At 42.8% G+C, this 115343-nt stretch carries 116 protein-coding genes, 2 tRNA genes and 1 pseudogene (2 of these 119 running past the window's edge); 58 read left to right on the plus strand and 61 right to left on the minus strand.

Annotation, left to right across the window (positions count from 1 at the left end; genetic code table 11):
• The 5 genes from CGB83_RS12185 to CGB83_RS12205 all read left to right on the plus strand — a co-directional run.
• Positions 1–775 carry the 3' portion of a hypothetical protein gene (locus tag CGB83_RS12185; protein ID WP_100076026.1) on the plus strand. The gene continues 419 nt to the left of window position 1, outside the view, so 775 of the gene's 1194 nt are visible here — the last part of the coding sequence; the start codon falls outside the window, past its left edge; the stop codon is at positions 773–775.
• On the plus strand, positions 775–1311 hold the full coding sequence (locus CGB83_RS12190; RefSeq protein ID WP_100076027.1) for an adenine phosphoribosyltransferase: 537 nt from the start codon (positions 775–777) through the stop codon (positions 1309–1311). The genes CGB83_RS12185 and CGB83_RS12190 overlap by 1 nt, the downstream gene beginning before the upstream one ends.
• Positions 1312–1456: 145 nt before the next feature.
• Positions 1457–2164, plus strand: coding sequence for a YfgM family protein (locus CGB83_RS12195; RefSeq protein WP_100076028.1), 708 nt, complete (start codon positions 1457–1459; stop codon positions 2162–2164).
• Between the two features lie 4 nt (positions 2165–2168).
• A complete protein-coding gene (ribH, locus tag CGB83_RS12200; protein WP_100076029.1) occupies positions 2169–2687 on the plus strand; it encodes a 6,7-dimethyl-8-ribityllumazine synthase in 519 nt (172 codons plus the stop codon).
• Between the two features lie 172 nt (positions 2688–2859).
• Positions 2860–4941 carry an LTA synthase family protein gene (locus CGB83_RS12205; protein ID WP_100076030.1) on the plus strand — a complete coding sequence of 694 codons (2082 nt, stop codon included), beginning with the start codon at positions 2860–2862 and terminating at the stop codon, positions 4939–4941.
• Here CGB83_RS12205 and CGB83_RS12210 read toward each other — a convergent pair.
• From CGB83_RS12210 to CGB83_RS12220, 3 genes are read right to left on the minus strand one after another with little or no spacing between them, the layout of a single operon-like run.
• Entirely contained in the window at positions 4931–6064 is a 1134-nt protein-coding gene (locus CGB83_RS12210; RefSeq protein WP_100076031.1) for a glutathionylspermidine synthase family protein, read from the minus strand. The two genes, CGB83_RS12205 and CGB83_RS12210, sit on opposite strands and share 11 nt — an antisense overlap.
• A 3-nt stretch (positions 6065–6067) precedes the next feature.
• Entirely contained in the window at positions 6068–6400 is a 333-nt protein-coding gene (locus CGB83_RS12215) for a hypothetical protein (RefSeq protein WP_100076032.1), read from the minus strand.
• Positions 6401–6402: 2 nt separating this feature from the next.
• A complete protein-coding gene (locus CGB83_RS12220; protein ID WP_157761416.1) occupies positions 6403–6729 on the minus strand; it encodes a hypothetical protein in 327 nt (108 codons plus the stop codon).
• An 86-nt stretch (positions 6730–6815) separates the two neighbouring features.
• On the opposite strand from CGB83_RS12220, the gene ypfJ reads away from it, so the two are divergent.
• Complete coding sequence (gene ypfJ, locus CGB83_RS12225; RefSeq protein ID WP_100076034.1) at positions 6816–7664, plus strand: KPN_02809 family neutral zinc metallopeptidase; 849 nt, start codon at positions 6816–6818, stop codon at positions 7662–7664.
• Between the two features lie 51 nt (positions 7665–7715).
• On the opposite strand, the gene CGB83_RS12230 is transcribed toward ypfJ, so the two are convergent.
• Positions 7716–8564 carry a GLPGLI family protein gene (locus CGB83_RS12230; RefSeq protein ID WP_100076035.1) on the minus strand — a complete coding sequence of 283 codons (849 nt, stop codon included), beginning with the start codon at positions 8562–8564 and terminating at the stop codon, positions 7716–7718.
• 13 nt (positions 8565–8577) lie between these two features.
• Positions 8578–9540 (minus strand): GLPGLI family protein, encoded by a 963-nt coding sequence (locus tag CGB83_RS12235; RefSeq protein ID WP_100076036.1) that lies wholly within the window; start codon positions 9538–9540, stop codon positions 8578–8580.
• Between the two features lie 214 nt (positions 9541–9754).
• On the opposite strand from CGB83_RS12235, the gene CGB83_RS12240 reads away from it, so the two are divergent.
• The 6 genes from CGB83_RS12240 to sufD all read left to right on the plus strand — a co-directional run bounded on the left by CGB83_RS12240 (position 9755) and on the right by sufD (position 14709).
• Positions 9755–10084 (plus strand): HesB/IscA family protein, encoded by a 330-nt coding sequence (locus tag CGB83_RS12240; protein ID WP_100076037.1) that lies wholly within the window; start codon positions 9755–9757, stop codon positions 10082–10084.
• A 42-nt stretch (positions 10085–10126) separates the two neighbouring features.
• Positions 10127–10507 carry a four helix bundle protein gene (locus CGB83_RS12245; RefSeq protein WP_100077585.1) on the plus strand — a complete coding sequence of 127 codons (381 nt, stop codon included), beginning with the start codon at positions 10127–10129 and terminating at the stop codon, positions 10505–10507.
• A 31-nt stretch (positions 10508–10538) separates the two neighbouring features.
• A complete protein-coding gene (gene sufB, locus CGB83_RS12250) occupies positions 10539–11987 on the plus strand; it encodes a Fe-S cluster assembly protein SufB (protein ID WP_100076038.1) in 1449 nt (482 codons plus the stop codon).
• 4 nt (positions 11988–11991) lie between these two features.
• Positions 11992–12498: a GNAT family N-acetyltransferase gene (locus CGB83_RS12255; protein ID WP_100076039.1), complete on the plus strand. Its 507-nt coding sequence runs from the start codon at positions 11992–11994 to the stop codon at positions 12496–12498.
• Positions 12499–12516: 18 nt separating this feature from the next.
• Entirely contained in the window at positions 12517–13260 is a 744-nt protein-coding gene (gene sufC / locus CGB83_RS12260; protein ID WP_100076040.1) for a Fe-S cluster assembly ATPase SufC, read from the plus strand.
• Between the two features lie 141 nt (positions 13261–13401).
• Positions 13402–14709, plus strand: a complete 1308-nt coding sequence (gene sufD, locus CGB83_RS12265; RefSeq protein WP_100077586.1) for a Fe-S cluster assembly protein SufD — start codon at positions 13402–13404, stop codon at positions 14707–14709.
• A 72-nt stretch (positions 14710–14781) separates the two neighbouring features.
• Here the strand turns inward: sufD and CGB83_RS12270 are convergent, their stop codons facing one another.
• Complete coding sequence (locus CGB83_RS12270; protein ID WP_100076041.1) at positions 14782–15708, minus strand: DUF3078 domain-containing protein; 927 nt, start codon at positions 15706–15708, stop codon at positions 14782–14784.
• Between the two features lie 254 nt (positions 15709–15962).
• On the opposite strand from CGB83_RS12270, the gene CGB83_RS12280 reads away from it, so the two are divergent.
• The 3 genes from CGB83_RS12280 to gdhA all read left to right on the plus strand — a co-directional run bounded on the left by CGB83_RS12280 (position 15963) and on the right by gdhA (position 19423).
• Entirely contained in the window at positions 15963–16730 is a 768-nt protein-coding gene (locus CGB83_RS12280; protein WP_100076043.1) for a rhomboid family intramembrane serine protease, read from the plus strand.
• A 34-nt stretch (positions 16731–16764) separates the two neighbouring features.
• Positions 16765–17874 carry a DNA-processing protein DprA gene (gene dprA, locus CGB83_RS12285; protein WP_100076044.1) on the plus strand — a complete coding sequence of 370 codons (1110 nt, stop codon included), beginning with the start codon at positions 16765–16767 and terminating at the stop codon, positions 17872–17874.
• Positions 17875–18064: 190 nt separating this feature from the next.
• A complete protein-coding gene (gdhA, locus tag CGB83_RS12290) occupies positions 18065–19423 on the plus strand; it encodes an NADP-specific glutamate dehydrogenase (protein WP_100076045.1) in 1359 nt (452 codons plus the stop codon).
• A gap of 172 nt (positions 19424–19595) precedes the next feature.
• Here gdhA and CGB83_RS12295 read toward each other — a convergent pair whose 3' ends face one another.
• From CGB83_RS12295 to CGB83_RS12305, 3 genes are all read right to left on the minus strand, one after another.
• A complete protein-coding gene (locus CGB83_RS12295) occupies positions 19596–19916 on the minus strand; it encodes a hypothetical protein (protein WP_157761417.1) in 321 nt (106 codons plus the stop codon).
• Positions 19917–20033: 117 nt separating this feature from the next.
• Positions 20034–20522, minus strand: coding sequence for a YkgJ family cysteine cluster protein (locus CGB83_RS12300; RefSeq protein ID WP_100076047.1), 489 nt, complete (start codon positions 20520–20522; stop codon positions 20034–20036).
• A complete protein-coding gene (locus CGB83_RS12305; protein ID WP_100076048.1) occupies positions 20522–21490 on the minus strand; it encodes an ion channel in 969 nt (322 codons plus the stop codon). Before CGB83_RS12305 ends, CGB83_RS12300 begins: the two co-directional genes overlap by 1 nt.
• Positions 21491–21609: 119 nt before the next feature.
• On the opposite strand from CGB83_RS12305, the gene CGB83_RS12310 reads away from it, so the two are divergent.
• The gene (locus CGB83_RS12310; RefSeq protein ID WP_100076049.1) at positions 21610–21990 is read left to right on the plus strand and encodes a group III truncated hemoglobin; all 381 of its coding nucleotides are present in this window, start codon (positions 21610–21612) and stop codon (positions 21988–21990) included.
• Here CGB83_RS12310 and CGB83_RS12315 read toward each other — a convergent pair.
• From CGB83_RS12315 to CGB83_RS12345, 7 genes are all read right to left on the minus strand, one after another.
• The gene (locus CGB83_RS12315; RefSeq protein WP_100076050.1) at positions 21987–23057 is read right to left on the minus strand and encodes a calcium:cation antiporter; all 1071 of its coding nucleotides are present in this window, start codon (positions 23055–23057) and stop codon (positions 21987–21989) included. The two genes, CGB83_RS12310 and CGB83_RS12315, sit on opposite strands and share 4 nt — an antisense overlap.
• A gap of 63 nt (positions 23058–23120) precedes the next feature.
• On the minus strand, positions 23121–23453 hold the full coding sequence (locus CGB83_RS12320; RefSeq protein ID WP_100076051.1) for a DUF6122 family protein: 333 nt from the start codon (positions 23451–23453) through the stop codon (positions 23121–23123).
• A 2-nt stretch (positions 23454–23455) separates the two neighbouring features.
• Positions 23456–24175 carry a DNA alkylation repair protein gene (locus CGB83_RS12325; protein WP_100076052.1) on the minus strand — a complete coding sequence of 240 codons (720 nt, stop codon included), beginning with the start codon at positions 24173–24175 and terminating at the stop codon, positions 23456–23458.
• Positions 24175–25455, minus strand: coding sequence for a cation:proton antiporter (locus tag CGB83_RS12330; protein WP_100076053.1), 1281 nt, complete (start codon positions 25453–25455; stop codon positions 24175–24177). Before CGB83_RS12330 ends, CGB83_RS12325 begins: the two co-directional genes overlap by 1 nt.
• Before the next feature lie 12 nt (positions 25456–25467).
• Entirely contained in the window at positions 25468–26097 is a 630-nt protein-coding gene (locus CGB83_RS12335) for a DUF4919 domain-containing protein (RefSeq protein WP_100076054.1), read from the minus strand.
• On the minus strand, positions 26094–27320 hold the full coding sequence (hflX, locus tag CGB83_RS12340) for a GTPase HflX (RefSeq protein WP_100076055.1): 1227 nt from the start codon (positions 27318–27320) through the stop codon (positions 26094–26096). The genes CGB83_RS12335 and hflX overlap by 4 nt, the downstream gene beginning before the upstream one ends.
• A 127-nt stretch (positions 27321–27447) precedes the next feature.
• The gene (locus CGB83_RS12345) at positions 27448–27882 is read right to left on the minus strand and encodes an META domain-containing protein (protein ID WP_228419913.1); all 435 of its coding nucleotides are present in this window, start codon (positions 27880–27882) and stop codon (positions 27448–27450) included.
• Between the two features lie 86 nt (positions 27883–27968).
• On the opposite strand from CGB83_RS12345, the gene CGB83_RS12350 reads away from it, so the two are divergent.
• Complete coding sequence (locus CGB83_RS12350) at positions 27969–30176, plus strand: S46 family peptidase (protein WP_100076056.1); 2208 nt, start codon at positions 27969–27971, stop codon at positions 30174–30176.
• A gap of 73 nt (positions 30177–30249) precedes the next feature.
• Positions 30250–30726 carry a YdeI/OmpD-associated family protein gene (locus tag CGB83_RS12355; RefSeq protein WP_100076057.1) on the plus strand — a complete coding sequence of 159 codons (477 nt, stop codon included), beginning with the start codon at positions 30250–30252 and terminating at the stop codon, positions 30724–30726.
• Positions 30727–30795: 69 nt separating this feature from the next.
• Here the strand turns inward: CGB83_RS12355 and CGB83_RS12360 are convergent, their stop codons facing one another.
• The 3 genes from CGB83_RS12360 to CGB83_RS12370 form a co-directional block, all read right to left on the minus strand.
• Positions 30796–32412, minus strand: coding sequence for an AMP-binding protein (locus CGB83_RS12360; RefSeq protein WP_100076058.1), 1617 nt, complete (start codon positions 32410–32412; stop codon positions 30796–30798).
• 129 nt (positions 32413–32541) lie between these two features.
• Entirely contained in the window at positions 32542–34074 is a 1533-nt protein-coding gene (locus CGB83_RS12365) for a YifB family Mg chelatase-like AAA ATPase (protein WP_100076059.1), read from the minus strand.
• Positions 34075–34252: 178 nt separating this feature from the next.
• Positions 34253–34474, minus strand: a complete 222-nt coding sequence (locus CGB83_RS12370; protein ID WP_100076060.1) for a hypothetical protein — start codon at positions 34472–34474, stop codon at positions 34253–34255.
• Positions 34475–34874: 400 nt separating this feature from the next.
• Between CGB83_RS12370 and CGB83_RS12375 the strand changes: the two genes are divergently transcribed.
• Genes CGB83_RS12375 through CGB83_RS12390 form a run of 4 tightly spaced genes read left to right on the plus strand, consistent with a single transcriptional unit; the run spans position 34875 to position 36775 of the window.
• Positions 34875–35375 carry a hypothetical protein gene (locus CGB83_RS12375; protein WP_100076061.1) on the plus strand — a complete coding sequence of 167 codons (501 nt, stop codon included), beginning with the start codon at positions 34875–34877 and terminating at the stop codon, positions 35373–35375.
• Positions 35375–35722, plus strand: a complete 348-nt coding sequence (locus CGB83_RS12380) for a tRNA-binding protein (RefSeq protein WP_100076062.1) — start codon at positions 35375–35377, stop codon at positions 35720–35722. Before CGB83_RS12375 ends, CGB83_RS12380 begins: the two co-directional genes overlap by 1 nt.
• 20 nt (positions 35723–35742) lie before the next feature.
• A complete protein-coding gene (locus CGB83_RS12385; protein WP_100076063.1) occupies positions 35743–36447 on the plus strand; it encodes a ribonuclease H-like domain-containing protein in 705 nt (234 codons plus the stop codon).
• 1 nt (position 36448) lies between these two features.
• Positions 36449–36775: an SUF system Fe-S cluster assembly protein gene (locus tag CGB83_RS12390; protein ID WP_100076064.1), complete on the plus strand. Its 327-nt coding sequence runs from the start codon at positions 36449–36451 to the stop codon at positions 36773–36775.
• Positions 36776–36837: 62 nt separating this feature from the next.
• Here CGB83_RS12390 and CGB83_RS12395 read toward each other — a convergent pair whose 3' ends face one another.
• Positions 36838–37674 carry a sulfurtransferase gene (locus CGB83_RS12395; RefSeq protein ID WP_100076065.1) on the minus strand — a complete coding sequence of 279 codons (837 nt, stop codon included), beginning with the start codon at positions 37672–37674 and terminating at the stop codon, positions 36838–36840.
• Positions 37675–37757: 83 nt separating this feature from the next.
• The gene (locus tag CGB83_RS12400) at positions 37758–38606 is read right to left on the minus strand and encodes a hydroxymethylglutaryl-CoA lyase (protein WP_100076066.1); all 849 of its coding nucleotides are present in this window, start codon (positions 38604–38606) and stop codon (positions 37758–37760) included.
• A 186-nt stretch (positions 38607–38792) separates the two neighbouring features.
• Between CGB83_RS12400 and pepT the strand changes: the two genes are divergently transcribed.
• Positions 38793–40040 (plus strand): peptidase T, encoded by a 1248-nt coding sequence (gene pepT / locus CGB83_RS12405; protein WP_100076067.1) that lies wholly within the window; start codon positions 38793–38795, stop codon positions 40038–40040.
• A gap of 47 nt (positions 40041–40087) precedes the next feature.
• Here pepT and CGB83_RS12410 read toward each other — a convergent pair whose 3' ends face one another.
• The 3 genes from CGB83_RS12410 to CGB83_RS12420 form a co-directional block, all read right to left on the minus strand.
• Positions 40088–40450 carry a hypothetical protein gene (locus tag CGB83_RS12410; protein ID WP_100076068.1) on the minus strand — a complete coding sequence of 121 codons (363 nt, stop codon included), beginning with the start codon at positions 40448–40450 and terminating at the stop codon, positions 40088–40090.
• An 85-nt stretch (positions 40451–40535) separates the two neighbouring features.
• Positions 40536–41600, minus strand: coding sequence for a thiamine-phosphate kinase (gene thiL / locus CGB83_RS12415; RefSeq protein WP_100076069.1), 1065 nt, complete (start codon positions 41598–41600; stop codon positions 40536–40538).
• An 88-nt stretch (positions 41601–41688) separates the two neighbouring features.
• Positions 41689–42180 (minus strand): acyl-CoA thioesterase, encoded by a 492-nt coding sequence (locus CGB83_RS12420; protein WP_100076070.1) that lies wholly within the window; start codon positions 42178–42180, stop codon positions 41689–41691.
• Positions 42181–42393: 213 nt separating this feature from the next.
• On the opposite strand from CGB83_RS12420, the gene CGB83_RS12425 reads away from it, so the two are divergent.
• The 3 genes from CGB83_RS12425 (at position 42394) to CGB83_RS12435 (ending at position 45464) form a co-directional block, all read left to right on the plus strand.
• The gene (locus tag CGB83_RS12425; protein ID WP_100076071.1) at positions 42394–43620 is read left to right on the plus strand and encodes a BaiN/RdsA family NAD(P)/FAD-dependent oxidoreductase; all 1227 of its coding nucleotides are present in this window, start codon (positions 42394–42396) and stop codon (positions 43618–43620) included.
• Between the two features lie 291 nt (positions 43621–43911).
• Positions 43912–44550: a DUF2306 domain-containing protein gene (locus tag CGB83_RS12430; protein WP_100077588.1), complete on the plus strand. Its 639-nt coding sequence runs from the start codon at positions 43912–43914 to the stop codon at positions 44548–44550.
• Complete coding sequence (locus tag CGB83_RS12435; RefSeq protein ID WP_100076072.1) at positions 44547–45464, plus strand: YARHG domain-containing protein; 918 nt, start codon at positions 44547–44549, stop codon at positions 45462–45464. Before CGB83_RS12430 ends, CGB83_RS12435 begins: the two co-directional genes overlap by 4 nt.
• A 6-nt stretch (positions 45465–45470) precedes the next feature.
• Here CGB83_RS12435 and CGB83_RS12440 read toward each other — a convergent pair whose 3' ends face one another.
• The 3 genes from CGB83_RS12440 to CGB83_RS12450 form a co-directional block, all read right to left on the minus strand.
• Entirely contained in the window at positions 45471–45842 is a 372-nt protein-coding gene (locus CGB83_RS12440) for a ribosomal maturation YjgA family protein (protein WP_100076073.1), read from the minus strand.
• Between the two features lie 18 nt (positions 45843–45860).
• Positions 45861–48452 (minus strand): DNA mismatch repair protein MutS, encoded by a 2592-nt coding sequence (gene mutS / locus CGB83_RS12445; protein ID WP_100076074.1) that lies wholly within the window; start codon positions 48450–48452, stop codon positions 45861–45863.
• A 131-nt stretch (positions 48453–48583) separates the two neighbouring features.
• On the minus strand, positions 48584–49453 hold the full coding sequence (locus CGB83_RS12450; protein WP_100076075.1) for a cupin-like domain-containing protein: 870 nt from the start codon (positions 49451–49453) through the stop codon (positions 48584–48586).
• A gap of 194 nt (positions 49454–49647) precedes the next feature.
• Here CGB83_RS12450 and CGB83_RS12455 point away from each other — a divergent pair, with 194 nt between their 5' ends.
• The 9 genes from CGB83_RS12455 (at position 49648) to CGB83_RS12500 (ending at position 57738) form a co-directional block, all read left to right on the plus strand.
• On the plus strand, positions 49648–50697 hold the full coding sequence (locus CGB83_RS12455; RefSeq protein WP_309870623.1) for a bestrophin family protein: 1050 nt from the start codon (positions 49648–49650) through the stop codon (positions 50695–50697).
• A gap of 73 nt (positions 50698–50770) precedes the next feature.
• On the plus strand, positions 50771–51301 hold the full coding sequence (locus CGB83_RS12460; RefSeq protein ID WP_100076077.1) for an RNA methyltransferase: 531 nt from the start codon (positions 50771–50773) through the stop codon (positions 51299–51301).
• Between the two features lie 189 nt (positions 51302–51490).
• Positions 51491–52141: a CBS domain-containing protein gene (locus CGB83_RS12465; RefSeq protein ID WP_100076078.1), complete on the plus strand. Its 651-nt coding sequence runs from the start codon at positions 51491–51493 to the stop codon at positions 52139–52141.
• 1 nt (position 52142) lies between these two features.
• Complete coding sequence (locus CGB83_RS12470) at positions 52143–53009, plus strand: NAD kinase (RefSeq protein WP_100076079.1); 867 nt, start codon at positions 52143–52145, stop codon at positions 53007–53009.
• A gap of 71 nt (positions 53010–53080) precedes the next feature.
• On the plus strand, positions 53081–54151 hold the full coding sequence (fbaA, locus tag CGB83_RS12475) for a class II fructose-bisphosphate aldolase (RefSeq protein ID WP_100076080.1): 1071 nt from the start codon (positions 53081–53083) through the stop codon (positions 54149–54151).
• A gap of 80 nt (positions 54152–54231) precedes the next feature.
• Positions 54232–55086: an acetyl-CoA carboxylase, carboxyltransferase subunit beta gene (gene accD / locus CGB83_RS12480; RefSeq protein ID WP_100076081.1), complete on the plus strand. Its 855-nt coding sequence runs from the start codon at positions 54232–54234 to the stop codon at positions 55084–55086.
• A gap of 54 nt (positions 55087–55140) precedes the next feature.
• Positions 55141–55653: a DUF6973 domain-containing protein gene (locus tag CGB83_RS12485; RefSeq protein WP_100076082.1), complete on the plus strand. Its 513-nt coding sequence runs from the start codon at positions 55141–55143 to the stop codon at positions 55651–55653.
• A gap of 187 nt (positions 55654–55840) precedes the next feature.
• Positions 55841–57244: a nucleoside recognition domain-containing protein gene (locus CGB83_RS12495; RefSeq protein ID WP_100076084.1), complete on the plus strand. Its 1404-nt coding sequence runs from the start codon at positions 55841–55843 to the stop codon at positions 57242–57244.
• Between the two features lie 101 nt (positions 57245–57345).
• Positions 57346–57738 (plus strand): hypothetical protein, encoded by a 393-nt coding sequence (locus CGB83_RS12500; RefSeq protein ID WP_100076085.1) that lies wholly within the window; start codon positions 57346–57348, stop codon positions 57736–57738.
• A 14-nt stretch (positions 57739–57752) separates the two neighbouring features.
• Here CGB83_RS12500 and CGB83_RS12505 read toward each other — a convergent pair whose 3' ends face one another.
• The 4 genes from CGB83_RS12505 to CGB83_RS12520 form a co-directional block, all read right to left on the minus strand.
• Entirely contained in the window at positions 57753–58637 is an 885-nt protein-coding gene (locus CGB83_RS12505) for a ferric siderophore ABC transporter substrate-binding protein (RefSeq protein WP_100076086.1), read from the minus strand.
• 27 nt (positions 58638–58664) lie between these two features.
• On the minus strand, positions 58665–59063 hold the full coding sequence (locus CGB83_RS12510) for an ExbD/TolR family protein (RefSeq protein WP_100076087.1): 399 nt from the start codon (positions 59061–59063) through the stop codon (positions 58665–58667).
• A 58-nt stretch (positions 59064–59121) separates the two neighbouring features.
• Entirely contained in the window at positions 59122–59829 is a 708-nt protein-coding gene (locus tag CGB83_RS12515) for a MotA/TolQ/ExbB proton channel family protein (RefSeq protein ID WP_100076088.1), read from the minus strand.
• A gap of 144 nt (positions 59830–59973) precedes the next feature.
• The gene (locus tag CGB83_RS12520) at positions 59974–60435 is read right to left on the minus strand and encodes a hypothetical protein (protein WP_100076089.1); all 462 of its coding nucleotides are present in this window, start codon (positions 60433–60435) and stop codon (positions 59974–59976) included.
• 167 nt (positions 60436–60602) lie between these two features.
• Here CGB83_RS12520 and CGB83_RS12525 point away from each other — a divergent pair, with 167 nt between their 5' ends.
• Positions 60603–62399, plus strand: a complete 1797-nt coding sequence (locus tag CGB83_RS12525) for a DUF885 domain-containing protein (RefSeq protein ID WP_100076090.1) — start codon at positions 60603–60605, stop codon at positions 62397–62399.
• Positions 62400–62416: 17 nt separating this feature from the next.
• Positions 62417–62784 (plus strand): annotated as a pseudogene (locus CGB83_RS12530) (DUF1398 domain-containing protein).
• A 95-nt stretch (positions 62785–62879) separates the two neighbouring features.
• Here CGB83_RS12530 and CGB83_RS12535 read toward each other — a convergent pair.
• From CGB83_RS12535 to nth, 3 genes are all read right to left on the minus strand, one after another.
• Positions 62880–63704: a helix-turn-helix domain-containing protein gene (locus CGB83_RS12535; protein WP_100076091.1), complete on the minus strand. Its 825-nt coding sequence runs from the start codon at positions 63702–63704 to the stop codon at positions 62880–62882.
• Positions 63705–64676, minus strand: coding sequence for an aldo/keto reductase (locus tag CGB83_RS12540; protein ID WP_100076092.1), 972 nt, complete (start codon positions 64674–64676; stop codon positions 63705–63707).
• Positions 64677–64855: 179 nt separating this feature from the next.
• Complete coding sequence (gene nth / locus CGB83_RS12545) at positions 64856–65476, minus strand: endonuclease III (RefSeq protein WP_100076093.1); 621 nt, start codon at positions 65474–65476, stop codon at positions 64856–64858.
• Between the two features lie 33 nt (positions 65477–65509).
• Between nth and bcp the strand changes: the two genes are divergently transcribed.
• Entirely contained in the window at positions 65510–65959 is a 450-nt protein-coding gene (gene bcp / locus CGB83_RS12550; protein ID WP_100076094.1) for a thioredoxin-dependent thiol peroxidase, read from the plus strand.
• Between the two features lie 23 nt (positions 65960–65982).
• On the opposite strand, the gene CGB83_RS12555 is transcribed toward bcp, so the two are convergent.
• From CGB83_RS12555 to CGB83_RS12575, 5 genes are read right to left on the minus strand one after another with little or no spacing between them, the layout of a single operon-like run.
• The gene (locus tag CGB83_RS12555; protein ID WP_100076095.1) at positions 65983–66525 is read right to left on the minus strand and encodes a GNAT family N-acetyltransferase; all 543 of its coding nucleotides are present in this window, start codon (positions 66523–66525) and stop codon (positions 65983–65985) included.
• The gene (locus CGB83_RS12560; RefSeq protein WP_100076096.1) at positions 66485–67156 is read right to left on the minus strand and encodes a hypothetical protein; all 672 of its coding nucleotides are present in this window, start codon (positions 67154–67156) and stop codon (positions 66485–66487) included. The genes CGB83_RS12555 and CGB83_RS12560 overlap by 41 nt, the downstream gene beginning before the upstream one ends.
• Before the next feature lie 28 nt (positions 67157–67184).
• Positions 67185–68267: a mannose-1-phosphate guanylyltransferase gene (locus CGB83_RS12565; protein WP_228419915.1), complete on the minus strand. Its 1083-nt coding sequence runs from the start codon at positions 68265–68267 to the stop codon at positions 67185–67187.
• Between the two features lie 2 nt (positions 68268–68269).
• Positions 68270–68860 (minus strand): SprT-like domain-containing protein, encoded by a 591-nt coding sequence (locus CGB83_RS12570; RefSeq protein WP_100076098.1) that lies wholly within the window; start codon positions 68858–68860, stop codon positions 68270–68272.
• 1 nt (position 68861) lies between these two features.
• Positions 68862–70208, minus strand: coding sequence for a TolC family protein (locus CGB83_RS12575; RefSeq protein ID WP_100076099.1), 1347 nt, complete (start codon positions 70206–70208; stop codon positions 68862–68864).
• Between the two features lie 99 nt (positions 70209–70307).
• Between CGB83_RS12575 and CGB83_RS12580 the strand changes: the two genes are divergently transcribed.
• From CGB83_RS12580 to CGB83_RS12590, 3 genes are all read left to right on the plus strand, one after another.
• Positions 70308–71552 (plus strand): bifunctional folylpolyglutamate synthase/dihydrofolate synthase, encoded by a 1245-nt coding sequence (locus tag CGB83_RS12580; protein WP_100076100.1) that lies wholly within the window; start codon positions 70308–70310, stop codon positions 71550–71552.
• A gap of 42 nt (positions 71553–71594) precedes the next feature.
• Positions 71595–71669: transfer RNA gene (locus CGB83_RS12585), tRNA-Val, on the plus strand.
• 33 nt (positions 71670–71702) lie between these two features.
• A tRNA-Val gene (locus CGB83_RS12590) sits at positions 71703–71777 on the plus strand.
• A gap of 32 nt (positions 71778–71809) precedes the next feature.
• Here the strand turns inward: CGB83_RS12590 and CGB83_RS12595 are convergent.
• The 5 genes from CGB83_RS12595 to CGB83_RS12615 form a co-directional block, all read right to left on the minus strand.
• On the minus strand, positions 71810–72694 hold the full coding sequence (locus tag CGB83_RS12595; RefSeq protein ID WP_100076101.1) for a glycosyltransferase family 2 protein: 885 nt from the start codon (positions 72692–72694) through the stop codon (positions 71810–71812).
• The gene (locus CGB83_RS12600; protein WP_228419917.1) at positions 72691–73665 is read right to left on the minus strand and encodes a glycosyltransferase family 9 protein; all 975 of its coding nucleotides are present in this window, start codon (positions 73663–73665) and stop codon (positions 72691–72693) included. The genes CGB83_RS12595 and CGB83_RS12600 overlap by 4 nt, the downstream gene beginning before the upstream one ends.
• Before the next feature lie 6 nt (positions 73666–73671).
• Positions 73672–74094 carry a SufE family protein gene (locus tag CGB83_RS12605; protein WP_100076103.1) on the minus strand — a complete coding sequence of 141 codons (423 nt, stop codon included), beginning with the start codon at positions 74092–74094 and terminating at the stop codon, positions 73672–73674.
• A 122-nt stretch (positions 74095–74216) separates the two neighbouring features.
• The gene (locus CGB83_RS12610; RefSeq protein ID WP_100076104.1) at positions 74217–75308 is read right to left on the minus strand and encodes a glycosyltransferase; all 1092 of its coding nucleotides are present in this window, start codon (positions 75306–75308) and stop codon (positions 74217–74219) included.
• Positions 75301–75531 (minus strand): uroporphyrinogen decarboxylase, encoded by a 231-nt coding sequence (locus CGB83_RS12615; RefSeq protein ID WP_100076105.1) that lies wholly within the window; start codon positions 75529–75531, stop codon positions 75301–75303. The genes CGB83_RS12610 and CGB83_RS12615 overlap by 8 nt, the downstream gene beginning before the upstream one ends.
• Positions 75532–75682: 151 nt before the next feature.
• On the opposite strand from CGB83_RS12615, the gene CGB83_RS12620 reads away from it, so the two are divergent.
• The 5 genes from CGB83_RS12620 to CGB83_RS12640 all read left to right on the plus strand — a co-directional run bounded on the left by CGB83_RS12620 (position 75683) and on the right by CGB83_RS12640 (position 82207).
• The gene (locus tag CGB83_RS12620; protein ID WP_100076106.1) at positions 75683–78214 is read left to right on the plus strand and encodes an ATP-dependent Clp protease ATP-binding subunit; all 2532 of its coding nucleotides are present in this window, start codon (positions 75683–75685) and stop codon (positions 78212–78214) included.
• Positions 78215–78357: 143 nt separating this feature from the next.
• A complete protein-coding gene (locus tag CGB83_RS12625; protein ID WP_100076107.1) occupies positions 78358–80157 on the plus strand; it encodes a T9SS type A sorting domain-containing protein in 1800 nt (599 codons plus the stop codon).
• A gap of 154 nt (positions 80158–80311) precedes the next feature.
• Entirely contained in the window at positions 80312–81499 is a 1188-nt protein-coding gene (gene mnmA / locus CGB83_RS12630; protein ID WP_100076108.1) for a tRNA 2-thiouridine(34) synthase MnmA, read from the plus strand.
• A 76-nt stretch (positions 81500–81575) separates the two neighbouring features.
• Positions 81576–81779, plus strand: coding sequence for a hypothetical protein (locus CGB83_RS12635; protein ID WP_100076109.1), 204 nt, complete (start codon positions 81576–81578; stop codon positions 81777–81779).
• Positions 81780–82027: 248 nt separating this feature from the next.
• Positions 82028–82207 carry a hypothetical protein gene (locus CGB83_RS12640; RefSeq protein WP_100076110.1) on the plus strand — a complete coding sequence of 60 codons (180 nt, stop codon included), beginning with the start codon at positions 82028–82030 and terminating at the stop codon, positions 82205–82207.
• 177 nt (positions 82208–82384) lie between these two features.
• Here CGB83_RS12640 and CGB83_RS12645 read toward each other — a convergent pair whose 3' ends face one another.
• The 9 genes from CGB83_RS12645 to CGB83_RS12685 form a co-directional block, all read right to left on the minus strand.
• Positions 82385–83128, minus strand: a complete 744-nt coding sequence (locus CGB83_RS12645) for a LytR/AlgR family response regulator transcription factor (RefSeq protein WP_100076111.1) — start codon at positions 83126–83128, stop codon at positions 82385–82387.
• A gap of 52 nt (positions 83129–83180) precedes the next feature.
• Positions 83181–83456 carry a 2TM domain-containing protein gene (locus tag CGB83_RS12650; protein ID WP_100076112.1) on the minus strand — a complete coding sequence of 92 codons (276 nt, stop codon included), beginning with the start codon at positions 83454–83456 and terminating at the stop codon, positions 83181–83183.
• Between the two features lie 26 nt (positions 83457–83482).
• Positions 83483–83776, minus strand: coding sequence for a 2TM domain-containing protein (locus CGB83_RS12655; protein ID WP_100076113.1), 294 nt, complete (start codon positions 83774–83776; stop codon positions 83483–83485).
• Positions 83777–84154: 378 nt separating this feature from the next.
• Positions 84155–84724 carry a methyltransferase family protein gene (locus CGB83_RS12660; protein ID WP_100076114.1) on the minus strand — a complete coding sequence of 190 codons (570 nt, stop codon included), beginning with the start codon at positions 84722–84724 and terminating at the stop codon, positions 84155–84157.
• Positions 84725–84728: 4 nt separating this feature from the next.
• The gene (locus tag CGB83_RS12665; RefSeq protein ID WP_100076115.1) at positions 84729–85052 is read right to left on the minus strand and encodes a 2TM domain-containing protein; all 324 of its coding nucleotides are present in this window, start codon (positions 85050–85052) and stop codon (positions 84729–84731) included.
• Positions 85053–85070: 18 nt separating this feature from the next.
• Positions 85071–86387 carry a 2TM domain-containing protein gene (locus tag CGB83_RS12670; protein WP_100076116.1) on the minus strand — a complete coding sequence of 439 codons (1317 nt, stop codon included), beginning with the start codon at positions 86385–86387 and terminating at the stop codon, positions 85071–85073.
• A gap of 136 nt (positions 86388–86523) precedes the next feature.
• A complete protein-coding gene (locus tag CGB83_RS12675; protein ID WP_100076117.1) occupies positions 86524–87171 on the minus strand; it encodes a hypothetical protein in 648 nt (215 codons plus the stop codon).
• Positions 87172–87264: 93 nt separating this feature from the next.
• Positions 87265–89487, minus strand: coding sequence for a TonB-dependent receptor (locus tag CGB83_RS12680; protein ID WP_100076118.1), 2223 nt, complete (start codon positions 89485–89487; stop codon positions 87265–87267).
• 213 nt (positions 89488–89700) lie between these two features.
• A complete protein-coding gene (locus CGB83_RS12685; protein WP_100076119.1) occupies positions 89701–90597 on the minus strand; it encodes an AraC family transcriptional regulator in 897 nt (298 codons plus the stop codon).
• A 179-nt stretch (positions 90598–90776) separates the two neighbouring features.
• Between CGB83_RS12685 and CGB83_RS12690 the strand changes: the two genes are divergently transcribed.
• Positions 90777–91280: a superoxide dismutase family protein gene (locus CGB83_RS12690; RefSeq protein WP_100076120.1), complete on the plus strand. Its 504-nt coding sequence runs from the start codon at positions 90777–90779 to the stop codon at positions 91278–91280.
• 53 nt (positions 91281–91333) lie between these two features.
• Here CGB83_RS12690 and CGB83_RS12695 read toward each other — a convergent pair whose 3' ends face one another.
• On the minus strand, positions 91334–93463 hold the full coding sequence (locus CGB83_RS12695; protein WP_100076121.1) for a carboxy terminal-processing peptidase: 2130 nt from the start codon (positions 93461–93463) through the stop codon (positions 91334–91336).
• Between the two features lie 337 nt (positions 93464–93800).
• Between CGB83_RS12695 and surE the strand changes: the two genes are divergently transcribed.
• Positions 93801–94580: a 5'/3'-nucleotidase SurE gene (gene surE, locus CGB83_RS12700; protein WP_100076122.1), complete on the plus strand. Its 780-nt coding sequence runs from the start codon at positions 93801–93803 to the stop codon at positions 94578–94580.
• Positions 94570–95226: a GNAT family N-acetyltransferase gene (locus tag CGB83_RS12705; protein WP_100076123.1), complete on the plus strand. Its 657-nt coding sequence runs from the start codon at positions 94570–94572 to the stop codon at positions 95224–95226. Before surE ends, CGB83_RS12705 begins: the two co-directional genes overlap by 11 nt.
• 60 nt (positions 95227–95286) lie before the next feature.
• Here the strand turns inward: CGB83_RS12705 and CGB83_RS12710 are convergent, their stop codons facing one another.
• The 3 genes from CGB83_RS12710 to CGB83_RS12720 are packed head-to-tail and all read right to left on the minus strand — an operon-like array spanning position 95287 to position 97752.
• The gene (locus tag CGB83_RS12710; protein ID WP_100076124.1) at positions 95287–96690 is read right to left on the minus strand and encodes a radical SAM protein; all 1404 of its coding nucleotides are present in this window, start codon (positions 96688–96690) and stop codon (positions 95287–95289) included.
• Positions 96691–96748: 58 nt separating this feature from the next.
• Complete coding sequence (locus CGB83_RS12715; RefSeq protein WP_100076125.1) at positions 96749–96991, minus strand: hypothetical protein; 243 nt, start codon at positions 96989–96991, stop codon at positions 96749–96751.
• On the minus strand, positions 96988–97752 hold the full coding sequence (locus CGB83_RS12720; protein WP_172954700.1) for a prolipoprotein diacylglyceryl transferase: 765 nt from the start codon (positions 97750–97752) through the stop codon (positions 96988–96990). The genes CGB83_RS12715 and CGB83_RS12720 overlap by 4 nt, the downstream gene beginning before the upstream one ends.
• A 289-nt stretch (positions 97753–98041) precedes the next feature.
• On the opposite strand from CGB83_RS12720, the gene CGB83_RS12725 reads away from it, so the two are divergent.
• The 3 genes from CGB83_RS12725 to CGB83_RS12735 all read left to right on the plus strand — a co-directional run bounded on the left by CGB83_RS12725 (position 98042) and on the right by CGB83_RS12735 (position 101934).
• Positions 98042–99391 (plus strand): hypothetical protein, encoded by a 1350-nt coding sequence (locus CGB83_RS12725; protein ID WP_157761418.1) that lies wholly within the window; start codon positions 98042–98044, stop codon positions 99389–99391.
• A 17-nt stretch (positions 99392–99408) separates the two neighbouring features.
• Complete coding sequence (locus tag CGB83_RS12730; RefSeq protein ID WP_157761419.1) at positions 99409–100743, plus strand: hypothetical protein; 1335 nt, start codon at positions 99409–99411, stop codon at positions 100741–100743.
• A gap of 150 nt (positions 100744–100893) precedes the next feature.
• Positions 100894–101934 carry a GMP reductase gene (locus tag CGB83_RS12735; RefSeq protein WP_100076129.1) on the plus strand — a complete coding sequence of 347 codons (1041 nt, stop codon included), beginning with the start codon at positions 100894–100896 and terminating at the stop codon, positions 101932–101934.
• A gap of 62 nt (positions 101935–101996) precedes the next feature.
• Here the strand turns inward: CGB83_RS12735 and fabG are convergent, their stop codons facing one another.
• The 3 genes from fabG to CGB83_RS12750 form a co-directional block, all read right to left on the minus strand.
• Entirely contained in the window at positions 101997–102740 is a 744-nt protein-coding gene (gene fabG, locus CGB83_RS12740; protein ID WP_100076130.1) for a 3-oxoacyl-[acyl-carrier-protein] reductase, read from the minus strand.
• Between the two features lie 203 nt (positions 102741–102943).
• Positions 102944–103618 carry a 16S rRNA (cytidine(1402)-2'-O)-methyltransferase gene (gene rsmI / locus CGB83_RS12745; RefSeq protein ID WP_100076131.1) on the minus strand — a complete coding sequence of 225 codons (675 nt, stop codon included), beginning with the start codon at positions 103616–103618 and terminating at the stop codon, positions 102944–102946.
• A 2-nt stretch (positions 103619–103620) separates the two neighbouring features.
• A complete protein-coding gene (locus tag CGB83_RS12750) occupies positions 103621–105051 on the minus strand; it encodes a hypothetical protein (RefSeq protein WP_100076132.1) in 1431 nt (476 codons plus the stop codon).
• A 60-nt stretch (positions 105052–105111) separates the two neighbouring features.
• On the opposite strand from CGB83_RS12750, the gene CGB83_RS12755 reads away from it, so the two are divergent.
• The 6 genes from CGB83_RS12755 (at position 105112) to CGB83_RS12780 (ending at position 113858) form a co-directional block, all read left to right on the plus strand.
• Entirely contained in the window at positions 105112–105705 is a 594-nt protein-coding gene (locus CGB83_RS12755; protein WP_100076133.1) for a thymidine kinase, read from the plus strand.
• A gap of 200 nt (positions 105706–105905) precedes the next feature.
• Positions 105906–108350, plus strand: a complete 2445-nt coding sequence (locus tag CGB83_RS12760; protein ID WP_100076134.1) for a bifunctional UDP-N-acetylmuramoyl-tripeptide:D-alanyl-D-alanine ligase/alanine racemase — start codon at positions 105906–105908, stop codon at positions 108348–108350.
• A gap of 2 nt (positions 108351–108352) precedes the next feature.
• Positions 108353–110512, plus strand: a complete 2160-nt coding sequence (locus CGB83_RS12765) for a patatin-like phospholipase family protein (RefSeq protein WP_100076135.1) — start codon at positions 108353–108355, stop codon at positions 110510–110512.
• Between the two features lie 4 nt (positions 110513–110516).
• The gene (gene ybeY / locus CGB83_RS12770; RefSeq protein WP_100076136.1) at positions 110517–110921 is read left to right on the plus strand and encodes an rRNA maturation RNase YbeY; all 405 of its coding nucleotides are present in this window, start codon (positions 110517–110519) and stop codon (positions 110919–110921) included.
• Between the two features lie 149 nt (positions 110922–111070).
• Positions 111071–112933, plus strand: coding sequence for a tRNA uridine-5-carboxymethylaminomethyl(34) synthesis enzyme MnmG (gene mnmG, locus CGB83_RS12775; protein ID WP_100076137.1), 1863 nt, complete (start codon positions 111071–111073; stop codon positions 112931–112933).
• Between the two features lie 103 nt (positions 112934–113036).
• A complete protein-coding gene (locus CGB83_RS12780; RefSeq protein ID WP_100076138.1) occupies positions 113037–113858 on the plus strand; it encodes a class I SAM-dependent methyltransferase in 822 nt (273 codons plus the stop codon).
• 342 nt (positions 113859–114200) lie between these two features.
• Here CGB83_RS12780 and CGB83_RS12785 read toward each other — a convergent pair whose 3' ends face one another.
• Positions 114201–115343 carry the 3' portion of a phosphoglycerate kinase gene (locus tag CGB83_RS12785; protein WP_100076139.1) on the minus strand. 48 nt of this gene lie beyond the right edge of the window, so the window shows 1143 of its 1191 coding nt (coding positions 49–1191); its start codon lies beyond the right edge, outside the window — the gene reads right to left on this strand; its stop codon occupies positions 114201–114203.

Genomic DNA, 115343 nt, shown 5'->3' on the forward strand with positions numbered 1-115343 from the left:
AGGAGATGACGGCACGGGCGCCACTTCCCTGCAGATCATTCCGAGGCTGGTAGATAACGCCGGAAATCCTGTTTCTTTCACCGGAGCCGGCCTGGAAACCACTTTGGAAGTTTTCAGCAACGGCGTAAAGATTTCGACATCGAAAAACCTGATGCAGGACAATAATTTCAAAGGATTCAACCTGAGGTATTCCTCTATTCCTGCTGCAAAAGTAGTTGACAATAAAATAGACATTACGGTTTCTGTAAAGACCACTGCAAAGACATTCAAAATGTCTAAAATCGGGCTGGATGTAAACCCATCCGCTCTGAAAGTGCCTGAAGCACCTAAATTGGATTCCACAGCAGTATTGCAGGATCCATCGGCTGTTGATCCTAATAATCCGGGAGCAGCTCCGGGAACCATTACGGATCCTGCCAACGGTACAACAACGCCTGCTGCTCCAAAACAGCCTTCAGCAGATCCTAAAACCACCGTTAATAAATTCCTGAACAATGTAAGTTCGCAGAATCTGAAAGCTGCTTTTGACGCATCGAACAATCCGAGCTGGGGCAGCTATGAAACATTCTCCAACCCTAACTCAGGTTTTGGCTCTGTGAAGAATGTAAGCGTTAAGAATATTTCCACGAGCGGTGCAAATACAAACAGTGCCAGCGTTAATGCAACCTATGATGTAACGGACAAAAACGGAAGAACCACTTCACTCAGAGCGACTTTCGGGCTTAAAAATGTTAACGGGGAATGGAAAATCTCCAGCTATAAAATCAATCCATAATGGCATCACAGGAACTGATCAGAAAACTTGACGAAACCATAGAGAATATCCCGGATTTCCCGATTCCGGGGATACAGTTTAAAGATATCTCTCCCGTTTTCCTGAATCCTAAACTGTATGAAGAAGTGATCCTGGACCTGGTAGCTTTCAGTAAAGGAAAAGTGGATGCCGTATGTGGCATCGAGAGCCGCGGGTACCTTTTCGGAATTGCCATCGCAGTTGCGCTGGACGTCCCGTTCATCCTGATCCGGAAAAAAGGAAAGCTTCCTCCGCCTGTCATTTCAGAAGAATACGACTTGGAATACGGAAGTGCAGCCATTGAAACCCGCGAAGGACAGATTAAGCCGGGCCAGAGAATCCTGATCCACGATGACCTTCTGGCCACGGGAGGAACTACAGAGGCTGCCGCCAAACTGGTGCAGAAACAGGGCGCCATACCGGCACAGTTCAGTTTCCTGATCGGGCTGAAAGATTTAAACGGTAAAGAGAAACTGGAAAAGTTCAATGCTGATATTTACCATACGCTTGAATATTAATACGTCAGCATAAGCAAAAAAGAATCAGAAACCCGCTGAGCAGGATAAAAACAAGTCTGTGATGCAGTTTTATCAATAATACGTACAAAGTATTTTGTAAATCATTCAGAAACAATTAAATTTGCATTTCAATTTTTAAGAATTTATGGCAAAACTTACAAAGAATGCTCAGCAGGAGCAAGAAGGTAAAGAAACGGTAGAGTTTTTTAAAGACCTTGATAAAGAAGCTTTGAACACTGAGAGGTTCCTGGAAAGGTATTCAAAACCGCTGAGTATAGTATTCGGAGTTCTGGTATTGGGAGTTTTAGGATTTTTTGCCTATAAGCAGTTTGTTATTGCCCCCAAAAACACAGAAGCTGTTAAAAGTTTCCTTGCTGCCCAGAAATACCTTGCCGAAGGAAAAGACAAAGAGGCTTTAGGAGGTAAATCTGCAGCCAATCCTGGTTTCTTAGGAACTTACAATGAATATTCTTCAACAAATATCGGGAAGCTTTCTGCTTACAATGCAGGCATCCTTAAATTTAAGGAAGGAAAATTGCAGGAAGCATATGATCTTTTAGATAAGTTTTCTTCCGATAACAAGACGATGACCGCAATGAAGTACGGGGCTATGGCAGATGCCAAATCCGGACTTAATAAAAACGACGAAGCATTACAATTGTTGGACAAAGCGGCTTCCGCATCTGATGATCCTTATACCATTTACTATTTTACCAGAAAAGCAGGTATCGTAGCTTTAGGACTGAAGAAAAAATCAGAAGCTAAAAAGTATTTTTCTGCTATCGATGAAAAATACCAGGATTATGACAACGGAATGTCTGATTCTTATATTGAAATGACTAAATACTACTAAAATAATGGCAACAGTTAATCTTTCTGATTACAAGCCACTGAATATTACTAATGCCGATGAGTTTTCTATCGGCATTGTTTTTTCTGAGTGGAATGATTTTGTAACCTACAACCTTCGTGATGCCGCTTTGGAAATCCTTGAAAAAGAAGGGGTAAAGCGTGAAAACATCAGGCTTTTTGAAGTCCCGGGTGCTTTTGAGCTGAATTACGCAGCGATGCAGCTGTGCAAAGAGCGGAAGTATGATGCCGTCATTGCGATCGGATGTGTGATCCGTGGAGAAACACCTCATTTCGATTATGTATGTTCAGCGGTGGCCCAGGGAATCAAGGACTGTAATATCCTTACGGATACCCCTACCATTTTCTGCCTGCTGACGGATGACAATAAGGAACAGTCAATCGCCAGAAGCGGCGGCAACCTTGGAAATAAAGGCGTGGAAGCAGCAGTGACCGCTTTAAGGATGATTGATTTTAAAAAGAACCTTTCGGACAAAAAAGGCAATATCGGTTTCGGGCATTCTTAAGAAAAGAAGCGAAAAAAATATTTAAGGAGGCAATTGGCCTCCTTTTTTTGTTACCATATCCTGAAATACAAGTGCTGTTTAAAGACAATTCTTAAAAAAAATTTAAATTATTTAATAATGTATTTAAAAATTGTTCACATCATTTATCTTTGCAGTTCAATACAGATGCTCCATGGACTTAAAAAAGACACAGCCATTCCTATACCTCGGACTATTTTATCTCATCATATCCTTTATTACCCGGATCATTTTTTTCTTTCATCCGATTACCTCAGCGGAATTTACCTTTCCTGAAGTCCTGAAAGTCCTGGCGATAGGCATCGCCAATGATGTCTTTGTGTTCATCCTGGCAAGTTCTGTACTGGCGCTGTACTTATTGTTTCTATCCGATTCAAAATATAAAAAACCTTACGGTCCCGTAATCCTGTCCCTGCTGGTCCTTATTTTCCTGTATATTCTGCTGGTCCCGAACAATATTTTCAAGCAGTACGGAGGTTCGGTAACAAAAATAGCCCTGGTTTTCGTCGGATTGAAAGCTTTTCTGTTTGGCCTGATGTTATTCCTGCCGCAAAAGAGGCTTAAAATAAGGAATATACTGTATTTCATTACTTTATTCCTATACGTCCTGCTCATCGTTTTCAATGCGGTAAGTGAATATTTCTTTTATAATGAATTCGGTGTACGGTACAATTTCATTGCCGTGGATTACCTGATCTATACGAATGAAGTGATCGGCAATATCATGGAAAGTTATCCCGTGGTGCCGCTCTTTAGTGCCATATTCATCATTACCCTTGCTATTACCCTGTTGATTTACCGTAAGACCAGGGGTGAATTACAGAACCTGCCTGATTTCAGACAAAAGATGATCCTGTTAGGTTCTTTTGCTGTATTAGTAGTGATCAGCCTTCTGACGCTGCCGGTGATGATGCAGATCAAATCCACCAATGTCTTCGCCGATGAGATCGGTTCCAACGGCATGCCTAAGTTTTACTGGGCATTTACCCATAACGAGCTGGACTATTTCCAGTTTTATACCCAAATGGATGAACAACAGGCAGAAAAAAACTTCCTGAGCCAGTATGCAGCTCCGTCTCTATCCAGGCCTGTAGGATCTGACCAGCCGGAAATGAAGAAAAACGTAGTGCTGATTTCGGTAGAAAGCCTGTCCGCAGACTTCCTGGAACATTATGGAAATACACAGAAAATTACGCCTTTCCTGGACAGCCTTGCAGACCGATCGCTGATGTTCACCAATCTGTATGCCACCGGAAACAGAACGGTAAGAGGGCTGGAAGCACTTACTTTATGCATCCCTCCTACCGCCGGCGAAAGCATTATTAAAAGGGAGAACAATAAAAACAGGTTTACCACCGGCGGCGTGTTCAAAGCCAAAGGGTATGATGTAAAATTTCTATACGGAGGCTACAGCTACTTTGATAATATGGAGGATTTCTTTGCCGGGAACGGCTACGGTATTGTAGACCGCAACAACTTCAAGCCTGAAGAAATCTCTTTTGCCAATGTCTGGGGAGTAGCTGATGAGGATATGGCTAAAAAAGCAATACAGGTGATGAATGCAGAGGCAAAATCCGGAAAACCGTTTTTCAACCACTGGATGACGGTTTCCAATCACAGGCCTTTTACATATCCGGATGGCCGGATCGACATCCCGGGAGATGCAAAATCCCGTGAAGGCGGTGTGAAATATACGGATTATTCACTCCGGAAGTTTTTCGAGATGGCCAAAAAAGAATCCTGGTACAGCAATACCGTATTCATCATTATTGCAGACCACTGTGCTTCCAGTGCAGGCGATACGGAACTTCCGATGGATAAATACAGGATTCCTGCAATGGTCTTTTCGGAAGGGTTTATCCAGCCCCAGAAATTTGACCGCCTGATGTCCCAGATTGATGTGATGCCTACGGTTTTCGGGCTGCTTCATTTCAATTATACATCTAAATTCCTGGGACAGGATGTATTCACCAAAGAATTCCAGCCGAAAGCTTATATCGCCACCTATCAGGATCTCGGACTGGTAAAGGACAACTACCTCACCATTCTTTCCCCGGTAAAAAAGGTAAAACAATATTCCCTGTCTCCGGAAACAGGCAAAATAGCCCCTGAATTCAATATTTATTATAAGGAAACCCTGCTGCTGAAAAATCCGGAGCAGAAGCTGGTGAATGATGCCGTATCCGCTTATCAGTCCACGTCATACTGGGTAAAAACAAATGCCCTTACCCGCTGATAAGATGCGGAATGAACCGGCTCTGGTTATTGGTGATCAGGTGCACGCTTTCCCGGATTCCGATTCCGGCAGGCTCCTGCCCGATCACCCAGCTGCCGATAACAGGATGGTTACCGTTAAAATCAGGAAGGTTAAAAAGCTCCTGGTAGATAAAGCCTTCTTTTTCATATCCTCCGTCATTATGTTCAAAGGCCACTTTATCCCTGTACAGCGTAACATTAGACCCTTCGCGTGAATAGACCGGCTTTCTGGCATAATCTTTCATATCTCCCGGTCCGTCAAAGTACGCTTCCAGCAGATAAGGATGTCCCGGATAAAGTTTCCACAGCACCGGCAGGATGGCTTTTGATGAAAGCAGCACCTTCCATGCAGGCTCTATCCATTGCGAGCGGAATGCATTTTTTACAAGCTTTTCGCTGAATCCGTCTTCCAGGATCCATTCATAAGGATACAGCTTGAAAATATACTCCATGATCGTCTGATCACCAGAGATAAACTCTTCTATATCGTCTGCCCAGCCAATGTCCTGCACGGGAATGAACTCAGTCTCAAAACCCGCCTGTGTCGCACAATCCCGCATGTATTCCACATTGGTGACATCTTCGATATTGGTAAGCGAAGCAAAATAAATATGGCGCGGGTTCATGTATTTGGTGAGGTACTTCCAGTAGTCGATCAGCTTTTCATGAATGGAATTGAACTGGTCCCGGTCCGGGAATATATCCTGAAGCCAGTACCATTGGATGACCGAAGCTTCATATAGAGAAGTCGGGGTATCCGCATTGAATTCTAAGAGCTTCAGGTTTTTTCCATCAAATCCGAAATCGAACCTGCCGTAAACTGAAGGATGGTCCTCTTCCCAGCTGGTCACGATATAATCCCTGAAATGCTGGGGAATGTTGAACCGTTCCCAAAGGTTTTCTGCAATGATATAGTCTACCGCCTCGAGGCACATCTGCCATAGCTCAGCTGTGGCATTTTCAATAGCATCAATTTCGCTTCCGGTAAAACGGTAATAATGACCTTCATCCCAGTACAGGCCTTCCAGTGAATGATACCCGAATCCTAGGTCTTCAAGCTTCTTTTCCCAATCCTTGCGTATTTCCGTCTGTATTCTTTCCATAATTTATGAGGAAGCCCTGAACCCGCTTCTGCCTAATAATCCTCTTGTTACATTCCCTTTGTATGTGCTTCTCCCGATATTGGATTTAGAGCTTATGGCATCACTGTAATATCCGGCACGGCGGTATACCCCATTACTATAGGCTCCGTACGGCCGGAATGCATGATACCAGAAATATCCGGGCATGAATCCATGGCTCCTGGTATAGGATGCGGTGGTATCGGAACGCATATAGACTTTTTTTTCATTCTGCCATTTCGACTGGGGCTTCTCCTGCGAACAGGCGGCCAAAATACCGGTTACGAAAAGCAGTGTTATGGAATCTGATTTTTTCATGATTACTGAACGGTTATATAAAATTCGTAATCTTTCCTGATATTGGCGGTACGGCTGTTTCCTTTGTCATCCTCTATGGTCTGCAACGTGTCTCCTAATGTAGGGATCGTATCGCGTTGGATAAGTTCCTTAACAAGCTTATGGTCTTTCCATATCTTGTGCCGGCTGACCAGAATATCCACAGGGCCTGCATGCTGAACAGAAAGCTCTGTTTCCACAGCCGCTTTTTTATCTACCGTATTCACTTCATCAGCTTTGGATTCATTTTCATTACAGCCTCCAAAAGCGGCCAGACCTGCCAGTAAAAGATAAGTTCTGATTTTCTTCACTTTGGTTACAATTTTGCACAAAAATACTCATTTAATAAAGACATTAATTTTAAATCTTTACATTTACTAACACAAAATTACTGACTATGAGATGGACAGACGACAGGAGCGGCAATGTTGAAGACCGCCGCGGGCTGGGCGGTGGCGCCGTTGTAGGTGGCGGGCTTGGAACGCTGATTATTGCTGCAATTGTATTTTTTCTGGGTGGGGATCCTTCATCCATCCTTTCTTCTTCCGGCAACACTTCTGCGCCTACGGAGCAAAAGCAACTGAATGACAAGGAACTTAAGGTCCGGGAATTCGTACAGATGATCACTGCCGAAAATGAGCAGACCTGGACTAAAATTTTTGCTGAAAACAATATGGAGTACAGTCCTGCCAAGGTTGTCCTTTTCGAAAACACCACCCAGTCCGGATGCGGAACCGCACAGTCGGCGATGGGACCTTTTTACTGCCCCGCAGACCAGACGGTCTATATGGACATGAGTTTCTTTAAAGAATTGCAGGAGAAGTTCGGAGCCGAAGTAACAGAATTTACCATTGCCTATGTGATGGCGCATGAAATGGGGCACCACGTCCAGACCTTACTGGGCACTACCCAGAAAGTAGATGAAATGAGGAGAAGCGGCCAGTATTCTGAAGCGGATATGAACCGCGTTTCGGTAGCTACCGAGCTTCAGGCTGATTTTTATGCAGGTGTGTGGGCCAAACAGACGGATAACAGGGAACATATTCTTGAGCCAGGCGATATTGATGCCGCCATCAGCGCGGCGGAAGCCGTAGGTGATGACAACATCCAGGAACGTTCCCAGGGATATGTGAACCAGGAAAGTTTTACCCACGGTTCATCAGCACAACGTAAGGAATGGTTTATGAAAGGATACAATACCGGCGACATCAAACAGGGAAATACTTTTGACCAGCTTTTAAAATAATTTTGAATACGAAAAATAAACCGGGCCATGAAAATTCATGGCCCGGTTCCTTTATTTCAATTCTATAGGATTGCTGTTTTTCTTCGCTTCATCTTTTACTCTTTCTTCCATTCTTTTTCTGAAATCTCCGGAATTTCCGCCGCCGAAACCGCCACCACGAGGTCCGCCGTCACCGCCGATTCTTATTTGACCTCCACCGCCGCCCTGAGTCATGAACGACATTGGATCTTCCTGAAACTTTTTCTGTTGTTTTATATAATCTGCTCTTTTTACCTTGATTGTATTTCCGAATTGATTCATGGCAGGAAAGTCTGCAATCTTATAATTTTTCATTAAATCAAAAGAATACTCACCTTTATCATCTTCTACTTTTACAATAAGACCGGGAAGGCCTTCAAACTTATAAGGGCCATCCTGATACGGCAGATCTGTGGTAAACCAGGCCGTCCATTTTCTTCCGCCAAAATCTGCTTCAGCTTTCTGAACTTTATAATCTCCAATTTTTGTGGTTTCAGAGAAAATTTTCCAGGTGACCGGTCTGTCTTCTTCATAAGTATAAACATCTCTCCCGATTCTGTCTTTGAAAGTCATCTTCTGAGTTTTTTTATCCTTTTCAATGGAATAGTTGATATTAGACCTTAAGCCTTCCATCTGTTCCCTGTTAAAGCCTCGTGCGCCTCCGCTTCGGAAAGTCGCCTGCATGATAGAATCTCTTTTAATTCTGTTCTCTGAATAAAAAACAGATTTATCCTGAGAAATATCCAGATATGCATTTTCTGTTTTTACATCGCTTTTGTTCGATGCATCCGGTTTCATGGTAACCTGATAGACAAATCTGTTCACCTGTGCAAAAGCCGTCTGCATAAATAACATAAAAGCTATGATGCCTAATTTTTTCATTTTATAGTATATTTTATTTTAGTTCTATCGGATTTTGATTTCCCATATCAGAAGGGACATTTATATTTCCTGTACTTTGCATTGAAAAATTATTATTCCGCCCATCCATTCCATCGCCACGCATTCCGCTACCTGCTCCACGATGACCGCCACCCTGCATTCCTCCCATACCGTTATTCATTCTACCCATTCCTCCACCGTGTCTTCCGCTACCCCCAAAGTTTTGCATTCCGGCACCATTACTTTCCGCTATGGATTTTCTGTTCTTCATAAATTCCAGTTCCAGTGCGGCTCTATCACTATGAAAATCAACCCTGGTACTTTCTTTTGCATCAGGACGTATGGGTTCTTGAAAGGAATTTTTAATGGTAATTTTTTTTACTAAATCAAATTTATAATCCCCTTTATCATCTTCCAGCTTTACAATTAATCCCGGTAATCCTGAGAATTTGTAAGGTCCGTCGGAGACACTAATCTCTTTTGTAAACCAGGCAGTCCAGATTCTTCCGCCGAAACTGGCCAGTGCTTTTTGAGCCTGATACCCATTTTGCGTTTCTGATTCATTGGTTATTTCCCATTTTACAGGTCTGTCTTCTTTATAATAAATTTGTTTTTCTCCTACTTTATCATAATAATAAACCTTTTGCTCAGGAATACTTTTAGTAATAAAATAGTCAAAATAAGTAGGCTCAAAATGTTTCTTGTTTACCGGTTTGGAAAAATCTTTTTCTCCTTTTTTACGGGCTTCTTTTTCTTCCGGTTTAAAAGAAGCAAACAGAGAATCTTTAATTAGTTTATTTTCACTGATAAATACCGATTGATCTCCTTTCACATCCAAAAAAGTACGTTCTACCACGGTACTTACTAGATTGATTGAATCCGGATTGACTGTTGTTTCATAAATATATCTGGTAGTTTGCGCCTCGGAAAATGTTATTAAAAACAATATAAAAAAACCAAGTAATTTTTGTTTCATTATTAATTTTCTTTATAGATAAGAAATATTTTTCAAAGTTAAATCAAAAACGTGTTATGAAGGTTTTTGACCTACATTTTATATTCTTTTAACATTAACCCCAAATAAAAAAGAACGCTATTAATAACAGAATCATCAAAATAGACATCTTCGATTTTAGATTGCGGAAATTAGTTTGTATTTTTGCATCATTAAATCATTCTAAATAAATACAATGATAAAAGTATCAGATCACGCAAAAGAAAAAGCCATACTGCTCATGAGAGAGGATGGATTTGACGCTTCTGAAGATTATATAAGGGTTGGGGTAAAAAGCGGAGGATGCTCCGGTCTGGAATATGTACTGAAATTTGACAATCAGAAAACAGATGCAGACCAGGTTTTTGAAGATAACGGGATTAAAATCATAGTAGATAAAAAATCGATCCTGTATCTTGCAGGAACTACCTTGGAATATTCAGGAGGACTCAACGGAAAAGGATTTGTTTTTAACAATCCGAATGCAGCCAGAACATGTGGCTGCGGGGAATCTTTCAGCCTGTAAAGGCTATTGAAAGATTCAGAGATTAAGAAATTTAAAAATTATATGACTGTTTCGTTTGAACATTTCCCGGTTTATAAAAAGGCAATTTCATTTACAGTTGAAATTTTTAAAATTCTTGATGATGAAAATTTACAAAAAGAATTTTCTCTTAAGGAACAGCTTAAAAGAGCTACATTATCAATAAGCAATAATATTGCTGAGGGCTCGGAATATGGAAGCAATAAGCAATTAATCAGATTTCTTTGGATCGCCAAAGGGAGCTGTGCTGAAGTAAGAAATATGCTGTTTGTTTTATTCCGATTAGAGAAAATTGATGATAAGATTTTTCATTCACTAAGTCATGAGTGCCTGGAAATCACAAAAGAAATTTATCATTTTATAAAATATCTTGAAAAGAGCAATTTAGATTCTAGAAATTCCTGAATTTCTTAATCTCTGAATCTCTGAATACATTATGAGTAAATACACAGAAGACGACCTAAGGGTTGATCTAGAAAATAAAAAATATGAATTCGGCTGGGAAACCCAGATTGATTACGAAGATTTCCCCATCGGCCTGAATGAAGATATTGTCCGTGCCATTTCCGCTAAAAAGGAAGAGCCGGAATGGATGACGGAATGGAGACTGGAATCATTCAGGATCTGGCAGAAAATGACGGAACCGGAATGGGCTAATATCAAATATGAAAAACCTGACTTCCAGGCCATCAGATATTATGCCGCGCCAAAAGTAAAACCGGAGCTGGGCAGCCTGGATGAGGTAGACCCTGAGCTGATCAAAACATTTGAAAAGCTCGGCATCAATATCGAAGAACAGAAGAGGCTTTCCGGAGTAGCTGTTGATATCGTTATGGACTCAATTTCCGTAAAAACAACGTTCCAGGATACGCTGGCTGAGAAAGGGATCATTTTCTGTTCCATTTCTGAAGCAATCAGGCACCATCCGGATCTGGTGAGGAAATACATAGGAAAAGTGGTTCCGCGAGGCGACAACTTTTATGCAGCGTTGAATTCAGCCGTGTTTTCAGACGGAAGTTTCTGCTACATTCCTAAAGGCGTACGATGCCCGATGGAACTTTCTACCTATTTCCGTATCAACCAGGCGGGAACAGGCCAGTTTGAAAGGACACTGGTAATTGCTGATGAAGGCAGTTATGTATCTTATCTTGAAGGGTGTACGGCACCGTCAAGAGACGAGAACCAGCTTCACGCTGCTGTTGTTGAACTGATTGCCCTGGACAATGCTGAAATTAAATATTCAACGGTTCAGAACTGGTACCCGGGTAATGAAGAAGGAAAAGGAGGCGTATTCAATTTCGTAACGAAAAGAGGGCTTTGCGAGAGAAAAGCAAAGATTTCCTGGACGCAGGTAGAAACAGGTTCTGCCGTAACATGGAAATATCCGTCATGCATACTAAAAGGAGACGGTTCTATCGGTGAATTCTACTCTATCGCCGTAACGAATAACCACCAGTATGCCGATACGGGGACGAAAATGATCCATATCGGGAAAAATACCCGTTCAACCATTATATCCAAAGGGATTTCGGCAGGGAAATCACAGAACTCCTACCGTGGTCTGGTCAAAGTAATGCCTTCGGCTAAGGGTTCAAGAAATTTCTCCCAGTGTGATTCCTTACTGATGGGCAATGAATGCGGAGCGCATACATTCCCATATATTGAAATCAAAGATCCTTCAGCACAATTAGAACACGAAGCTACCACTTCAAAAATCGGTGAAGACCAGATCTTTTACTGCAACCAGAGAGGAATTGATACGGAAAGAGCAATTGCCCTGATCGTAAATGGTTTCAGTAAAGAAGTTTTGAATAAACTGCCAATGGAATTTGCCATTGAAGCCCAGAAACTCCTGGAAATTTCATTAGAGGGATCTGTAGGATAAAGATATGATAGCGACAGAACGGTTAATTTTAAGGAAGCCCGAAAAAGAAGACTTTAAAAGGTTCTTTGAAATTAATAATGATCCTGAAACCAACAAACATAACCCAAGCGGGCCAATGAATCTGGAAAAAGCAGAAAGCACATTTGCAAAAATGCTTGAACATTGGAAAAAACACCATTTTGGGAGCTGGGCGATTGTTGAAAAGGATAATCCTGAAAACATTATCGGTTTTGGGGGTCTGAGCTATAAATTATATGGAGCGGAAGAAAAGCTGAATATTGGCTATCGTTTTGCTCCCGGGGCATGGGGAAACGGATATGCCACAGAATTCATGAAAAAAGCTATAGATTTTGGATTGAATGACAGCAACAAAGAAGAAATATTCGGAGTTGTTCGTCCTGATAATGTAGCTTCCGTTAAAGTTTTGGAAAAGGCAGGAATGGCCCCAGTCGGAACACTAGATGATGTTCCCGGTCAACCTGAAAGTTTAGTATATAGAATTCAAAAATAATTTGTTTAAGCAAATAAAATGTTAGAAATTAAAAACCTTCACGCCAGAATCGAAGACGGCGCACAAATATTAAAAGGGATCAACCTTGAAATCAAGCCGGGAGAGGTCCATGCCATTATGGGTCCTAACGGAGCCGGTAAATCTACCCTATCCTCTGTTATTGCGGGTAAGGAAGACTATGAAGTTACGGAAGGTGAGATTATTTTCGGAGGAGAAGTGATTAATGAAGACGCTCCGGAAGAAAGAGCACACAAGGGAATTTTCCTTTCATTTCAGTATCCTGTGGAGATCCCGGGGGTTTCTGTAACGAACTTCATCAAAGCCGCCCTGAATGAAAACAGGAAAGCCAACGGACTGGAAGACATGCCTGCCAAAGAAATGCTGGCCATGATCCGGGAAAAATCCGAGCAGCTGGGCATCAAAAAAGATTTCCTTTCCCGATCACTGAATGAAGGATTCTCCGGAGGGGAAAAGAAGAGAAACGAAATTTTCCAGATGATGATGCTGAATCCTAAGCTGGCGATCCTCGATGAAACGGATTCCGGACTGGATATCGATGCATTGAGAATTGTGGCAGATGGGGTGAATCATTTTAAAAACAAAGGGAATGCAGTCCTTCTGATTACCCACTACCAGAGATTGCTGAACTACATCCAGCCTGATTTCGTCCATGTACTGGCTAACGGTAAGATCATCAAAACCGGAGATAAATCACTGGCACTGGAACTGGAAGAAAAAGGATACGACTGGCTTTTAAACTAAGATTGAAATTCTGAGGCCGGTTGATTCACCTGCTCTGAAGGTGATGAATCCTGATCTCAGATATATACAAGTCTATTTCCCGGAATAGCAATTCAGCCTAATAAAAAGAAAAAAATGGTGCGAACCACAGATATACCAGTAATGGCATTAAAAGAACAGATTACAGAAAACCACAATGAATTTTTGGAAAGTCTTCGTCACAGATTCCTTGATGAGGACCGGAAAGCAGCGCTTGAGAGATTCGAAAAAAAAGGTTTTCCATCCAAGAAAAACGAAGAATACAAATATACCAACCTAAAGGAGATTATTGAAAAAGGATATAACTTTTTCCCGAAAGAATCCCATACCATCACCAAAGAACAGCTGGACCAGCTGCACCTGGGAGAAGAGAATTTCGACTGGATTACCTTCGTTAACGGTAAACTGAGTAAGGAACTTTCAAAAGTTTCCATTGAAAATGTGGAATTCCTTTCGTTCAATTATGCGCTGAATGATGAAAAGTACCGGGATGTCTTCGATCAGTATTTCAACACGATTGCTTCTAAAGATTCTGCATTCACCAACCTGAACCAGGCCTACTGCAAATACGGATTTTTCCTTAAAGTCCCTAAAAATGTAGTGATCGAGAAGCCTATCCATGTGTTTTACATCTCCCAGAACCAGGAGGAGAATACGTTTTACAATACCCGGAACCTGCTGATCGTTGAGGACGGTGCTAAAGTGGAGATCATAGAAAGCCATCATAACTTCGATGCCTCTTATGTATTTACCAATTCCGTAACGGAAATTTTCACGTATCCGAATGCGAAAGCTGACTGGCATAAACTACAGAATGATAACGATACTTCCTATCTTGTCGACAGTACTTTTGCCAGGCAGGAAAAAGACAGCTTAACTACAGTGAATACGTTTTCATTTGGGGGTAAACTGGTCAGGAACAACCTGGATTTCATCCATAACGGATCCAACATCAATTCGTTCATGAACGGGATCACCATTATCGGTAAAGATCAGCTCGTTGACCACCATACTGCCGTTCATCATAATTTCCCGAACTGCGAAAGCTACCAGAATTACAAAGGGATTTTCGACGGCAAATCGCATGGCGTATTCAACGGAAAAGTTTTTGTAGACAAAGAAGCCCAGAAAACCAATGCTTACCAGCAGAACAACAATGTATTGCTGAGCGAAGGAGCAGCTATCGATACCAAACCTCAGCTTGAAATCTTTGCTGACGATGTTAAATGTTCTCACGGATGTACCGTAGGGCAGCTGAATGAAGATGCATTATTCTACCTGAGAGCAAGGGGAATCTCTAAGAAAGAAGCTCAGGCGCTGCTTCTGTATGCATTCGCCAATGATGCCATGCAGAACATTGACATTGAGCCCCTGAAAGAAAAAATCTCCAAACTCCTGGTTGAAAAGCTGGAAGTGGATATAGAATTTTAAGAATTTATTTCCCTATAATCATAAAAGCACTTCGTCATTGAAGTGCTTTTATGATTATAGGGAATTGCTATGTTATTTTTTAATCCACCACTGACTATCCTGACGGCCGGAGCGTTTCACACCGTTATCCACCGTATAGGCAAATCCTATTCCTAGCGTCTGTTTCAGTTGGGTTTTCTGGATCTGGTTGTGGTCATATAGTACATCTACAGTTATATTGGTAGAAATATATTTGTTCACCTTCATATTGAGGATCGCACCATAGGCAAGAACCAATCTTTCCGGATGGTCCAGGTAATTGGAAAATATAGAGGCCGTATTGGTAAGGTTAATATTTTCCATGATTTTCAGCTTGTACAGGGCTGTTCCCAGGAAACCGAACTGCAACAGCGAAGTATCGCCATCTTCTTTGAGACCGTATGTTCCAGCGGTCTGAAGATCCTTGTCCAGCACCAGGGTCCATCTGGCATTGGTAGGCCTCAGGTTGACGGTAATATTGTCATCCGGCCTGTAGGTGATCCCGAGACCTAAGTTCAGGTAGCCGGGAGCCATGAAATTAGAGATTTTTTTCGCTTCTGGATTGTTTCCATCTTCATAACCGGCAGAGAACTGGGTCTGCAATCCTGCACCTGCTGACATATACCAGCTCTTGGAAAACTTCCTTCCGTAGTTCGTGGATATGTTGATGACATCCTGGGTTTTCCGTGTTCCTACACCTTTGGTATTATTCTGCCCATAATCCAAAATAATGATGTTTTCCCAGAGGTCTTTATCTTTTTCATACGTGAGGTTGTAATTAGCTCCGGCAAGCCAGCCCACATTATTGGCTCCCCCTCCTACCCACTTTGAAAAAGCAGTCTGGTTAACCATTAAAGTATTTTTCCCGAGGACAGACCAATGTTTTACCGTATCAGATACCGGCTGCTCATCAGTTTTTTCTTCCTGAGCATGAACATATATTCCCAAAGAAACAGCAATCGCGAATACAAGTTTTCTCATATTTCAAAACAATTTTGTTACAAAAGTAAAAATATAATTTTTGCCGTTCGGCTGCTTTGTATGATGAATACTCATTTTATAATCAAATCATTAAGAATAAATAAAACGAAAGCATCATATCGGGACAATATTTTCATTTCGAAATATCTTTTTTTGAAAAATCTACTTTTTGTCCTAAAAATGAAGTGCTTCTGCAAATCTTCGCCAAAATTTCCGGAATTTATTCTTGGCTTCCCGTTTGACGTAGTCTATCCATGCTAAAAAATGTAATTTCCAGAAAAGCTGTCATCCATCCCTTATTGATGCTGGCTGCCATGTGGCTGGGTTACCTGCTGCAGATGGCGGGCTTTTTTGAAAATTGCTTCGGAGCCATCATTCCACTGCTGCCGGAAGGACTGCTGGGTGTTATTACCTCGCCTTTGCTGCATGGTAACCTGGATCATATTATCGGCAATTCTATCCCGATAGCGATCCTGATGTTCCTGTTATACCAGTTTTATCCATTGGTTGCCAATAAGGTTTTTGTCATCGGCTGGCTGGCTACAGGGCTTTTATTATGGCTTCTTCCTCCTGTAGATATCCTTACCGGAGAATACATGTATACCTGCACGATCGGAGCCAGCGGCATTGTTTATGTCCTTGCCTTTTTCCTTTTTTTCAGCGGGGTATTCCGGTGGAATGTCAAGCTTCTTACCATTTCGCTTGTAGTGGTTTTATATTATGGGAGCCTTATATGGGGGATGTTTCCTGAAGAATTGTTTTATAACCTTCAGGCACCAAGCAAAATTTCCTGGCAGGCCCACCTTGCAGGGGCTATTGTAGGAAGCATCATCGCTTTTGCCTTTAAAAACGTGGGAGAAAAGAAGAAAAAATACATCTGGGAATTCCCCAATTATTACAGTGAAAGAGATGATAAGCTCTGGCAGGAATACAAGGACAACCATCCTGAAGATTTTTCTGAACTGCCCTACAAGAAAAAAGACGATATCTGGGATCATCTGGACGAATTAAGAAAGAAATAAATCTTAATTTGTTACATTTGATAAAAAAACACCTATGATTTCTGAAGAACACCTATATGCCATCGCGCTCCGCGAGTGCAGCCTCATTGGCGACATCAATTTCAGCAAGCTCATTAGAGCCTTCGGCAGTGCAAAACTTGCCTGGGAAAAAGCAGCCCGCGAGTTGGGAGCGGCAGACGGAATCGGACGTAAGGCAGTGGCAGATATCGGCAATACAGACTACCTCAGGTTCGCAGAGAAAGAAATTGCATTCTGCGAAAACAACAACATTACGATCAAATTAAGGCACCTCCGTGATCTTCCTCCGCTGCTGAATGAATGTGATGATGCACCGGCTGTACTGTACCAGAAAGGAGAATTTGATCACGCTTTGAAAACGGTGAGTATCGTTGGAACCCGGAATATAACGTCTTACGGCAAATCTTTTATAAGCACTTTTTTTGAGGAGACCCAATCATGCAGATACTGTTCTGTAAGCGGCCTTGCCTTAGGAGCAGACAAAGAAGTCCATGAGCAGTCGCTGAACTTTGCTATCCCGACCATAGCGGTCCTTGCCCACGGGTTCCATACCTTATATCCTTCCAAAAACAGGAAACTGTCGGAAAGGATACTTGATCATGGAGGTGCACTGATCACAGAATTCAATTCTTCCCGCAAACCGGACCGGGAGAATTTTATCCAGAGAAACAGGATCATTGCCGGATTATCGCCGGCAACGGTAGTTGTAGAAACTGCTTTCGGAGGAGGTTCTGTAAGTACAGCTACATTTGCCAACCAATATAACCGCGATGTCTTTGCCCTTCCCGGAAAAATTACGGATCCTTACAGCCAGGGCTGTAATCAGCTGATCTTTCAGCACAAAGCTTCTGCAATTTCTACGGTTAAGGACCTGATCGACCAGCTCGGTCTTAACCGTCCTGAAGAGAGAATGGAGGAATTATTTCCCTACAGCGCATTAACTGTTCAGCTAACTGAAATTCAGGAACTCATTTATGGGTGTATTAAAGAACATCAACCGATATCCCTGGACGATATGGCAGCATCCACAGAGCTCCCGGCATACCGGATTTTACCTGTTATTCTGGAATTGGAGCTTTTGGGGAAGATAAAAACGCTTTCCGGGAGGCAATTTACAGCAATCTGACAATTAACAATTTCTTAATACTGCATTATTTAAGAGATAACATTTAATTTTCGGCAACATTTACAATAAAATTATTAATTTAACAATATTAAGTCATTACATTATTAAATTATAAACAATCATCGCATAAGGTGTTGTGAATCTTGAAAAAAAAATTAAATTTGTTGGCAATAATATTCAACCTTAATATATGGAACAATATAATATTGAGCAGAAAATTCAGGAGTTTATTGCTAAGATAGAAGCAAAAAATCCTAACGAACCGGAATTCTTACAGGCGGTGAAAGAAGTGGCTGTTACTGTAATTCCGTTTATTGCTACCAAGAAAGAATATACCGGTATGAAGCTCCTCGAAAGAATGGCTGAAGCCGAAAGAATTATCATATTCAGAGTTCCATGGGTTGATGACAAAGGAGAAATTCAGGTAAACAGAGGATTCAGAATCCAGATGAATTCTGCTATCGGACCTTATAAAGGAGGAATCCGTTTCCATCCTACCGTTAACCTTTCCGTACTGAAGTTCCTGGCTTTCGAGCAGGTATTTAAAAATTCACTGACGACCCTGCCTATGGGTGGAGGTAAAGGTGGATCTGATTTTGACCCTCAGGGGAAATCTGACATGGAAGTAATGCGTTTCTGCCAGGCGTTCATGACGGAGCTGTGCAAGCACATCGGTCCTGAAACGGATGTACCTGCAGGAGATATCGGAGTTGGAGCCAGAGAAATCGGTTACCTGTTCGGACAATACAAAAAAATCAGAAACGAATTTACCGGAGTACTTACCGGAAAAGGGCTGGCTTACGGAGGATCGCTGATCCGTCCTGAAGCTACCGGATACGGCGTGGTATATTTTGCCGAGCAGATGCTTAAGACCATCGGACAGACATTCCAGGATAAGACCGTAACGGTTTCAGGTTTCGGAAACGTAGCCTGGGGCGTAATCAAAAAAGCGACCGAACTGGGTGCTAAAGTAGTGACCATCTCAGGACCTGACGGTTATATCTATGACAAAGACGGTATCAGCGGAGAGAAAATCGATTATCTGCTTGAACTGAGATCCTCAGGAAATAACAGAGCGGAAGATTATGCTAAAAAATATCCGTCTGCTGAATTCCATGCCGGAAAAAGACCTTGGGAAGTGAAGTGTGATGTAGCCTTCCCTTCTGCAACCCAGAACGAACTGGATCTTGAAGATGCTAAAATACTGGTTGAAAACGGATGTGTATGCGTAACAGAGGCTGCGAATATGCCGTCTACACTGGATGCGATCAACTACTTCCTTGACAATCAGGTACTGTTCTCTCCGGGAAAAGCGTCCAATGCCGGTGGAGTAGCCACTTCAGGACTTGAAATGACACAGAACTCTATCCGTCTGAACTGGACTTCCGAAGAAGTTGACGCCAGACTGAAAGAGATCATGATCGGGATCCATAAAGCCTGCAGGGACTATGGAAAAGAAGAAAACGGCTACGTAAACTACGTAAAAGGAGCCAATATCGCCGGCTTTGTAAAAGTAGCAGAAGCCATGCTGGCACAAGGTGTGGTATAATCATATAAGGCCGGGAGAATCTCCCGGCCTTTTTCACACAGCCTGTCCCGGGATAATGGGAAAAAGTAAAAAGTGAAAGGAGAAAGCATTGATGATCATTCAATGCTTTTTTTAACCATAAAAAAGCCTGAAAGAGGTGTCTTTCAGGCTTTTCATTTTTATCTGAGATGCATTATCTCGCTTTCTTTTTGGATTTTTTAGTTCCTTTCACAGCATCTCTTGAACCGTCCGTTTTAGCCGTATCTATAGCAGGGCTGTCGGTACGCGTATTATTCATGCCATTGTTATCCATGGTTGCGTTATTCATATTGGTCCCGTTGTTCAGCGTTCCGTTTGTAGTGGTATTCGTACCGTTATTCAGATCACGGTCTTTCTGTTGCTGTGTCGTCGTCCCTGTGTTTGTTGTGTCTGTTCCCGTTTGTGGAGTTACCTGCGCTGAAGCAGTAATTAATCCTCCGACTACAAATGCCATTGCTAAAAATAACTTTTTCATAATGTAATAATTTATGGTGTTAATTGTAAGTAGAACGACAACTATTATACTAAAAGTATGGCAGAAAGTTTTATTTAACTGAAATTATAATCTTTTATAAATAATTGGGATCAAAGTTTATTTTTTTATTCTTGTCATCATACTTTCTACGAATTCATAAGCAGCGGGACATATGACCGTATTTTTTATCATCAGATTATTGATCTGGTAGATTTTTTTACGATCCGTATGAGGATATTCCCGGCATGCTTTAGGGCGGACATCATAGATGGAACATGTATTATCGTCATTAAGAAAAAAACAAGGCAGATGTTGCAATACCTTATCGTTATCCTCATCAGTCCTGAGGAATTTAGCCTCAAAATCTGCGGGCTTCATCCTGAGATGCCTGGAGATCCGTTCGATATCTTTTTCAGTATACAGTGGGCCGGTAGTTTTGCAGCAGTTGGCACATCCTAGGCAATCAATAGCCTCAAAGACTTCTTCATGTGCATCCTGAACGATATAATCAAGATTCTTGGGCGGTTTTTTCTTAAGCCCTTCAAGGAATTTGCGGTGCTCACCTTGCTTTTGAAGCGCCTGTTTTTTATATAATTCTAGATCCATTATTTTTCCTCTTTTAAAACAGGCAATTCTGCTTTTGTATACTCATTGATTTTTTCTAGGTTCAGTATGGTAGATCTTTTATCCTTTGAAGGATAATACATCGGAGTAAAGACAGCTCCGTATATGATTTCATCTGAAACATAAGAAGTACGCTGAACGACGGTATTGGAAAAGACTTCATCAAAAGCCCGTACATGGATGATGATTTCAATATCCGTATTCTTAAAGTCCTGCTCTGTAAATCCGTAAAACGGAGAATCTTCATCTATGGCATGGACAATTGTCCAGTTCAGGGCCAGTGTATTGATGTGGCTTAGATGAGTTTTCAGGCTGTAAAATTTACTCTTATGATTTTCGTTTTCATGGACCTCAATAGCCGCTGAAACGATGACATCTGCATTCGTCAGGGTATTATTCTTATAAGGAGCCAGCCTGAACATCAGCGCAGAAGCGTTATGAAAAGGTGCAACAAGAGCTATATCCGAAAAGGTAAGGTATGCCCGGGGACGTGAAAAACGTCCGTAAAAAAGCCCTGTGGCTATGGCAAATGTCAGCAGTCCTAAAAATGCCTCAAACGTTGCGACAAGGCTTGCCATAAATCCTACCGGAGCTATTCTCCCGTACCCTACCGTAGTAAAGGTCTGTGAACTGAAGAAAAAGACATCGATAAATTCGTTTATCGCATCTCTTTTATCAATTCCTGTCAGATGCTCTACACCGATTAGATAATACACCAGCGCAAATACCAGATTAACCAGAATATAGGCAACCACCAGATATGAAAGGAACCTGAACGTTGAAAGCTCCAGCATGGTATGGTACCAGCTGAAACGGTTCAGCATGGAGACTCCTTTGCGCTCTACATTCGGAAGCCCGTCTTTTTTGATGAACCTTCCGGACGCACGGTCCCCAAAGCCGCTGTTTTCTGTGCTCTTCTGAAGAATTTTCTTTCTGAAACCATTTGCCATCTTTTATCTTAAGTTTTATATCAGCCGGGAAATATCCTGCAAAGATAAAATATTGTTTTCATGAAATTTATCAACATCCCTATTGAATTTTCAAATCGATTTTAAATTAACTTTGATCCATGAAAAAGCTTGAAACCAGACACGATATTAAGCATCTTGTCAATTCATTTTACGATAAGGTAGTGCGCGATGAAACCATCGGTTTTTTCTTCAATGACGTAGCGAGGGTAAACTGGGACAGCCATCTTCCTAAAATGTATTCCTTCTGGGAATCCATACTTTTTGGCCAGATGACTTATAAGGGAAATCCTATGGGTGCACATTTTCCCATTAATGAGCTTCAGGCGATGGAAAAGCATCACTTTGAGCGGTGGCTGGAATTGTGGATCAGCACCATTGAAGAACACTTCGCCGGAGAAAATGCGGATATGGCGGTCTATAAAGCACAGAATATAGCAAAACTGATGGCCTTTAAAATGGAGCTTGCCAGAAGTCTTTAAGGAACAATTACCGTAAATATATACGCAGCAAGGTTCACCAGCAGGACCGTTCCGTACAGGATATTCGTTTTTCCCCTGCTCAATGACAGCATAACGATAAATACGGACAGGGACAGGAGGATAATATCTTTTTTATCCAATCCTAAAACCAGGGGAATATCATACATAATGCAGACCATAGATACTGCAGGGATCGACAATCCTATACTCGCCAATGCAGAGCCCAATGCCAGGTTAAGGCTGGACTGGATCTGGTTCCCCCTTGCGGCACGGATAGCGGCCAGACCCTCCGGAAGCAGGACTACTGCTGCGATGATGACCCCGACCAGAGACTTCGGCGCCCCAACGCTTTGTACCATATCTTCGATGGTAGAAGAAAGGCCCTTCGCCATCATTACTACAATAGCAAGACAGATGACGAGGAAAACAAAGCTGATCATTGTTTTCGTCATGGAGGGAACATAATGCTCTGCCGGATGTTCGTCAGGGATTACAAAATAACTTCTGTGACGTACGGTCTGTACCATCAGGAAAATCCCGTAAATGACCAGACAGGCAATAGAAACAAATATAAGCTGGGCATTATTGTAAAAAGGCCCGTTGACACTTGAGGTAAAATTAGGAAGAACGAGTGTCAGGATCAATATAGATACGATACTTACCAGATAAGTGGTCGCTGAACTGCGCGCAAAGAACTGTTCATAATACTTCACACCGCCTACAAGGATACAGATCCCCAGAATCCCGTTTAAAATGAGCATTACCGCTGCAAAAACAGTATCCCTCGCCAAAGTAATAGCCTGGTCTCCCCCGGCAACCATGAGTGAAATGATTAAGGCCACTTCAATAATGGTAATACAGAGCGCCAGAATAATGGTCCCGAAAGGCTCCCCGACTTTATGAGCCACCATTTCAGCGTGATGGACAGCCGAAAGAACGCTTCCGGTAAGCAGGATTCCGGCAATCACATCATAAACAACCCCGTTACCGATAAGTCCTGAAAAATAATACAGGACGGCCACTACGGGAAAAATATAGGTGTAATGTAAAAATTCTTTTGGTTTCATAAGCGTCTACAAAATACAAAAAATCTATCATTTTTGAAATAATGAAAGAGGATATTAATCATTTTAATGACACCAGAAATTAAAATCCTGAAAATCCGTGATCATATGGAGCAACAGTCCGATGGCAACGATCCTGATGTTTCCTCTGAAAAAGAGCATCAAAAAATACACCGCAATGGCATAATAAGAATGCAGGAAATGAAATCCTAAGCTGTTCCGGGAAGGATCGAAAACAGGATCAGCAAAAAGATGGTCCAGGTCTACGAGCATGGTTGCCAGCAGGATGAGATACGTTCTGAACCAGGTTTTCCTGTAGAATATCAGGGCAATAAAAACCGGAAAGACCAGATGCAGGAAATAGTGAACAAGGGTTTTCCAGAAAAAACAGTCGGGCATATTTATATTTTTCCTTTTAAATACTTCTGGCGCAGCGGTTCGTCCAGTTTTTCAATGGCATACCTGAGACAGGTCCTCGGCATTTCAAGGTAATATTGATCAAGGTAACGGATCAGTTCATCAGGAGCCTTTTTCCCCATTTCTCTCAACATCCAGCCGTTTGCTTTATGCATAAGGTCATGCGGATATTTCAGGTTGTGAGTAACCAACTCTTTCATCAGTTCATACGAATGCTTCCTAATAAAGTATAAGGTGGCTACGATTCCAATGCGCTTATGCCACATGTGGTCTGAACGGGCTAATGTCCGGAGCAGATCCGCTCTGTCATATTCATATGCATAGCTGCCGAGAATCGGATAGGAACTTGAATCCACCAGGTCCCAATTGTTTATATACGCCAGATGCGACATATAAAAATTCGCTATACCCTCTTTTTCTGATGGGATTTTAGATTTCTGAAACCGGTTCACAAGGATAAACAAAGCGGTAAGCCTGTGTTCATGATATTCCGATGAAAGAAGCTGGCTGATTTCACCCAACGAGACATCCGGATAAAAGGCTTTTGCTACGGCTCTCTGATCCGGAACCGATATTCCCAGAAAAATATCACCTTCACCATACTCTCCTTTCCCTGTTTTAAAAAACTTTTGGGAGATCACGGCTTTTCCGGGTACAGCCAGAGCAGCCAGTGCTTCACGGATATTAGTAACCGCTGAATCCATTACTGATGTTCATCTGAAATAACCGCTTCTATTTCTTCGCTCACGATCTTTTTGGGATTAGCCACTTTTGCAATGGTAAGTCCCTGAACGATAATAGAGAATACCACTACACAATAAGTAATACTCAATATAGTATTGCTGTATTCATTTTTAGGGATGGATAAAGCCAGGGCGATGGATACCCCACCGCGTATTCCTCCCCATACCAGTACTTTTACCGTTTGCGGATTAAACCTTGTTCTCAGAGACATAAATTTGGTAGGCACCCAGATAGAAATAAACCTTGCCAAAAGCACCACTACAATAGAGATGATCCCTGGGATCATGAAATATTTCAGGTCTTTGATCATCAAAAGCTCAAACCCGATGAACAGGAATAATACGGCATTCAGGATTTCATCAATCAGTTCCCAGAACTTGATCAGGTAATCCTGGGTGATGGATTTCATATTGAACTTGGTATTGAAATTCCCCATAAACAACCCGGCAGCGACCATGGTCAGCGGTCCGGAAATATGCATCTGCCTGGCAATAAGGTATCCTCCCATCACTACGGACAGAGTAACCAGGACAGAAATGATATAATCGTCTACTTCACGCATTAATCTGGAAGTAACCCATCCCAACACAACCCCCAATAATAGCCCTCCGCCGGCTTCCTTCAACAAGAGCATTCCAATACTTTCAATGCTGAGGTCAACCTCCTGGCCGATAGCCAGCTGCAGTATAACCGTAAATACCACAACTGCCATACCGTCATTAAACAGGGATTCTCCGGCAACCTTGGTTTCAAGGGATTTGGGAACATTGGCCTGTTTAAGGATACTTAGTACCGCCACAGGATCAGTAGGCGAAATCAGAGCCCCAAAAACAAGGCAATAAATCAACGGCAGCTGAATCCCTACCAGGGGCAACAGATAATAGGTCCCAAAACCTACTACGAATGTTGAAATGACCACTCCTGCGGTAGAAAAAATAACCACAGGCCTGAACTGCTCTTTGAGGTCATCAATATTGATATGGATTCCCCCTGCAAACAGAAGGAAGTTAAGCATCGCTCCCATCAGTACTTCGGTAAAATCAATGCTGTTCATAAGGTCATTAAGATGGCCGAATGTTCTCGGCAGAAACGTTTCCCCGAACAGGACCAGAAAAATGGATACAACAATGGCAATAACCATAATCCCGATGGTGCTCGGAAGCTTTAAAAACCTGTAATTGAGGTAAGCAAATATGGATGCCAGTACAATTAAGGCAGAAAATGAATAATATAACTCCACTAAATGTGTTTTTTATAAATTTAAATAAAGTATTTTAATATAGATTTTATTGTTTTCTTTCTCCCAAAGATCTATAATGCCGTCTTTTGAGGATTTTGAAGCCTTAGTATAGCCTTCACCGATATTCAGCATATTCAGCAGGATGTATTCATCCCCGACTGAGTTTACCAGATAGGCTGTCTTCTCAGATTTTCCGTCTCCGGAACTTCTGATAGCACCGGTCAAGGACCGTAGCTGGCTCAGGTGGTAAATAAAATTTTCTTTGTCCTGCTTGGCATCGTAGGCCCTCAGCAGGATGAGAAGGACATCCAGGTTGGTCGGGTCTTTATCATACAGAATTTTGCCCTGGCGAATGCATTCATCAAAATTTTTATCTTTGAATGCCTGCGCAAGCTGCTCAAACCTTTCATCCGCAGTAGAAATCCTGTCCTTGCTGAAATTCCTTCCATAGTACAGATGCTGTGCCTCGAGGCTGTCGAGGGATTTCGTAAAGCCCCGGTATTTAAAGATCAGCTTTTCGTAGAAATAAGGAGAAGCTGAATCTTTCATGTCTTTACTGATTGCCTTTAAATCAATTGCCGGTTTCTGGCTGAAGCCGAAAACAGGCCAGAAGATCAGCAGGAAAAAGAAATAATTTTTCATGAACCGTTATTTTCTTCGTCGTCGTTATCGAAATATTCAAACAGGAAATCATTATATGGAAATCTCGAAATGTGTATTTTCATCACCTCATCATAGATCATCTTTTTCATTTCCGGGAAGTTCTCTTTCGTTAACGCCGAAATAAATACGGTAGGGTATTTTGATTTGGCCATCCAAGTCTTTTTCCATTCTTCAAGAGAAATGTTCTTACGCGTTGAAGGCGTAAGGTCATCTTCTTCTTTTTTCTCGTAGCTGAAATCATCGATCTTGTTGAATACCATGATCATCGGCTTCCTGTGGGCATCAATCTCCTGAAGGATCTGGTTCACTGAATCAATGTGGTCTTCAAAGCTTTCATGCGAAATATCCACTACATGGATCAGGAGATCCGCTTCCCTTACCTCATCCAGGGTAGACTTGAATGATTCTACCAGTTGTGTAGGAAGCTTACGGATAAACCCTACGGTATCTGTCAGCAAAAACGGAAGGTTTCCGATGACTACTTTCCTTACGGTAGTATCCAGTGTTGCAAACAATTTATTTTCTGCGAATACTTCGGATTTGGACAGGGAGTTCATCAGGGTAGATTTTCCTACGTTGGTATATCCCACCAGCGATACACGGACCATCTTGCCCCTGTTATTTCTCTGGGTTGCCATCTGTTTATCAATGGTTTTCAGTTTTTCCTTCAGTAAGGAGATCCTGTCACGGATGATACGCCTGTCGGTTTCAATCTCTGTTTCCCCGGGTCCTCTCATCCCGATTCCTCCCCGCTGGCGCTCAAGATGGGTCCACATCCGGGTCAACCTCGGTAAAAGATATTCATACTGAGCAAGCTCCACCTGGGTTCTTGCGTAAGAAGTCTGTGCTCTCTGGGCAAAAATATCAAGGATAAGATTGGTCCGGTCGAGTATCTTCACTTCAAGTTCCCGTTCAAGGTTTTTCAGCTGGGAAGGGGAAAGCTCGTCATCAAAAATCACCGTTCCGATTTCGTGCTCTTTCACAAAATCCCGTATTTCCATTGCCTTTCCGCTTCCTACAAATGTTTTGGAATCCGGCTGGGACATTTTCTGGGTGAACCTTTTTTCTACGGTAGCCCCTGCGGTATAAGCCAGGAATTCCAGCTCATCCATATATTCCTTTAACTTTTCTTCATCCTGGTCTTTGGTTACCAATCCTACCAAGACCGCTTTCTCATAGTTATGTTCTTTCTTGTCTAGCATTCAGTTCTGTCTGTATTGTGAGATTTACAAGATACTATTTTTAGGAGGAAATTCCAAAAAAGTGCTTCTGAAATATTTTTCCTATCCTTATCATGGTTTATGTAAAATAGCAGATAATGGTTTATTTTTAATCCCAATCCGCGGCAATGAATTTCATGGAGTCGCCGTTTTCATCTGATAGAATAAGGTAATGGCCTTTCATCCTGTAATGATTCATTTTTTTGAAATGTGCAGCAAAAGAAGTTTCCAGCTGCATATTATTACAGGCCATCATGGTGCCTCCCACTTCAGAAATGGAAAGCCTGTTTCGATTGCCGAATTCAGCTGTAAAAAACATCCTGTTGCATCCCATAAAAGCGCCGCCCTGTATTTTGCCGTTCTCCTCCGGCGCAGTAAGATTAATCGCGGCTTTGTTTTTTATGAGTTCTTCCTTGGAATAAGTACCAAAAGAAACCAGCATCCATTCCCTGCGGATCTGTGGTTTCCCGGTAGTTGACGTAGCACAGCAGATGGCTGATTCCGCCATAAAAATGACAAAAAGTATATAAATCAGTTTTTTCATAGTGGTAATTGTGCCATTTTTATACCATCCCGGGACTGAATCCCATAAAAATTAGTAAATTAGCGACACAAAAATTAATTTATATAATGAAAAGAATAGTTCTATTATTCACTTTCCTGCTGAGTTTTGTTCAGATGAGAGCGGACGAGGGGATGTGGCTTCTGATGCTCATCAAAAGGCTTAATGGTGTTGACATGCAAAAAGAAGGTCTTCATCTGACTCCTGAAGAAATTTATTCCGTTAACAATTCCAGCCTGAAAGACGCTATCGTAAGCTTCGGAGGATTCTGTACCGGGGAGATCGTTTCCAGCCAGGGGCTTATTTTTACCAACCACCACTGTGGTTACGGAGCGGTAGCCGCAGCTTCCACACCGGAAAAAGATTATCTTAAAAACGGTTTCTGGGCCATGAAACAGAAAGACGAATTCAATGCCAAGGACCTGTATGTAAGATTCCTGGTAAGAATGGACGATGCTACCCAGAGAATCAATTCCAAGCTGAATAACTCCATGACTGCTGAACAGAGAAAAGCGGTTATTGATGCTGAAAGCAAGGCTATCCAGGCTGAGAATTCCGAAAACGGAAAATATACCGTTGTAGTAAAAGACTTCTTTAACGGAAATGAGTTTTATTATTTTGTATACCAGGATTATAAAGATATCAGGCTGGTAGGTGCACCACCATCTTCATTAGGAAAATTCGGAGGCGATACGGACAACTGGGAATGGCCAAGACATACGGCTGACTTCACGGTTTTCAGGGTATATGCTGATGCAGCAGGAAATCCTGCGGAATTCGCTCCCGGGAATGTTCCTTTAAAACCTAAGCATTTCTTACCGGTTTCCCTGAAAGGAATCAAACCCGGTGATTTTTCTATGATCTTGGGATATCCGGGAAGAACCAACCGTTACCTGACGTCATACGGAATCGAGCAGATGGTTAATAAAGACTATCCGGCATGGGTGGAAGCTTCCAAACTGGCTATGGATGTCATGAAAAAATACATGGATAAGGATAAAGCTACTCAGTTGAACTATGCTTCCCAGTATGCATCCGTTGCCAATTACTGGAAAAACAGACAGGGAACGATTGATGCCGTTATTAAAAACGGAACGATTACCGACAAGCAAAAAATTGAAGATATCTACAGAAAATGGTCTATCCTTCCGGGAAATACCGAATATGACGGTGTTCTTGATGATATTGCCATATACTACAAGCAGGTATCAGACAGAAATGTGGAACGTAACTACATGAGCCAGCTGTCTAGAAATGCGAAATACATTACCCTTGCCCTTCAGGTAGGTTCTGTACTGAATTCTTATGCAGCACAGGACATGCAGGGAAGACTTGCCATGAAGCCGAAAGTGGATGCCGCCATCAAAGCAGCGTATGAAAACTTCAATACGCAGCTGGAGGGCGAAATGCTGAATTCTATGGTAAACCTTTACCAGACAAGGGTGAAAAAAGATGTGGCTTCTCCTGCAATTATGGCACTGGATGCCAAAACGCTTTCTAACGTAGCCTATTCTTCTATCTTTGCCAATAAGACTTCGGCAACGAATTTCATCCTGAATCCGGACCGTCTGAAGCTGGACGCAGATCCGCTTTGGAAGATCGCCAAAGGATTGGTGGAAGACCAGAAGCTGGCTGCCGAGAAATACTCTAAAATAGACGATAACTTCGCTAAAAATAACCGTCTGTTCTTAGCCGGACTGATGAAATCGATGCCGGACAAGAAATTCTATCCGGACGCCAACTCTACGATGAGGCTGACTTATGGAACGGTAGACAAATTGCCGATCCGAAGCGACAGAAATTATTTCGGTGTTACGGATAATTATTATACGGATATGACCGGTCTTGTAGGCAAATACAAAAAAGGAGATGAAGAGTTTGACCTTCCTCAGCGTGTGATCGACCTTTACAATATGAAAGATTTCGGACAATATGCTGATGCGGCAGGATACATGCCGGTAAACTTCCTTTCCAACAACGATATTACAGGAGGAAACTCAGGTTCTCCGGTAATTGACGGAGACGGAAACCTGATCGGTATTGCCTTTGACGGAAACAGCGAAGCATTGAGCGGGGATATCGTTTTCGAACCGGAATGGCAGAAAACCATCAACGTAGACGTTCGTTTTGTTCTTTGGACCATCGACAAATATGCCGGTGCCAGAAGACTGATTGACGAGCTTCAACTGGTAAGAGGTGAAAACACGCCTGCCGATACGAAAACCAAAGCTCCTAAGGCTGAACGTAAAACAACAACAGGTAAAAAGAAGAAATAATTCTTTTTTAATATAGATAGAAAACCGTGAATATCTTTCACGGTTTTTTTTATTTTGACAAGACGAATATCTTATGGAAACACAGCCCATCCATTTTACAGTCATCATTCAGCAGCACGGCAATATGAACGCTGCCTATGTTGAATTTCCGTTTTCTGTGCAGGAACTGTTCGGAAGAAAAGGACAGGTAAAAATCAGGGCAGTCTTTGATGGTCATACAGAATACCGCGGCAGCCTCTCCAAAATGAAGTCTGATCATCACCTTCTCGGCCTCACCCAGGAGATCAGGAAACAGCTCGGGAAAACATTCGGGGATGAGGTTTCTGTTTCAATCACCGAAGATACTGAGGAAAGAACAGTGTCTATTTCAGAAGACATTGCTGCCGTACTGAATGAAAATCTCAAAGCAAAAGCTTTATTTGAAGCGATGAGCTATACGCACAGGAAAGAATACATCCGCTGGATCGAGGAAGCCAAGAAAGCTGAAACCAGAGAAAGAAGGATGCTTAAAATGATTGAAATGATCCTGGAAGGGAAAAAGGGAATCTGATTAATAACAATCATTTCTATTTCAGCCCGATAAGCTGTAAGCTAAACACCATCTTGCGATAATAACACATCAAAGCCCCAATTCTTTAACCGAAATTTCCCGCATTTCCACTTTCCGGATTTTCCCAGAGATGGTCATCGGGAATTCATCTACAAATTTCCAGTATTTCGGTACCTTGTAATGCGCAATCCGTTCTCTGCAGAAACCCGTCAGTTCTTCTTCTGTAATGGTATACCCTTCACGCACTTTAATCCAGGCCATAACCTCTTCGCCGAATTTTTCACTCGGAACCCCGATCACCTGGGCATCCAGTATATTGGGATACTGATACAGGAAGTCTTCGATTTCCTTGGGCGAAATATTCTCTCCGCCGCGGATGATGAGGTCTTTAATCCTTCCGGAAATATTAATGTAGCCTTCCTCATCCATCATGGCCAGATCACCGGTATGCATCCATCGCTGTTCATCCAGGACCTGACGGGTCGCATCAGGATTATTCCAGTATTTCAGCATAACGGAATATCCGCGGGTACATAATTCGCCGTGTTCTCCCCGCTTAACTACGGCTCCGGTTTCAGGATTGATGATTTTAATTTCAATATGGTCCTGAACGGTTCCTACAGAATTCACCTGTTTATCGAAGGGTGTCCCGATCCTGGTCTGGGTAGATACGGGCGAGGTTTCAGTCATTCCGTAGCAGATCGTAACTTCCTTCATATTCATCAGGCTTCCTACCTTTTTCATGATCTCAGGCGGACAGACCGAACCGGCCATAACTCCCGTCCTTAAAGACTGCATGTTAAAATCCTGTGACAGCATTTCATTCAGCATAGTGATAAACATGGTCGGAACACCATACAGGGAAGTACATTTTTCCTTTTCCACCACCTGTAATGTTTTTACGGGATCGAAACTGTCGTTCGGAATTACCATAGTGGCACCGTGGGAAGTACAGGCCAGGTTTCCGATCACCATTCCGAAACAGTGGAAAAAAGGAACGGGAATACATACCCTGTCGTGTTCGGAATAATGAAGCCGGATGCCGATGAAGTATCCGTTATTGAGAATATTGTGGTGTGAAAGGGTTACGCCTTTAGGGAAACCGGTAGTCCCGGAAGTATACTGGATATTTACCGGGTCATCAAACTGAACCGTGTCCTCCCAGTCTTGCAGCTGTTCATCAGAAACAAAGTCTGCACCATTCAGGAAACGGTCCCAGCTTTCGTCCCAGAAGATTTCATTCTTAAGAACAGTGGCAAATTCCCGTGCATCCTCTATCATTTTTTTATAGTTGCTGGACTTGAATTCAAGCGCAGAAAACAGATGGGAAATTTCAGACTGGTTCAGCACAAAGATCAGCTCGCTGGTCCTGTAGGCAGGATTGATGTTAACCAGGATCACCCCGATATTTGCCGTTGCATATTGCAGCAGCACCCATTGATAGGTATTCGGGGACCAGACTCCTACCCTGTCTCCTGCTTGTACGCCTAAATGGATCAGCGCTTTGGAAACCTTTCTCACCTGCTGATAAAACTGGCTGTACGTGGCCCTGTAATCCTGGTGGCTGCATACCAAAGCTTCCTGATCAGGAAACCTTTCTGCCGTCCGCTTCAGGTTTTCGCCGATGGTCTCTCCTAAAAGTGGAATATCGGATGCTCCGTGTACGTAAGAAAGTGTATTGTTCATCTTGATTTTTTTAAATTAAACCCGCTTTTCAGATGAAAGCAGATATAAAATTATGGATATTTTCAGAGACTAAGGCCTGATTTCATCGGATTAAGTTCTTTTTCTGGTTACTACTTAAAAATCACGTTATCATACATTCCAAAAATCCCTGTCCAGGCTCCTGTATTGTATGGCTTCAGAAATATGGTAGGATAAAATACGGTCAGAGGCTTCCAGGTCGGCAATGGTCCGGGCTACTTTGAGGATCCTGTCATAAGCCCTTGCCGATAGGTTCAGCTTTTCCATTGCTGTTTTGATCAGGCTGAAAGAAGTTTCATCCAGCTCGCAGAAGCGCTCGATTTCTTTAGGGCCCATCTGGGCATTATAGCTGATCTTTAAATCCTTATACCGTTCATGCTGTATTCCGCGGGCCTGAAGGACACGCTGCCGGATATTTTCACTGTTCTCGCCTTTCCTCCGTTCAGCCAGCTGTTCAAACTCTACTTTCTGCACCTCGACATGGATGTCAATACGGTCGAGCAACGGACCGGAAAGCTTATTCATATAGCGCTGCATCTCATAAGTAGACGAGGTATTGTTGGGATCATCAGGGAAATACCCGCTCGGGCTTGGATTCATAGAAGCCACCAGCATAAAGCTGGCCGGATAATTTACCGTAAATTTCGCCCTTGAAATCGTGACTTCGCGGTCTTCCAGCGGCTGCCTCATGACTTCCAGCACCGTTCGTTTAAACTCCGGCATTTCATCCAGGAAAAGGACTCCGTTATGTGCCAGTGAAATTTCTCCCGGCTGCGGATAGCCGCCACCGCCCACGAGGGCCACATCTGAAATGGTATGGTGCGGGGCACGGAACGGGCGGATGGTCATCAGTGAAGTCTCAGTCCCCATCTTTCCGGCTACCGAATGGATCTTTGTCGTTTCCAGGGCCTCCTTAAGCGTCAACGGCGGTAAAATACTGGGCAGCCTTTTGGCTAACATGGTTTTCCCGCTTCCGGGAGGGCCGATCAGGATGATGTTATGCCCTCCGGCCGCGGCTACTTCCATCGCTCTTTTAGCGGTTTCCTGACCTTTTACTTCTGAAAAGTCAAACGGAAAGCTGTTTATTTTTTCCTGGAATTCCTTGCGGGTATCAAGCACGGTCTGCTCTATCGGTTTGCCTTCGTTAAAGAAGTCGATCACCTCTTTGATATTTTCTGCTCCCAGAACTTCTATGTCACTGACGATTGCTGCTTCCCGGGTATTCTGTTTTGGAAGGATGATCCCTTTAAAGCCTTCTTCCTTTGCCTGAATGGCAATCGGCAACACTCCTTTGATGGGCTGGAGTGTCCCGTCCAGTGAAAGCTCGCCCATAATGATGTATTCCTGAACACGGTCTGCAAGGATCTGATCGGATGCCGCAAGAATGCCCACGGCAATACTGAGGTCATAAGCGGAACCTTCCTTCCTGAGATCGGCAGGAGCCATATTGATCGTGATTTTTTTACCCGGGATTTTATACCCCACATTTTTGAGGGCGGCAGAAATGCGGTAGCTGCTTTCTTTGATGGCATTATCAGGGAGCCCGACAAGATGGTATCCTACTCCTGTATCCACATTAACTTCTATGGTAATGGTCTGCGCAGCGACGCCATGAATGGCACTTCCGTAAATTTTGATCAGCATACAATGTGTTTTATGGTAAATGTAATAAGAAAACCAATGATATCAAAGTGATCCCTACCTATTCTTATCATATCGCTTCTAAAATCTTATAGAATCATAAAAGCCGCCTCGCAAGCGAGACGGCTTTTATGACGTGTAACCGATATATTGTATTAAACAGCTAATCCTGGAATGTTAATCAATTGGCATAAACCGATCTGTTCTGAAAGACATTCATCCCTGCCACTTTATTTTTATCGGTATTGTAAATAATTTCCACTGAAAAGCAGGAGACCTCATACAGGGCATACTTTAAATTGTTGATGGTTTTTTCATTCATCATGCGTCCCTGATTGATCACAAAGTTGTATTTGGATTGCTGATCCGGTAAGTTCTGAAAGTCGTAGTAAGAAATGTTCATAGCTGTTGATTTACTTGTTATATACTATTGCTATGCAATTTTTTAACCAATTTTACCAATATTTATCATTTTTTAATAAAATTTTAAATATTGACTTTGCTTATCATAATGCTTAAGCTACCAATGCCTTATTAACTCTGGATTAAAGTAGCATCATGCAATTGCAACAGAATGTATAATTTTTTTTAATAGTTTATTATAAGAGTTGTCTTTTACATTTTCATCTGATTTCTTTGATGCAAAGATGAAACCGGCCAACGACAAAAGTTGACGTGTTATTCATTATTTTAAAATTTAACAAAAAGCATCATAAAAGTATTTTATGATCTGCCTTAGTAAATTTTGCCCTCAATCATTCTTGGCATTCAGGCATTTTTAATACATTTGTTAAAACGGTACAATGAACTTTGAGCAGATCCATCTTCATCTCGATGCTTATAAAAAGCATCATCAGATTAAGGAGGCTGCGGAATACCTGATCCGCTCCTTTCAATTAGAGCATGAGAACTTTGCCGGGTTCGGGTTCAGGGAAGAGTTATCACCCAATTCTTTACTGCTGACTGCGGAAGGCCAGCTGGGAAAACCTCAGAAGGTGATGATTCCCAGGAACCTGTTTAACTTCGATCTTAATCTCGTCCTTAATATGATCGCACATGAAATGCTTCATGTAAGGCAGAAAGCGCCCGGTAATGTGGTAGAGGATAAAAATGAACGGGAATTCCAGGCCTATTATGAAATGCTTTTTCACCGGGTTTTCCCCCTGATCCCTGAGGTCTCGGATTATCATAAGAAGTTTTTTGGCAATAAAGCGCTGGAATATTACAAAAGAATGGGCGAAGGCTCTGAACTTCAACAGAAGTATGCCGTACAGAAGGCTGAAATAGAACATTTAATATATTGATGATGATAAAACCTGAAATATCGTGGGAAGATTTTGAAAAGATCGACATCAGGACGGGAACTGTTCTGTCCGTTCAGGACTTTGAGAAGGCCCGAAATCCTTCCTATAAACTGGAAATTGATTTCGGGGCATTAGGCATTAAGAAATCCTCTGCTCAGATCACCGCATTATACAGCAAGGAAGACCTGATCGGGAAACAAATCTTAGCTGTAGTTAATTTTCCTAAAAAACAGATTGCCAATTTTTTAAGTGAGTGCCTGGTCCTGGGCATCTATGGAGAAGATACCAAAGACGTTACCCTTCTTACTCCTTCATTACCTGTTAAGAATGGTCTGCGGGTAGGCTAACCAGATATAACACCAAATATATGATACAGCACATTCCTTTAGATAAAGTTTTATTCCTTGATATTGAGACCGTTCCGGGAGCAGCGTTATGGGAAGACCTTACGGAGGCGGAACAGATGCTCTGGGACAAAAAGACAAGGTTCCAGCGTAAGGAGGACGTTGAAGCCGGTGATTTTTATGTGGAACGGGGCGGAATTATGGCAGAATTCGGAAAGATTATCTGCATTACGATCGGAATGCTTGAAAAAAACGATACCCTGAAAATCAAAAGTTTTTCAGGCCACGATGAAAAGAAAATGCTGCTTGAATTCGGCGAGATCTTCAACAGCCCCAGGCTCAGGGACGTTATACTATGTGCCCATAACGGTAAGGAATTCGATTTTCCCTGGATTGCCAGAAGGTTCCTGATCAATGGCCTGATGCCGCCGGTACCGTTTCAGATGTTCGGCAAAAAACCCTGGGAGATCCCGCATATTGATACGATGGAACTCTGGAAATTCGGAGATTATAAGACATTTGTTTCCCTGGAATTGCTGGCGCACGTCTTCGGAATCCCGACGCCAAAAGATGACATCGACGGATCAATGGTTTCATCAATTTACTACATAGAGAAAGACTTGCAGCGAATAGTGGACTATTGTGAAAAAGATGTCTTAACTTTGGCCAACGTTTTCCGGCGCATGCGCCAGGAAGATTTATTGAAAAGGTACATCAATTTAGACTAAAATGAAATTTACAGACGATCAGATTGCTGATATTGGTGAAAACATCATCAGAGTGCTTAAAACCGTATATGACCCCGAAATTCCGGTAGACATCTATGAACTGGGACTCGTTTATGACGTACAGATTTCCGATGACGGCGATGTTAAAATCATCATGACCCTTACCACGCCTAACTGTCCGGTAGCAGAGACCCTGCCTCAGGAAGTGAAAGATAAGGTGGCAGAAGTGGAAGATGTGAACAGCGTGGACCTCGAGCTTACGTTTGAACCCAGCTGGAATAAAGACATGATGAGTGAGGAAGCAAAATTTGAACTTGGAATGCTTTAACAGATAAAATGCAAAATAAAATAAGGCTGCCAGAACTGGCAGCCTTTACTGTATCCGGTATTTTAAACCTCTTTTGCAATCTCTTTTCCTTCCCTCCTGCTCCACTCACTCCAGGAGCCTACATAGAGCGAAGGCGTATTAAATCCTGCGTGCTCCAAAGCTAAAATAGTGTGGCAGGCGGTGACTCCTGAACCACAATGAATGATCAGGTGTTCCGGTTTTCCCTGTAAAAGATCCCTGTATTTTTCTCTCAGCACCTCCGGCTTCAGGAAATGCCCGTTTTCATCTAGGTTTTCAGAAAAAGGAATATTGATAGCGCCTGGAATGTGTCCGGCAATTAAATCAATAGGCTCAGATTCTCCTCTGTACCGGTAGGCATCCCGTACATCAACAACAATAGAAGAATGGTTTACTAATTCATTTTCAACAGTTTCCAGCGATGATACAGGAAGAAGCCAACCTTCTTTTCTGATGACATCAGTTTTATCAAAAACTTCTTCACCTGATGAAAATTCCAATCCTTCTCTTTCAGCATGCTGAAATCCTCCATCCAGAACACGCACATGGTCAAACCCAAAAGCTTTAAGCATCCACCAGGCTCTCGCTGCTGCATTAGCCCCGCTCTTATCATCGTATACGACGATGTGCGCCCCTTCATCGATCCCAAGGCGGGATAGGGTCTCAGCGAATTTTTCGATATCTGGAAGCGGATGCCTTCCTCCGAAGGCTGCATCCTTTCCTATCTGCGCCAGGTCCCGGTCCAGATCTATGAACCGTGCTCCTTTAATATGTTTGTCCAAATAATGCTCATAGCTGTCTTTCCCTGCTCTTGCATCAAGGATGATGAGGTTTTCGGACGGAATATTTTTCAGTTCGGAAGGTGAAATAACAGGATCCATAGTGTCGAATTTTGTTTTAAAATAAACCAGTTTTCAATACGTAACTCTTACCTGAAATTAATCGTAAGCGTTCAAGATATCCTTTAAAAATTAAAAATATCCTTAGCCTTGTTGTAAGAACTTTCAAAGTTCAGCAGGTTCAGTTTATGGTCCGCTTTTTCCACGCTCATAAAATTGATCACCTGTTCGGTAGGCATATTTCCTACCAGGTCATCTTTGGCCATCGGACAGCCGCCGATTCCTTTGATGGCACTATCAAACCTCCTGCATCCCTGGTCGTATGCCGCTTTTAATTTGGAATACGAATCTTCATACCGGTTATGGAAATGCCCTCCGAAGTTAATCTCCGGGTATTGGGCCGGGATTTTTTCAAACAGGAGCGTAATGGTCTGCGGTGTCGCAACTCCTGTAGTATCAGACAGCAAAATATCTTTGACTCCGATCTCTGAAAAACGCTGTGCCCAGAAATCCACATCTTCCCATTTCCACATTTCGCCGTACGGGTTTCCGAAGGCCATGGAAAAATAAATGTTCAGCTGCTTTCCTTCTGTTTTTACCAGCTCCAGCATCCTGATGATGTCATTGAAGGCTTCTTCCTGGCTTTTATTGGTATTCCGGTGCTGAAAGGTTTCGGATATGGAAAACGGGAACCCCAGGATATCCACCGAAGGATGTTTCAGTGCTTTTTCCGCTCCCCGGTAGTTTCCGATGATCGCGGAAATTTTAGTGTTGGATAATGACTTGTCTATATTTTCAGCCACTTCGTGGGAATCGGCCATCTGGGGAATCGCTTTCGGGGAGACGAAGCTCAGGCAGTCCAGCACGTCAAAGCCTACTTCCATTAAAGAATTAATGTAATCTATCTTTTGGTGTGTAGGAATAAATTTTCCCCAACCCTGCATGGCATCTCGCGGACATTCGGTAAGAAACATTTTTACTTTTGATTTTTTCAAATATAATAAAACTAAACCACAACAGCCATGACAGAGCCAAGAATTACAAAATGCTGATTGAGAGCTTTTTAAAACAAACATTTCATTTCAGGCCCTGAGCTTGTGCTTCATATAATGCATTCTGAAAATCAAATTTGCTAACTTTGCTGAAATTTATACCATCAGATGAGTACAATAGAATTCAACCCTTTGTGGAAAGAAAAGTTACTGAACCGTTTTTTAAGTTATGTAAAGATATATTCAACCAGTGATGCAGAAAGTGAAGCAACCCCTTCTACCCCGCAACAGTGGAATATTGCCAAATATATTGTAGAAGAACTGAAAACCATCGGCCTGGAAGATGTTTCCATAGATGATAACGGCTATATTATGGGCTATGTTCCTTCTAATCTTGAAAATGACCAGAAGCCAACCATCGGCTTTATCTCCCATTATGATACATCACCGGATTTCAGCGGGGAAAACGTTAATCCTCAGGTTTGGGAGAATTATGACGGCAATGACCTGGTCCTTAACCAGACTACCGGATTTACATTATCACCGTCAAAATTTGAAAGCTTAAGAAAATATACCGGGCAGACTTTAATTACTACGGACGGAAACACTCTTTTAGGTGCTGACGACAAAGCAGGCTGTGCAGAAATCGTTACGGCTGCGGAATATCTGATCGCCCATCCTGAAATCAAGCACGGAAGGGTCGCTGTAGGATTTACTCCTGATGAAGAAATAGGAAGAGGAGCCCATAAATTTGATGTCGCGAAATTCGGGGCAGAATTTGCGTATACGATGGACGGAGGCGAAGTTGGAGAATTGGAATATGAAAACTTCAACGCCGCCGGTGCTGTTGTTAAGATCCACGGACTGAGCGTGCACCCGGGATATGCATACGGAAAGATGGTGAATGCCGCACTGCTGGCTTCTGAATTCGCCCAGACGCTTCCTGCCAATGAAACGCCTGCCACCACCAAAGGTTTTGACGGATTTTATCACCTGATGGACCTGAATGCAGATATTTCTGAGGCTAAGCTACAGTACATCATCCGTGATCATAACGAGGAAAAATTTGAGGCCAGGAAGAAATTCATGGAAGAGAAAGTGGCTGAATTCAACCAGAAACATGGTGCAGGAACAGCTGAAATTGAGATTAAGGAGCAGTACCGGAACATGAAGCAGCAGTTTGAAGGAAAGATGCACATCATTGACCTGGCTGCAGCTGCTATGAAAGAAGCGGGTATCGAGCCTAAGATTAAAGCGATCAGAGGCGGAACCGATGGCGCTCAGCTATCCTATATGGGACTGCCCTGCCCGAATATTTTTGCCGGCGGGATCAATTTCCACGGACCGTATGAGTATGTAGCGCTTGAAAGCATGGAAAAAGCAATGGAAGTGATTGTGAATATCGTGAAAGCATAAAGCGTTCCCTCTATAAAACAGAAAGCCGGCTCGGTGAGCCGGCTTTCTTAATATTTTATGTGCAGTTCTGTTATAAAATGTTCAGGATCTTTGTTGGAATATTTAATCCCGATAGAATCTCCTAATTTTTTATTTCTGAAGCCTCTTACCCATTCAATGCCTTTAATCGTAACTCCTTTTACGACAAATTGTACTCTGATATGTTTTCTGGGATTATACCCCATTTCTGTGATCATCCCTTCTGTCAGGCTGTAATCTTTGTTGATTTCATTGACCTCTTCAATTTTTTTCAACGTCAGATACCGGACCGTAAGTGCCACTGACCCTACGATGATTGTCATTACCAAGGCAACTTGAAGATATTCCTTTAGTGTGGGCTTGGCTTTTGGCGGCAGTCCTTTTTTATCCATAGTCAAAAATAACTTTAAAAGCGTTTACATATTTATCCTCTTTTAAAATCAGACAACATCCAGAACGTCAGATACCATTAAATAATTACTGCTCCTGCCGGTTTCCCAGAAAAGCATCCCAACCCTGCGCTGTCAGTGCGACCAATTGGTTGGATCCCCGTGCTACCATGAAGTTTCCTTCTTCTTTCTCAACAGCGTGGCCGATGATGGTAAAATCCGGATGGTTTTTAATCTTGTCAAAATCAGCTGCGGAAATGGTAAACAGCAGTTCGTAATCTTCACCTCCGCTTAAGGCGGCCATCACGGGGTTTAGGTTAAATTCATCTGCTGTGGTAATCGTGAGGTTATCCATCGGGATTTTTTCCTCATACAGCCTGAACCCTACTCCCGACTGATCTGAAAGGTGCAAAATCTCCGAAGCCAGGCCGTCAGACACATCAATCATGGAAGTCGGCAGGATATCCAGCTGCTCCAGGATTCCTTTGACATCTGTCCTGGCTTCCGGCTTCAGCTGGCGTTCAAGAATATAGTCATACCCTTCCATTTCAGGCTGCATATTGGGATCAGCCAGGTACACGGCATGTTCCCGCTCCAGGATTTGCAGCCCCATATAGGCGCCTCCTAAGTCTCCGGTCACCACCAGCAGGTCATTGGGCTTTGCAGTGCTTCTTCTGACAATCTTTTCTTCGTTCTCAATTCCGACTGCCGTAATACTCATCACAAGCCCTGCACTGGAACTCGTCGTATCGCCGCCGATCAGGTCCACCTTATATCTTCCGCAGGCCGCCTGGATTCCGGCGTATATTTCTTCCAGCGCTTCTACCGGGAAACGGTTGGAAACAGCAAGGGAAACCAGGATCTGTGCAGGCGTTGCATTCATTGCAGCAATATCGCTGAGGTTGACCACTACTGCCTTATAACCCAAATGCTTCAGCGGAACATACCCCAGATTAAAATGAATGCCTTCTGCAAGCATATCTGTGGTAAGGACTACTTTCTTTGTGCCCGGATTAACAATCGCGGCATCATCTCCCACGCCAAGCTCGGAAGACTCGTTGGATAAAGGGAAATATTGTGTTAAATGTTTAATAAGGCCGAATTCGCCTAATTTGGAAATCGGTGTCAGTTCAGGATCTTTATCTTCAAACATATGTTTATTTATAAGTAATAGGAATGAGCAATAAGTAATTTTTATTGCGGTTTGATTCATCAATGATCATTCATCAATCATCATGTATTCATTTGAATACCTCCGGATCAATATTATGGGGATGGAAAGGGAATTTCTTGAAATCCTCTCTCGTTAACACCACGGTTTCCGGGGACTTGTACTTGTTCATGGCTTCTACCACATCATCCGGCGGAGTCGTCATCTTTCTCAGCATCATATCGATCCATACGCCGGTGGCTTCTGCTGTGGCGCAGTGTATTCCATCCGGAGTGTAAAATTTATGCACAAACCTGTAGATGGAAGAATCGTCTGAACATCCGTCGATTTCCACACTCACGATAACGGTCTGGTCCGCATAGATTTCCTTGAAAAAAGAATACCTTTCATGAAGGATGACAGGCCCTATTCCCCATCTGCTGAGCTGGGTAACCCCCATTTTTTCTTTGGTCATAAAAGCCATCCTGGCCTGTGCACAGTACTGCACGTAGGATGAATTGGCTAAATGTTTATTGGCATCAAGGTCGCTCCAGCGTACTTCAAAGGTATGGTAGTAAATCATTTAAGATGTATTTAAATATGAAATTCAATTTATATGGACGCGAAAGATATAGAGCCAACTGCCTTATTTATTACAACAACTGAACTCTATGCATTTGCGGCGCCTTTTTTCGATTAAAATCAAAAAATTATATTCATCAAAATTACTCAAATAAGATGGTTTATAAAAATTGTAGTTTTGCAAAAGTAATCTTGAGCATAAGATTAAGGAATCATGAAGAAAATTATCATTATCGGAGGAGGGGCAGCAGGATTTTTCTGTGCCGCCAACCTTGACGAAACCCAATACCACATCACCATCCTGGAGCAGAATTCGGATGTGCTTCAGAAAGTAAAGGTTTCCGGAGGCGGACGCTGCAATGTTACCCACGCCTGCTTTGATCCCAGGGAGCTGGTTCAGTTTTATCCCCGCGGGAATAAGGAACTGCTGAGCGTTTTTACGAAATTCCAGCCGGGAGATACCATGGACTGGTTTGAACGCAGGAATGTCCCGCTGAAAATTGAACAGGATAACCGTGTCTTCCCGGAAAGTAATTCTTCCCATAGCATCATCAACGCCATGGTGCAGGAAATAGAGCACAAAAACATTGAGGTAAAGACAAAATGTTCAGTAAAAGAAATTGAAAGGCAGGATGGCACTTATCTGGTCAGGACCAGTTTAGGCGATTTTAAAGCCGACATTATCATTTACACAACCGGCAGCTCACCCAAATCGCTGAAAATCATTGAGAACCTCGGCCATACAATCATTGATCTTGTTCCTTCGCTTTTCACCTTCAACATTAAAGATGACCTGCTGAAAGATCTTGCCGGAACCAGCTTTGAAATGGCAGAAACCTCCATACCGCAACTGAAAACGGAAGAAAGTGGCCCGCTTTTGATTACACACTGGGGACTATCCGGGCCTGCTATCCTTAAAATATCTGCCTGGGAAGCCATCAGCCTGGCCAAAATGAACTATAATTTTGAAATCGAAGTCAATTTCATTTCAAAACCGGTGGACGAAGCAGAAGAAATGTTCCTGGATTTCAAGCAGTCCAACCCTAAGAAGACCATCGGGCAGTCAAAAATTTTTGATATCACCAACCGCTTCTGGCAACGGATTTTAGAAGTTTCAAAAATCGACCTTAATAAGCAGGTGGCCCATCTCTCCGGGAAAGAAATACAGGCTGTCATTGAAAATCTATGCAGAAAGAAGCTGAAAGTAACCGGTAAATCAACCTTCAAAGACGAGTTCGTAACCGCCGGAGGCATTGATTTAAAGGAAATTAACTTCAAAACCATGGCATCAAAACTGTTGCCGCAATTGTACATTGCCGGAGAAGTGCTGAATATTGACGCCGTAACCGGAGGGTTCAATTTCCAGGCGTGCTGGAGCGAAGCATGGCTGATCGCGCAGGATCTGAATCTGAAAAGAGATAAACAAATGAGAGACAGATAGATAGATGAGAGATGGAGAGATGATAGATTGTAGATTGAGAAAAATGGTATTTAACAAGAGATAAATTTATGGCTGCTTGGCGTTTGGCCTCTGAACTGATCTATTTTTTTAATACTTTTTACAGGCAAAATATACTGTTCAGGCTTCTATCAATTTTCGCCATCCCTTTCTCCAGAAGAATCGGTCCGCAATCATTTTTTTTATTCCAGATTTATATTTAGTTTATATTTTTGCTTACATTTCTGTATGTAAACAGCCTTAGACTGTATAAATAATATGATCTGTAAACCCATGCATACCATCAGAAAAAACATTTCGGATATCCTTAAAATCCTTTTGATCCTGGGATTCGGATATTTCTTTTGGCTGATGCTGCAAATTACCCTGGAATATGTTCCGCTGAGGACCGACGTCAGTTTCCTGATGATCAAACAGACGGAAGTTGACCACCGGCAGGAATACCTGTACTTTTTCTATACCCATGTATATACCAGTATTTTTGTGCTCCTATCAGGATTTTTAGGCATCATCAGGAAAGATTTCGGGATCAGGGACTTCCATAAGAATGCGGGAAAAGTGTATATTTTCCTGATCCTGCTCCTTGCTGCCCCTTCAGGAATTTATATGGGAATTTTCGCCAACGGAGGGCTTTTTTCAAAAATCTCATTTGTCATTTTAGGTTGCCTGTGGTGGGCTTTTACGTATAAAGCCTATCGTCTTGCCGTACAGAAAAAGTTCAGGGAGCATAAACAGTGGATGTGGCGCAGCTTTGCCCTGACATTATCTGCCGTTACCCTTAGAATGTGGAAGGTAATTATCGTATATTTATGTCACCCGAATCCCATGGATGTATATCAGATCATCGCATGGCTAGGCTGGGTACCCAATATCCTATTAATTGAATATTTAATCGCAAAAAAACAGATATGAAAAATTCAAAACCTGCGCTCCTCGCTATTCTTGCCATACTGGCAACCGGGTGTAAAAAAGAATCCGAAAGCACGACTAAACAAAAAGACAGCCTGTCGGCGGCAAAATCTCCTGAGATTGAGGAAATACACAAAGAATACTACGGGGTTTACAGCGGAGACTTTATCGGTAAAGAGAAAATGCTGGATGAAACCGACGGTACGGAATATGAAGGCGAAGTCTTTAAAAGGATTTCCCTCAAGATCAACCGCATTACCAAAGACAGCGTATACGGACAGAGTATCGTAGACGGGAACCAGCGCCCGTTCAGAGGGGTTTTCAACAGCAGTTCCCAATCATTTATCCTGGATGAACCGGGGAATGATAAAACGGACGGAAGATTTGAGGTGAAGCTCAGTAAAGACAGCCTGACCGGAAAATGGGATGCCTTTAATACCAAAGCCGTAAAATCCCCTGTGAAAGCCGTCAAGCTGGCCAAAAAAGAATTTGTCTACAACCCGAACTTTATACTGGACAAAGATTCTGAGCTGATCGACTGGGACAATCCGAAGGAGTTTGTTGAAAAATACACTAATGAATCGACCGGTAAAACCGAAAGCTATACCACTCAGAAAAACAGGATTGCCTCTGATGCCGTCTTTACCCTGAACGGATCCAAGCAGAAGCTGACTGAAAGTGAGCTGAAGAACCTTCGTAAACTGGATCTTGAAATCATTAAAAATTCTATTTTCGCGCGGCATGGGTATGCGTTCAAAAAACCTACCTACAGACACTTTTTTGAGCAGACACAATGGTACATCCCGGTATCTGACAATGTAGACAATGACCTTTCGCCCATGGAAAAAGAAAACGTAGCGCTCCTGAACCGCTTCATTAAATACGCAGAAGACAAATACGGCAGTTTCGGAAGGTAAGGGGAGCTATCTTTTCAGTCCGACAAAACCATACAGGATAATACATCCGGCAGCATAGCAGGCAATATCGATCCACGAAAAGGAATTGCCGATGACAGTATACATTATGCTGCCGGGTCTGAATCCCAGGCGTTCAGCAATATTAAAGTATTGTGCCGTCTCAATCATGCATGAGAATATAAAAATACCTAAGATCAGCCTGGCTTCATCCATCCATGCAAAGCTGCGAACGAATGCATACAGAAGCATAACCACCAGTACATCTCCCAGGTAAGCCCTGATGAAAAAAATGTCTTTTAACACAGTGGCAATGAGTACCTCAACCAGAAAAATCAGGATAGCCGCAATACCATAGCGGTAATTGAATTGTACAGACATTATAAAGCTATTTACCGGTTATCCTCCGATCATTTTCTTGATTGAATTCAGCTTCATCAAAGCCTCAATCGGGGTCAGGGTATTGATGTCTATTTTTGTCAGCTCTTCACGGATATTTTCCAGCACCGGATCATCAAGCTGGAAAAACGAAAGCTGCATATTTTCTTCCGTAACCCTTTTAATGGTATCTGAAGATGAACTTCCGCCCTGGCTGCGGCTTGATTCCAGGGTTTTTAAAATTTCATTGGCCCGGTTCACCACCTTGGATGGCATCCCGGCCAGTTTGGCAACATGGATACCGAAGCTGTGCTCGCTTCCCCCCGGAACCAGCTTCCTGAGGAAAATAATATTCCCCTTATTCTCCTGGATAGAAACATGGAAGTTTTTTACCCGTTCAAAATTCACCGTCATTTCATTCAGTTCATGGTAGTGCGTGGCAAATAAGGTTTTAGCCTGCGTAGGATGCTGATGGAGGTATTCTGCGATGGCCCATGCGATGGAAACGCCGTCGTAGGTAGAAGTTCCTCGGCCGATTTCATCCAGCAGGATCAGGCTCCTGTCGGAAATGTTGTTGAGGATATTGGCGGCTTCATTCATCTCCACCATGAACGTAGATTCACCGGCAGAAATATTATCCGTAGCTCCCACTCTGGTAAAAATCTTATCCAAGACCCCGATCTCAGCATGCTTTGCCGGAACAAAGCTTCCGATCTGAGCCAGTAAGCAGACAATCGCGGTCTGGCGGAGAATGGCCGATTTACCGGCCATGTTCGGTCCGGTCACCATAATGATCTGTTGGGTATCCTTGTCCAGGAATATATCGTTCGGAATATATTTTTCACCCAGGGGAAGCGCATTTTCAATAATCGGGTGCCGGGCTTCTTTCAGGTCGATAGCAAAGCTTTCGTTCAGTACCGGTCTCGTATAGCTTTCAGACACGGCCAGCTCTGAAAAACCTACGGCTACATCGAGCTGTGCAATGATGCCCGAGTTTTCCTGAATCTGGTCAATGTACACCATCGTTTCAGAGCACACTTTTCTGTACAGCTCATTTTCAAGGACTCCTATCTTTTCTTCTGCCCCGAGGATCTGGTTTTCGTATTCTTTCAGCTCTTCAGTAATATACCGTTCTGCATTCACCAGCGTCTGTTTTCTCACCCAGTCATCCGGAACTTTGTCCTTATGGGTATTCCGTACCTCAATATAATATCCGAAAACATTGTTGAAATCGATTTTAAGGCTGGTAATCCCTGTTCGTTCCACTTCGCGCTGGCACATTTCGTCCAGGAAGCCGCGTCCCTTACTCTGAAGGTTCCTCAGGTGGTCAAGCTCCTCAGAAATACCTTCCTTAAGGATGTTGCCTTTCGCAATGCTTACCGGCAGTTCTTCGTTAAGGTGATCCTGCAGGAAAGTAATCAGTTGCTCCAGGTCGTATAGAGGTTCCAGCCATGCCAGTACATCAGCATGCGGATGCAGCAGCCCTTTGATCTTATGAATATTAATCAGGCTCTGGCGGAGATAACCCAATTCTTTGGGAGACAGCTTTTCAGCAGCCAGTTTTCCCATAAGCCGGTCCAGATCGGAAATTGACTTCAGCAATTGCCCTATGTCATATTTGAGCTGGTCATGCTCGTTCAGGAAGTCAATCAGCGCAAGCCTTCTGCCGATCTCATGCACGGATTTCAGCGGAAGGATGATCCTTCTCCTGAGCAGCCTTCCTCCCATAGGAGTGCAGGTTTTATCTATAATATCCAACAGTGATTTTCCCTGCGGGTGGCTCGGATATACGATTTCAAGATTCCTCAGCGTAAAGTGGTCCATCATCAGGTAATCATCCTGAGGAATGATGCAGATTTTAGTAATATGCGAAAGCAGTTTGTGGTGGGTATCTTCTACCAGATAGGCGAATATCGCTCCGGCAGCCGTGATGGCAAGCGGCAGATGATCTACCCCAAACCCTTTCAGTGACTGGGTTTTAAAATGACCGGTCAGCTTTTCGTAGGCGAATGTATGCTGATAGGCCCAGTCCTCAAGCTTAAAGGCACTCCTGCTTTTCAGCTGGTCCGGCATCTGGACACTGCGCTGGTAAATAATCTCGCTGGGATCGAATGTACTGACAATATGCAGCAATTTATCCAGGTTGCCTTCGCTCACCAGGAACTCCCCGGTAGAGACATCCACAAGGGCAATCCCGTATTTTTCTTTTTCTTTGTGAAGAGAGAGCAGGAAATTATTCTTTTTTGAATTTAGGACCTGATCGTTGAATGTAACGCCGGGTGTCACCAGTTCCGTTACGCCTCTTTTTACGATCCCTTTCACCATTTTCGGATCTTCCAGCTGATCACAGATGGCAACCCGCATTCCTGCCCGCACGAGTTTCGGAAGGTAGGAATCTATGGAGTGATGAGGGAATCCAGCCAGCTCTACATGTCCTTCACCATTATTTCTTTTGGTCAGTACAATGCCCAGGATCCGGGAGGTTTTAACGGCATCCTGCCCGAAAGTTTCATAGAAATCCCCTACCCTGAAAAGCAGAAGCGCATCAGGATATTTTGCCTTGATGGTGTTGTACTGCGTCATGAGCGGGGTCTCTTTCTTCGTTTTTGCCATTAAAATATGTCTTAAAATTGGGACGGTAAAAGTATGAAATAAAAATAAAAGCAGTAAGGGCTTTGCACAAACTAGTTCATCCTACGTGATGAACAGGCATCTGGCAGTATACGCATTGTATCCGAAGGAATTTATACAGAATGTTTCTTCAGCGCCTCGGCGCTCTTCTGATGTGCCCACTGCTGTTTATAATTTACCCACCGGGCTTTGAAAATCCGGCGCATCAGCTTATCCGTATACCTCATGATGAAAACGTGGTAGAGCATATTCAGGAAAACACCCGGCTGACTCGGGAGTGCCCTGAGCGACATCGAAAAACCGGGTTCCAGATACCTGTTGAAGTGCCAGAATCCTCCGGGAATGAATAAGGCATCTCCGTGTTCCATGAAAATTTCAAAGCCCTTCGCATGTTTCAGGGCGGGAAATTTCTGATAATCGGGATTTTCGTAATCAATATCGTAGACTGTATGTACGGACAGTGGTACCTTATATAAAAATGCAGACTGTTTCTGGTCAAACAGAAGGATCCTTTTCTTTCCCTGAAAATGAATATGGATAAAATCCCCAAGGTCCACATCGTAATGCATGAGCACCCGGGCTTCGCTTCCTCCGAAAAACAAAGTCGGCAGGCGCTTGAAAAATCTCATTCCGAGATCAGGATAGGTGAAGTTTTTGAGCAGTTCCGGCAGACGGTCGGTAATGATATAAAAGAAAATACGCAGGTCCGATGGTTTGCTTGTGATCCTATCGATATAATCACGCATTTTCATGTGCGTAACCGGTGCATCAGAACTTTTGGAAGCATCTGCGGGCTTGTTATCATATAAAGGTACTTCCTGATCTCCCGCTTTTTCCCGGATAAAATCAAAGTTCCACTGATCGAACGCCTCCCATCGGCTGGCAAAATTCCTGATCAGGAGCGGCCTGTGCTTTTTAAAATAATTTTTCTGAAAATCTTCTTTACTGATATCCGTTACAGTATCTACGTTTTCAAGGATCATTTGGTGTTATTTTTTAATGCGAATAAAAATACAGTTTTTTTGAATTTCAGAAAAATTTTCATCACGAAATCACTTATCATCTTTCACTGTACTGTATGAACCTCAATGAAAAATACACCACAAAGCCATGATGGTTCCACCAAAAAACAGTAGTGCACAGCCCTATGGACTTTTAAACTTTTTTTTCCTGCTCCATGAATGTGCATCATGTCCGCTGGGCTATTTTCTCCCTTTCTGAAATGGCCCTTCCTCTAATATCCCATCTTTTTTCTGGAGAGAAAAAGAAGAATCTACAGAATGTCTTACGGTTTGCCATAAAGAAGATATATGATGAAAACATTTATATTTGTACACCAATTACCATTATGAGGGCTTATAATACCAAGAATTTCCTGAAAATCCTGTTCAGCTTACATAAAAGCGACACCCTGAAAATCCTGTTTCCTACGATGATCCTGGTAGGACTGTATTCTTACGGAATTGCCTATCTGGAACTGGAATACCTTCATCTTAACTCAAAATCCAAAGTGAGCAATGTGGGCCTTATCCATTCCTTATTAGGGTTTGTGCTTTCGCTGTTGCTCGTATTCAGGACCAATACGGCGTATGACCGCTGGTGGGAAGGCCGTAAGTTATGGGGAAAACTGGTCAATGATTCCAGAAATTTCGCTATTAAAATAACCATTCTTCTTGAAGGACACCCTAAAGATATCCAACAGATTGCACGGTACCTGAAGTTTTTCCCTCACTTTCTGGCCAAACACCTGTCGAAGGAATCTACCAGGCTCGCCCTTGATGAAGATTATTCCGAAATCGAAAAATCTTTAAAGCAGCATGGCCCCAGCGAAATCATTATGCTCCTTTCTCACAAACTGAATCAGCTGAAAAAAGAAGGTAAGATCTCGGATGTGGAGATGATCTACCTGGACACCCAGCTTTCCGGCTTCCTGGATGTCTGCGGGGCCTGCGAACGGATTAAAAACACTCCAATCCCCTATTCCTATTCATCATTTGTGAAAAAATTCATCATCCTTTACGTGATGGCCCTGCCGGTAGCGTACGTCATCAATATAGGGCTTTTTATGATTCCGCTGACGGTTTTCGTATATTACGTCCTGATGAGCCTTGAACTGATTGCAGAAGAAATTGAGGATCCTTTTAACAATGATGAAAATGACATCCCGATGGAAACCATCGCACAGAATATTGAAAAAAACGTCCATCAGATTATGGATACAAAATAATCCGCTGTAAAATCCGATTGATTAATAGGATCGTACATATTATAAACCACACATAAATCAAAAGAAAAGTATTTTGGTACAGAAATTAAAGCTGGAGGAACTGAACAGGATCGATGTAGAGACCTTCAAAAAGACGGATAAGATTCCGTTGACCGTTGTTTTAGACAATATCAGGAGCATGCACAATGTAGGAGCCACATTCAGGACGGCTGATGCTTTCCTTATTGAAAAGATTATTCTCTGCGGCATTACCCCGCAGCCGCCGCACCGGGAGATCCATAAGGCCGCGCTGGGTGCTACGGAAAGTGTAGACTGGATATATGAAAAGGATATTGTAACCGCAGTTAATGATCTGAAAAACTCAGGCTATAGCGTGATCGGTGTGGAACAGACCACCAGCAGCAGGATGATTTCTGATTTTGAGATCGATAAAAGCCGAAAATATGCGGTGGTGTTAGGAAACGAAGTAGACGGCATCAGTGATGAAGCCCTTCAGCACATGGATGTGTTTATTGAGATTCCGCAGCTGGGAACAAAGCATTCACTCAATGTAAGTGTGTGCGGAGGAATTGTGATGTGGGAATTTGCCAAAGCCCTGAAATAAAAAAACTGCATATGTCTTTGTGAGACAGTGCAGTTTGAAATAAATCTAATAAAAAGTAAAAATGAAAGGCTACAAAGGTAATTCTTTTTACATCACAAACCAATTTTAACCGTACTTTTTTTTCTTTCCTAGGAAAAAAAAGTACGGTATCCGGAAATAATTTTATTTTATTTTTTATAAATTAGCATCATGTTTATCAAGGATTATATCTCAAAAGATTTCCCGTGTTTCAACTTCACTGATTCCATAGAATCAGCAAGAAATACATTAGAGGACTTCGGATATTCCCATATTTTCATTAAAAAATCCAATCTTTTTTACGGAGCTATTGCCAAGGACTTCCTGTATGAGGAAGACGGCCTCCTGAAAGGACTGGAGCATCAGATCGAACGGTTCGCGATCCTTGAGGATCATAATATTATGGACAGCATCCGGCTGTTCCATACGTTCAGTGCGAATGTGATCCCGGTGATCAATAAGAATGAAAAATACCTGGGCTATATCTGCTGTGACGATATTTTCCAGGACCTGTCCAAGTATCCGCTGTTTTCTGAATCGGGAGCCATTCTCACGGTAGAAACCCCGGCCAGAAAGTATTCCATGACGGAGATTGCCAATATTGTGGAAAGCAATAATTCCAAGTTTTACGGTGGATTTATCAGCTTTATGTCTGACGAGGTCATTCATGTCACCATTAAGATCAGCAACGAAAACCTGTCATCGGTGGATGCTACTTTTGACCGGTATGATTACAGGATCGTAGAAAAGTATTATTCCGACGATAAATCGGATCTTTTTAAGGACCGGTTCGGATTTTTCCAAAAATTTATAGAAATATAGCATGAAGGCAGCCATATACTCTCAGAAAAAAGATCTCGATACCTTTTTATATCTGAGCAAGTTTATTTCAGAACTTGAAAACAGAGGAGTAAAATCAGTTTTATATGATGAAATGGCTGAAGCACTTCAGTTCTCGAAAATCTTTGAGACCTTTACAGGCAAACAGGACCTGATTGATAAGGAAGTGGACCTTTTCTTTACCTTCGGGGGCGACGGGACTATTGTCAACTCCCTTATTTTCGTGGAAGACCTGGAGATTCCGATTGTCGGGGTTAATACCGGCCGGCTCGGTTTCCTGGCAAGCTTTACCAAAGAAGAGGCGTTCAATGAACTGGACTCCATCCTGAAAGGCAATGTAAAGACCAGCAGAAGAGCGGTTATCGAAGTTATTTCGGAAGGCCTTGAAGGGATTTTCCCGTATGCACTGAATGATGTTACTATTTCCAGGAAGGAAACCACTTCCATGATCACTGTGGATTCTTACATCAACAATGAATTCCTCAATGTGTTCTGGGGCGACGGCGTAATCATTTCAACACCTACAGGTTCTACCGCATACTCCCTGAGCTGTGGCGGACCGATTATCTCGCCCAATAACGAAAATTTCGTTATCACCCCTATTGCACCCCATAACTTGAATGTAAGGCCGCTGATCGTTAATGATAAGGTGGAAATCAAATTCAGGGTGGAAAGCCGGGTACCGCAATACTCCCTTTCACTGGATTCCAGGCTGATCCATATAGAAACGGATAAGGAAATCATCATCAAAAAAGCGGCCTTCCAGATCCTCCTGGTACAGCCCAACAACCTGAGCTTTTATGAAACCATCCGGCAGAAGCTGCTGTGGGGCAGAGATAAAAGAAATTAGTAATTCATCAAAATTTAGTACCTTTACAAGGTTTATTTATAATATACAATACATTCATTAAAAATTAAGATATGAGCAGAATTTTCCCGGCAGGAGTTGCCACAGGACAGTTAGTTACCGATATTTTCCAGCACGCCAAAGAAAACAGATTTGCTTTGCCTGCGGTGAACGTTATCGGATCCAGCAACGTGAACGCGGTTATGGAAACAGCTGCCAGACTGAACTCTCCTGTTATCATCCAGTTTTCGAATGGAGGAGCTGCTTTTAATGCAGGAAAAGGATTAAGCAATGAAGGGCAGAAAGCAGCCATCCTGGGTGCGATTGCCGGAGCAAAGCATATACACACGTTAGCGGAAGCTTACGGAGCAACTGTTATTTTACATACGGACCACTGTGCGAAGAAATTGCTTCCATGGATCGACGGGCTGATGGATGCGAGTGAAGAATTTTTCAAACAAACCGGAAAATCGCTCTATTCATCGCATATGCTTGACCTTTCAGAAGAGTCTTTAGAGGAAAACCTTGAGACTTCATCCAGATATTTTGAAAGAATGGCAAAGATGCAGATGACCCTGGAAGTGGAAATCGGTGTTACCGGAGGAGAAGAGGACGGTGTAGACAATTCTGACGTAGACAACTCCAAGCTGTATACTCAGCCGGAAGATGTAGCCTACACCTATGAAAAGCTGAAAGCCATTTCCGATAATTTCACGATTGCAGCAGCTTTCGGAAACGTACATGGGGTATATAAGCCGGGTAACGTGGTACTGACTCCGAAAATCCTTGACAATTCCCAGAAATATGTTCAGGAAAAGTTCGGAACTGCCGACAAGCCGGTGAATTTCGTATTCCACGGAGGATCAGGTTCCACTATTGAGGAGATCAGGGAAGCCATCGACTACGGAGTAATTAAAATGAATATCGATACTGACCTTCAGTTTGCGTATACAGAGGGCATCAGAGATTATATGGTGGACCATATCGATTACCTGAGAGCGCAGATCGGAAACCCTGAAGGAGAAGAAAAACCTAACAAGAAGTTCTACGACCCTAGGGTATGGGTAAGAAAAGGAGAAGAAACATTCTCTGCAAGACTGGTTAGGGCATTTGAAGATTTAAATAACGTCAACACTTTAAAATAAGAAACGGTATACTGTATTCATGCAAAGGGAATCATATCCTGCATGAATACAGTATATCATTATACATTAATACAAGCACAATGGCATTCGACTGGTTTAAAAGAAAAGCACAGAATATTACTACTTCTACAGATGAAAAGAAGGATGTTCCCAAAGGCCTCTGGCATCAGACACCATCCGGAAAGGTCGTGGAGCATGACGAGCTGAGAAGAAACAATTACGTTTCCCCGGAAGACGGATTCCATGTAAGGATCGGTAGTGCGGAATTTTTCGATATTCTTTTTGATGAAGGAAAATTTACTGAACTCGATGCAAATGTTGAGAGTATTGATATCCTGAACTTTAAAGATACCAAGCCTTACGCAGACCGGCTGAAAGAGGTAAAAGCCAAAACAAAGCTTACCGATTCCATCAGAAATGCCGTAGGAACCGTAAAAGGGACTGAAATGGTGGTTTCGTGTATGGATTTTGCCTTCATCGGAGGATCTTTAGGATCTGTAATGGGTGAAAAAATCAGGAGAGCGGTTGATTACTGTATTGAAAAGAAACTTCCGTACATGATCATCTGCCAGTCCGGAGGAGCCAGGATGCAGGAAGCAACGTATTCCCTGATGCAGCTGGCTAAAGTGCAGGCTAAGCTTGCGCAGCTTTCGGAGGCAGGGCTTTTATACATCGCTTACCTTTGTGACCCTACTTTCGGGGGAATTACCGCATCATTCGCCATGACAGCTGATATTATCATGGCTGAACCGGGTGCACTGATCGGGTTTGCCGGACCACGGGTCATCCGTGAGACCATCGGAAGAGACCTTCCGGAAGGCTTCCAGACTTCGGAATTCCTTCAGGAAAAAGGTTTTGTTGATTTCATCGTCAAGAGAACAGAAATTAAAGATGTCGTGGCCAAAACAGTTAACCTGTTAACGGTACATGCGTAACCATTAATTAAGATATTTTCGAATCTCTCTCATACCGGGAGAGATTCTTTATTTATGAGGACATTCAAGATATTTTTCAATACCATCCGAAGCATGAGCCTGAAAAAGATTTTCCGTCTTTTGTCTCTTGTGCTGCCCCATCCTTTATTCTCCGTACTCAGCTTTTATGCGACCATTAAAGCTTACGGGATTGCCCAGAAAAAGTTTCCGAAAACCGCCTCCAATAACGGCATCGGAAATTCATTCAGGCATGCGTTATGGTGCTGCCTGATCATGATGTACTGCTGTAAAATATCTTCTCCGGAAAAAGCCCTGAAATTCTGCAAAAGAATTACCGATCTGCATGAAGAGCTCTTCCCGAACAAGCCTCTGGAGACCAAAATGGACCTTCACAACAATAAAATCGGGATGGATTACTTTATGGAGCTGCTCCCTGGAACCCACCGCCAGTTTTTTGAAAAAAGCTTTTTCATAAACGGCCTGGAAAAGAAAATGAAGGACGCCAAAGTCCTGAAAAACCTGGATGACGAATTTGATGGCTTCCTGGTGTATCTGGATGAGCGATAGGCGGGAAACGGTGAATCGTGAATTTGCACCGGCAGTCAATGTTTCTCCGCAAGTGAATTTTTATAGCAACCAGAAATTGACCATTGACCCGAAGGATTTGACCATTACATTATTCTTGTCAAAACCATCTGCATACTTTGTAATCTGGAGTTTTTTTGATAAGTTTAACCCAACATAATTCAATCCGATGGTTCTCAGCAGAATTTGGTCCGCATTTATCATAGTGGCCATTGCTATCGCAAGTATAAAGTACATTTCATCAGACCACTATAAAACCATTTTCAATGATATGGTGGTAGGGAAAGGCGGCGATACGGTACAGATTGCCACACAGAAAATGACTGCCCTGTCCCCTGTCGTTCGCGACAGCCTGATGAAAAAACCTGATTTTGCAGACAGCAGGATTCATTATAAGACCGACTCTCTACAACAGGATGTAAAGATATACCGGGTGCAGGAAGCCGATGGCGTCATCGGGACATCTGAAACGGCAGTAAAAATCTGCCTCGGCCTTATTGGCATCATGGCCCTGTTCATGGGCTTTATGAGCATTGCTGAAAAAGCAGGGGGAATCAATCTCCTGAGCCGGCTGATTCAGCCTTTCTTCTCGAAACTTTTCCCTGAAATCCCTAAAAACCATCCTGCATTTGGCCATATGCTGATGAATTTCAGTGCCAATCTTCTCGGTCTGGACAATGCAGCAACGCCTTTTGGACTGAAAGCCATGGAAAGCCTGCAGACCCTGAATCCGGATAAAGACACGGCCACCAATTCACAGATCATGTTCCTGTGCCTTCATGCCGGAGGAATGACCCTGATTCCGGTTTCCATTATCGCGCTCAGATCCTCTGCCGGTTCCAAGAACCCCACTGATATTTTCCTGTACTGCATGATTGCGACCTTCACGGCAACGCTGGCAGCGATGATCATTGTCTCTTTATACCAGAAAATCAATTTATTAAAACCCGTGGTTTTAGCCTATGTCGGAGGAATTTCCGCATTGGTCGGACTTCTGGTCTGGTATTTAACAGGGCTCAGCAAAGAAAACCTGGACACGTTCAGCCAGATTTCAAGCAATGGCCTGATTCTCTTTATTTTCCTGGCGATTGTCATTGGTGCGGTTTATAAAAAGATCAATGTCTTTGAAGCCTTTGTAGACGGTGCAAAAGAAGGTTTCACCACCAGTGTGAAGATTATTCCTTATCTGGTCGGGATGCTTATCGCTATTTCGCTCCTCAGGACTTCCGGTGTTTTCGATGTGATGATTGACGGGATGAAATGGGTAGCCAATGCAGCGAATTTAGATGCCCGATTTGTTGACGGGCTTCCGACAGCACTGATCAAACCATTATCCGGATCCGGAGCACGGGGCATGATGATGGATACCATGGCGACTTTCGGGCCGGACAGCTTCCAGGGAAAACTGGCAGCCGTTCTCCAGGGAAGCTCAGATACGACGTTTTACGTGATTGCTGTCTATTTTGGGGCCGTAGCCGTAAAGAATACCCGATATACGGTTGTTGCCATGCTATTGGCCGATCTCGTCGGGATTATCACTTCCATCGCACTGGCTTATCTGTTTTTTGCATAAATCCTATGAGAATATATATACAGACTTCTGAAAACGGAGATGTTTACCATGTCAATACTTCCACAGAAGATTATTTAAACTTTTAACATCAAAAAAATTGTATGATTACCGATAAAGAATTTACACTGCGACTCATCCGTCAGCTTTCCCAGGCACTGGAAAAACTGATCCTTGACAAACCGGAAGAAAGCCTGATGCAGAAAGAACTGGATTTTGATTCTTTGATGCGGGACATTTTCAAAATGGACTTTACGGAGATTTCCTCCAAGACCAAAGAAGATCTTATCGGGATCGTTAATGAAAGGCAGGAAAGAGACCATAAAGATTACTATGAAATGCTGGGCAACCTGTTCTACTTCAAAGGAAAAGCAGAACACAATAATGATTTCCTGGATAAAGCCAAAACATTCTATGAACTGTACCTGCAGACCAGCGGTATTTTTGCCCTTCCCATCATCAACAGGATCAATGAAATAAAAAAAGCACTTGAATAAAGTGCTTTATCTTTTTAAAAGGTAATTTTATAGGATCCTGTGGAAGAAACGCTGGATTTTTCAGCTTTAACGTATTTCCGTACCCAGGAAACTGCCGTAGAACTGATGCATGGGTCAGAAGTTCCCCCGGATCTCCTCGCAGAAACCACATTTCCGGCTTTATCCACCGTATAGGCAATGGTAATGGTTCCGCTGGCAGTACAGTTATTGGCCGGCTGTGCGCCTCCCCGTCCCATGGTTCCCGGGATAAACCCGACAAGCCTCCTGTCTATTCCCACTTTGCTGTCACCGTTTCCGTCGCCTCCTAGAGGATCTCCTGCATTTCCGATGCCGTCTCCGTCACCCTGGCTTCCTGCTTTGGTCCCTCTTCCCCGGATCAGGTTTCCGATCGCTGCGGTTCCTTTGCCGTCACCGGTTCCGGTTTTGGAATTGGATGTGGTAGCGCCGGATTTTTTGGTATTTTTAGAAGCGCTGGTACTGGATGCTGATTTTTTATTCTCTTTGGATTCTTCCTTTTTAGGTACCGTGACCTTAGGATTATTTCCGGTAATGATTTTTTCCTTGGCTTCGGATTTCTTTGTTTCCGGCTGCGGTTGCGGTTCAATGGTCGTTTTCGTCTCCGGAACTGCTGTTTCCAAAGGATCAGTGGTGACTTCCTCCGTTGCGGCAGCCAAGCTTCCCGGCTGGTCGGCAGGTTCCTCTTCCCCGCTCCCGTTCCTGTTATCCCCGAAATTGACCAGCATGGTGGTGACCACTTCTTTTTCCGGTTCAGCAGGTTTGGGGGTGAGTTTATATAAAAAAACAAACAGCAGGATGGCAGACCAGATCAGGACTGAAAGCAACGCGCTCTTAATCCTGTCCTTGTTTTCCTCCTTCCTGTCTATGGTATGGCTTTTCATATAGTCTTATTTTCCGGCCTCAAGCCGTTATTTATCCTTAACGGTTGCAATGGCGATGTTAAACTTATGCTTCTCGGCAATTTCCATGGCAAAAACCACATCTTTATGCAGTGTGCTTTCGTCGGCACGTATGGTAAATGATTTATTGGTTTGCGAAGCTAGTTTATTGACGATGGCCTGCTCAAGCTCTGTTCTGCTGACCGGGACATCATCCACAAAATAAGATCCGTCCGGTTTAATGCTTACCGTAAGCGGATTCGGGATATTGTCATCCACTGCGCCCGTTTTCGGCAGCTTTACATCAATAGCGCTCTGGTTAGCAGCGGAAGAGGTGATCATAAAGAAGATCAGCATCAGAAGGATGACATCTGTCATCGCAGCTAAACTGAATTCCGGGCGTGCTTTATTTTTTCTCTGAATTTTCATCTGTTGACGGGTATTATTTAAATAATCAGACGGAACCTTGCGGTTTCATACCAAAGATTTATAAAGGTTTATTGATGATATCTAAAAATTCTCCGGACATATTCTGCGCCCTCAGGACGAACTTATCGATCCTTGTCAGTAAGATATTGTAGAAAAAGTTGGCCGGAATGGCTACCGCAAGACCTACCGCCGTTTGCCCTAGTGCGGTATAAATACCTTCTGAAAGGGTTTTCGGGGAGAAAGCACCTTCCATATTGGACAGGTCAAAGAATGCAATGATCATCCCGATGACCGTCCCCAGAAGACCCAGCATCGGAGCGATACTCGGTACGACTGCCAGAAGGTTCAGGTTTTTTTCCATATTGGCTACTTCCACCTGTGCCTGGGATTCCATCGCACTTACGATATCCGAAACCGGGCGCCCCAGCCTTGAGATCCCTTTTTCAAGGATCCTACCTTCCGGGGAGTGCTGCCTTTTACAGTAATCTGCTGCAGACTCAATCTTGCCTTCCCGGATAAAATCCTCGATGTTATTCATAAAGTCGGGATCTGTTTTTGAGACCATTCTTTTAATGAAGAAAAAACGCTCAAAGAAAAGGTATACAGAAAATATCCCGAGCAGTAACACGGTAACCATTACAATTTTTGCGAATACGCCTCCGTGAAACATGATTTCCCAAAATGAAAATACTTTTTTAGGTGCTTCTGCCACTGCAGATGTTGTAACCTGTGCGAATAAAATCTGAGTAAGTTCCGTTAACAGCATTAATGTGTATTTTTATAAAAGTTGTAACGACAAATGTAGTGGAATATTATGAATCGTTCTCTTAAAATTTGCTTAAAAACAGGAAATTTCCTCTCAAAAAAGATTTGAAAAGAAATTTACGGATGCTATAATGGCGAAAGATCTTTAGTCTTCGTCTATCTCAATCTGGTCCTGCTTAAACTCGCATTTCAGCCTGAAAGGAATGGGCGTATCGGAGCCGGTATAAAAATCATCAATGGTTCCCTTCCAGATCACCTGCAGTTCGCCCTCTTCATTTTTTTCAAATAAAAGTTCGTTATCATAGATATAGGCGTCCTCATCATCATAAAGGTCTACTTCCGTATAGGTTTCCTCATCAGAATCTGTAATGGTGAAGGTTTTGCCTTCGATTTCTGCGGATTCTATAGGAAAATCGATAATCTCAAGTGATAACTGCGGAAAATTGTATTGCAAAGAATCATCTTCTACGTGATCCAGGCCGTCATCCGTAATGATTTCAACCTCTAAAAAATGTTGCTGGTTGCTGTAGACCGCTTTACAATATGTGTTTCTGATATTGTATTTCAGCGTTTCTTCCGGATGGTAAATTTTTAAAATCCCTTTCATTTTTTCTTAAAAAAGAGCGGTAATAATATGATTGCTAAATGTTTTTAACAAAGATAGAAAATTGGCTGAATGTGTAACATGTTTTAAAAATTATTTTTTAAAAATCAACCTTTTCAGGAATCCGGTCATATCTTAATAATACTTATTTTTGCGTTAAAGATCCGGAAATGAAAAACATCATCTTAAAAAGCATCTTCAGCCTGGGCCTGCTGGCGGGGATCACTGCCTGTAAGAAATCTGATTCTCCTTTAACGAAGGTAACACCGTCCAACCTGGACTCTATTGCTTCCAATTACTATGAACAGTATCTCAAGCTGTATCCCCTGGATGCCACGTCACAGGGAGATATCCGGTACAATGACCAGCTCCCGATCAACATCGACAAAGATTTTATTTCCGGAGAGGTCGCTTTTTACAGTTCAGTCCAGAAACAGCTGGAAAATGTGGATTACGAAAAGCTTTCCGATGAAAGCAAAACAGTCTATGACGTACTGGATTACACCCTTCAGGATAAGATAGAAGCCTACGCCTATCACCCTGAGTATATTCCTTTCACTCAGTTTTCAGGGCTGCCGCTTACTTTCCCGCTGTACGGGAGCGGACAGGGTCCTCAGCCGTTTAAAACGACTCAGGATTACGACAACTGGCTGAAGAGGATGGAAAAGTTTCCGCAATGGATGAATGCCGCCACGGAAAATTTCAGGGAAGGAATCACCAGCAAAATGGTGCTGCCCAAGAAACTGGTGATTAAGATGATTCCCCAGATGAGGGCTCCGGAAATCATCAGCACTGATCTTAAGACGAATATTTTCTACGGACCGATCAATAGTTTTCCGAAAAATTTCACGAAGGCACAGAAAGATCAGTACACGGCGCTCTATAAAGAATCTGTCACCAAAAATATCATTCCTGCTTATACCAAAATGGGCGATTTCCTGGAGAAAGAATACCTGCCTAAAGCCAGAGATACAGATGGTTACAATAGCCTTCCCAACGGTAACGATATCTACCGGTACTACGTAAAAAGCTGGACAACCACTAAATATACGCCTGAAGAAATCAATAAAACAGGCCTTCAGCAGGTAGCTATGCTCCGTGCCGAAATGGAAAAGGTAAAACAGCAGGTAGGCTTTACAGGAACCCTTGAAGAATTCATCAGTTACGTGAAGACAGATCCGAAGGCCATGCCGTATAAGACCTCAAAGGAAGTGCTAGACGCCTTCAACGGGATCTTAACCAAGATTACGCCTAAACTGAAAACGATGTTCAGCGTAACCCCGAAAACAAAATTTGAGATCAGGCAGACCGAAAAATTCAGGGAGGCCAGTGCAAGTGCGGAATACATCCAGGGCACAGCAGATGGAAAGCGCCCGGGTGTTTTTTATGTCCCGCTTCCCGATCCGTCCAAGTTCAATGTGACATCCGGTATGGAATCGCTTTTCCTTCATGAAGCAATTCCGGGCCACCATTACCAGGTTTCCCTGCAGCAGGAAAATACAAAGCTTCCCAAATTCATGCGGTTCGGCTGGTTTGGTGCCTATGGCGAAGGCTGGGCGCATTACTGTGAAACTTTAGGCCCTGAATTCGGGTTGTATACAGATCCGTACCAGAAAATGGGCTACCTGAGCGACCAGATGCTGAGAGCCGTACGACTGGTGGTAGATACCGGCCTGCATACGGGAAAAATGACCCGCGAGGATGCCATAAAATATTTCCTCAGCAATATTTCCTATGACGAAGCCGGCGCAACGGCAGAAGTGGAACGCTATATGGCTATGCCCGGACAGGCCCTGGGATATAAAATAGGATCTTTACGCATCCGGGAACTGAGGGAACAGTATCAGAAAGAATTAGGGAAAAATTTCAGCCTCGCCAAGTTCCATGATGAAATACTGAACCAGGGATGCCTTCCGCTGGATGTCCTTAACAGGAAGATGGCACTTTGGGCAAAAAAGCAACAGTAATCAAATGCTATACAGGTATGTTTACGGTAGAACAGATTGAAAATGCCCACGGCAAAGTACAGTCGGGATCCGATTTTCCGAGTTATATCCGGGAAATTAAAGAGCTGGGTGTACAATCTTTTGAAACCCGGGTAAAAGACAGTTGTACAGAATACTTCGGCGCCCATGGTTTCAGGGCAAAATCAGGAGCCAAATACCGGGACCTGCCCATCCGGAATACAACTGATGAGAATGCATTCAGGAATACTTAAAAAGCCATCAGAGAGGGGAAACAGATTATAAGACGTTCTGCGTCCACTGCGCGGAAACCGGCATTGAGAAATGGGTTGTTGATTTGGACCACTTAGCTGTACTTATTATGATGGATCCGGAAAGGAAGTATTAAAGGAAGAAATTCCTCATTAAAATATAAAGCCACAGATTGCTCCTGTGGCTTTTTTAATCCGGTAAAACCTAGCTCTGATAAAGATAGGACTCAATTTATGATTCCATGTCTGAAACAATCCTGTTCGGCGGCACCCCGAATTTTATTTTGAAGGTACGGGAAAAATGCGGCAGGCTCTGAAAGCCCAGGTCAAGATAGATATCGGAAGGCTTCATCTTTTTTGTCCCGATGAGGTACTTTGCTTCGGCAAGCCTTTTATCTAAGAGCCATTGACGGGGCGGCAGCCTGAATATTTTTTTAAAATCCCTCTTAAATCCCGCCAGGCTTCGTCCGGTTAGCTGAGCAAACTGCCGGACCGGTATATTGAATCGAAAATTGTTCAGCATGAATTTTTCAAGATCAATCTTACAGGGTTGAGAGAAATCGAATAAAAGGTTCATCAGTTCCGGCTGGGCATGGAGCAATAATTTAACCCCTTCTTTCATTTTCAGGATGCCTAATTCATCAGTCATCTCTGTTCCGGACTTCCGGGCATACGGAATTACAGACTGAAAGTAACCCTTCAGGAAGTCATTAAATGGAATCAGCATATTTGATAAGCCGGTATATTTCCTGTCTGCCTGATATTTTTCTTCCAACGCAATCTTACGTAGTGCATCTTCCTGTAAAGAAATAACGATGGTTTCATAATTTCCGCCGGTTACCGGAGTTTTGATCAGGGTACCGAGCTGGTTTTTACCAATCAGCAGAATCTCTGATCCTTCTACTGAAATATGTTGCCCGGCAGTTTCCAGGGTAAGGGATCCTGAAACCTGCAGTATAATGGTATGATGGTTCCATATGCAGGGTTTCTCCTTTTTCTCTTTGGAAAGATAGGAATAGAACAAAACACCGGGAAGAATTTCTGTCGGGCTTTCCATTTAACGCTCCAGATAAGTGTCACCCCATATTTCTCCGGCTGCGAATGCCGTATCCAGCTGATTCATTTCTTCTGCCGTAAGCACCATATCCATAGCTGCGATATTTTCCGGCAGCCTGGACCTCCGGCTCATGCTTACCAGCGGCATGATATGGTCACCCTGAGCTTTAACCCATGCAATAGCAAGCTGCGTAGGAGAACACCCCTTATCGGCAGCAAGATTTTTCAGCACCTCAGCTTTTTCTACATTATGAATCAGGTTTTTACCCTGAAAACGGGAGAAATGATTGCGGTAGTCATTTTCAGCGAGAGGAAGTTTCAGTTCTCCGGTCAGAAGTCCTTCAGCAGTATTGGCAAAAGCAATGACACCAATGCCCAATTCTTTTGCAGCTGGCAGCAAATCATGCTCTATCTGGCGGTCTGCCAGTGAATAGCCTATCTCAAGCGCTGTTACAGGGTAAATGCTGTTGGCCCGACGAAGCTGGTCGGCAGTAATTTCAGAGACACCGATATGCCGTACCTTGCCTTCTCTGATCAGATCGGCTACCGTTCCGATAATATCTTCTACCGGAACACTGCCATCCATACGGCTCGGCTGGTAAAGGTCTATGGTTTCAATTCCAAGGCGGGTAAGGGAATAGTTGACAAAGTTCTTGATCGAGACAGGACGAAGCTCCATCCCGATCGGCTGCCCGTTATGAAATACGGCTCCGAATTTAACACTGATAAAAGCATCATCCCGCCTGTCCCTGATGGCTTTGCCTATGAGCATTTCATTATGGCCCGCCCCATAAAAATCACCGGTATTGAGAAAGTTAATGCCATGGTCCAGTGCCTCATGGATCGTAGCAATACTTTCTCTTTCATCGGGTACCGGGCCGCCCCAGATAGAAGACATACGCATGCAGCCTAATCCAAGACCGGATACAAGTGGCCCATGGTGACCTAACTGAATTGTTTGAATATTTTTCATACTACAAATATACCGGTATGGCAGAATACATGTTTGCCTGTATGGCTCATATTATTTGTCCCTATGGCTCAAAACCACTCACCCTCAAATATGGTTTCCTCAAAAGGAAGCCTGTTTCATTCTGTGGTAGTAAACATAGTCAAACTGTAAGGTCATGAACATGACTGATAAGTTCTGACTTATTTTTCAAACAGCATCTTCGTAATGAAATCCTTTTCTCCTTTTCCCCTTGCCGGAGAATACTCCCTTCCGTAATAAATGATCTGGAGGTGAAGCTTGTTCCAGGCGCTTTCAGGAAAAATTTTCTTGGCATCTTTTTCTGTTTCCACTACGTTTTTTCCGGAGGTAAGCTTCCATAAGGTCATCAGGCGGTGGATATGGGTATCTACCGGAAAGGCAGGGAATCCGAAGGCCTGGCTCATCACCACAGAAGCCGTTTTATGCCCTACTCCCGGTAAGGCCTCCAGCTCTTCGTAGGTAGCAGGGACCTGCCCATTATGTTTTTCAATCAGCAGTTCCGCCATTCTTTTCAGATTCTTGGCTTTCTGGTTAGACAGCCCGATTTCCTTGATCAGTTCCTTGATCTCGTGGACTTCCAATCGTGCCATCCTCTGTGGCGTCCCGGCTACACGGAAAAGATCAGGCGTTACCTGATTGACTTTTTTATCCGTGGTCTGTGCAGAAAGGGCTACGGCTACAAGTAGGGTAAAAGGGTCGGTATGATCAAGGGGAACAGGGACCTGAGGATATAGTTTTTCTAATTCGCGCTGAACGAGCTCGGCTCTTTGCTTTTTTGTCATGTAACTGTTAAATTTGAACAAAATTAAAATAATATGCTTAAAGTAGGAGACCATTTACCGGAATTTAAAGGAACCAATCAGGACGGCAAAACCATAGATTCATCTGAACTGATCGGTAAGAAATCGGTTATATTCTTTTATCCTCAGGCCAATACACCAACCTGTACGGTTGAGGCATGCAACCTCAGCGACCATTATTCGGAGCTGGAAAAGGCGGGATATACATTACTGGGAATCAGTGCAGACTCCGTGAAAAAGCAAAAAAACTTCCACACTAAATTTGCTTTTCCTTATGACCTGATTGCTGATGAAAACCACGACATCGTTGAAAAATTCGGGGTTTGGCAGGAGAAAAATAATTTTGGGAAAACCTATATGGGAATTGTAAGGACCACATTTATCTTTGATGAAAAAGGGATCTGTGTAAGGGTCATTGACAAAGTGACTTCAAAAACAGCAGCAGCGCAGATCCTGGAAGGATAAACAGGCGGGCCGCGTTTAGAGCTCTACTCGGTTTCAAAATACATCAATTCTTCATCATCATTAGGGATTGTGACATATTTTTTGAATTTCAACCCGAGCTTCCCGATTAATTTCTGGGAAGCAAAATTATCTTTTGTCGTAATCGCGGATAGCCTGGTTAGCCCAAAATGATCCATGCCAATGGATTTCACCTTTGTGGCTGCCTCAAAACCATATCCTTTGCCTTCAAATTCTTCCAGGAAGGAAAATCCGATATCGGCAACATCCAGTCCTTCACGCTCAAAAATGCCTGCTGCACCTATCTTTTGACCTCCGGATTTTTCTACGATAACGTAGTTGCCGAAACCTGATTTTTCAAACTGGGGAATAAATTTTTCGCTGATGTACCGCTCTGCATCATGGATGCTTCTCAGTCCGCGGTCGCCGATGTACCGGATAAAGTTCGGACCGTTGTATAATTCCAGCATAAAAGCGGCATCATCCAAAGAAACCGGATGCAAGATCAGCCGTTCGGTTTCGTAAAAGCTATTTTCTTCGGGCGGGTTGTTTTGTTTTTTTGGGTTCATCTGCCGGCACTTCTTTTTTTTCTATTTTTAAAAGCCTCGGATTGTTCGTACATTTCTTATTGTACAGTTCGATATACGTCCCGTTATCCTTTGCACCGGTTACCTTTCCGCTGGATTTGTTAACCGTAAGCGTAAAATGGGTTTTCTGGTACGGGCATTCCTTTGAGGTCAGTTTCCCCAGGTCAATATAATAGTTTGACGCATCCTGATAATAGTTTCCGGCTACATTTTTGAATTCCTCATCGATGAAATAGCCTTCCGCAGTAGCATCAATTACTGCTTCCTCGACATTATCAATGGTCCCTATAAAGGTTTTCAGGCCAGAAATATCCGTTATATAATCAACTTTTCCCGCTTTGGAATAGGCGATATAATAAAAGCTGTCTTCTTCCGGGAAAAGGTTGAATCCTGAAGACTGCGGGACATAGTCTTTTTTCGTACCGGAAATTTTCAGCTCCTCATTTTTCCCGTAATGGTTATGTACCAGCACCCAGAAATCTGTCCGGTTATCGGGAATGACCGATTTGAGGATCTGCGGAATGCTGCCCAGCTGTTTTCTTTCCTGGGCCGTCATGCAGACGCCCAGCAATAAGAAGATAAAGATGATATTTTTCGTGATGGTTTCGCTCATGCTTTAAACAGGCTGCAAACCTGTACTGTTAAATGAATTTATCCCCTTTTTTGAGGTTTTTTAGGTCCAGCACATAATCCTTAATCAGCTGGTCATGTTCCCTCGGGCAGATCATCAGGACCTTATCGGTATCCACTACGATATAATCTTTAAGCCCGTCTATCACCACTGCTTTATTGCTGTTCTTTATATGAACGATATTTCCGCTGGAATGGTATGTGAGCACATGCTTTTGTTTTACAGCATTTTGATTTTCATCTTTTTCCGTGTTTTCGTAGACGGATGTCCACGTACCTAAATCGCTCCATCCCAGGTCGGAAGGAATGACATATACATTTTTAGCTTTTTCCAGGATCCCGTTGTCTATGGAGATTTTCTGCAGCTTAGGATAAATAAGCTCTATGCATCCCTCTTCACCATCGGCATTGTATTCACAGGCCATGAACTGCTGCGTCATTTCAGGGAGGTATTTCTCAAAAGCAGCATGGATGGTTTGTACACTCCACACAAAAATACCGGCGTTCCAGAGAAAATCACCACTTTCCAGGAACGTTTTGGCGATTTCGAGGATGGGCTTTTCAGTGAATGTCTTTATTTTAAAATAGTCGGATCCTTTTTTATCAACGAACTGGATGTATCCGTATCCCGTATCGGGCCTTGTAGGGGTAATGCCCAGGGTAACAAGGTAATCGTTTTCTGAAGCGATCTCAAAAGCCAGCCTGACCTTGTCAAGAAATACCTCTTCACGCAGGATCAGGTGATCTGCCGGCAAGATGATCATCTTCGCATCAGGATTGAGTTCAGCAATTTTATTGGCCATATAAAGGTTGCACGCCGCCGTATTTTTCGCTAAAGGCTCTCCTACGATGTTCTGCTCCGGAATTTCCGGCAGCTGCTGATGGGACAGGCTTACATATTCTTTATTGGTAATGACAAATATATTCTCATCCGGAACAATTTTACGGATTCTGTCATAGGTCTGCTGAATCATCGTACGGCCTACACCCAGGATGTCCTGAAACTGCTTGGGAAACTTCTGCGTGCTCATCGGCCAGAACCGGCTTCCTATACCGCCTGCCATGATGACACAGTATTGATCTGATCTTACCATGTTTAACTACATTTTTTCACTCTGGCCAGCGGCTTGAAAGAGTACTGCCTCCCGGTAACCAGGTTCCTGCAAAGATAGTTTTTTTTGATCAGACCTTCCAACAAATACTTCTCATCGCGATAGATAAAGGAATCCCCTTTTTTAAGCTCTTCCATAAACTGGAGGTCATCTCCTTCCTTTCCGATATGGAAATACCTTACCAGCTCCGGACTGGACATAAAATTAGCTTTGGGAGACCTGGAGAACCGTGTAATGATCGGCCTCAGATCCTGCTCATATACCTCCAGGCTTTCCAGAAGCATTTTCCGGAAGGTGTCTTTCCATTCCACTCCGTGCGGGGAAATCCTCCGCCCGTACTTCTCAAAGGCAATAAGATGGGCCAGCTCGTGCGTCAGAACAAAGAAAAAAAGCTGGGGAGCCAATGTGGAATTGATGGTAATTTCATGAGACCGGTCCGCCAGTTTCCTGTAATCCCCGAGTTTGGAATGCCGGTCGCGGGTAATTTTAATATGGATATAATACTCTGAAAACCAGTTTTTCAGATATGGAAGGGTGTTATCAGGCAGGTATTTCTCAAGGTTCTGAATAGACATTTTACAGGCTCAGCGGAATTCCCGCATAGAAATTCAGCAATTTCAGGCTGAATAGATAATTGAACTTTGCCTGCGCTACAGAGCCCTGCGCGTTGGCATAATTATTACGGGCAACATTGACATCATAAATGGTTGATCTCCCCGCCGCATAGCTCTTATCTGCAAAATCCAGCGATAAGCGGGTGCTTTTCTCAGCTTCCACTGCGGCAAGATACGCCTCATAATTGGCATCCACATCAAACTGGGCCTTCTGAACATTCTGCCTTACGGCCTGTCTCTGCTGTTCCAGTGAATTTTTAGCAATATTTTCATTGATTTTGGACTGCTCCACCTGCAGTTTCGTAATTCCTTTGTTAAATAACGGAACATTCAGGGAAAGCGCCAGCTGCTGACCGAAGTTATCTTTATACTGCTGGAAGAAACTGCGCTCAACCACCGGGATCCCGTTAATGTCAACCCCCGTGATATTGGTATTTAACCGGTTATTGTAAAAACTTCCCAATCCTGCACTCGCCGTTAAAGTAGGCCAGAATGATGTCCTGGTAATTTCCGTCTGTGCCTCTGCCGATCGTATCCTGCTTTCGGCAGCTTTGATCTGGGGTTGCGTCTGGTATGCGGTTTCCAGGACTTCTTCCACAGGCTGAAGCTGAGGAGCCAGCTGATCCGGCACACTCACATCTTCCACATCGAAGTCCCTGTATTCCTTAAGCTGTAACAGCTGGGCAAGGGCAAATAAGCTTCTCCCGACATTGATTTCAGCTGTCTTAAGGTTTTGTTTTTCTCGCGCCAGTCCGGATTCTGCCTCTGCAAGTACCGTCTGGGCAGTCGTTCCTACCTGGGTGGTAATTTTCGCCCTGTCGTACTGTTTTTGTGCATTTTCAACAGCGGCCTCTGAGATTTTAACGATTTCCTTATTCAGCAAAGTCGTCAGGTACTGCTGGGCTATCTGAAGCGATATATCGTTTTTTACCGTTTCTATATCATACTGGCTGGCCTGTACATCATATTCCGTTTTACGGATATTCTTTTCGATCCTTCCGTTATTAAACACCGTGATGTTGGCCCCTACATTGGCACTGTTGCTGAAGTTATCATTCCTGATACTGGTATTGATGAACTGGGTCTGCCCGAAACTGGCCGAATTGCTGATGCTTCCGGATACCGAAGGCAGGTATTCCCTTTTGGCCATCTTAAGGTTGGAATCCTGAATCTGTTTTGAATATTCATTTTGGATCACCTGCAGGTTATGCTGTACGGCATAGTCCACACATTCTCTCAAAGACCACTTCTTCTGGGCATTGGCTCCCAGATAAGACAGTCCCAGAATAATAATCAAAACTTTTTTCATGCTGAATTTTTACCTTATTAGACGTGTCAAATATAAAAAAGTTACAGTTCAGGACAATTAAATATTCCTTTTTAAAAAAACTTTTGAGAATTTTGCATCATGACAGCAGAACAATACCGCGAAGCCGTTGAATGGTTATTTGTACAGGCACCCAATTACCAGCTTGACGGACAGAAGGCTTATAAGCCCGGACTGGACAATATCATCCGCATGTGTGAGTTTTTTGGCAATCCCCAGGAAAAAATACGCTGCATCCATATTGGGGGAACCAACGGAAAAGGGTCTACCAGCAATATGCTGGCTTCCGTACTTCAGGAGGCAGGCTATACCGTAGGGCTGTACAACTCCCCCCATCTCATCGATTTTACGGAGCGGATCAAGGTAAACGGCAAGAACTGCGATACAGGTTTCGTGTATGATTTCATCATGAAGCTGAAACAGCTTCCGGAAGATATCCAGCCCTCTTTCTTTGAGTTCACCACCATTATGGCTTTTGAATACTTCTATCAGCAGCAGGTGGATTTCGCCATTATTGAGGTAGGCCTTGGCGGCAGGCTGGATTCAACCAATATCATCACACCAATGGTCTCAGCCATTACGAATGTACAGCTTGACCATCAGGATCTGCTTGGAGATACGATTGAAGAGATCGCTGCTGAAAAGGCCGGTATCATCAAACCCGGAATTCCTGTGATTTCCGGAGATGAGGAGGAGCCGGTTAAAAAAATCCTGAAGAAAAAGGCCCAGCAGGAAAACGCCTCTTTTTCAGATGTTACCGGAACAGAAACCCATCTGCAATCCGATCTTAAAGGAAACTATCAGAAAAAGAACATCCGGGTCGTTTTGGGAATCATCCGTGAACTGCAGAAACAGAACGTGAACATTTCAGAAGAGCATATAGAACGCGGCCTGATGCATGTGCACCGGAATACCGGGTTTATCGGGCGCTGGTTTGAATTTTCCAAAGATCCGCTGACGATCTGCGATACGGCCCATAACCAGGCAGGCCTTGAGCAGGTTTTTGCCCAGCTGAATTCGATCAACCGCCGTAAGCATATCATTCTTGGTTTTGTAAATGACAAAAAGATTGATGATGTTATGCGCCTTCTTCCGGAAGATGCCGTTTTCTATTTTGCAAAACCGGCCATTCACCGGGGCAGACATCCGGAAGAATATGAAAACCTGCTGAAAGAGGCGAAAATAAATTATAAAATTTTCAATTCCGTGCAGGAGGCATATCTTTCTGCTAAACAGGAATGTATGAAAAATGAAATGATTTTTATCGGGGGAAGCAATTTTGTAGTGGGAGAATTTTTAGAAAAAAATTTGGAGATTTCCGAATAAGTCGTATATTTGCACCACTCTAAACGAGAAAACAAGTATAGAGGGTTCTTAGCTCAGTTGGTTCAGAGCATCTGGTTTACACCCAGAGGGTCGGGGGTTCGAATCCCTCAGGACCCACAAAAAGGAAACGAAACCTTTCAAAAAAAAGTCGGGCTCTTAGCTCAGTTGGTTCAGAGCATCTGGTTTACACCCAGAGGGTCGGGGGTTCGAATCCCTCAGGGCCCACAAAAAATCTCTCAGATTTCTGAGAGATTTTTTTATTGCATTTTCCTCAGGAGCCAGGCGAGCTTATAAACATCCAAAAGCCTGATTTCGGGCTGCTCTGAAACCAGGTTACGGTATATCTTTTTCTCGGCCAGCCTATACATAAAAAGAAATACAGCATCCAGTTTAAGCTTTTTCAGATTTGCTGCCGCCTTATAGACACGGATATCTTTAATCAAAGGAGTGTTATGAGGACTGATGATCAATCCATACAGCGTATCCATACTCACCTGCGTTTTCTTCAGGAAAACAGCATTATCCGTATCATCAACATGAATAACCGGATTATTGAAAGCAAGGAAGCAAATACTATTCTTTTCCAGAAGTTTTGCAAAGACATAATCTTCATACCCATACTGAGTGAGTTCCTCATTGAACGGAGACTCTATCAGAATTTCTTTTTTAATGGCAAAATTAACGGTTTTAAAAACCGAGATATCAGAAGACCGGTCTCCGGAGAAGATTTCCCTGGCCACAGAATAGCGGTTTCTGAGGCTTGCGGAATACTGTTCCGCGATCCTGAAATTTCCGTAAAGAAGGTCCAATGAAGGGTTATGCTCTATCTCAGCGATGTACTTCCGCAGGAAATCAGGATGGCCTATCCCGGCATCACAATCCAGGAATAAAAAATACTCTCCGTCGGCATACTTTGTGAAAAGATTCCTGATCCTGGAACGACCGATATTCTCTTCCAGAAAAATCAGTTGATGTACCTGATGTTTAATTTTTGTATTGATTTCCCTGAAAGCATATTCTGATGCATCATCAATCAGGATGATTTCTGCATCTAGCGTATAAGTATGAATTTCCCTGTTCAGCGCTGTAACCAGCTCCCGGACATCGAAATTATATACCGGAATACAGACGGAAATTTTCATTCCGAAGAAATTTTATCAATGATTTTCTGAATATTGAGCTCTCCCAGGCATGCCCAGTCTCCCCTGAAGCATTCTTTATCGCCAAATACAGAGCATGGCCTGCAGGTAAGGTCCTTAACCTCAACCACATCATCTTCACTCTGCCCGAACCCTAAAAATCCGGCATACGGGTGCGTCTGCCCCCAAATGGAGACACACCGGGTTCCTGCGAGGCTGGCGAGATGCATATTGGCGGAATCCATGGAAATCATGAGTTCCAGTCCTGCAATGGTCCGAAGTTCTTCGGAAAGACTGAGCTTTCCGGCCAGGCTTACGGTATTGGGAATTTCTTTTTCCCACTGGCTGAGGGTTTCCGTTTCTTTAGGACCTCCTCCGAAAAAATAAATTTTTTTCTTCTGCGCCAGGATCCGGGCCAGTTCATACGACTTTTCAAGAGGCAGCATTTTGCCTTTATGCTGGGCAAAAGGAGCGAAACCGATCCCTGATTTTGGATCTGCCTGTGGACGTAATGCATGGGTAAGCTCCACATGAAACCCCATCTTCCGGAATACATCTGCATACCGCTCCACTGTTTTTTTCAGCTGTGCTTTATCCAGGTTCCAGATATCTGTTAAATGTTCTTTTTCTTCTTTCCCTTTATTGATTTTAAACACTTTCAGCCCTCTCCTGCCGTAAATCTTATCCAGGACTTTTGTCCGGATTACATCATGGAGGTTGGCTATGATATCCGGCTGAAACTCTTTGATCAGTTCGTGGGCCAGCCTTCTCAGGCCGAAAAACCCTTTGTAATCATCCAGGTCAATCCCTTTAAAGATAATATTGGGAATCCCGGAGAACAGGCTTTCGAAATTTTTCCTGGACACCATAACAATTTCCACATCCGGATTCTGTTCCAGGAAATCACGGAAAACCGGGGCCGTCATAGCGACGTCACCAAATGCTGAAAAACGGTATGCTAAAATTCTTGTCACGGTCGGTTATGCCTTCAGCTGGTACGCAACAGCGTAAAATTTAATCTGTTTGGTCATAGCCATCAGTCCGTTGGCTCTGGACGGAGATAGAAATTCCTGTAATCCGATCTCAGAAATGAAATCAAAATCAGAATCCAGGATTTCCTGGGTGGAATGGCCGCTGTAAATGCTGGTAAGCAGTGAAACGATCCCTTTTGGGAGGATCCCGTCTGAATCTGCATCAAAATACAGCTTCCCGTCCCTGAATTCAGCATCGATCCATACTTTGCTCTGGCAGCCTTTGATGAGATTTTCATCAGACTTTTTATCTTCAGGCAGACCTTTCAGTTCTTTCCCAAGATCAATGATATATTCATATTTCTGTTCCCAGTCTTCAAGAAAGGCAAATTCATCAATTATTTCCTGTTGTTTTTCTTTGATGCTTTTCATAAATTTATTTATAATGCAAAGATAACCAATTTTAGGAAGATATTCCTGAAACCATTTAACATAAATACAGGGTTAACCCTCCCTGAATCATCCCTTTAAAGGGATTTGAATAATTAATCCGGTTACTGTATTTTTTCAAAAACCTGCAGCAGTTTCGGCTCTTCATTTTCCCAGCACAATACTCCTGCTGCTTTTTCCAGTTCATACTGAAAGTTTTGGCGGCCTTTATCCAATATGTATCGGATGGCTTTGGCAATATTTTCAGGATGGTGGCTCTCAATAATTTCCCCTACATCAAACTGCTTTTTAATCTTCTGCATTTCGGGCATGTCTGAAAGGATCACAGGCACGCGTGCCTGGATACAGTCGAGAACTTTATTCGGCAGGGAATAAAAATAGCTTTCGCCCCCGTTTTCTTCAATGCTCATTCCACAGTCTGCGGTGAGGGTAACTAAACGCAGGTCTTCCGGTTTCAGCTTACCTAAAAACTTTACCTTATGCTGAAGGCCTTCCCGGATGACCAGCTGTTCATACTCCTCTTTCCTGGGGCCATCCCCTGCAATCTTAAAGATCACATTTTCGAGGTGATGCATCGCGAGTATAGCTTTGTCAATGCCACGGAACGGATTGATCGCGCCCTGGTATAATACAATTTTCGGATTATTGTCCGGGATTTCAGAATTAAAACCTGCTTTCCTGGGGGCATTCTGGATGGCCACAGGATGCACATCATATTTTTTCCGGAACCACTGGGCATAGCTTCCGCTGGCGGTGATCATGAACTTGATCTTAGGAAGAATGGATTTTTCTGTGAACCGCCATAATTTCTGTGACATTTTGCCCTGTATGGCAGGCATTTCGGAAAATATTTCATGACTGTCAAAAACCAGGGGTATATTCAGTTTTCTGGAAAGGATATAATTGGGGACCAGGGCATCCAGATCATTGGCGTAAAGGATGGTATCGTGGCTGGCTTTTTTTTTCAGGATGCGGTAGAGCTTCCAGTTGAATTCAAAGTAGGCCGTTTTAAGGCTTTTTGAAGCCAATTTTATCCTTGAGAAAGGATATGGGCGGGACATTTCCTCGGCCCCGTTCCATGTATTGCCGATCAGCTCAATATCATAACCGTTTTCATAGAGGGTCCTGCATACCTTTTCTATACGCTGGTCCGTATACAGGTTACTGAATGCTGAAATGATCAGTTTCCTATGCATCGGCTTTCTTTCCTGCCATGAGGTGGTACAGCTGGATAAAGCAGATCAGTCCGTTGGGAATGATCACCGGCCAGAGCATTCCGCTGAATATCCCGTAGATCACAAAGCAGATGCATCCTATGAGATTAACGACCCTGATTTTCCGTACATCTTTCAGTATAAAACTCAGTACGATGAACAGCGAAGCTGAATATCCGATATAGGTTGCCATTTCAGGATTCATAATCAAAATTTAGGGCCACAAACTTAATCATTTTCAGCAAGATAATAAAATTTTTTCTGCCATAAAGTCATTAATTGGTTTTTGGTAGAATATTTGTAATTTAGATAACGGATAAACGGTACCTCTACCTTTATTCTAATTGAGACATACTATGGATTATAAGTTTTCACAAGGTTTGAGCCAGGTGTTCAAACAAAGCAAGAGCGAAGCGAAGAGGCTGAAAAGTGAATTTCTTAATACAGAACATCTGCTTTTGGGGATTATAAAAACAGAAAACTCTGCAAAAGAAATCCTTCAGGGCCTGAATGCGGACTTAACACAGATCAGAAGAAAAATTGAAACTCTAAATACAGCAAGTCTTAATCCTGTTTCAGAGGAGGTGAGCAATATTTCCTTCACCAAGATGGCAGATCATGCCGTTAAACGTGCAGAACTGGAATGCCGGCAGTATAAAAGCAATGAAATCAATACCGTTCATTTGCTTCTTGGTATTCTGTACAAATATGAGGACCCAACCTCCAGCATCCTGGGAGCTTACGACGTTGATTATGAAGGCGTTTCAAGAGAGTATCAGACGATGCTCAAGAATTCCGGACAGGCACCTAAAATGAGTGCTTATGACGACGATGATGAAAGGGAAGATTTCGAGCAGATGAGAAAACCTTCCGGAAACCTGGGCGCAGGAAAAAGCAAAACTCCTACGCTGGATAACTTCGGAAGGGACTTAACTTCCTTAGCCAGAGACGGTAAACTGGATCCGGTTATCGGCCGTGAGAAGGAAATCGAAAGGGTTTCACAGATCCTTTCCAGAAGGAAGAAAAACAACCCGCTGCTGATCGGTGAGCCCGGAGTAGGTAAATCTGCCATTGCAGAAGGGCTGGCTTTGAGGATTCAGCAGAAAAAAGTATCCAGGGTACTGTATGGGAAAAGGGTAATTACCCTTGACCTTGCCAGCCTCGTAGCCGGTACAAAATACAGGGGCCAGTTTGAGGAAAGGATGAAAGCGATCATGACGGAACTTGAAAAGAACCGTGACGTCATCCTCTTCATTGATGAGCTTCACACCATTGTGGGAGCAGGTAGCTCTACCGGAAGCCTGGATGCTTCCAATATGTTCAAGCCCGCACTGGCAAGAGGAGAAATCCAATGCATCGGGGCCACAACACTGGACGAATATCGACAGTACATCGAGAAAGACGGTGCATTGGAAAGAAGGTTCCAGAAAGTGATGGTAGAACCGACTTCCATTGATGAGACGATTCAGATCCTGAATCAGATCAAAGATAAGTACGAAGAACACCATAATGTAATATACACTCCGGAAGCTATTGCCGCATGTGTTAACCTGACTTCGAGATACATTACGGACCGCTTTTTACCGGACAAGGCTATTGATGCCATGGACGAGGCCGGTTCACGAGTGTATATCAAGAATATGAAAGTTCCTACGGAGATCATTGATTTTGAAAAGAAAATCGAAGAAATTAAGGAACTGAAACAGAAAGCGGTAAAAGCTCAGGATTATCTGGAAGCCAGAAAGCTGAAGGACGAAGAAGAGCGCTTACAGATGGAACTGAATTCTGCCCAGGATAAGTGGGATAAAGACGTGAAGGAGAAAAAAGAAACCGTAAGCGAAGAAAATGTAGCGGAAGTGGTTTCGATGATGAGTGGTGTCCCGGTAACCAAAGTAGGTAAAAACGAGCTGGATAAGCTAGCCGGAATGGATGGAAACCTGAACGGAAAAGTAATCGGCCAGGAAGATGCTGTGAAGAAAGTTGTTAAGGCAATCCAGAGAAACCGGGCCGGGCTTAAAGACCCGAACCGTCCTATCGGTACCTTTATATTCTTAGGAACCACCGGTGTCGGTAAGACTGAGCTGGCTAAAGTAATGGCCAGGGAATTATTTGAATCTGACGAATCCCTGATCAGGATCGATATGAGTGAATACATGGAAAAATTCGCCGTATCCAGACTGGTAGGTGCGCCTCCGGGATATGTAGGATATGAAGAAGGAGGACAGCTCACGGAAGCCGTAAGAAGAAAACCTTATGCTGTAGTGCTTCTGGATGAGATTGAGAAAGCCCACCCGGATGTATTCAACATCCTGTTGCAGATCCTTGATGAAGGCCATGTTACAGACAGTCTCGGTAGGAAGATCGACTTCAGAAATACGATTATTATCCTTACGTCCAACATCGGGACAAGGGATCTTAAAGATTTCGGGGATGGTGTAGGATTCGGGACCAATGCGAAGAAGACCAGTACGGATTCCAGAGCTAGGAGCACGATTGAAAATGCCCTTAAAAAAGCATTCTCTCCGGAATTCCTGAACAGGATCGATGATATCGTAATCTTCAATTCTCTTGAGAAAGATGATATCAAGAAGATTATTGATCTTGAACTGAATAAATTGTACAACAGACTGGAAAAACTGGGCTATAAAGTGGAACTGACTGAAGAAGCCAAAGACTTTATCTCGGAAAAAGGCTGGGATAAGGATTTCGGAGCAAGGCCATTGAAGCGAGCCATTCAGAAATACATTGAAGATCTGCTAGCTGAAATGCTGGTGAACAAACAGCTGAATGAGGGCGAAACAGTCATTCTTGACCTTAATGAAGCTAAAGACGGATTAGCAGGAAAAACGTCCAAGTCTAAGAAATCTGCAGCGGAAAAATCATCTTAATTAAAAGATTAATTTTAACTCTAAATAGAAAAGCACCGGAAATTTCCGGTGCTTTTTTTGTTTTTAGTGGAATATTTTAATCACCCCTGTATGACTCTAAGATAATTCACCTATATTTGTATAATTATCAAAATACAGTATATATGAAATTAAGACCTTTATTATTTATCCTTGCTTCTTCTGTATTATCCGCTCAAAGCTTCAGCTATGAAAGGAGCTGGGCCACGTACTATGGCGGAATCAGTTCAGGAATCAGAGAAGTGTATGAAGACAGCTCGATGAATCTTTCAGTGAGTGGATCATCAGCTTATCCCGGAGGATCCATTATCCCTTCTATAGATTATTACAATCAATTTGTATCCCCGGGCGGAAACTTATTTACTGCATTTACAAATCCCTCCATAAATAAACTTATCGGACAATTCTCTCCTTCGGGTGCATTGACCTTTGCAGAATACCATCCACAGGGAAATTCATATGCTGAAGCCATATATCCGATCCTTAGGGATGAACAAGGAAACCAGTATGAAATTGAATTCAATATCAATTCTTTTCCGGCATTATCTTTTGGAACATGGCTTTCAACCCATACTTTAGCCAGTGATATCATACTGGCGAAATACGATGCAAACGGTACGCTGCTCTGGAAGACTTTTCTTCCGTCAACCGGCAGTGTCTTGCTCTTAAAGGCTGACTCTACAGGAAACGTCTATTTCACGGGTTCAACAGCACAACAAAATTTGGGTGATCCCGGGACCTATCATCCCGGATTCGCTACTGTATATGATTCTACAGGCACACAGCTGCTTGATAATCATTATGTTGTTAAACTCAATCCGCAAGGCCAGAAAGTATGGGCAACGTATATTCCGACACAGGCAATCAATGATATAGAAGTATCTGAAGGAAAGTTGTATATCGCAGGAAATGCAGATCTGGATACCAATGCTTCCGAGCTGGCTACTCCCGGTACTTTTCAGCAATCAAAGGCCGGACAAAGCATTACATGCTTAAACACTCTAAACGGACAAAGGTTATGGGGAACCTATTACGGAGTTCCGGGAAATAGTGTGGAGGCAGGCGTGATCAATATCCGGGCTAATGCTACGGGGGTTTATATGGTGGGCAATACATGGGCACCGGGGAACTATTATGCAACCGAGAATGCTTACAAAACAAGTACTACAGACGGATTTGATTTTTTCCTGACTAAATTCAATGATTCAGGAAACAGGATATGGAGTACTTATTTAGGCAGTGACGGGTATGAAGTAGCCGTAGGATATAAGTCCAGTGATATCAAAGACGATAAGATCCTGATTTCCGGCTTATCTTCCGGAAACCATAATATGGCTTCACCCGGGGCTTTTGTTTCCACTAAGCCAAGCCCTGGCTTCAATGATTTATTTTTCAGCATGTTTAATGCTTCCGGAGAACATATTTTTACTTCTTATTACGGAGGAAGCCACACCACAACTGTAGTTACTCAATCCATCAGCCCCAGTTTTTCCGAAAATTCTGACGGATTTTACCTGTATGGAAACACTGAAAACCAAAATGGATTTACAACATCAAACGGCAACCAGCAAAGCATTATCTTGCCTTCCGGATTCAATAAGGGAATAGCCGGATTTATCGCTAAGTTCAGTCCGAAAACACTTTCCACCTCAGATACAGCTCCTGCTGAAGATCTGGTTGTATATAACAATCCGAGCAACGGAAATTTCACCTTAAAAGGATCGGTTTTAAAAAGGGAGCCGCATCTTGTTACCCTTCATGATCTATCCGGTAAGCTTATCTATTCCAAACATATCCGGAACAATGCTACCCAGCAGGAACACTTCAATCTTGAGCCTGTACTTACAGAAGGAAATTACCTGCTGTCCGTAAAAAAAGCTGATGAAACCCTGATAAAAACCTTTAAGCTTACGATTAGGAAATAAACCCTGCTGATAAAAGTTGCAGAATAGTAATACCTGTCCCTGAGATTGTTTTTATCGATGTTTGCCATCACCACTTTTTTGCGAGTCTATTTAATTGTATTTTTGCGGCATCAAACTAAGGACTCCCGTTAAGAGTTCCGTAAAATTGAATAAGATGAAAGTAGTTGTAGGATTATCAGGAGGGGTGGATTCCAGTGTGACCGCCTACCTGCTCCAGCAGCAGGGCCACGAGGTGGTGGCTTTGTTTATGAGAAACTGGAATGATGCTTCAGTAACGCTGGAGGATGAATGTCCCTGGATTGAGGACAGCAATGATGCCCTGATGGTGGCCCAGAAACTGGGGATCCCGTTTCAGGTCATTGATATGAGCGACCTGTATAAAGAACGCATCGTAGATTATATGTTCGCTGAATATGAAAAAGGAAGGACTCCGAATCCGGATGTCCTCTGCAACCGGGAGGTGAAATTTGACGTATTCATGAAAACGGCAATGTCTCTGGGAGCAGATAAAGTAGCCACCGGGCATTATGCAAGGGTTACTTCTACACCTGATGAAAATGGCAGGGAAATATTCCATCTGCTCGCCGGAAAGGACAATAATAAGGACCAGTCGTATTTCTTATGTCAGCTAAGCCAGGATCAATTGTCTAAAGCATTGTTTCCCATCGGTGAACTGACGAAACCCCAGGTAAGAGAAATTGCCAAAGAAATCGGTTTGGTAACGGCGGATAAAAAAGATTCCCAGGGCTTATGCTTTATCGGAAAAGTAAGCCTTCCCCAGTTTCTGCAACAGCAATTGGTTCCGAGAGAAGGTGAGATTGTAGAAATTTTCAGGGATTCGCCGCTTTTTGTACAAGAAACACCTCAGTTTTCTTCAAAACAGGAGGAACTGGCTTTCCTGAGTACTAAAACCCACTACCAGAAGTCTGACGGAAAAGTCATCGGAAAGCATCAGGGGGCGCAATTCTTTACGATCGGACAGAGCAAGGGCCTTGGTATCGGCGGACACAAAGAAAGCTGCTTTATCATCTCCAGAGACATGGAAAATAATATTCTGTTTGTAGGAGAAGGACACAGCTTCCCGGGATTATTCAGGAATGCCCTGAAAATTGATCCTTCGGAAATACACTGGGTACGGGAAGATCTTGCGATTGAGAATGGCGGGTCCAGAGAAGTGATGGCCAGAATCCGTTACAGGCAACCTTTACAGAAAGCGGTGCTGTACCAGTTTGAAGAAGGGCTGTATATTGAATTTGAAGAACCTCAGTCTGCCATTGCAGAAGGACAGTTTGCTGCGTGGTACCACGATGATGAGCTGCTGGGAAGCGGAGTGATTTCATAAGAGTATGATTTCGTTTTTTTGTAACATATTTTGAATTGTTATACTTACTCTGTATATAACAATAAAAAATATCATTATGAAAACAATCCTGGAAAACAACTATTCATTCGTTAATCAACTGATCATTGCTATTGTATCCATTTTTTTCGGATACAACCTGTATCAGGAAATAGTAAGCCCTGAAAAATCACAGCTTACCCTAAGCATTATATTATTGGCCGTTACCTATGGTTTGATCAGCAAATACGGAGCAAAGCCTGTAAGGAATGATAAAAAATAATCATTAAGATACTATTATAAGCCCGGGACGTCACTGTTCCGGGTTTTGTTTTTATTCCCGAAGATTTTATATAGATTGAATGTACTGCCAAGCCATTTCAGCATTATTTCCGGATAATAATCCATCAAGAATATTTTGCTATTCCAAACAGCAACTTCCGGTAGCGGAATTTTGTTTTAGGAGTAAAAGACAGCCATAAAAAGCTGAAAGACCCAGAGTATAAGTTCCATGAATTGCATTGTATAAGTATGTGTATCAGTATTAACCAGGAACAGATTGCCCTGTTTGAAATCTTCAGGAAAACAGACCGAAAAAACTTTGTTCCGGATTCCCTGAGCTTCCCGGTTGACAGTGATGAAATCCCAAATCCATCCTACAGCAACTTGAAGATCCTGAAGCCAACAGAACCGGCTTCAAGCAGATCATAAACCCATGAATCATTCAGAACAAAATCCGTGTCTTGCCCATCAGTATTGTCCAACAACTCCCATAGAACGGTTTTCTCGATTCCTGATTCTTTCTTGATTCTTGATTCTCGATTCCTGGCTCTTGATTCTTGGTTCTTGGTTCTTGATTCTTGACTCTCGGCTCTTAATTCTTATCTTCTACCTCACCAGCCAGTCCTTAAAATCCTTCACCCGCTCGCGGCTGACGGTAATTTCATCTTCAGGCTGAAACTCGAGCTCAACCTTATAATACGGAGACGTATGGATATTCCTGATGTGGTCTGAATTGATGATAAATTGCCGGTTGACCCTGAAAAATTTGTTTTCATCCAGCACATCGGCCAGCTCATCCAGGGTGAAATCTGAAGGATAAGAACGGTCTTTAGTCTGAAGGTAGACAATTTTATTTTCGCTGAAAAAACAGCTGACTTCATGGGTCTGTACAATTTTCAGGTTGTACCCGATCTTTACCAGGATTCTGGAAAGCGTGCTTTTATCTTCCTTGATCAGCTGCTTGATTTCCTGTGAGCTTACTGCGTTCCCGGATGGGATAAAGGATTTGAATTTTTCCACTGCGCCGGCAAGGTCTTCATCCAGGATAGGCTTCAGAAGATAATCGATGCTGTTCAGCTTGAAGGCTTTCAGCGTATACTGATCAAAAGCGGTGGTATAGATGATGAATGCTTTGGTAGGAAACTCCTGAAAGATGTCGAATGATAACCCGTCTCCCAGGACAATATCAGAAAAAATAAGCTGTGCTTGGTCGTTTTCAGAGAACCATTGTTTACCCTCCTCTACAGATTCTATCCTGGCCACGATTTCGATATCGGGAAAACTGCCCAGCATCCGTTCAAGCTTTCTTAAAGCCGGTTTTTCATCTTCAATAATAACCGTTTTGATCATTGTTTATGTCTGTTTGATTTCTGAATTAAAAGCAACTGAAAGTTCCTGCATGTTAAAATTTAACCGAGTCCTTATGTTTACCCATTTCTTTTTCTACAATGCTTCTTTCCCAGTCGGCATCAAAGATAAATAACTTTACGGCTTTTACCGTCAGAATAATTCCCCAGATCAAAAGAATAACTGATCCATCCCAGTATGAAATATTGAAAATTCCTTTTTCAAAGAGGTCATCGGAAAAAATAATAATGGCGATAATACCGAACCATATAAGGCTTTTATAAAACCTTTTCAGTTCTTTTACCCGTTGTTGTGCGTGATAATAATCCATGATGATTTGTTTAATGTTGGTTACAATTAAAAAGTTTTTGCCTGTTTGTTCTCTTCGTCCATCAGTTCCCTGATCTTCTTTTCTTCCCAGTTTCTCCCGATCCCGAAAGTACTTACGCCATGGGCAGCGATCCCTATGCCCCACCCCAGCATTGGCCAGAAAAACCAGAGATTCTCAGGGGATGTCAGCAGGTTTAAAACAACCAGGAAAGGGATGACCAGGCAGTAAGAAGTAAGGTTGCTGTAAAAGCCTTTTATTTCTTTTACTCTTCGGGCTGCTTTCTCGTATGCCCTGCTTTCTGTGTTGAATGATGTTTCCATTTTTTTATTGTTTAGATTAAACTGTTTGTTTTGTTGAGACAAATGTAGGTCAATGTTCACCTCCGGATCAATTTTAACTGACCGAACCGTAGAAAATGAATACCGAACGGTGAAAACGGGTATTACTATGCGTCACTCGTCTATGAATGAAAGAGATAAGGAGAACTCCGGTTCTCTCTAAAGTAAATACAGCCAGACACCGTATTAAAAAAATATCTATTGCAGGCAGAGCATACAATAGATAAGTAGTCAGAAGACCTCACTTTAAATCATTCTGAAAACAGGAAACTTTGATCGCAGCTTTTTCTTTGATTGACCATAAAAACATTCAATGCACAGCTGCAGAAATTGATCCGCTGAAAAAACAGATTTTAATCTTCAGTAGATAAACGGAATGAGCTTCCTGGTTTTGCGCCGGTATTCCAGATACTCTTCCCCAAACTGCTCAATAAGCGCAGCTTCTTCAATCTTAATCCTGTAGCTGAAAGCGATGAACGGAGGAATAAGCGCTAAAGCCAATGAAAGCCAGTTGTTAAGGTATAGCCCAAGACCTAAAGAAGTAAGCAGGGAAAATGTATAGGAAGGATGCCTGAGATACCTGTAAAAACCCTCCTTTTTGATGGTGTGGTCTTTCCTGATCGTCACATCAACGGTAAAATACTTACCTAGAGAACGGATGATGATGAACCGGACAATAATTCCAATCAGGATCAGCGCTTCCCCTGTATACAGGATCCAGGTGCCGTCTGAGATCGGAAACCGAGTATAATAAGACAAGGTTACTGCACTGATAATGGAAAACGGGATGGCGATCCAAAGGAAATTCAGGGTAGACCGGTCTTTCCCTTTCCGGTCTGTTTCACCGGATTTTAAGATGTTCTTATACAGGAATTCGCTGATAAACCAGCCTACCATAGAAACGGCAAATACAATCTCCAGAGCATTCATTTGTTTAGTATTTTAATCTGTTACGGGAATTCATTTCCTCGTCCATAAGCTGTTGGATCTTCTTTTCTTCCCAATGGTTCCCCAGGATAAAGCTAGGGACAAATACCCGCAATCCGTATACCAAAAGACCGATTCCCCAGAACAGCGGAAGGCTGAAGTATTTGAGGTGCCAGAGGGTCTGGCCAGGTTTCAGTTCGCGGTAATTGGTGATTAAGATGAATATGTTCACCACGACATATACAAAGAGGAATATGTAGAAGTTCTTGATTTGTTTCACTCTTTTTTCTGCCTGCTTATAGCGGATATCGTCCTGGCTGATCTCTTCCATAAATTTGTTGTTTAATGATTATCGTTTATGTTGTTTTTCTAAAATTTCCCGGATCTTTTTCTCTTCCCATCTTTTACCGATTCCGAAAGCGCTGATTCCGTGAGCGGCGATGCCAATTCCCCATCCCAGCATCGGATAATAAAACCAAAGGTCATCCGGGCTCGTGATCAGGTTAATGATAATCAGTGACGGAATTACAATGCAATAGGAAGTAAGGTTGCCGTAAAAACTCTTCAGTTCCTTCACGCGTTTCTGTGCCCTTTCATAGGCTTTATCTGAAGTATCCGTTTTGATACTGATTTCATTAGGCTTACTGACCAGCACCGGAAGTTTTACTTTAAAATAGTCTTCTGATTTTTCAATGAATACATTCCTTTTCGTCAGCAGTGAATAGCGCTGGACAATATTGGCCAGACCGATTCCCGAACTTTCCTTGATCTGCTCCCGGACCTGAAGGTTGTTTTCAATGCAGAGGGTATCATTTTCAGAAAATATTCTAATGATGAGCGGCCTTGATGAGGTGGCAAAATTATGCTTGATACAGTTTTCCAGCAACAGCTGTAAAGAAAGCGGAACGACAAACCTGCGGTAATCCTCTTTCCTGACCTCAAAGATAAAATCTACACTGTCTTCGAATCTGGTTTTCAGCAGGTCGCAATAGGTCCTGGCAAATTCAATCTCATCTTCCACCGTGACCAGCTCTTTGTCTTTCTGCTCCAGGACATACCTGTAAATCTTTGACATTGAGGCTGTAAACTTCTGGGCCTGGTTCGGGTTTTCATCGATCAGGGAACTCAGAACATTCAGGGAATTGAACAGGAAATGCGGATCCAGCTGATTCTTTAAGCTTTCAAACTGGGCATTGGCGGATTTGGCAATGAGCTTCTGCTCTACGACTTCCTTACGGGAAGACTTTTTCAGCTCTTCCATAAACCCTTTGGCATGGAGGAAGGCTGAAATCAGCAGTGCGATATTAATTGTAAACCAATTGATGAAGCTGTACCTTCCCGAAAAATATTCTTCTGTAGTCGCAGCTTTCTGAAAAACGACAAAATTCATGTAGTTGCAGAAATACACCATTATGGTATTCGCGATAAGAATCGACACAATACTGATTATGGCTCTCCTGGTAGTGGCTTCAGACCACGGAAACCTTTTGTTCAGGAAATCGTTGATATAGCTGTTTCCCATCGCTAACACAAAGGAGTACATAAAGCATACAACCACGGTAAGCAGAAAATTACTCAGCGTCTTTTCATCTGTAAACCCGAAGAAAAAAATCATGGATGTTGCCAGTGATATCCAGCATAAAGTAATAAGGTTCCTGCGTTTCATAAATGGTTTTCCTGGTTCAAAATTAATCTATTAGAGTATTCACGGCAATTATTTTCTCCCGAACAGTCATTTTTGAAGACTGAACGGTATAAAAAAACCTTCCTTAACGGAAGGTTAGTTGGATATTGTACATCAATTATTTAGCCTGGCTTACGAAATATTCCGCTTCAGATTTTCCCCAGTTAGGATCCAATGCTGTTTTCGGAGTATAGGACTTGAACTTGTTCAAAGCATCTTTAAACATTTCCATTCCCTTTACTTTGCTTCCTCCGTACTGCTCCGGCATAAAATAAACATCTTCAGCTTTGATCAGCGCGATTCTCGGGTTATTCGGATCCAGCTTTTCAGCCTTTTTAAGTTCTTCAGTAGCTTTTGCCCCATCAGTCATATACCTTTGCTGAGGGTTAACCATCATCTTTAAGGAGTAAGCCATTTTGCTCAACAAATGGAGTTCAGCATTATCGGTAGGCGCTACATGGGAAGCTGCCCCAATGTATTTCTCTGCCTGGCCTGCGATAAAATCAAGATCCTGTGTTTTACCCTGCTGCATCAGCACTCTTCCTTTCTGAATGTTCGCCAGCGCTGCATAATAAAACGGAAGCCAGTTGTTTTCATCTTTTCCTGCGATCCTGTGGAAATCATTAGCCAGGGCCTGGAAATCTTCCGCTGTTTTAGCCGTTTCTATCCTGGCTACTTTTTCAGTCATCACTTTTTCGTAATCAGTCTGTGCAAAGGCTGTTAAGCTTACAAAAGCCAGCGCAAAACTCAATAAATATTTCTTCATTTTTTTCAATTTTTTAAGGTTACTGTATAATTATTCAAAGATATATATTTAATTTATATAATAAAATCATTACCTGTACTGATTCTTCATCATTTACAAATTATTATTAATGGCATCCTCCGTTTTATCTACCCCGAAACTGATGAAGGCTCCTATAAAGACAAAGGTATTGGAAGGCGGAACAACGGCAGAACTCCTGGCTCCGTCACCGGAAAAGTTATATCCGTACATGTTCTTCGTCCCTAAGACATTAGAAATACTCAGCACAAATATAGTAAATGCTTTTGCATCCTTTTTTCCAAGGTTCGGCAGGTAGTTAAAGCTCAGGTTCAGGGAGCTGTAATCCTTTAATCTTCCTTCATTCCGGATGACATTGCTGTTCTGCTGGCTGACGATATCATAATACGGCCTTCCTTTAGCATACGTATAAGACAGGTTGGCCCCCAGTTTCCATTCCGTAATGAACCTTTTGGCTACCACAGAGAGTGTATGCTCCGCAGCAAAATTAGGTTTCAGGCTTACCGGATAATTCATAAAATCCCTTTTGGAATCCAGATAGGAATAACTGATCCAGTAATCGATATTTTTAAATGTCTTCTTATCGCGCCAGAAAAATTCTGCTCCTTTGGCGTATCCATAGCCGTCATTATTAAGGGCTGTCTGGATCTGCTGGTTCTGGCTTTCACCAGGATTTAGCGTAAAGGTTTTGATCAGCTGGTCATATTTTTTGTAAAATGCCTCTAGTCTCAGGCTTCTCCCCTCTGATGCCCTCTGGATCTGGAAAATATAATGCTGTGACTGCTGGAATCCGAGGTTGGCGGGTGCATTGATATACCTGCTTTCAGGATTCTGGTAGAAAAGCCCGTAGGCAATAGAGCTGGTCCAGTTCTTATCCAGCCGGTAAGCAAGCGCAAGCCTCGGTGCGATATTATTTTTATCCAGAAAGGATGAATGTTCTGCCCGTACGCCTATTTTTGCAGACAGCTGGTTGCTGAATCCCAGATCCGACTCCACAAATGCGGAGGAGATCAGGTCATTGTATTTTTTGTTTACCTGCTGGAAATGAAGCTGTTCATCTGAGTTATTGAATTCAAATCCGCCCCTCAGTGCGCTGATCCTGTTGATCTTCCTTTCCAGGACTGCTTTGAGGTTGATATAATTCCCATCGGTCAGCAATTGGGTCCGGGCAGATTCCTGGCCCGCATTCTCCGTTGAAAAGTTAAGGTCTGAACGGTTGTAGGAATACGAGCTTCCTATATTCAGCAGATATTTCCCGAATTTCTGCCTGAATGATAGGTTATGATAAGTATTTGTCCCTTTCAGCCGTATCAGCGCAGCATCGTACTGCGGTTCGAGGCTTTCGGTCCTTACTGCCATCCTGTTCGTATCGTATTTCCCATAATATTTAAAAAATCCGCCGGATTTTGTTTTTATCCTGAAATTCAGGTCTCCATTCATGCTGCGCGGGGATTGTATAAAGTCTGTATTGAAATGCAGAACATTCTGCATCAGCTCCAGGTTGGAATAGCCTGCTGTCGCTCCATAAGAATAATTCTTATTCTTGCTTAAACGCTGGAAGCCTGCATCAATGAATATCGGTGAAACTCCGATATCATAAGAGCTTTCATTAGGCAGGTCAACGCTTTCCAGCATCAGTGCCCCGGAAAGAGCCTGTCCGTACAATGCTGAATAGCCACCGCTGGAGAATATATTCCCTTTGAACAGAGACGTATTGAAACGGTCTCTTCCTGCAATGCCCGGTACGGAGTTGGAAAAATAGTTGTTGATAAGGCTGCCGTCCATAAAGATTTTGGACTCGGCTCCGGTTCCGCCACGGATGAAAAGGCCTTCGGACTCCCCTACTTTCTGTACCCCGGGAAGATAGGTTAAGGCTGAGGAAATCTGCCCGTCTGCTCCTGCGGTAGTATAAATATCGATCGGCGTCAGCAGAGCGGTAGCCCGTTTTTTATCGCTTGCCTCAATAGATCCTGCGGAAACCACTATGGCATCTATTTCATTGATCTGCTCCTTCAGTTCTGCATTTACAGTGATCGCCTGGTCCTGGATCATTACCGGTTTCTCTACATCATCGTATTTGGGATGGGTAAAGGTAATGGCCTGGCTACCTTTTTCATTGGTTTCAAAGGAAAAGTTTCCTTCAGCATCAGTGGTCGCACCGTCATAAGTGTTTTTTAAAGTAATATTCACATCTGCAACGCCTTTGCTTTTATAGGTTACCTTACCGGATACTTTTATCTGGGCAAGGCTCAGCATAGAGCATAAAAAAGAAATCAGAAATAATAGTTTTGTTTTCATAACTGTTGATTACGGTTCAAAAGTAGGACGAAATTCAAGCACAGATAAATTTTTGTTCCCGAACGGTCATTTTTAGAACCTGAACGGTTAATTTTATTTTTTACACAGAGGAAATACCGGTTTTGCGGGAAAATTGAAGGTAAATTCAATCTGTATAGTAAAATACCCCTCTATCGGAGCGGTATTTTAGCTAACGGTCAATGAGAACATGGATCAATGAATCGGGATACAGAAATCAACGGTCATTTTTCCTTCGGGATGTTCGCGGAAATTGGTATGGTAGATCTCAAAAGGAAATGCTTTTCTTACCGAATGGTGATGCTCCTTCATCCATAAAAACAGGGAAACCCAGCACTGTTCAAAATCATCCAGGGTGACTTCACCGCTTCCGATGATGAACTTTCCGGTTTCAACGGTCTCAGGAAAGACTTCCCCTTCCTGTTTCTGCAAGGGTTCATCCAGAAGCATACAGGCATGGATTCTCACTTTATCCGGTGGAGTCACCTTAAAGCTGTCATGGTATACAGAGAGCATTTTCACCTGATCGCGGGGAAACAGGTTTTTGCTTTTTGCCCAGTCTATCAGCGTACCGAAAGAGGATTCAACATGGGCAATACCCAGGCTCATAACAGCCGCCAGGTGCATTTCCGGAAGATGGCCTACTTTGATTTTTAAATTCATATTCATCCAGTTTAAAAGGTTTTCTGTATTGTAAATGTACTGGCTGAAAATGGCATCCCTATGTCCTTTCTTGCTTTCTTTAATAGCAATCCTGTGAAAGTTTTCCGGAGCTGCTTTGCGAAATCCCGACGGGGATATCCCGTAATATTTTTTAAAGGCTTTATTGAAAGCGGAATGACTGGAAAAGCCTGACTGATGATAAACATCCGCGATACTGATGTCTTTTCTCAGCGCCAGGTAAAAGGCACTTTTTTCGGTCCTTCTCCTTGCTGTATAGTTCTGTAGAGTTTCTCCAGTGATCAGCCGGAAAATCCTGTGAAAATGAAATGGAGAATAGGCGCCAGCCCCTGAAACATTCTCCAGTGAAAGTTCCGAATCCAGATGGTCTTCTATATACCTTATGGCTTTTATGATGCTCTGTTTATGCATATCCAATTCTGATCATGTACTGCAAAAATAACAACCGGGAACGAAAATGATTGGTCCTTTTTTGCTAATAATGGATTTATGTAAAAAATTAAGCTGCTGCCTGAAAAACATGACCCGTTTATACCTTTTTTGTTAAATCTTTCTTTACATTTATATTGTAATCACTAAATCATAGTAGAATGAACCTTAAAACATTAACATTATTAGCCGGAAGCGCATTGTTTGCGGTATCCTGCGGAACCAGCCACACTTACCAGGTGATGTCTAAAAGCAATACCCAGACCGGTGGAACGGCAAAATTCACTCAAAAAGGGAATGACGTTATTATGAAGCTGGATGTAACCAACCTTACACCGGGCATCCACGCCGTACACATCCATGAAAAGGGAGATTGCTCAGCTCCTGACGGAACCTCGGCAGGAGGCCACTGGAACCCGGCCAAAGACGACCATGGCAAATGGGGCGCCGAACATTTCCACATGGGCGATATCGGGAATCTTAATGCAGACCAGAGCGGCAATGCCACACTAACGTTCAAAACGGATAAGTGGTGCCTGGGATGCGAGGATGCTTCCAAGAATATTATGGGGAAAGGCCTTATCATCCACGCAGATAAAGACGATTTCCATACCCAACCCACCGGAAACGCTGGCGGAAGAGTAGGCTGTGTGGAGATCAGGTAAATTAAAGAGCATAAAAAAACCACTAATTTTCATTAGTGGTTTTTTATTGTTTATTAAGCTTTAGCATTCATATCCGCTATGATATTCATAGCCTCCTGAAGGTAAAGATCTTTTTTAAGGTTTTTAATCCAGAGTTCAGATTTCTTTTTGAACGCCTCATCTTTTTTCTCCCGTTCAATTTCATTCTGGTACATCATAAACTGAAGGCCGTTCTCAAATTTAGTCAGTGACTTGAATTTTTCAATCTGTGCTTTTCTTTGCTTCATCAGCTCATTGAATTTGTTGATATTAAGCGTAATGGTTTCTTCCTTATCCAGTTTCTCCCTCCATTGGGCAGATTCCAGTAACAGCTGGTAATTGGTATTCTTGGCCATTCTGTCGGCACTGGCTTTTTCCAGGGCTTTGATATCGAAATAATTCAGTTTCTCGAAGCTTGTTCCCGGAATTTTGTCCCAGGCAAGGGCATAATCATCAAACCGCTCCCCTATTTCTGCATAAGTAAAGAAGTCTTTCATCTGGATATCGGACACGATCCCTTTTCTCTGGGTAGATTCTCCGGTAATCCTGTAGAATTTCTGGATCGTCAGTTTTAAAGATCCGAAATCATCTTCTGTATTCAGGAACCTGTTCAGGTCTACGAAAGACTGTACGGTCCCTTTTCCGAAGGACTGTGGCGATCCTACGATAATCGCCCTGCCGTAATCCTGCATAACTCCGGCAAGGATTTCTGAAGCGGAAGCAGAAAGTTCATTCTGCATGATCACTAAAGGACCGGTCCAGATCGGTGTTTCATTCTTATTCTTAAGGGTCTGGATCTTTCCGTTCCCGTCTTTCACCTGTACATATGGGCCTGATTTCATGAAGAGCCCCATTATATCTCCTACTTCGGTAAGGGATCCCCCTCCGTTGTTTCTCAGATCCAGAATAATTCCCTGGATATTTTGGGCTTTAAGCTTAATGATTTCATTTTTAATGTCATCAGAAGCATTTCTTCCTTTTTCATTTTCAAAATCAGCATTGAAGCTCGGCAGGTTGATGAACCCGTATTTTTTACCGTTCGGTGCATTCACGATAATGCTTCTGGCGAAGGTATCTTCAATAGCCACTTCCTCTCGGATCATGGTAACATCTTTTATCGTCCCGTCTTTCTTCTGTACGGTAAGCGTTACAGGAGTCCCTTTTTCACCTCGGATGAGCCTTACCGCTTCATCGGACAGCATTCCTACGACATTTACCGCATCTTCTTTCGGTTTAGACTTTACTTTCAGGATTTTATCTCCTTCTGAAAGCTGCTTTGATTTCCAGGCCGGAGCCCCGATGGTAAGCGCACCCAGATACAGGTATCCTTTTTTCTCCTGAATGATCGCTCCGATTCCGATTACCTTTCCTGTAAAGCTGGTATCGAAATCTTCTTTGTCTTTCGGTGAATAATAATTGGTATGCGGATCAAATACTTCAGTGTAAGCATTCATATATACCGTAAACCAATCCATTTTCTTTCTTTTCTTGAATCTGGTAAAGGTTTCTTTCACCAAGTCTTTTACCTCATCAGTAGCTTTTTTAACCTTCTCGTCCGGAGTAAGGATCTTAAGCTTAATGGTATCTTTAAGCTTGTACTGCTGCACGGAATCTTTCTTCTCTTTCTGAGCTTCTTCCTTGCTGTTCATGGATTCTATCTCCTGCAGGATGTTGTACTTAATGAATTTTTTCCATTCATTATACTGTTCCTGCTTATTGGAAGGTACTTTCTTGAGTTTCGGCTCCAGCGTCAGGGTTTCATCTTCATTCAGATTGATCGGCTTGCTGAAGATATCCTGGGTTACCTTATCAATTTCATCCACTCTCTGATAAAGCCGGTCTACCGTAAGCTTGTAAAAGGTTAGATCACCGGTATTCAGGTAATCGTCCAGTTTGGTCTCATGCTTGGCAAATTCGTCCATATCAGACTGCAGGAAATATCTTTTGGCCGGATCTATCATTTCAAAATATTGCTTATACACATCTCTTGCATAAGCATCATTAATAGGTTTCGGACTGTAATGTAAATAGGAAAGGGTGTTTTTTACGCTCACCATGATCGTCTGCATTTTTTCATCATCATTTTTAGGTGAGTTGAAGCAAAACATTAGACTGGTTAAAGGAATGAGGAGTAAAAATTTATTCAGCTTAAAATTTTTCCACATAGAAGGTCATGTATTTTTATTAATTAAAGTATAGTAATTGGTAGCAATAATTGAATTACTGTTACAAACGATCAAATTTAATACCTTATTTACAAATATCGGGCAGTTTTGATTTTTTTTGTTATAATTGGTTATATTCTGCGCCCACAATGAAGTTTCTGAAAAATAAATTCTGGTTACCCTGCAATAACAGCCGTTGATGAGTCTTCACATTTAAGAAAATTTAACGGCAAAATACCTTACGGCATCAAAACTTTTAGTTACTTTTGAGGATAGGATGCCGTTCGCTGTTTCTCTTCGGACGGGCACTGTTCTATTTTTAAAAATCAATCTTTATATGGAAAAACCACTAATTCTGGTTACTAATGATGACGGCATTACAGCACCGGGCATCAGAAATCTTGTGAGTTTTATGAACGAAATCGGTGACGTGATCGTAGTTGCCCCTAATTCACCGCAGAGCGGAAAAGGCCATGCGATCACCATTAATTCTACGCTGAGCTATGAGGAAGTCCACCTGGATGGTCCGCAAAAAGACTTTTCATGCAGCGGAACTCCCGTAGACTGTGTAAAAATGGCATTGGATAAAATCCTGCCGAGAAGGCCGGATATTGTCGTTTCCGGGATCAACCACGGCGCCAACTCCTCTATCAATGTTATCTATTCCGGGACTATGTCTGCTGCTGTAGAGGGCGGTGTGGAAGGGCTGCCTTCCATTGGATTCTCTCTGCTGGATTTCAGCTGGGAAGCCGATTTTACCCAGGCAAAGGAATACATACAGAATATTGTAAAAAGAGTCCTTGAGCAGCCGATGCCGAAAGGAATCGTCCTGAACGTCAATATTCCCAAACTTTCCAAAGAGGAGATCAAGGGAGTAAAAGTATGCAAGCAGGCCCATGCCAAATGGGAAGAAAGCTTTGATGAAAGGGTAAATCCGCACGGTAAAAAATACTACTGGCTTACCGGATACTTCAATAATATGGATGAATCTGAAGATGCCGATGAAACAGCATTGGCTAATGGCTACATTTCTATTGTTCCGGTAAAGTTCGATTTAACCGCATATGAATATATGAATACATTGAGTGAAGTAATGAAATTTGATCATGTACAGTAAATTAGACAGTCCTGTATATCACGCTCTTAATGAATTCCACGAAAAGTTTTGCTTACACTTCGGGGATACTAAATTCTATACCCCCGAAGTAGCCGCCTTTGGTGGTTCGGCACATGTTTCGGGAGAGAAAGACATCACAGCCTATGCAAAATCCTGTGATGACTTTCTCATCTTCGGAGCAAAACCTAAGACAGATCAAAGCCTTTCCCGTTTAGTCTGTGACCAGTATGTCCTGGAAAAGATGATAACGCTGGACTACACGGAAGAAATCATTCAGCTTAAGGAAGAACATTACGAAGAGCTTCTTGCTTTTATTGCGAAGTTTTATCCGTATTATTTTAAAAACAGGACCCCTGAACTAGGACGGTATTTTGGTATTTTTAAGGAGGGTATACTGGTTGCCGTTACCGGTGAGAGGATGCAGATGAATGACATGACGGAACTGAGCGCCGTAATCACTGATACCGGTTATCTTGGTAAGGGATATGCCAAACAGCTTGTAGCCCATGTTTCAGGAAAAATACAGGAAGATAACAAAACGCCTTTTCTGCATGTTGCCGAAAGCAATGCAGGCGCCATAAAGCTTTATGAAAAGCTTGGGTTCAGCCACCGCGGCAAAATAGACGTATGGGGTATTAAAAGGTAATTCATGCGGTTGCTTTCATACCCTTCCTGAATGAATTCCGGATGGTTGCGCTGCAAACCTTCAGAATAATACTTTATCTTCTTTTCTGAGTTCTTCCAGGTATTTGATTTTATCATCCCTGTAAAAGAGATTCATCGTTTCAAAAGGGATCAGTTTCAGGTCTTTATTCACAATATGGACACAGGATTTCTTTACGGCCCGCACGTCAAAATCATGGGCATCCATAAAATTCATAATGATGATCCTGAACAGGTTGTCATAATCAAGGTCAGGAGCACAGACTTCCGGGAGGCAGCACAGCAACTGATTGACTTTGGGCTGCACCTTATCCACTGAAATTCCGGTACTGAAAATATCCAGCAGCTGCATCTGCAGTCCGGTATCCTGTTCGTAAACAATGGTATTCCGGGTTTCGTTATTCAGCAGATCCGCAGGATTAATATACCGGGTCAGCGGAATGGTTTCTCCTTCCAGCTTCAGGATATAGCCCATCGCGAGTGCATCGGGATTACACGGCACCGGAATGATATCATCGCTGTTAAGCAATGGGAACTGGTTTAAAATTTCCTGCCGGACTTCGGTAAGGGTTATTTTCTCATATGGTGAATCTGCCCTGTTCCTTCCGGCAATCTCTACGGGCTGGAAGGTAATGCCGCGTACACATTTCTGCCTGAGGGCAAACTCAATGATCTTTCCGATCTCGTCAATATTTTTATCTTTCTGAAGCACAACAACCAAGGTAGTGGAAAGATTCAGGGCATTCAGTTTTTCCAAAGCCCTCATCCTGACATCCGTAAGGTCTTTTCCTCTGAAATCCTGCAATACTTCAGGTTTAAAGGAGTCAAACTGCAGGTAAATCTCGAATTCCGGCGCATACCCTGCCAGTTTTTCTGCAAAACCGGGGTCGTTGGCAATCCTGATTCCGTTGGTATTCAGCATCAGATGCTTGATGGGCTTGGATTTCGCTATATCCATGATCCTGAAAAATTCAGGATGGATCGTAGGCTCTCCCCCGCTGATTTGTACAACATCCGGTTCGCCCTCATTCTTCACGATCACATCAAACATGGCTTCAATCTCTTCCAGGCTGCGGTGGCTGCCATAATGAGGGGATGACATGGCATAACAGGTCGGACAGGTCAGGTTGCAGCGGTCCGTTACTTCAACAATAGACAGGCAGCTGTGCTGTTCGTGGTCTACGCAGAGACCGCAGTCGTACGGGCATCCGTACTCTACATCTGTTCCGAAATGAAGCGGCATTTCCGAGGCTTTATTATAGTTCCTGATATTCTTGTAATAATGAACATCTGAAGCAATTTTGGTTTTGAAAAAGCCATGATCCGGACATCTTTTCGTCATAAAAACGCTGTCTTCCTCAATGATGATCTTGGCGCCTACCCTTTTCAGGCATTCGGGGCAAAGGCTGATGGTATAGTCGTAATAGGTATAGTTTCTTACCGGCATAATAATGAGTGGTGTAATAGTTCAACAATGTAACAGCTAAAAATCTGTATTTAATGATTTAAAAACCGCCGCCACAGATATAGCCGCTGATCAGGCCGAAAACAAGCATGCAGATCAGCATGGTCTGTATAAACTGTTTTTTTGAAAAAGTATTATTATTCCCTGATTCGTAAATAAGCTTGACAATCAGGGTTATGATGACTGATACCACCAATGCCACAAAGAGGATGATAAGAATGATGATCAGTAAAAATCCTCCTAAACCCAGATTATTAACTTCCAGAAGCGTCAGCGTTTTCATATGTTGGATATTTGATGTGAATGTACGGATTTTGTATCTTTTATTTTAAAAATATAATAAATGATCACACAAAGGCAGACCAGCTGGATCGTTCCCAGGCTCCAAACAAGTTCCACTCTCGGCTTAATAAAATCCAGGCAGAACCTGAACATGAAATAAGCCACCATAAACAGCTGAAAAACAAATCCGGAAACATATTTCCGGCTGTTCTGAATTTTTTTCAGGAAAATCCAGAGCATGATTAAAAATGCAATTTCATATAAGGCAACCGGATGCCTCAGGTACTGATCTCCCAAATGCATACCGAAAATGAATCGGGTCGGGATCCCATAGGTTTCTTCATAAATCCCGGTCAGGAAACACCCAATCCTCCCGATGATTATCGCCAGCATCAGGGGAAAGACAATCAGGTCGCCCGTGCTTTCCCTGTGACCGACAATTTTTTTCGCCAGCTCTACCCCGGCTAACCCGAAAGCCAATCCCCCTACAATGGTATTATTCGACCAGAAACGGGCCAGGCTGAACTTTTCAGAAAACAGGATGAAGGGATTTTCCAAGTTCCCGATCAGTTTCGATCCGATCAATGCTCCTGCTGTAGCACCGATCAGTACGGCAGCCGAAGTATTGAAAGACAGCTTTTCCGGCGACTTCCTTTTAAGATAAAAATAATACCGCATGCCAACAAACATGCCCACCGCTTCAAACAGGGGATGCGCCAGGATGCTTTTACCGAATATATGAAAGGTGACAGGAAAATCCATGATACCAAAAATAAGGTTTTCGAAGTTAAATACATACCTGTTGATGATTTTATTTCGGAAAATGGAATCCTGTTCTTATGATCTTATATCCTTTCAAAATAGCCATGATATAAGTAATAATTATATACTGAATTTAATATGAAGCTGTACAAATAAAAATCATAACGGTCTATTAATGAATATTTAACATATAAATACAATCTGATATATAGTTAATCAATAATTAATATTACTTTTGCGCGGAGAATTTTCAGCAAAAGTCTGAAAGTTGTGAAATAAAAAAAGTTATATGAAGACACATCTACTCACTGCAAGTACTTTATTGCTTTCTATCCTTACATATTCACAGGTAGGAATTAATAATCAAAGCCCGAAATCTACTCTTGATATTACGGCCAAAACCACAGATGGCAGCAAGCCCGAAGGAATCATTGTACCAAAGCTGACCGGGGATCAGATCAAAGCCGGAAATGCACAATACGGCTCAGACCAGAAAGGGTCTATCCTTTATGCTACCGCTGCAGTTACTGTATCAGACAGCAAAACAGCTAATATTACTGCTGAAGGCTATTATTATTTTGACGGAAGCCTCTGGCAGAAAATGGGGAACGCCGCCGCCGCCGCCAACTGGAGCATGACTGGTAATGCAGGCACGGATCCTGCCACCAACTTTATCGGGACTACTGATGCCCGTGCGTTGGTGATCAAAACCAACAATAATTTATCCGGTTACATCGGGACAACGGTTTTCGATAACCTTACTCTGGGGATCAATGCCGGAAAAACAAATACCACAGGTAACCTGAACGTATTTATGGGCACTAATGCGGGCTTCGCTAATACACTGGGAAGTTCCAACGTATTTATGGGACCTTATGCAGGGACTTCCAATACCACCGGAAATTCCAACGTATTTATGGGTTACAATTCCGGAAGCAGCAGCACAACCGGTGATGGCAATTCCTTTGTAGGCACATGGGCCGGGAATACGAACACAACCGGAGGCAATAATGCTTTTATGGGTTACCAGGCAGGAAACAGCAACACGGCGGGAAGCAATAATACTTTTCTGGGCTACAGCTCGGGAAGGAACAATACTACGGCAAATAATAACGTCGCTGTAGGGAATATGGCAGGACAGACGATTACTACGGGCGGTAACAATACGTTTATAGGAACCGGTGCGGATGCGGATACCAACAACCTTACCAATGCCACGGCCATCGGGTATGGCGCTAAGGTCAGCGCCAGCAACAGCCTTGTTTTGGGCGGTACGGGAGGATCTGCGGTAAATGTAGGAATAGGAACCTCATCTCCTGCCTCAAAGCTGGAAGTTGACGGTGCTTCTACAAACAAATCTGCTTACGATGCGGGAAGCAGCACAACCATTGATTACAGCAAGAGCAACCTGGCCTATACTTCAGCTTCTGCAGGAAACTTTACTCTTCAGAATATCAAGGATGGCGGAACGTATACTTTAAGTGTAAGAGGAACCACTTCCGGAACATCCGCATTTACGGCTACAGCCTTTACGTTTAAATATGTGAACAACAACGCAAGTATAGCCAATACCCATACTTTATACACTTTTGTTGTTATAGGGACTATCGTGTATGTATATTGTGTAAGAGGATTATAATGGGTAAGAAAATGAATATGAGAATAATACTGTGTTTATTTTTCCTATTGGGATTATCTGCTTTGCATGCACAAATTCCGGGTACGCCTATCATACCTCTCAAAGAAAACAGGAATGTATTCGGCGGAACATCTGTTGATTTTGCAAGATCAGCAGTGGCTACCACAGACGGAGGATATGCCTTAGCAGGATATTCTGCTTCATCCGACGGAGATGTGTCTGCAAATAATGGAAATATTGATTTCTGGATTATTAAAGTCAGCAGTTCAGGAAATCTGCAATGGAAGAAAACCTTGGGAGGGTCAGACAATGATGAAGCAAGATCAATTGTCCAGACCGCGGATGGAGGCTATGCCATTGCAGGCATTACTGCATCCAATAACGGAGACGTATCAGGCAATCATGGGGGGAATGATTTCTGGATCGTAAAGCTGGACAGCTCCGGGGCATTGCATTGGCAGAAAACATTGGGAGGACCGGCAGACGATAACGCCTATTCTCTGGTACAGACTTCAGATGGAGGGTATGCAATAGCCGGGTTCACTGCTTCAAACAGCGGAGATGTGTCCGGGAACCTGGGAGGATTTGATTTCTGGGTAGTAAAACTTGATCAATTCGGAGCGTTACAGTGGCAGAAAACATTAGGAGGTTCAGGCACTGAAAGCGCACTATCCATCGTCCAGACAACCGATGGAGGATATGCCGTAGCCGGATATAGCGACTCAACTAACGGCGATGGGGTAGGAAATAACGGAAATCAGGATTACCTGATCGTTAAGCTGAGCAATACAGGAACCGTAGAATGGCATAAGGTCTTCGGAGGTACGGACACTGATCTTGCCAATGCTGTTATCCAGACTGCTGACGGAGGATTTGCCGTGGCCGGATATGCGCTTTCAAACAATGGAAATGTATCCGGAAACCATGGCGTGTATGATTCCTGGATAATAAAACTGGATAATATAGGAAATTTACAATGGCAGAAGGCGCTGGGCGGCAGTGGTAGTGAGAATACGTTTGCCATACTGCAGGATACCGATGGAACCTATGTAGTGGCTGGAGATACCCGATCGAACGACGGAAATGTTTCCGGGAATCATGGCGTAGTGGATGCCTGGGTGGTAAAACTCAGTACTACAGGAAACTTATTGTGGCAGAAAGCTATTGGCGGAACGCTCGGTGATTCAGCCACTGCTGTAGCGCGCAGCCAGAATGGCTATGTCATTGCAGGACGGAGCAACTCAACTGACGGCGACATAACCGGTCCGGTTAACGGTTCCTCTGACTTTTTACTTCTTAAAATAGACACCAACGGTAATATCATCCGCTTCTGGGACGATACGGCACCATAATTCATGTTCTGAGATAAAGATATCATATCGGAAATGGATTCAATAGCATGAAGACGAAACGTAAATTAAGGGCCGGGTATGGTTAAAGTGCCTGCACAATTCTTTTACGTTGAATCTTTTTGCTATTTTTATTTAAATATTTCCAAAATCATGAGAATAGAATATGATATAAAGCTGGGATTCAAGGATGTGATGTTCCGTCCTAAACGGTCTACACTGAAATCCCGGTCTGAAGTGGATCTGGAACGTGAGTTTACTTTTCTCCATACCCAAAAGAAATGGAAAGGAATTCCGGTTATTGCGGCCAATATGGATACGGTAGGAACTTTTGAAATGGCAGTAGAGCTGGCAAAAGAGAAGATCATTACCGCAGTGCACAAACATTATTCCCCCGAAGAATGGGATGCATTCCTGGACAGCCAGCCGGAAAGCATTTATCAATATATTGCATTAAGCACAGGTACCGGCAACGCTGATAAAGAAAAAATCCGCCACATCCTCGAAAAGCACCCTAAAATCGAGTTTCTCTGCATTGATGTAGCCAATGGATACTCTGAACATTTTGTAGACTTTGTGAAGGCCGCAAGGAGTAATTTCCCCGATAAGATTATCATCGCCGGAAATGTGGTAACCGGGGAAATGGTGGAGGAATTGTTACTGGTGGGTGCCGATATCATCAAAGTAGGCATCGGGCCGGGATCGGTATGTACCACACGTGTAAAAACAGGCGTAGGCTATCCGCAGTTGTCGGCCATCATTGAATGTTCAGACGCTGCCCATGGATTGGGAGGCCATATCATAGCAGACGGAGGCTGCAAAGTTCCGGGTGATGTAGCCAAAGCTTTCGGCGGCGGTGCAGATTTTGTAATGCTGGGCGGCATGTTTGCCGGACACGATGAAAGCGGAGGCGAAATAGTGGAGGAAAACGGCAAAAAATTCCGGTTATTTTATGGAATGAGCTCCAAAACAGCCATGGATAAGCATTCGGGAGGAGTCGCAGAATACAGGGCTTCTGAAGGCAAAACCGTCAGGGTACCCTACAAAGGTCCGGTTGCCGGAACGGTAAAGGATATCCTGGGCGGGGTACGTTCCACATGCACTTATGTAGGCGCTTCAAAATTAAAGGAACTGTCTAAGCGCACAACATTCATCAGAGTCCAGGAACAGGAAAACCAGGTATTCAAAGATTAAAATACAGGAAACGCCGGATGTAGTATCCGGCGTTTTCATATTATTGATGCTGGTACAGCAGCTTAGGTTAACATCCCTCCGTCCACGTTCAGGGTTTGTCCGGTAACATAAGCAGACATGTCACTTCCTAAAAATACGCAGGCATTGGCTACATCTTCCGGTTTCCCGCCTCTCTTCAGAGGAATACCTTCCCTCCACGTCTGAGTGGTTTTTTCATCCAGGGCAGCAGTCATTTCCGTTTCAATAAATCCCGGTGCAATAGCATTGCAGCGGATATTTCTGGAACCTAATTCCAGCGCTACGGATTTGGTAAATCCTATAACACCGGCTTTGGATGCTGCGTAGTTGGCCTGACCGGCATTTCCGCTGATCCCCACTACTGAAGTCATATTGATAATAGATCCGGATTTGGCCTTCATCATCGGCTTAATAACTGCTTTCGTAAGGTTGAATACAGAATCCAGGTTTACTCTCATGATTACATCCCAGTCCTCTTTGGACATTCTCAGCAAAAGGTTGTCTTTGGTAATCCCTGCATTATTGATCAGGATGTCGATCTGGCCGAATTCCGCCATCACTTCATCAATTAATTTCTGGGCAGCATCATAATCCGATGCGTCAGACTGATATCCCTTAATCTGCGTTACAGAACTTAAAGCGGCTTCCAACTCTTTGGCTTTATCTACGGAACCTGCATAGGTAAAGGCTATTTTGGCACCGTGTTGTGCAAAAACTTCAGCAATTCCTTTTCCGATTCCCCGTGTAGCTCCCGTAATCAGTGCTACCTTTCCTTCTAATAGTTTCATATATATGACAATTATTTCTTAAACGATTTAATATCAGCAGGGTCTGACCCGGAGAGTTTTACCATACTGCTATGAAAAACGTGGTCCGCAAAGATATTATTAATTTGGTATTTAACCCATTTTAAATTATCAAATGAATTGATTTTTACCTGTTTTTAACACGGTAAGCAGCCACAATAAGTAACTATTGGGAGACGTATGGATTATATTGAATTGTTTACAATAAGCACAATTTCACCTTTAAGTGTTTTGGATTTTGAAAACTCGATCAGTTCAGTAATGGTTCCGCGCTTTGTTTCCTCAAATTTTTTGGAAATCTCACGGCTCAGGCTTGCCCTGGTATTTTCTCCGAAAAATTCTTTGATCTGCTCCAGCGTCGTATTGATCTTATGGGGGCTTTCGTACAGCACAATGGTTTTCTTTTCTTCTGCCAGCTGCTTGAGCTTGGTCTGCCGTCCTTTTTTCTGGGGAAGGAAGCCTGCAAACAGGAATTCATTATTCGGCAGCCCGGAAACCACCAAAGCAGGTATCAGCGCAGTAGCGCCGGGAAGGCAGATCATTTCGATGTCATGGTCTGCACCTGCTTTTCCCAGCAGGTATCCGGGATCTGAAATCCCGGGAGTTCCGGCATCGGTAATAATCGCGATATTCTGCCCGCTTTTAAGATCGGCAATCACTTTTTCCGTTGCCTGGTGTTCATTATGCAGATGATAGGATTTCAGGGGTTTTGAAATTTCAAAATGCTTCAGGAGGATACCGGATGTCCGGGTATCTTCACAAAGGATGTAATCTACTTCTTTCAGCACCTTCACTGCCCTGAAGGTCATATCTTCCAGGTTCCCAACCGGTGTGGGAACAAAATATAGGATTCCGCTCAAAATTATATGAATTTATTTTCCACCAATATCCAGAGCCTCTGGGCATATTCGTCCACCTTGTTCCACTTCCTTTCGTAGTAGAGGTCACTTAAATATTCTTTGGCTTCGTCAAGGCTTTTAAAGCTGTTTAAATTTCCGATCACTTCATTCAGGTCCGTCTGGCTTCCACCGAACAGCATTTTCGTAAATGCAATCCTGTCATTGAGGTCCAGTTTAAATTGCGGCCTCGCCTTTTCAGCTTCCATGAAATTCGTAGGAATATTGGTCTTAAGGATGCTTCCGGCATCAGGCCTGATTTCGTCAGTTTTTTCATGAGAATGCCCAATCTGCAGATGATCATCGTCAAACAGGCTCTGCACGGCTTTCATTCCCTTGATATGGGCCAGCCTGATTTTCTTTTCCTGCTGATACGCATCGAGGTCCTCAAAGTTTTTATCCGAAGGTTTATGCTCCGAATCTTTGTGATCTGAAGTTATATGAGGATTGAAAATATCGGTGATTTTCCTTCTGTCATTGATTTCTGCCAATGTACTTTCTTTTTCTTTACCTTCTTCCTCTGAAGGCTCATTCTTGATTTCACTCAGCATATGATCCACACTGGAAGTTTCCGTTACCATTTCACCCTGTTCCATATTCGTCGTGCTGCTGCTCAGGAACTGGTTTTCGTGTTCTTCAATCAGGATTTCATCTTCTGTCATTCCGGTATCGAAAATGCTCGGGATAACCGCTTTCATATCAGCCTTTTTTTCTTCCTCCTGGCCGGAAGCATCAAAACCGTCCCGGATCCGCTCTTCTTCCTCAAAATCATTATTGGGAACGTTTCCTTCATCAGAGATTTCATTTTCAAAACCTTCAATTTCATTGAGCTGATTATTGAATACCGCTTCTTCTTCCATAGCTTCATCCGTAGACTCCGGAACGCCGGAAATGCCTGAATCCTCAGGTTCCGTTTCTTTATGGGAGGCTACATCTTCATTCCAGTTTTGCCCGGAAACTGCTTCCTGATGGCCTTCCGGTTCCTGTGATTGTTCTTCAACAAAATGAACAACGGTTTCGTGCAGTTCATTTTCTACAATTTCATTCAGTTGGTTATTGAAGATGGCTTCCTCTTCCGTCACTCCCTTGAATGCCTGTTTTTCGTACTCAGGAATTTCATTGAATTCATTGTTGAAAATCGCTTCTTCTTCGGTAACCGGCTCGTAGGGCTCATAAGACGCTGATTTCGTGACAAAAGGCTGAAAATCGCCTTTCTCCTCTGGCCGGTGTGCGGCATGCTTTTGCAGTAGACTCAGTAAGGTAATCCTTTCAGCAAGATCATTCACAAGATCCTGGCAGGAAGCTAATTCGTCCGCGTGGTTGATTTTATCCAAAATACCAATGATATTCCTGGATTCGAAAAAAATCTTTTCCTTTAAATCTTGGATGTTCTGCATAGAAGATTGTTGTTAAAATTGCTTACTTTTGGTCTTAGAAATATACGGCTAATTTAACAAATGTTTTTAGAAAATACAATTAATCATTCCAAACAAAGCGGTTGGATGGAAGTTATTTGTGGCTCTATGTTTTCGGGGAAAACCGAAGAACTGATCCGGAGATTGCGGAGGGCAGAAATGGCAGGACAGAATGTAGAAATTTTTAAACCTAAAATGGATATCCGGTACTCTGAGGAAGACATAGTATCCCATAATCAGAATAAGATCCGCAGTACAGCAGTAGATTACCCGGGTGAAATCCTCCTGCTGGCTTCCAATTGTGATGTAGTGGCTATTGATGAAGCACAGTTTTTTGACGACAGCATCGTTGATGTAGCCAATACCCTCGCCAATGGCGGGATCAGAGTAGTGATTGCCGGACTGGATATGGATTTTCTGGGCCGTCCTTTCGGGCCGATGCCGAACCTGATGGCTACAGCAGAATACGTTACCAAGGTACACGCCATCTGCAGGAGGACCGGGAACCTGGCTAATTATTCCATGAGGACTTCCCAGGGAAATGACCTGGTAGAGCTGGGAGAAACGGAAAGCTATGAAGCGGTAAGCCGACGGGTTTTTATTGATGAAGTGCTTTCCAGGCAAAGAACAAAATAAATTTTTAAATTTGATCCGGGGATATGAAGATATTACCCGGATTTTAATCAGTACAAAGACGCAAAATAGTATGATAACCTGTTTCAGGATGTAAGATTTCAAGAGGAAACCATTAATTCTTTCTGTAATCCCGGTCCTGAAAACTTAAAGCAATAAACTTTGCGCCTTTATCATTAACCTACAGCATACACAGGGCGTCTATGAATTATACAGTACAGGAAATATCAGCCATTACCCAATCCAGATCCATTGGAAATAAAAAACTGATCGTCAGAAACATCGCTTTTGACAGCAGGACCATTTATTCCATCCAGGATACAGCATTCATTGCCATCAATACCCATAAAAATTCCGGTGAGAAATTCATTGAGTCTGCTGTAGATAGGGGGATACAGGTCATTATTTCTGAGCACCATTATCCCCGGTTCGATCAGGTCACCTGGATCATTGTAGAGAATGCCGTTGATTTCCTCCAGCGGCTGGCCGCCCATCATTTCGGACATGCGCATATCAAATCCATCGGAATCACGGGAAGCAACGGAAAAACCATTCTGAAAGAATGGCTGTACCAATGCCTCTGGAATGAATTCTCAACCGTCAAGAGCCCGAAAAGCTTCAACTCCCAGATCGGGCTGCCGCTGTCTTTATTGCAGATCAATGATACTCATGAGCTGGGTATCTTTGAAGCAGGGATTTCAAAACCGGGAGAGATGCAGAAGCTGGAACATATATTCCATCCGCAGATCGGTCTCCTTACGCATATGGGGAATGCCCATGCAGCCAACTTCCGCTCTGAACAGCAGCTTATCGAAGAAAAGATCATCCTGTTTAAAAATTCAGAGGTGATCATTTACAACGGAGACAATATCCTCACAGACAAAAAGATAAAAGACCTTTATTCAGGCAGGAAATTAATATCCTATGGGCTCAGCACTGCCAATGATGTGTTCCTTAAAAAGAATGTGAAAGATGAAGATATCATCGTTCAGTATTTTCAAGAGGAGATCAGTTTTCCTGCCCATCAGAGGGATGAAGCGACCCTCACCAATGCCATGGCGCTGATTACAGTGCTGAAAGAGCTGAATCTGGATCATGCAAAGATTGTCGAGAAGATCAATGCATTAAGATCGGTGGAAATGAGGCTGGAAGCCATTGAAGGCATAAAGGGCAATATCGTGATCAATGACTCTTTCAATCTTGATCTCGATTCCCTGAAAACAGCCCTTCAATTTCTGAAGGAATATAACAAACCTCAGAAGTCCCTTGTACTGACGGATATCGTAGGTGTTAATTCTAATTCTGAGGAGCTGTATACCGAAGTTGCAGACCTGGTCAATGAACAGCACTTCAATACGGTCTTCCTGATCGGTGAAGAAATTACTTCGTTCAGCCATTTATTAACTCCTGAAACATTTACTTTCAATAATACTCAGGAATTAATTGACAGCAAACGACTTACAGAAATCAATAACCAGATCATCCTGCTGAAAGGGGCAAGGAAATTTGGTATTGAAAGGCTTAAAGATATTCTTGAACTCAGAAAACATGATACGGTACTTGAGGTTAACCTCAATGCCATCCTTCATAACATCAATTACCATAAATCGCTCCTGAATCCCGGGACCAGGATGATGGCTATGGTGAAAGCCAACGCTTACGGGCTGGGAAGCTACGAGATTGCTGAGTTCCTGCAACACCATCATATCGACTACCTGGGAGTCGCATATGCAGATGAAGGTGTCGAGCTCCGTAAAAAAGGAATTACAGCGCCCATCATCGTCATGAATCCTGAACAACACAGCTATGAAGCAATTATTGAATACAGCCTTGAACCGGAAATTTACAGCCTGAGAGTATTGGAGCTTTTTAACGATGCGGTTCAGAAGGCCGGTTATGATGAACGCTACCCTATCCATATCAAACTGGAAACCGGTATGAACAGGCTTGGCTTCAAAGAAGCTGATCTTGCACCGTTGCTCGAGGCACTCCGGCATAAAAATCTCCGGGTGGAAAGTATTTTCAGCCACTTATCATCCTCCGATATACCTTCTGAAAAAGAGTTTACGCTCCGGCAGATGGCTGTTTTCAGGAAAAACTCCGATATACTGATTAAAAACTTAGGCTACCAACCGATACGGCATATCCTCAATTCATCCGGAATTACAGAATATCCGGATTACCAGTATGACATGGTAAGGATCGGAATCGGAATGCTGGGAGAATCACAAAATAGTGATATAAAAAAACAGCTTCGTCCGGTAGTAAGCTTTAAAACGGTTATCTCACAAATTTCCCAGGTACAGGAAGGAGAATCTGTAGGCTACAGCAGGAAATATAAAGCCGATCATCCCACCAGGATTGCAACCATTCCGGTAGGCTATGCGGACGGGATTCCGCGCCTCATCGGAAATCAGGTCGGTAAAGTGGGAATAGGCAAAAAGCTGGCTCCCATCGTAGGCAATATATGCATGGATATGATGATGATTAACATCGACGGTATCCCGCATGTAAAGGAAGGCGACCCCGTAATCCTGTTCAATGGTCAGCCAAGCCTTAAAGAATTCGCAGGCTACTGCAACACTATCACCTATGAAGTATTAACATCCATCTCGCCACGGGTGAAACGGATTTATATAAAAGACTAAATATGAAAAAAAAATTTCTCGTACTCTTCTGTCTGTTCTTATTGCATGCGATGCACGCACAGATCCGGAAAGATCTCAAGATTCCGAAAAATCCCAGGATCGGTCTCTCACTGGCCGGTGGCGGGGCTAAAGGATTTGCTCACGTCGGTGTCCTTAAAGTCCTGGATTCCCTGGGCGTAAAGGTGGATTATATTGCCGGGACCAGTATGGGTGCCATTGTCGGAGGCTTATACGCTTCCGGTTATTCGGCAAAGGACATCGAAAAAATTGTCATGGATACAGACTTCTATTCCCTGATCCTGGATCCTAAATCAAGACAGGAATCTACCTTCTTCAACAAATCAGTGGATAAATATCTTTTTTCCATTCCTCTTAAAAACGGTAAGATTACCCTTCCCTCCTCCATCAGCACCGGCCAGAAGAATGTCTACCTCCTGAAAGAACTCCTCAAGAACGTTTCGAATATCAATGATTTTTCAAAACTGCCGATTCCGTTTATGTGCGTGGCCACCAATCTGGAAAGCGGGGATATGAAAATATTTGAAAGCGGGGATCTTGTACAGTCTATTATGGCCAGTTCTGCCTTTCCTTCTCTCATGGATCCCGTAAAAGTGGGTGACAGCATTTATATAGACGGAGCTATGTCAGTGAACTATCCTTCAAAGCCATTAAAAGATAAAGGAATTGATATTGTCATTGGTGTTGACCTGAACCAGGATCTTTCCAAAAGAGAAGATTTAAACAGCATCATAGCCATACTGAACCAGGTGATTGATTTTGGCATCAGGAGAGATACCAAAAGACAATATGAATATACGGATATCAATATTAAACCGAACCTAACCGGAATGAGCGCTACCAGCTATGACGACAAGAAAAAAATACTGGACAGCGGCTATACGGAAGGAAAAAAATATTCAGCAATCCTTAATGAACTTCCCAAAAGGACCTATGACCGTTTAAGGCAGCCCATGAGCCCGATCTATTCGAATGTCTATAAAATAGACAGCATAGAATTGATTGGAAGCAGGATCTATGGTGAAAATTATGTATTAGGTAAAATGGGACTTCGCCTCCCTTCCATGCAGACGTACGGAAGCGTTAATAAAATGATTGATAAACTGGTTGCCACAAACAACTACCGCTTCATCAATTATGATATTGTTACCCAAAATAACAGCAACTACCTCAAACTGTATGTTACGGAAGATGATACCCGCCATTTCCTTAAATTCGGATTGCATTATGATGAGGTCTTTAAAACAGGCTTGCTGGTAAATTACTCTGCCAAAAGGCTTTTATTCAGGAATACGAACCTGTCTCTGGATGTCATCGTGGGAGATAAGCCGCGGTACTACCTGAACTACTTTATCGATAACGGTTATATTCCCGGATTTGGAATTTATTCCTCCGGAATGAATTTCGATCTCAGGGATCAGCAAAACAATGAAATAGACAATTGGGAATGGTACAGGAATGAAGCCTATATCCAGTCTATCTGGAGAGATAAATTTGCCATTGGCGGAGGAATCAGCCATGATTACTTTGAAGCCAATATGAACGGAAGCAACAAACGGTACAGCCGGTTCCTGAATCCTTATGTATTTGTAAAAAGCGATACCCAGGATGACAAAGAATTTCCTACCAAAGGCTTTTACCTTTCTGCTGAAGGAAAAGTAATCGATATTTTGAGTTCGGAAATGAGGGATAAACCGGTACAGGTGCAGGCGGATATCCGCATCAATATTCCTGTATCAAGACAATTTTCCTACCACCTGAACCTTTATGGCGGGATCACAATCGGTGAGGAACTGCCGGAATATTACCGATACAGGCTTGGAGGAATCTTCGAACAGAACGTCATTAACTTCAGGAGTTTCGGAGGATTTTATTTTGCCCAGCTGGCAACCAATAATATCCTGATGGCCTCCAATGACCTTCAGTTCCGCTTTAATAAAAATTACTTTATAACAGGGACATTTACCTTTGCCAACCTTTCAGATTCTATTTCGGTGGAACAGGCAGTGAAGCTTAATTACAGTTCACTGGGTATAACGGCAGGCTACAAATCTCCATTCGGACAAATAAAAGTGAATTTCAGTCATTCACTCAGAAATAATCAAAAAGGCATTTTCAGTGTTATCTTAGGACACTGGTTTTAACAATATGATACAGTTTTTTTACGAAACCCAACCGGAATCTGTCAATACAGATTACAAGCAATGGCTGGAAGCCATCATTATTTCAGAAGGCAAAAAGCCGGGGGAAATCAATTATATTTTCTGTGATGATGAGTATCTTCTCAAGATCAATCAGGACTATCTGCAACATGATTATTATACTGATATCATCACTTTTGATTACGTGAAAGGCAAAACCATAAACGGGGAGATTTTCGTATCTTTGCAGCGTATTTCAGATAATGCTTCTACTCTTTCACGGGAATATGAAGAAGAGCTCAGAAGGGTTTTAGCCCATGGTATACTTCATTTATCAGGTTATAAAGACAAGACTGAAGAGGAAGAAAAGCTTATGAGAAGCAAGGAAGATTTTTATCTGAAACAGTATTAAAGTTTATTTGAACATATCTATAATTAACTTTAATCACCTGGGTTAAAACCCCGTATATCAGGCGTTTTAATTACCCATTCTCAACCAATGTTTCACGTGAAACATTTTAGATAAAATAATAAAATTAGCGCTCTAAAGAGCTTATAAAGATGATTTCAGAAGTTTATGATGTAATTGTAGTAGGTGCAGGACATGCCGGTTGTGAAGCCGCAGCTGCCGCTGCCAATATGGGTTCAAAAACCCTTCTGATTACAATGAATATGCAGACCATCGGACAGATGAGTTGCAACCCTGCCATGGGCGGAATTGCCAAAGGACAGATTGTAAGAGAAATTGATGCGATGGGCGGATATTCAGGAATTGTAGCTGACAAGTCTGCCATACAGTTTAAAATGCTTAACCTTTCCAAAGGACCTGCCATGTGGTCTCCGAGAACACAAAATGACAGGATGCTTTTTGCTGAAGAGTGGAGACTCGCTCTTGAAAATACGCCTAACCTGGATTTCTTTCAGGATATGGTGAAACAACTGATTGTTGAAAATAATACCGTAAAAGGAGTGGTCACTTCTTTAGGAATTGAAATAAAAGGAAAATCGGTAGTATTAACCAATGGTACCTTCCTGAATGGATTAATCCATGTGGGCGATAAACAATTAGGAGGAGGCCGAATGGGTGAGCCCAGAGCTTTTGGGATTACAGAACAGCTGGTATCTTTAGGCTTCGAAGCCGGCAGGATGAAGACCGGTACCCCACCCCGCGTAGACGGAAGAAGTCTGGACTATTCTAAAATGGAAGAACAGAAGGGAGATGAACATCCTCAGAAATTCAGTTACCTGGATACGCCAAAGTTAACAAAACAGTTAAGCTGCCATATTGTATATACTAATGAAACGGTACATGATATTTTACGGGAAGGTTTCGACAGGAGCCCGATGTTCAATGGAACGATCCAGAGTTTAGGACCAAGGTACTGCCCTAGTATAGAAGATAAGATCAACAGGTTTGCAGAAAGGAACAGACATCAGCTTTTTGTTGAGCCTGAAGGATGGAAAACCGTTGAAATCTATGTGAATGGTTTCAGTTCTTCCCTTCCGGAAGACGTTCAGATCAAAGCCATGAAACACATTCCGGGATTTGAAAACGTAAAAGTTTTCCGGCCTGGATACGCTATCGAGTATGACTACTTCCCCCCTACCCAGCTGAAACATACCTTGGAGACGAAATTAATCGATAATCTATATTTTGCCGGGCAGATCAACGGAACTACAGGATATGAAGAAGCAGCCGGCCAGGGATTAATGGCAGGAATCAATGCCCATAATAAAGTTCACGAAAAAGATGAATTTATCTTAAACCGGGATGAAGCTTACATAGGCGTTCTGATTGATGACCTGATCACAAAAGGAACTGAAGAGCCTTACAGGATGTTTACCTCAAGAGCAGAATACCGTCTTCTTCTGAGACAGGACAATGCGGATATCAGATTGACGGAAAAAGCCTATCATTTAGGATTAGCAAAAGAAGAAAGACTGAAGTTAGTAGAGAAAAAAGTTGCTCAAAGTGAGGAACTTGAAGCATTCCTTCGCGAAACTTCTTTAAAACCGGGTATTATAAACCCGATTCTTGAATCTATTGAAAGCAGTCCTGTTGATCAGGCATATAGAGCATCTCAGATCCTGACCAGGCCTAATATGACGTTAGAAAAACTGGAAGCTGTAGAATCCATCAATGATTTTATTTCCCAATACAACGAGGAAGTGCGGGAACAGGCTGAAGTGAACATAAAGTACAGAGGGTATATTGAAAAAGAAAAGGAAAATGTAGCTAAACTGAATCGTCTGGAAAATATTAAAATCCCTGAAGATTTTGATTTTACCAAACTTTCCAGCCTTTCTGCGGAAGCCAAACAGAAAATGACCCGCGTACGTCCTAAAACCATTGCCCAGGCAGGAAGGATCAGCGGCGTTTCACCCGCAGACATCAATGTTTTACTGGTTTATTTAGGAAGATAGAAATACATATGTTTCACGTGGAACATAGATAGAATAAAAAATTAAAAGTTATACCCAACTTATCCACAATCCATCGCTTTTAACAGCGATTTATGCATAATCAATGAAAATTAAAGATCATTTTCTTTCACAGGAAATTTTTGATATTACAGAAACGGAAACTCAGGGAGTATTTAAAACCTCCCCTGTTCCGTCTGACCTGTCACGGTATTATGAAAGTGAAGATTACATTTCCCATCACCAGGATTCAGGAAGCCTGAAAGAGAAACTTTATAAATTCCTCCAGTCTTTTAACCTGAAATATAAAAAGACGATTCTGCTGGACCGGATTTCAAAAGGAGGAAAAGTACTGGATTATGGATGTGGTGCCGGGGAATTTGTAAAATTTATTGAAAATGATTTTGAAACGTTAGGATTCGAGCCGGATCCTGATGCCAGGTCTGCAGCCTCGTCTAAAGTAAAAAAAGTCCTGCTTCTTGATGATATCCGCAACATTGAAGACCACACCCTGGATGCGATCACCTTATGGCATGTCTTTGAACATATAGAAAACCAGGAGGAAATGCTCAGCATCTTCCATGATAAATTAAAGGAAAAAGGACTGCTGATCATAGCAGTTCCCAATCCTACTTCTTATGATGCCAGACATTATGGACCTTACTGGGCAGCCTATGATGTACCCAGGCATATTTTTCATTTTTCTAAAAACGGAATGGAAAACCTGATCAAAAAGAAATCCGGATGGAAGCTGAGAAAAATCAAACCTCTCGTCCTTGATTCCTATTACATCTCGATGCTCAGCGAAAAATATAAAAAATCACCCGTGTTTTGGCTGAAAGCAATCATTCACGGAACGATTTCGAATGTAAAAGCTCTTTTTTCTAACGAATTTTCGAGTTTGATATACATTATCGAAAAAAGATAGAAAATCGATTTTTGAGGCATTTATGAAGGTCAAATTTTCGCTTTTTTAGCAAAAATCGGGTTCTGAATGAAATTTTAAGAGCAAAAGTAGACTCTGAAAATTACAGGCGAGAAAATCAGAACTCCCCCTACTCTTCTGTTTTAAAATAATTTTTTTATTATCAGATAAAAAATTCATCAACCAAATTATTTGAATAAATCATAGGCGATGCAGATGATGCGTAATTTTATCTTGACATATCATTCGCAGACGTGAGGTTACATTTCCTCAACACAAAATACCTGAGTAAAAACAAAAGGTCCGCTGATTATTCAGCGGACCTCGTTTATAAAAAAAATATGTTTATTGATTGATGGCAGCCACTCCGGGCAGTTCCAGCCCTTCCAGGCTTTCTAGCATGGCACCGCCTCCGGTAGAAACGTAGCTCATTTTATCTGCATAGCCGAACTGTTTTACGAACGCAACACTATCACCTCCTCCCACTAAGGAAAACGCACCTAATTTAGTAGCTTCTGCTATACTGTCTCCTAATGCAATGGTACCGGCAGCGAAATTAGACATTTCGAACACGCCGATTGGCCCGTTCCAAAGGATCGTCCTGGAATTTAAGAGCACATCATTGAACTGGTCCCTGGATTTGCTTCCTGCATCCATACCCATCCATCCGGCAGGAATCGCATAAATGTCAACTTCTTTTCTCTCCGCTTCATTATTGAAACTTTCGGCAACGATAGTATCTGAAGGCAAATAGACTTTTACATTATGCTCTTTTGCCTTTTCCAGAATTTCTATGGCTAAGGATAGTTTATCATCCTCAACCAGTGAATTTCCTATCTTACCTCCTAAAGCTTTAATAAAAGTAAAAGACATCCCTCCGCCGATAATCAGATTGTCAACTGCAGGAAGTATATTTTCAATAACGGTTATTTTAGTTGAAACTTTAGATCCACCTAATATGGCAGTTATAGGCTTCTCACCGCTTTTCAATACTTTATCGATAGCTTGTAATTCTTTAGCCATCAATAAACCGAAAAATTTAGTTGATGGAAAGAACTGAGCAATAACTGCGGTAGAAGCGTGTGCCCGGTGTGCAGTCCCGAATGCATCGTTCACGTAGGCATCTCCCAGCTTTGAGAGCTGCTCGGCAAAACCCTCATCCCCTTTTTCTTCCTCTTTATGAAATCGCAGATTCTCCAGCAATAAGATTTCACCCGGCTGAAGTGCCTGAGCAGCCTGTTCAGCCTTTTCTCCTACACACTCGTCTACAAATTTCACGTTTTTTCCCAATACATCAGAAACTTCATCCACGATATGCCTCAAAGAGAACTCATCCTTCACTTCACCTTTAGGTCTTCCCAGGTGCGCCATCAGGATTACAGCACCTCCGTCTTCCAGAATTTTGTCAATGGTTGGCTTTACAGCGACCATCCTCGTATTGTCTGTAACTTTCAGCTGGTCATCCTGCGGGACATTGAAGTCAACCCG

The sequence above is a fragment of the Chryseobacterium camelliae genome (assembly GCF_002770595.1).
GTDB classification, from domain to species: Bacteria; Bacteroidota; Bacteroidia; order Flavobacteriales; family Weeksellaceae; genus Chryseobacterium; species Chryseobacterium camelliae.

Excerpts from the sequence above, each read along its gene's own strand:
- CGB83_RS12190 (WP_100076027.1), top strand. The coding sequence starts at position 775 with ATGGCATCACAGGAACTGATCAGAAAACTTGACGAAACCATAGAGAAT.
- CGB83_RS12195 (WP_100076028.1), top strand. The coding sequence starts at position 1,457 with ATGGCAAAACTTACAAAGAATGCTCAGCAGGAGCAAGAAGGTAAAGAA.
- ribH (WP_100076029.1), top strand. The coding sequence starts at position 2,169 with ATGGCAACAGTTAATCTTTCTGATTACAAGCCACTGAATATTACTAAT.
- CGB83_RS12205 (WP_100076030.1), top strand. The coding sequence starts at position 2,860 with ATGGACTTAAAAAAGACACAGCCATTCCTATACCTCGGACTATTTTAT.
- CGB83_RS12210 (WP_100076031.1), bottom strand. The coding sequence starts at position 6,064 with ATGGAAAGAATACAGACGGAAATACGCAAGGATTGGGAAAAGAAGCTT.
- CGB83_RS12215 (WP_100076032.1), bottom strand. The coding sequence starts at position 6,400 with ATGAAAAAATCAGATTCCATAACACTGCTTTTCGTAACCGGTATTTTG.
- ypfJ (WP_100076034.1), top strand. The coding sequence starts at position 6,816 with ATGAGATGGACAGACGACAGGAGCGGCAATGTTGAAGACCGCCGCGGG.
- CGB83_RS12230 (WP_100076035.1), bottom strand. The coding sequence starts at position 8,564 with ATGAAAAAATTAGGCATCATAGCTTTTATGTTATTTATGCAGACGGCT.
- CGB83_RS12235 (WP_100076036.1), bottom strand. The coding sequence starts at position 9,540 with ATGAAACAAAAATTACTTGGTTTTTTTATATTGTTTTTAATAACATTT.
- CGB83_RS12240 (WP_100076037.1), top strand. The coding sequence starts at position 9,755 with ATGATAAAAGTATCAGATCACGCAAAAGAAAAAGCCATACTGCTCATG.
- CGB83_RS12245 (WP_100077585.1), top strand. The coding sequence starts at position 10,127 with ATGACTGTTTCGTTTGAACATTTCCCGGTTTATAAAAAGGCAATTTCA.
- sufB (WP_100076038.1), top strand. The coding sequence starts at position 10,539 with ATGAGTAAATACACAGAAGACGACCTAAGGGTTGATCTAGAAAATAAA.
- CGB83_RS12255 (WP_100076039.1), top strand. The coding sequence starts at position 11,992 with ATGATAGCGACAGAACGGTTAATTTTAAGGAAGCCCGAAAAAGAAGAC.
- sufC (WP_100076040.1), top strand. The coding sequence starts at position 12,517 with ATGTTAGAAATTAAAAACCTTCACGCCAGAATCGAAGACGGCGCACAA.
- sufD (WP_100077586.1), top strand. The coding sequence starts at position 13,402 with ATGGCATTAAAAGAACAGATTACAGAAAACCACAATGAATTTTTGGAA.
- CGB83_RS12270 (WP_100076041.1), bottom strand. The coding sequence starts at position 15,708 with ATGAGAAAACTTGTATTCGCGATTGCTGTTTCTTTGGGAATATATGTT.
- CGB83_RS12280 (WP_100076043.1), top strand. The coding sequence starts at position 15,963 with ATGCTAAAAAATGTAATTTCCAGAAAAGCTGTCATCCATCCCTTATTG.
- dprA (WP_100076044.1), top strand. The coding sequence starts at position 16,765 with ATGATTTCTGAAGAACACCTATATGCCATCGCGCTCCGCGAGTGCAGC.
- gdhA (WP_100076045.1), top strand. The coding sequence starts at position 18,065 with ATGGAACAATATAATATTGAGCAGAAAATTCAGGAGTTTATTGCTAAG.
- CGB83_RS12295 (WP_157761417.1), bottom strand. The coding sequence starts at position 19,916 with ATGAAAAAGTTATTTTTAGCAATGGCATTTGTAGTCGGAGGATTAATT.
- CGB83_RS12300 (WP_100076047.1), bottom strand. The coding sequence starts at position 20,522 with ATGGATCTAGAATTATATAAAAAACAGGCGCTTCAAAAGCAAGGTGAG.
- CGB83_RS12305 (WP_100076048.1), bottom strand. The coding sequence starts at position 21,490 with ATGGCAAATGGTTTCAGAAAGAAAATTCTTCAGAAGAGCACAGAAAAC.
- CGB83_RS12310 (WP_100076049.1), top strand. The coding sequence starts at position 21,610 with ATGAAAAAGCTTGAAACCAGACACGATATTAAGCATCTTGTCAATTCA.
- CGB83_RS12315 (WP_100076050.1), bottom strand. The coding sequence starts at position 23,057 with ATGAAACCAAAAGAATTTTTACATTACACCTATATTTTTCCCGTAGTG.
- CGB83_RS12320 (WP_100076051.1), bottom strand. The coding sequence starts at position 23,453 with ATGCCCGACTGTTTTTTCTGGAAAACCCTTGTTCACTATTTCCTGCAT.
- CGB83_RS12325 (WP_100076052.1), bottom strand. The coding sequence starts at position 24,175 with ATGGATTCAGCGGTTACTAATATCCGTGAAGCACTGGCTGCTCTGGCT.
- CGB83_RS12335 (WP_100076054.1), bottom strand. The coding sequence starts at position 26,097 with ATGAAAAATTATTTCTTTTTCCTGCTGATCTTCTGGCCTGTTTTCGGC.
- hflX (WP_100076055.1), bottom strand. The coding sequence starts at position 27,320 with ATGCTAGACAAGAAAGAACATAACTATGAGAAAGCGGTCTTGGTAGGA.
- CGB83_RS12345 (WP_228419913.1), bottom strand. The coding sequence starts at position 27,882 with ATGAAAAAACTGATTTATATACTTTTTGTCATTTTTATGGCGGAATCA.
- CGB83_RS12350 (WP_100076056.1), top strand. The coding sequence starts at position 27,969 with ATGAAAAGAATAGTTCTATTATTCACTTTCCTGCTGAGTTTTGTTCAG.
- CGB83_RS12355 (WP_100076057.1), top strand. The coding sequence starts at position 30,250 with ATGGAAACACAGCCCATCCATTTTACAGTCATCATTCAGCAGCACGGC.
- CGB83_RS12360 (WP_100076058.1), bottom strand. The coding sequence starts at position 32,412 with ATGAACAATACACTTTCTTACGTACACGGAGCATCCGATATTCCACTT.
- CGB83_RS12365 (WP_100076059.1), bottom strand. The coding sequence starts at position 34,074 with ATGCTGATCAAAATTTACGGAAGTGCCATTCATGGCGTCGCTGCGCAG.
- CGB83_RS12370 (WP_100076060.1), bottom strand. The coding sequence starts at position 34,474 with ATGAACATTTCTTACTACGACTTTCAGAACTTACCGGATCAGCAATCC.
- CGB83_RS12375 (WP_100076061.1), top strand. The coding sequence starts at position 34,875 with ATGAACTTTGAGCAGATCCATCTTCATCTCGATGCTTATAAAAAGCAT.
- CGB83_RS12380 (WP_100076062.1), top strand. The coding sequence starts at position 35,375 with ATGATGATAAAACCTGAAATATCGTGGGAAGATTTTGAAAAGATCGAC.
- CGB83_RS12385 (WP_100076063.1), top strand. The coding sequence starts at position 35,743 with ATGATACAGCACATTCCTTTAGATAAAGTTTTATTCCTTGATATTGAG.
- CGB83_RS12390 (WP_100076064.1), top strand. The coding sequence starts at position 36,449 with ATGAAATTTACAGACGATCAGATTGCTGATATTGGTGAAAACATCATC.
- CGB83_RS12395 (WP_100076065.1), bottom strand. The coding sequence starts at position 37,674 with ATGGATCCTGTTATTTCACCTTCCGAACTGAAAAATATTCCGTCCGAA.
- CGB83_RS12400 (WP_100076066.1), bottom strand. The coding sequence starts at position 38,606 with ATGTTTCTTACCGAATGTCCGCGAGATGCCATGCAGGGTTGGGGAAAA.
- pepT (WP_100076067.1), top strand. The coding sequence starts at position 38,793 with ATGAGTACAATAGAATTCAACCCTTTGTGGAAAGAAAAGTTACTGAAC.
- CGB83_RS12410 (WP_100076068.1), bottom strand. The coding sequence starts at position 40,450 with ATGGATAAAAAAGGACTGCCGCCAAAAGCCAAGCCCACACTAAAGGAA.
- thiL (WP_100076069.1), bottom strand. The coding sequence starts at position 41,600 with ATGTTTGAAGATAAAGATCCTGAACTGACACCGATTTCCAAATTAGGC.
- CGB83_RS12420 (WP_100076070.1), bottom strand. The coding sequence starts at position 42,180 with ATGATTTACTACCATACCTTTGAAGTACGCTGGAGCGACCTTGATGCC.
- CGB83_RS12425 (WP_100076071.1), top strand. The coding sequence starts at position 42,394 with ATGAAGAAAATTATCATTATCGGAGGAGGGGCAGCAGGATTTTTCTGT.
- CGB83_RS12430 (WP_100077588.1), top strand. The coding sequence starts at position 43,912 with ATGCATACCATCAGAAAAAACATTTCGGATATCCTTAAAATCCTTTTG.
- CGB83_RS12435 (WP_100076072.1), top strand. The coding sequence starts at position 44,547 with ATGAAAAATTCAAAACCTGCGCTCCTCGCTATTCTTGCCATACTGGCA.
- CGB83_RS12440 (WP_100076073.1), bottom strand. The coding sequence starts at position 45,842 with ATGTCTGTACAATTCAATTACCGCTATGGTATTGCGGCTATCCTGATT.
- mutS (WP_100076074.1), bottom strand. The coding sequence starts at position 48,452 with ATGGCAAAAACGAAGAAAGAGACCCCGCTCATGACGCAGTACAACACC.
- CGB83_RS12450 (WP_100076075.1), bottom strand. The coding sequence starts at position 49,453 with ATGATCCTTGAAAACGTAGATACTGTAACGGATATCAGTAAAGAAGAT.
- CGB83_RS12455 (WP_309870623.1), top strand. The coding sequence starts at position 49,648 with ATGAATGTGCATCATGTCCGCTGGGCTATTTTCTCCCTTTCTGAAATG.
- CGB83_RS12465 (WP_100076078.1), top strand. The coding sequence starts at position 51,491 with ATGTTTATCAAGGATTATATCTCAAAAGATTTCCCGTGTTTCAACTTC.
- CGB83_RS12470 (WP_100076079.1), top strand. The coding sequence starts at position 52,143 with ATGAAGGCAGCCATATACTCTCAGAAAAAAGATCTCGATACCTTTTTA.
- fbaA (WP_100076080.1), top strand. The coding sequence starts at position 53,081 with ATGAGCAGAATTTTCCCGGCAGGAGTTGCCACAGGACAGTTAGTTACC.
- accD (WP_100076081.1), top strand. The coding sequence starts at position 54,232 with ATGGCATTCGACTGGTTTAAAAGAAAAGCACAGAATATTACTACTTCT.
- CGB83_RS12485 (WP_100076082.1), top strand. The coding sequence starts at position 55,141 with ATGAGGACATTCAAGATATTTTTCAATACCATCCGAAGCATGAGCCTG.
- CGB83_RS12495 (WP_100076084.1), top strand. The coding sequence starts at position 55,841 with ATGGTTCTCAGCAGAATTTGGTCCGCATTTATCATAGTGGCCATTGCT.
- CGB83_RS12500 (WP_100076085.1), top strand. The coding sequence starts at position 57,346 with ATGATTACCGATAAAGAATTTACACTGCGACTCATCCGTCAGCTTTCC.
- CGB83_RS12505 (WP_100076086.1), bottom strand. The coding sequence starts at position 58,637 with ATGAAAAGCCATACCATAGACAGGAAGGAGGAAAACAAGGACAGGATT.
- CGB83_RS12510 (WP_100076087.1), bottom strand. The coding sequence starts at position 59,063 with ATGAAAATTCAGAGAAAAAATAAAGCACGCCCGGAATTCAGTTTAGCT.
- CGB83_RS12515 (WP_100076088.1), bottom strand. The coding sequence starts at position 59,829 with ATGCTGTTAACGGAACTTACTCAGATTTTATTCGCACAGGTTACAACA.
- CGB83_RS12520 (WP_100076089.1), bottom strand. The coding sequence starts at position 60,435 with ATGAAAGGGATTTTAAAAATTTACCATCCGGAAGAAACGCTGAAATAC.
- CGB83_RS12525 (WP_100076090.1), top strand. The coding sequence starts at position 60,603 with ATGAAAAACATCATCTTAAAAAGCATCTTCAGCCTGGGCCTGCTGGCG.
- CGB83_RS12535 (WP_100076091.1), bottom strand. The coding sequence starts at position 63,704 with ATGGAAAGCCCGACAGAAATTCTTCCCGGTGTTTTGTTCTATTCCTAT.
- CGB83_RS12540 (WP_100076092.1), bottom strand. The coding sequence starts at position 64,676 with ATGAAAAATATTCAAACAATTCAGTTAGGTCACCATGGGCCACTTGTA.
- nth (WP_100076093.1), bottom strand. The coding sequence starts at position 65,476 with ATGACAAAAAAGCAAAGAGCCGAGCTCGTTCAGCGCGAATTAGAAAAA.
- bcp (WP_100076094.1), top strand. The coding sequence starts at position 65,510 with ATGCTTAAAGTAGGAGACCATTTACCGGAATTTAAAGGAACCAATCAG.
- CGB83_RS12555 (WP_100076095.1), bottom strand. The coding sequence starts at position 66,525 with ATGAACCCAAAAAAACAAAACAACCCGCCCGAAGAAAATAGCTTTTAC.
- CGB83_RS12560 (WP_100076096.1), bottom strand. The coding sequence starts at position 67,156 with ATGAGCGAAACCATCACGAAAAATATCATCTTTATCTTCTTATTGCTG.
- CGB83_RS12565 (WP_228419915.1), bottom strand. The coding sequence starts at position 68,267 with ATGGTAAGATCAGATCAATACTGTGTCATCATGGCAGGCGGTATAGGA.
- CGB83_RS12570 (WP_100076098.1), bottom strand. The coding sequence starts at position 68,860 with ATGTCTATTCAGAACCTTGAGAAATACCTGCCTGATAACACCCTTCCA.
- CGB83_RS12575 (WP_100076099.1), bottom strand. The coding sequence starts at position 70,208 with ATGAAAAAAGTTTTGATTATTATTCTGGGACTGTCTTATCTGGGAGCC.
- CGB83_RS12580 (WP_100076100.1), top strand. The coding sequence starts at position 70,308 with ATGACAGCAGAACAATACCGCGAAGCCGTTGAATGGTTATTTGTACAG.
- CGB83_RS12595 (WP_100076101.1), bottom strand. The coding sequence starts at position 72,694 with ATGAAAATTTCCGTCTGTATTCCGGTATATAATTTCGATGTCCGGGAG.
- CGB83_RS12605 (WP_100076103.1), bottom strand. The coding sequence starts at position 74,094 with ATGAAAAGCATCAAAGAAAAACAACAGGAAATAATTGATGAATTTGCC.
- CGB83_RS12610 (WP_100076104.1), bottom strand. The coding sequence starts at position 75,308 with ATGCATAGGAAACTGATCATTTCAGCATTCAGTAACCTGTATACGGAC.
- CGB83_RS12615 (WP_100076105.1), bottom strand. The coding sequence starts at position 75,531 with ATGAATCCTGAAATGGCAACCTATATCGGATATTCAGCTTCGCTGTTC.
- CGB83_RS12620 (WP_100076106.1), top strand. The coding sequence starts at position 75,683 with ATGGATTATAAGTTTTCACAAGGTTTGAGCCAGGTGTTCAAACAAAGC.
- CGB83_RS12625 (WP_100076107.1), top strand. The coding sequence starts at position 78,358 with ATGAAATTAAGACCTTTATTATTTATCCTTGCTTCTTCTGTATTATCC.
- mnmA (WP_100076108.1), top strand. The coding sequence starts at position 80,312 with ATGAAAGTAGTTGTAGGATTATCAGGAGGGGTGGATTCCAGTGTGACC.
- CGB83_RS12635 (WP_100076109.1), top strand. The coding sequence starts at position 81,576 with ATGAAAACAATCCTGGAAAACAACTATTCATTCGTTAATCAACTGATC.
- CGB83_RS12640 (WP_100076110.1), top strand. The coding sequence starts at position 82,028 with ATGTGTATCAGTATTAACCAGGAACAGATTGCCCTGTTTGAAATCTTC.
- CGB83_RS12645 (WP_100076111.1), bottom strand. The coding sequence starts at position 83,128 with ATGATCAAAACGGTTATTATTGAAGATGAAAAACCGGCTTTAAGAAAG.
- CGB83_RS12650 (WP_100076112.1), bottom strand. The coding sequence starts at position 83,456 with ATGGATTATTATCACGCACAACAACGGGTAAAAGAACTGAAAAGGTTT.
- CGB83_RS12655 (WP_100076113.1), bottom strand. The coding sequence starts at position 83,776 with ATGGAAACATCATTCAACACAGAAAGCAGGGCATACGAGAAAGCAGCC.
- CGB83_RS12660 (WP_100076114.1), bottom strand. The coding sequence starts at position 84,724 with ATGAATGCTCTGGAGATTGTATTTGCCGTTTCTATGGTAGGCTGGTTT.
- CGB83_RS12665 (WP_100076115.1), bottom strand. The coding sequence starts at position 85,052 with ATGGAAGAGATCAGCCAGGACGATATCCGCTATAAGCAGGCAGAAAAA.
- CGB83_RS12670 (WP_100076116.1), bottom strand. The coding sequence starts at position 86,387 with ATGAAACGCAGGAACCTTATTACTTTATGCTGGATATCACTGGCAACA.
- CGB83_RS12675 (WP_100076117.1), bottom strand. The coding sequence starts at position 87,171 with ATGAAGAAATATTTATTGAGTTTTGCGCTGGCTTTTGTAAGCTTAACA.
- CGB83_RS12680 (WP_100076118.1), bottom strand. The coding sequence starts at position 89,487 with ATGAAAACAAAACTATTATTTCTGATTTCTTTTTTATGCTCTATGCTG.
- CGB83_RS12685 (WP_100076119.1), bottom strand. The coding sequence starts at position 90,597 with ATGCATAAACAGAGCATCATAAAAGCCATAAGGTATATAGAAGACCAT.
- CGB83_RS12690 (WP_100076120.1), top strand. The coding sequence starts at position 90,777 with ATGAACCTTAAAACATTAACATTATTAGCCGGAAGCGCATTGTTTGCG.
- CGB83_RS12695 (WP_100076121.1), bottom strand. The coding sequence starts at position 93,463 with ATGTGGAAAAATTTTAAGCTGAATAAATTTTTACTCCTCATTCCTTTA.
- surE (WP_100076122.1), top strand. The coding sequence starts at position 93,801 with ATGGAAAAACCACTAATTCTGGTTACTAATGATGACGGCATTACAGCA.
- CGB83_RS12705 (WP_100076123.1), top strand. The coding sequence starts at position 94,570 with ATGTACAGTAAATTAGACAGTCCTGTATATCACGCTCTTAATGAATTC.
- CGB83_RS12710 (WP_100076124.1), bottom strand. The coding sequence starts at position 96,690 with ATGCCGGTAAGAAACTATACCTATTACGACTATACCATCAGCCTTTGC.
- CGB83_RS12715 (WP_100076125.1), bottom strand. The coding sequence starts at position 96,991 with ATGAAAACGCTGACGCTTCTGGAAGTTAATAATCTGGGTTTAGGAGGA.
- CGB83_RS12720 (WP_172954700.1), bottom strand. The coding sequence starts at position 97,752 with ATGGATTTTCCTGTCACCTTTCATATATTCGGTAAAAGCATCCTGGCG.
- CGB83_RS12725 (WP_157761418.1), top strand. The coding sequence starts at position 98,042 with ATGAAGACACATCTACTCACTGCAAGTACTTTATTGCTTTCTATCCTT.
- CGB83_RS12730 (WP_157761419.1), top strand. The coding sequence starts at position 99,409 with ATGAGAATAATACTGTGTTTATTTTTCCTATTGGGATTATCTGCTTTG.
- CGB83_RS12735 (WP_100076129.1), top strand. The coding sequence starts at position 100,894 with ATGAGAATAGAATATGATATAAAGCTGGGATTCAAGGATGTGATGTTC.
- fabG (WP_100076130.1), bottom strand. The coding sequence starts at position 102,740 with ATGAAACTATTAGAAGGAAAGGTAGCACTGATTACGGGAGCTACACGG.
- CGB83_RS12750 (WP_100076132.1), bottom strand. The coding sequence starts at position 105,051 with ATGCAGAACATCCAAGATTTAAAGGAAAAGATTTTTTTCGAATCCAGG.
- CGB83_RS12755 (WP_100076133.1), top strand. The coding sequence starts at position 105,112 with ATGTTTTTAGAAAATACAATTAATCATTCCAAACAAAGCGGTTGGATG.
- CGB83_RS12760 (WP_100076134.1), top strand. The coding sequence starts at position 105,906 with ATGAATTATACAGTACAGGAAATATCAGCCATTACCCAATCCAGATCC.
- CGB83_RS12765 (WP_100076135.1), top strand. The coding sequence starts at position 108,353 with ATGAAAAAAAAATTTCTCGTACTCTTCTGTCTGTTCTTATTGCATGCG.
- ybeY (WP_100076136.1), top strand. The coding sequence starts at position 110,517 with ATGATACAGTTTTTTTACGAAACCCAACCGGAATCTGTCAATACAGAT.
- mnmG (WP_100076137.1), top strand. The coding sequence starts at position 111,071 with ATGATTTCAGAAGTTTATGATGTAATTGTAGTAGGTGCAGGACATGCC.
- CGB83_RS12780 (WP_100076138.1), top strand. The coding sequence starts at position 113,037 with ATGAAAATTAAAGATCATTTTCTTTCACAGGAAATTTTTGATATTACA.